The following is a 115,343-nucleotide window of genomic DNA, read 5'->3' as shown; positions in this document are numbered from 1 at the left end:
CGCGCACGATCATCAGTTCTTTGGCGAAGTCCGGATAGTCGACATAGTGATACAGGCAGCGGCGGCGTAACGCGTCGGATATCTCGCGCGTTCCGTTTGACGTCAGGATGACGATGGGCCGCTCCTGCGCGCGAATGACGCCCAGTTCCGGAATCGATATCTGGAAGTCGGACAGCAATTCCAGCAGATACGCTTCGAACGCTTCATCGGTGCGATCAATTTCGTCGATCAGCAGAACCGGTGCAGGCGTGGTCGTAATGGCTTCGAGCAAAGGGCGTTTGAGCAGATAACGCTCGGAGAAGATGTCCTGTTCCTTGCTCGACAGCGGCCTGTCGTCCTGTTCCATCAATTTGATGGCGAGCAGTTGATGCTGATAATTCCACTCATAAAGCGCGGAGTGAGCGTCGAGACCTTCATGGCATTGCAGTCGGATCAGACGTGTTGCCGAGAGCCGGGACAGCGCCTTGGCGACCTCCGTCTTGCCGACCCCCGCTTCACCTTCGAGCAGCAGCGGCCGCCGCATGTCCAGCGTCAGCAGCAAGGTGGCGGCAAGGCTGCGTTCGGCGATGTAGCCGTGTTGATCGAGCCGTTGCTGCAGATCCAGCACGTCGCTCATGCGGTCGGAGAGCATTCCGGCACCACCGCTTACGCTGTCTTGCGCGAGAAGAGCCGCCGCAGCCAGTCATGCACGACGGCCCACGCGAGCGAGAGTCCGTTCAACTCGGCGGACTGAGCGGGCGGGCGCGAGACGACCGGCGCCGGATCGGCTGATGACGTGGACGAAGGTGCGGAAGAAAGCGACGCTGGCGCTGCAGCCAAAGGCACGGCCTGCTGCGCGGTCATTGACTGCGCGAGCGCCGCGAAGTTGTCGACGAACTGCTTGAGGATCTGGTCGGCGACCGTATTCATCATGCGGCCACCGAATGCGGCTGCCTTGCCGCTCATCGACACTTCGCTTTTTCCTGCCAGTTCGCACGCGGTGCCCTGCGTCTGGATGGTCGCGATGAGATCCATCGATGCACCGGACGTGCCCGTCGAATCCGCACCTTTGCCGACCAGATGCAGCGTGCGCGACGCGCTGTCGAGTTCCAGCACTTCGATATTGCCTTTGAACGACATGGAGGCCGGCCCGATCTTCACGGTGACCGTGCCCTTGTAGTGCGTCGCATCAATGCGCTCGGTGATCTTCGCACCTGGCATGCATGCGCCCACCGCCTCGATATCCTGCAGACACTGCCATCCCGCATCTGCCGTAGCGGCTAGCGGAAAGACTTTTTCGATCACGACTTTCATTCGATCATCCTTTCGACGTCGGTAGCGATGGAATGAACTGACACGTCATTGACGCGCGAGCCCGAGCGCGCGGCATTGTTGCCAGACGCGATACGCGTTGTGAGGCATATTCATGTGCGTGACGCCCAGGTGCGCGAACGCATCGACCATGGCTGAGGTGAAACACGGTATCGAGCCGACGTGCGGCGATTCGGCCACGCCTTTTGCACCAATCGGATGATGCGGTGACGGGGTCACCGTGAAATCCGTCTCCCAGTGCGGCGTCTCCACGGAGGTGGGAATGAAGTAATCCATCAGCGTGCCGCCGAGAAGATTGCCTGCCTCGTCGTAGGGCATTTCCTGCCCCATTGCGACGGCAAAGCCTTCCGTCAGGCCGCCATGAATCTGACCTTCGATGATCATCGGATTGATGCGCGTTCCGCAGTCGTCGAGCGCATAAAAACGCCGCACGCGTGTTTCGCCGGTATAGCGGTTCACGTCGAGCACGCACAGATATGCGCCGAATGGAAACGTGAAGTTGGGCGGGTCGTAATAGTCGACTGCTTCGAGGCCCATCTGCATGCCTTCGGGTACATTGTTGTAGGCGGCCCACGCAACCTGTTTGAGCGTTTTGAACTGCTCAGGCGACCCTTTGAGCACGAAGCGGTCGAGATCGAATTCCACGTCATCGGGGCTCGCCTCGAGAAGATGCGCTGCGATCTGTCGCGCCTTCTCCCGGATCTTGTGCGATGCCCGTGCAATCGCGGCGCCGGCAACGGGCGTCGAACGCGACCCGTAAGTGCCAAGTCCGTACGGCGCAGTGGACGTGTCGCCTTCCTCGACCGTAATCACCGACGCGGGAATGCCGGCTTCGGACGCGATGATCTGCGCATACGTGGTCTGGTGTCCCTGACCTTGCGTGATCGTCCCCATCCGCGCAATCGCCGATCCGTCGGGATGCACGCGAATCTCGCACGAATCAAACATGCCGACGCCGAGGATGTCGCACATTTTCGACGGACCCGCGCCGACGATTTCCGTGAAGGTGACAATGCCGATTCCCATCAGCCACTCGGCGTTTTTATCCGCGCGACGGGCGGCCTGCTCGGCACGAAGGGCAGGATAGTCGACAGCGGCAAGCACCTTTTTGAGCGCCGGTTCGTAGTCGCCCGAATCGTAGTCGAGGCCGAGCGGAGTCGAAAACGGAAACTGTTCCTTGCGGATGAAATTGCGCAGACGGATTTCGGCCTTGTCGATACCGAGTTTCTGCGCAAGCACGTCGACCATGCGTTCAATCAGGTAGACGGCTTCGGTCACCCTGAACGAACATCGGTAGGCGACGCCGCCTGGAAACTTGTTGGTATAGACGCCATCGACCGACACGAACGCATTCGGAATGTCGTACGAGCCTGTGCAGACATGGAACATGCCGGCGGGCCATTTGGTGGGATCGGCACAGGCGTCGAATGCGCCGTGGTCCGCGATGACATGCACGCGCAGCGCCTTGATGCGGCCGTTATGGTCGGCAGCCAGTTCGCCGGTCATGTGATAGTCGCGGGCAAATGCGGTCGAGCTGAGATTTTCCGCGCGCGACTCGATCCACTTGACCGGGCGTCCCAGCACGATCGACGCGACGATCGTCACCACGTAGCCGGGATACACGCCGACCTTGTTGCCGAATCCTCCACCGATGTCCGGTGAAATGATCCGGATCTTCGATTCCGGTATCGACGACAGCATGCCGACCACCGTGCGCACGACGTGGGGTGCCTGCGACGTGATATAGACCGTGAGGTCTCCGCGTGCCTTGTCGAACGACGCCACGCAGCCGCAGGTTTCGAGTGGGCATGGATGCACGCGGGGATAGAGCATATCCTGCCGCACGGTGACATCTGCGTTCTCGAACGCGCGCGCGGTCTTGTCCTTGTCGCCGACATTCCACGTGAAGATGTGATTGGGATGCGTGCGTGCACCGTGTGCGCCGAACTGCTTGTCGCGGATGTCTTCGCGGATCACGGGTGCATCGGGCGCGAGCGCCTTATGCGGGTCCACCACCACGGGCAGTTCTTCGTATTCCACTTCGACCAGTTCAGCGGCATCGGCGGCGATGTAACGATCGTCGGCCACGACGTACGCGACCTCCTGATTCTGGAATACGACTTTGGCGTCGGCGAGCACCGCCTGAACGTCGCCCGCGAGCGTGGGCATCCAGTGCAGCTTGAGTGGCTTGAGGTCTTCGGCGGTCAGCACGGCGTGCACGCCGGGGTGCGCGAGCGCACGCGTGGTGTCGATCTTGAGGATTCGCGCGTGAGCATAAGGGCTGCGCACCATGGCGCCGAACAGCATGCCGGGCATCTTGACGTCGTCGACGTAGGTGCCTTTGCCCTGGATGAAGCGCGGGTCCTCGCGGCGTTTGCGCGAGCAGCCCATGCCTTCCAGCGCGGCGAGACGATCGAGACTGGTTTCCATATTTCCCATCACATGTCTCCCGGTATCAACGCGCCGATACGTCGGACATGAGCGGATGCGAGCTCTCGACCGCTTCGCCACGCAACTTCGCGGCAGCGTACTGAACCGCTTTCACGATGTTCTGGTAGCCCGTGCAGCGGCAGAGATTGCCCGCCATCCAGTAGCGGATGTCCTGTTCGGTCGGACTGGGGTTTTCCTGCAACAGACGCCATGCCCGTGTCAGCATGCCGGGCGTACAGAAGCCGCACTGCAAGCCATGCTCCTGCATGAATCCCTCTTGCAGCGCGTGCAGTTCGCCGCCTTTCGCGAGCCCTTCGACCGTTGTCAGTTCGCCGCCTTCGGCTTGTACCGTCAACAGCGTGCAGGACTTGACCGACATGCCGTTCACGTCCACCGTGCATGCGCCGCAGTGTGACGTCTCACAGCCGATGTGCGGCCCGGTATGCAGACATTTTTCCCGCAACGTATGGATCAGCAGTTCGCGCGGCTCGACCACCACGTCGACCGCCGTACCGTTCAACATGAACGACACCATGGTTTTCTTGCTCATCGATTTTCTCCTTGTCGGCGACTGGAACGCCTGTCAATCTGCCGTGCGCGCGAGCGCGGTCTGTAACGCGCGCCGCGTCATTTCGCCCGCCATCGCGGTCTTGTATTCGACATCGCCGCGCAGGTCTTCAGCCGGCTCGCAGATACTCATCGCGAGCCGCGCGGCGTTGTCGATCGCAGCCTCGTCGAGTGCATTGCCCATCAGCGATTGCTCGGCGCCGGTAGCGCGCAGCGCGGTCTGGCCGACATTGGTCAGCACAATGCGAACCTCGGCGACGCGGCCGCCCTGCATGCGCAGCGTGACCGCGGTTGCCGCCGTGGCGAAGTCACCGGTCTTCCGTTTGAGTTTCGCGTAGCAAGAGCCGGTGCCAGCCGTGGGCGTCGGAATGCGGATTTCAGTCATGATTTCGCCGGCTTCGAGCAGCGTCATGTAGGTGCCGAGAAAAAAGCCGTCGGCGGGCACGACCCGCTCACCGTGCTGGCCCGCGAGAACGAACGACGCATCAAGGGCAATCATCAGTGCCGGATGATCGTTGCCCGGATCGCCGTGTGAGATGTCGCCGCCGATGGTGCCCCGATAGCGCACCTGGGGATCCGAGATCTGGCGCGCACCTTCGACGAGCAACGGGCACTTCGCCTGCAGTAAAGCGGACCAGATCAGCTCATTCTCCGTCGTCATCGCGCCGATGCGGATTTCATTGCCCGCTTCGTGAATGCCCTTGAGTTCGGAGAGTTTCCCCAGATCGATCAGGTGATCCGGTTGCGCGAAGCGCAGTTTCATCATCGGCAGCAGGCTGTGGCCGCCCGCCAGAAGCTTCGCGGTGTCGCCGTGCTGGTTCAGCAACGTGATGGCTTCGGACAGGCTGTGGGGAGCGTGGTATTCGAACGGGCGAGGAATCACGTGGGTCTCCTGATCGTCATCGGCCAGTCTGCAAAAGCGTCATGGGCCTGTAGACCGGAAGCATTTCACAGGACGGCACGGTGGTTCAGAGGCAGTTCTCCAACGGCGGAATGGACGCGTGAACTATCGGTTGGGAAGCATGAAATGCAATCGGGCGAAAACATGCCGATGCAGCGTGTGCGAACGCACATGACACAGCGCAGCGCAGCATTTCAATCCGTATTTCGTGAACGTCGGCTTTACCCGCATCAGCGGGCCGAAAGCTTGCGTGAACGCCGGAAAAGGCATACAAATTTCGAAAAGCCCGTACTCTGCGAAAATTTCTTCGGGCAGGAGACCCCGCATGAACCCGCTGGACCCGAGTTCGACACCTTCATTGCCCGCGTCCGGGTTGCGCCACAACGAGACCTTCCAGCACAAGCTGGAGCAGTTCAATCCGGGAATGGTCTGGCTCGATGCACACGGACATGTGATCGCGTTCAACGATGTCGCAGCCCAGATACTGGGGCCGGCGGGAGAGCAGTCTTTGGGTGTCGCTCAGGACAAACTGCTTGGCATGGACGTTCTGGAACTCCATCCGGAGAAGAGCAGGGACAAGCTGCGCTTCCTGCTGCAGTCGAAGGAACCAACGGGTTGCCCTGTGAAGTCGCCGCCGCCCGTTGCAATGATGATCAATATTCCAGACCGGATACTGATGATCAAGGTGTCCAAAATGGCCGGCAATCAGGGGCCATGTGGGACGTGCATGATCTTCTACGATGTAACCGATATCACGACCGAGCCCGTTGAACCGCCTCAGATCAATCGGGAAGCCGCTCCAAGACGGCTATTCAAAATTCCGGTCTACCAGAGAAATCGCGTGATTCTGATCGACCTGAAAGACGTCGTGAGGTTTCAGGGCGACGGGCACTACACGACGATCGTCACGCAAAGCGAACATTATCTTTCTAATCTCTCTCTGTCTGATCTCGAACGCAGGCTTGATAGCAGTATTTATCTACGGGTTCATCGCAGCCATATCGTGAGCCTTGCGTTCGCGGTGGAACTAATAAGAGCGGAAGAAAACGTCAGCCTGATCATGGCTGACACACAAAGAACGCCGGTGCCGGTGAGTCGCACCCGGGCGACTCAATTGAAGGAAATGCTGGGCGTTATCTAGAGACTGCACTGGGCGGCAGAGAGAAGTTCATATCGTTTGATTCATCTCAACGAAGATGTTTCGCTTTTCTGTGCCGCGTGCATCGGGTTGGTCTCTTAGGGCATTCAGCTCCGGTTATCTGGCTCCGACAGGAACAACTCGGCCTGAGCTACGAAGCGCTCGGGAAACTGATAGAACGAGCCATGGTTTGAATCCTCATACAGAATCAACTGGGCATTCGGTATGGTTTGTTGCATCGTGTACGAGTTAATGGTTGGGGCGATGACGTCGTTGTTGCCCTGCACGATGAGCGTCGGTTGGCGGATTTCCTTCAGATAGTCGAGCACGCCCTCGAATTGAACGCCGTACTTCCCGAGCGCTTCGAGTTGGGCAGGCGCCACCTTGTCGTTCACTTCCGGGTCGCGATTTTCCTGGCGCAAATGCTTGCGCTTGAGGAATGCCAGTCCGGCTGCCTGACTCGTCTTCGACGGCGCGAAGTGCACCGCTAGCCACAGGTGCTCGGGCGGCTCGTAAGCAGCAGCGAAGATTGCCGCCGCAGCTTCAGTCATCGGTGCAATGCCTTCCCCGCCGCGAGGACCTGTGCCGACCAGAATAAGACGTCGCACCAGCGCCGGGGCCTGCAGCGCAATTTCCTGCGCGACCATGCCGCCGATTGAAAAGCCGAGAACGTCCACCCTGTTCAGATCAAGCGCCCGGATGAAGGCGATCGCGTTCGCACCCATCTGCTGAATCGTCGTCGGGACCTCGCCGGAACTGCTTGAGATACCCGCATTGTTGAACAGGATCACTTCTCGTGTCTTCGCGATGCCGTCTGTCACCGCTGGATCCCAATAGTCCATTGTTCCGGTGAAGTGCTGGTTGAAAACGACCGGCAAGGTGCCTTGCTTTCCGAAACGGCGGTACGCAAAGCGAATACCGTTGGCTTCGACAAATTGCGTGGGTGCCGTTGAGTGATTGAAATTGCTCATCGAAATTCTCCTTGGTCAGATGCGTTCTACGGTATTCGGGAAAGGGATAACCCATGGGGTCGCTGGCGACAGCGGCGGAGGTCTTGCGTGCACAGAGTCGAACGAGCGGTCTGTGCGTGAATGCTGGGAGAGGCCGGCATCTCCCAGTCGTAGGCACCTGCAAATGCTTTAATCTGCACGGCCCGTTTGCGACGGGAAGTTGTCGCCGAACATCGGGAGGCCACTGGCTGAATCTGCGGCTGTTGCCTCGTCCTGAAGAACGTCCCAATGTTCAGCGAGCTTGCCGTTTTCGAAGCGCACAATGTCAGCGGCTATCCACGCGGCGGGACGGCCGTGGCCGGAGAATCGCCCATGTGCGATGACGAAATCGCCTTCTGCCACAACAAGCTGATTCTCGTATCGCAGGGTGTCGGGTAGCGTGCGTATCAGATTGAAGAGGCCGTCCCGGCCCGGCGCAATGTGGGCACTGTGCTGAATGTAGTTCTCGGACCAGTACTGCGACGCTGCCACATAGTCGCGGCGGTTGAAAAGTACTTCGAAGGCTTCCAGAAGAAGTGACTTGTTTTCTTCGGCGGTTGTTTTCACGTTGATCTCCATAACTGGACCAGGTCGTCCATTGCGGGGCGGCTGCGATGTACGAATGCTTGTACTCGTGGACGATCTGATATCGATCGCGGACTGGAAGACTGAACGACGCCACGATTGCGCGATGTATTGCGCCGGTGAACCGGTTGTTTTTTCGCGTGGAACGCGAGTTTGAGACATTGCACTCGAACTGGCGGCATCATCGTTCTCCTCAGATAGCTGATGCGCAGTGGGACTAAGACCCGGCACAGATGCCATCGGATCACTGTAACGGAGCGACGCTCTGGCATCCTGCCCGGGATCTGAGATAACCTGCGGGATTCTGTTTATGGTCGAGCGCGACGTGATCGGCCTGACCGTACCCGTCCGTTATCACGGTGAAACACGCTGGCCCGGCCGGAACGCATGAGTGCACGACATCCAGGCAATCCCAAGCGCGAGGAGGAGTAAGACAAGAAGCGTCCATGCCATCGGACCTACTCCGGTGGTTTCAAGCATGACTCCGCCAATCAGGCCGCCGCCTGCAATAGCGCCGTTCCAAACGGTGACAATCATCGATTGAGCGGTGTCAGAGGCCCTTTCTCCGGCGGCATCCGCTGATGCAGTCTGTAGGAGAGTCGCCGCGCCTCCGAAGGTGAGTCCCCATACGGCTACCGCGAGGTAAAGCACGGTCGGTGACTGGCCGTCTAATCCCATCGCTGCCGACGCAAACGCGAAGGCCGCAAGGCTTGCCAGCACCAGCGTCCTGAGCCGGCGGTCGATAAATGTGCCTGTGATCCAGATTCCGCCAATAGCGAAGCCGCCGAACACCAGAAGGACGGCATCCACGCGGCTTGTCAGATGAGCAGGTGCAAGGAAAGGGGCGATGTACGTATACAGGATGTTGTGCGCCAGCATCCACGCGAGAATCACGGCTAGGACTGGACGGACGCCGGGAAGCATAAAGACGTCACGTAACTTCAGTTGAGCACCGGCGGTCTGTCCCGGCAACCGGGGTGCGGTTCTGAGAACCCAAACGATTAGCACAGCGGTGAAAGCGGACATCACTGCAAACGCGATGCGCCAGCCTACGAGATCGCCGAGCCACGTCCCGGCTGGCACGCCGATAGCGAGTGCGACCGGCGTACCGACAAGAGCGAGTGCCATCGCACGTCCCTGCAGATGAGGTGCAACCATTCGACGGGCATATCCCGGCACGATGCCCCACGTTACGCCGGCCGCTACACCCGCCATAAAGCGTGCGAATAGCGTTAGCCAGTAAAAGGACGAAAAAGCGGTAATCGTGTTGAACACGAGGAAACCAGCGATAGCGAGAAGCAGAACAGTGCGACGCGGCCAGGTCCTTGTGGCAGCGGTCATTGGTATGGCTGCTGCGACTGAGCCCAGTGCGTAGAGGGTGACGAGTTGACCGGCCCAGGACTCGGACACAGACAGACCGTGACTGATCCCGGGAAGCAACCCGGCAGGCAACGTCTCAGTCAGGATTGCAACGAACCCCGTCATTGCGAGAGCCAGCAATCCGGCTATCGGTAAAGAGTCGGCTGGAACGTACGCTGAATCGTCGTGCTGCCCGTCGACGAAATCTTGAGAGGACATGAGGATCTCCGCAGTTGGGGAAAGGCGGGCGCCTACGGTGATCACTGCGCCGCGATGGATGTGAATCTACGCGGCAGCGGTTGATAGACATAGAGGGGAAAGAGAATGAGCGTCATTCGAAGCCGGCATGAATCGGCTAATACATTGTTCAGCGTACCGCCGATGGTGGAACACGTGGCTACTTCACTTACAGTTCTTCGGCAACAGCTCGAACGTTCCTTGGAAATGACTGACAAGACCTGACGTGGGCTGCAAAGGTCCAGCGCATGCGGGGCGGCTAGGTCACGCAGCCGCGAGTGTGGCTAGCGTCTCGCCGTCCGTCCTCGACGGGTATTCGGAATCCGCAATTTGAATGTCATTTGAAAGCTCGCGTTGCGCGAGGATGAAGTATTGGGACACCGCCTCACTCCACGAGCTCGTTGGGGCATGCCCTGAAGGCATGGGGTCAGTGCTTTAAAGGTCTTTGCATTTAAATCAGCCAGTCCGTACTGTTGATGCCCCGACATGTCCATCGTAAGTAACGACTCAGCGACAACTCGCGCCCACGTTTTGGAACACTCGATGCGTAAGCGATTTTCAGCTTGCCTACCACGATTCTTTCGCGAAGTTACCGAGCCCCGGCTGCTTGCGAAAATGAGGAGGCTGCTTCGCAGCGCCGCCACCAGAATGCGTGTGAGTTGACGGGCGAATCAGCAGATCTCAGGTCTTGTCAGGTTTGCCGCATGACAGCGATTGCATCGTTCTGGAAGATGATGATTCGCTGACATTGAGCGTTGGAATCGCCCCTCTGCGTCGTCGTCCAGTTACGCGCCGGACACACACTTGGAAAAATCGATGAGCTACTTAGAGCACACTGCCGCGTTCGCTTCCTCCCAAACGACAGATGATCCTGAAGCGGCAACGGCAAGCACGGCCGAGGATCTGTCCGGTGCATTCCGTCGGGTTCGTTCGGCTACAGATGCACTGATTGCGAAACTTACGCCAGAAGACAGGGTGGTCCAATCAATGCCGGATGCCAGTCCCGTCAACTGGCATCTGGCACACACGTCATGGTTCTTCGAGACTTTCCTTCTGGTCCCGTACTTTCGCGGCTACCAGGTGTTCGACGCTGGATACGCATTTCTCTTCAACTCTTATTATGACGCCGTCGGCGACCGGCAGCCGCGTGATCGCCGAGGTGTATTGACGCGACCGTCCAGTGACGCCATCGCTGCGTATCGTTCACATGTCGACAGGCATATGGAATGGCTCCTTTCGGAGGCCGGCCGGTCAGACATCGAGGAACTTGTTCTGCTCGGCCTGGCTCACGAGGAACAGCACCAGGAGCTTCTCCTGATGGATCTGCTTCATCTGTTTGCCCAATCGCCGTTGAAACCGGTCTATCGCGCCGACTGGCCAGTTCAGTCTGCGAGCATCGACGGAGTCTTCCGTCGGCATAGCGGCGGCCTGCTGGAGGTTGGCACGAATGACGGTGGTTTTGCGTTTGATAACGAGAAGCCGCGACACAAAGTCTGGATCGAGCCATTCGAGATTAGCGATAAGCTCGTTAGCAATGGGCAGTGGATGGACTTCATGACCGATGGGGGATATTCCAGAGCCGATCTATGGCTTTCCGAAGGTTGGGCCGTCGTCCAGGCGAAGTCGTGGCAGGCACCCGAATACTGGGAGAAGGCGAAGGATGGCAGCGGATGGAATTCCATGACGCTCGGCGGGATGCGGCCCGTGAATCGCGACGAGCCCGTGCGTCACATCAGCTACTACGAAGCCGCCGCCTTCGCCACGTGGGCTGGAGCGCGACTCCCGACTGAAGCGGAATGGGAAGTGGCGTGTGTCGCGGGCCATCTTTCTGTTACGGAAACGGCGGTCTGGCAATGGACGCAATCTGCGTATTCCGCGTATCCAGGTTTCAGGATTCCAGCCGGCGCTATTGGCGAATACAACGGCAAGTTTATGGTCGGCCAGATGGTTCTTCGAGGGGGCGCGCAAATATCCGCGCCGGGTCACGTACGACCAACCTACCGGAACTTCTACTATCCGTCGCAGCGCTGGATGTTTGCCGGCCTCAGGCTGGCCCGGGATGCCAGCCCGGTTTTCAATGGCGAGCGCGAAAACGAGGAGTTTGCACAGTCTATTACATCCGGTTTGTCAGCAAAGCAGAAGACCACGTCGCCGATGTACTTCTATGACGAAACGGGATCGGAATTGTTCGAGGCGATCTGTCAGACACCTGAGTACTACGTGACGCGGGTGGAAAAGCGACTTCTTGAGAGAGTCGCGTCTGACGTGGCGGCCTTCGTCAAACCCAATTCGATTCTTGTCGAGTTTGGCAGCGGTGCTAGTGAGAAAACCAGGCTGCTTCTCGATGCGGCGAAGCATGTACATACCTATGTCCCGATCGATATCAGCAACGCGGCGCTCGCCGCGGCAGCAGCGAGAATCGCGAGCGAATATCCATCACTACGGGTCATGCCGGTCGAAGGGGATTTCATCACGATGGTTGACACACCTTTCGATTTTCCTAAGGGGCCGCGGGTCGGCTTTTTCCCGGGATCGACAATCGGCAATTTCAGTCGGGATGATGCGATCAGCTTTATGTCGGCGGCGAGAACAATGCTCGGGAGAGGTTCGCGCTTTATCATCGGTGTCGATATGGTCAAACCACTAGACACGCTCCTGGCCGCGTACGACGATTCGGCGGGTGTTACAGCAAGCTTTAATAAGAACCTGCTGACACGGATCAATCGCGAGCTTGGCGGAAACTTTGATCTGGACTCGTTCGAGCACACGGCGGTCTGGAATGACGAATTCAGTCGTATTGAGATGCACCTGGTAAGCACCAGGAACCAGACGGTCAACGTGGCGAGTCGGAGCTTTGTCTTTAGAGAGGGAGAGAGCATCCATACGGAGAGTTCTCACAAATATAGTGTGGACTCGTTTTCAGCGTTGGCGATACGCTCGGGCTGGGCGGTGGAGAAGCACTGGCTGAGCGACGCTGGCGAATTCGCAATCTTCTGTCTTAAGGTTGATGGCGCATGAAGATTTTTTCGAGTCGGCGTGGGGGCGGTTAAAGACATGCGTGACGCGACGCCTCTGTTTAGAAAAACCGCACCCGGAGGAGTAACTGGGCACCGGTTTTGACGCGATCGATCGGTACTCGCTGCATGATGTCGCACGGAATTGCGCCCGTGCATGCCCAATTGCCTGTCAGGCTGTCATGCCACCGTCGACGCTGATGTTTTGACCGTGAATAAAACGCCCGGCTGGAGAAGCCAGCAGAAGCGCCAATCCTGCAACGTCCTGTGGCTCACCAATGCGACGCATTGGGATCGCTGAAGATATCTGAGCTTCGCGGGCCGGATCTTCCCACAAGATTCGCGAAAACTCGGTTCTGACCGGCCCGGGGCAGATCGAATTCACGTTGATATTCGAAGGACCGAGTTCCAGAGCGAGATTCCGGACGTACTGATCTATAGCCGCTTTTGCTAGCGCGTAGAGTCCAAGCAGCGCGGTTCCACGTTTGGCGACACGACTCGACATGAACATGATTGAGCCGTCTTTGCGCTCCACCATTCCCGGAGCGAGCAGGTTCACCAGCATCAAGGCAGAGCGCACGTTGGTTGCCATGACTGTGTCGAACTCATCTGCGGTTCGCGCCAGCATAGGCCCGTCAGGAGTGTTTGCAGCAGCGTTGAGGACGAGGATGTCGACGCGTCCGAAGGCATCCTTCGCCTGCTCGGCGAAGGTTTCAACGCTTTGCGGATTCCCCACGTCTATGGTCAGCGCGCGTACCCGATATTCTTTCAGCTTGAGGCGGCCTTGGGCATCTGCAGCGCTCCGCGCCGTCCGACCCGATACGACGAGCGAAGCCCCGGCAGAACCGAGCGCGTCCGCAATCGCGAACCCCATTCCCTTCGTCGCACCGGTGATAACGGCAACTTTTCCAGACAGGTCCAAAGAATCCATACGGAAGTCCTTTTAAAGCAATAACGCCAAGAGTGCGAAAAAACCGTGACGCGTCTTATCAGGAGTCGTGGCTTTTTGCACCGCGTGGAAGATCGGGAGCACCTCAGCTTGCAACAAGAGAGGTGCGAAATTTGGCGGTACGTTTTGTCTGCGCGGCCTTCAAAGCATCGACAAGTTCCTTGCAGCCACAGTGCTTCCGATAGTCAACGTCGATATATGAAAATATAACAATACCGTCACGGTCAATCACGTAAGTAGCCGGTAAGGGAACTAGCCATGTGTCTTTTTCGATTGTCTGGGGAGGTGTGTACCCCAATTGATAATAGTAGGCTCTCAGGCTCTGCGGAAGTTCAAATGCAAGTCCATATGACCTCGACGCTGCCATGTTCGCGTCGAGCAGAACGGGGAGTGCCGGGCTCGGGTACTTCACGCTCACTCTGCATGGCGGTTCTATCACTACGACGCTCGTTCTTTCGGTTGAGTCTGATTGATCGACGGACGCGACGGCATCCGTGGCGTGATCTCCGTAGGAGCACCATGCACCCCGGCGAAATTGCACAATCACCGGTCCTTTCAAGAGCAAATCTTCGAGTGCGATAAGGCCCATTCGTTTGTCTTCAAGTGAAAACAGCGGTGCCCTGTCGCCGGCAGAAATTGCTGTCGACGCTGCCTTTCTCGACGCTGCGACAACTAGCTCGACGTTCAGGTCGGTGTGTTCCACAGATCCGCTTTGATTACCGTTCTCTGTTGTCGACATGATGTTAGGCGCGAACGAAAGTGTCGTATGAGCTAATTTAAACATTCACGCTGGTTCGCAAAAGGTGCAAAATCGGATAACACATATTCCAATGGAGAATCGTTATGGACCGTCTGGCGGCGATGGAGATTTTCATCCGCGTTGTTGACACCGGATCTTTCTCCGCTGCTGCACGACATCTGGATATCGGTCAGCCGGCGGTTTCAAAAGCGGTGGCTCAACTTGAAGAATGGTTGGGCGTACGACTCATGCTTCGATCTACTCGTGCCCTTACCCCAACGGAAGCCGGAGCGAGTTTCTATCAACGGGCCCGCCGTGCCATTGAAGAGACAGACGAAGCGGTCGTTGCCGCGAGGGGAACCGCATCCGCGCTTTCAGGAAAGCTACGCGTTTCGGCCGCAGTATGTTTCGCAAGATTGCATATTGTCCCTCGTTTGACAGAGTTTCTTGAGCAACACCCGAATCTGAATGTCGAGATGGTGCTCGACGATCGCAACATCGATCTGGTAGACGAGGGGGTGGATCTCGCGTTGAGGATGGGCGTGCTGGCCGATTCGAACATGACGGCGCGCAGAATTGGCGAAGCGCGCCGCCGGGTCATCGGCACGCGTGCATACTTTGAACGATACGGGTACCCAGAAGCGCCAGCAGATCTGTTGGCGCATCAAGCGGTGATATACACGAGAGATGGTGGAGGTGAGGACTGGACGTTCCGGAAGGCCACGGCCGAAGTGTCCGTCAAGCTGCAGGGGAGGGTGAAGATAACCGCGACCGAGGGAGTGCGCGCGGCTGTGCTTTCAGGTATAGGGCTCGCGGTAGCTTCTGAATGGGCCTTTACGCCTGAGCTGAAATCAGGTGCCGTCATTTCGGTCATGGACGATTGGCTCTTGCCCACCATCATGCTGTCGGCCGTTTATCCCACTGGGCGCCTTGCCAGCAGCAAAGCGCGGCAATTCGCTGCGTTCGCGGAAGACTGCGTTTCCGGATCGCAGCCGCCGAGCCTCGAATAAGTCCGGGAAGAACCGGCACTAAAAGTGCGTGAAAGTACTAGATCAACCAATGCACCCGGCGCAATGCCGGCAGGGTCATCGACCACGACGACCCTACACGACAAGCAGCGTGCCCTTTTGAAAAGAAAAGATATCAGCGAGAACGCGTAGTACTGGCCGCTGACTAGACTTTCACCACGATCTTGCCGAACTGGCCATTGTTTTCCAGGTAGCGGTGAACGTCGATCATTTGAGAAAACTCGAAGGTCCGGTCGATGACTGGCCGAAGGTGTCCGCTAGCGAATCCCTCATTGACATACTCGACTGCGGCTTTTCGACGGGTCTCGTCACCGGTGGTCAGCCAGATGTTGTGTCCTTTGATCGTTGGCATTTTGGCGATCATTGTCAGCACGGGAATGGGCGTATCTTCGTCAGCCAGCGCGCCGTAGATATAGGCGATTCCCTGGAAGGCCAGTGCCGAAATGAGTTTCGGAAAGTCCGATCCACCGACCGGATCGAATACGACTTTGGCGCCCTGGTTATCTGTGATTCGCATCACTTCGGCAACAAGATCTGCTTCCTGAGTAGCGATCACGTGCGTCGCGCCTGCTTCGAGAAGCTGCGACCGTTTCGCAGACGTGCGGGTGAGTGCGATCGTTGTCGCGCCAGCGTAATTGGCGATCTGGATGGCCGCGAGGCCAACGCTGCTGGAGGCCGCGGGAATCAGGACGACATCGCCTTTGCCGACTTTCGCATCTTCAATCAAGGCGCCGTACGCGGTAATGAACATCATCCATATCGATGATGCTTCTTCAAACGTCAAGGATTCCGGGTGTTTAACTACCGCGTATGCTGGCATGACGATCTCTTCGCCATACGTGTGGTACTGATTCTGCGAGAACGATGGAATCACACTGACAGCGTCTCCTACTGCGAGGTCCGACACTTCTGCGCCGATTGCCTGGACAATTCCGGCCGCTTCATAACCGAGCCCGGCGGGGAAGGTCACAGGCTCAATATAAACATCCGTGCGCCACATGGACTCGGCGCGGTTAATGCCAATCGCTTTGACCTTGATGTGGACTTCGTTTGCGGCTAGTGCTCGCAATGGAGTGTCCACAAATTCCAGGACTTCAGGGTCGCCGGCTTTGGAAAATAGAATGCTGCGTGTCATGGTCAATGTCTCCAGGGAGAAATAAAAGCAGGGGGGGGCTCTTCAGGCCGCGCTAACGCCGTCGTAGGTGGGGAAATCGCTGTAGTGCTTTTCAGTGCCGCCCCAAAACGCGGCTCTGACGTACGGTGTGAGAGGGAGCCGGTGTTTCAGGCGATATGGCAAGTCCGGATTGGAGGTGAAGTGCCTGCCGAATGCCACGAGGTCCGCATCGCCTGCGGCGACCAGAGCTTCCGCGCTGGCTCCGTCGAACCCGCCAGCCGCAATGATGGGATGTTTGAAAAATGCCCGTAGCGACTTCGCCGCGACTGGGGCATGTCCTTCGTGAAGCGTCTCGTCGCCTTTGATCCGCGGATCGATGACGTGCATATACGCGATACCGTAGTCGTTGAGTACCTTTGCGACATGACTAAAAGTCGCTTCGGGATCACTGTCCGAAATGTCACCCCACTCCCCAGATGGTGAGATGCGTACGCCGACCCGGTCTGCGCCCCACACGGAAATCAATGCTTCGACGCATTCGCGCAGAAACCGCACGCGGTTTTCTACCGGTCCGCCATAAGCATCAGTACGCTTGTTCGAGCCATCCTGAATGAATTGATCGACGAGATACCCATTTGCTCCATGCAGTTCTACGCCATCGAAGCCAGCGTCCCGCGCCCGCTTCGCCGCAACGCGGAACTCTTCGACGATCCCGGGGATCTCGGAGATGTCCAGAGCCCGATGGGGCGACACGGGAACGAAGCCGTCTTTGGTTAGCGCGACACCTTCGAAAGGCACCACCGAGGGTGCCACCGGCGCAACGCCCCCGGTCATTTCGACATGGCTTTGCCGCCCACCGTGGATCAACTGCATGAAGACCCGGCCACCTTTTGCGTGAACGGCCCTGACGATCGCTTTCCAACCGGCTGTCTGGCTGTCGTCGAACCAGCTCGCGGCGCCCAGGTAGGACCTGGCCACGATGGAGATGCTGACGCCTTCAATGAGGACGAAGCCTCCCTCCGACGCTCGTTGTCCGTAGAAATCCGCCATCATCGGGCTAGGAATGTCGCCTGGCTGGATGGTCCGTAGGCGAGTCATCGGCGCGAGCACCACGCGGTGAGAGAGGGTATAAGCGCCGAGCTTGATTGGTGTGAACAGATGATCCATGATGTTCCTCTACAGGCAGTTGAAGGGTTGTCGGTCGTCTTTTGCCGTCGGAAGGACATTAGCCATTCCCGGACATTCGAAATAGACCTCAGTTGGGATAGGGCTCATTCCAGAACGGGATGGACGGTGACACTGCAATCGGTGAAGATGCCGAAAGAACTTTGACGGGTGGCGACGGCCGTCGCTGCAGTGAGTGACCACAACCAATCTAAACCGCCGGCCACGCGCAGTTTTGTACGAAAGCTGAAGAGTTCTGATCTGGACTGCGACCGAGCGGAGCAGTGGGCCGGATAGCCTTACAAAGTGAAATCTGTCGGTTGCCGGCTTGGGGATTCTGCCGTTTTGACGGCCCCGATTGGCTCGTGGACTGATTACGGCGGTTGTAAAAAAAACGAAAGTGAACAGCCGTTCGTCATTTAAGGATCGGTAGAAGGTCGATGCGTCTGGTGACGCAGGGAGCGTGAGTTGGTGTTCTTCCGTTCGTCGTGTGTAGCGCGACCCGATCCGGTTTGCGACTGAGAGATTCGCAGGATCGAGCGGCAGATACGACTCGGGGGCGCGGCAAAGTATTCAGTTACTGGCAAACATCACCGCGCCGTAAGGCGCATTCCATAGTTCGAATGACTACGCCATTTGCGAGGGTCCCTCAATGGACGCGTCCGTTTTCCTTCACGATGACTTCGCTTTCGGCGCTACGATGGTCGTGCCGCGCAGAAGGGAGCTACTGCACAAAGGAGTCAGAGTCGAGGTGGGTGATCGAGCGTTCGATCTTCTTCTGTTCCTCGTGCAGTCTCGAGGCTCGGTGTTAAGCAAGGACAACATCATCGCGACGGTCTGGAACAATCGCGTGGTGGAAGACAACACGGTAGAGGGCCAGGTGTCTGCGCTCAGAAGGGCACTCGGGGAGGACCGCTCTGCGATCCGCACAGTTACTGGCAGGGGATATCAATTCACCGGGGAACTGACCGGAAATGGAGCGAAGGCAAACGGGCCGGCAAACGTACAGGCAGATGAGCCAGCCTTCCCGGGCGTGACGATTCCCGCCGATATATGCCCGCTGATCGGCCGCGAGATTGCTGTCGAAGAGGTACGCGGTATCTTGACCCGCCACCGATTGATTACTCTCGTCGGATCAGGCGGCGTCGGCAAAACCCGGCTCGCCCTCGAGGCCGCGCGTCAATCGATATCGAGCTTTGATGACGGCGTTTTTATAGCCGAGCTTGCAGCAACGACGTCCGCCGACTATCTGCCAACCACAATTGCCGTTGCGCTGGGCTATCCCCCGGGCGATGGAACGCCCAATCTCGATCGACTGGCGCCGACGCTCTTATCGCGGCGGCTGCTTCTGGTGCTCGACAACTGCGAGCATCTGATTGATGCATCCGCAAGAATGGCTGAAAGACTGCTGCGCATTGCGCCGCGCGTAACTGTACTGGCAACGAGTCGTGAACCCTTGCGGGTACCGGGAGAGGTGGTTTACCGCGTGCCGTCGCTGGAAATACCGCCCGAAGACGATCGCAGCGACGCACGGGAATTTGGTGCTGTTCGACTGTTCGAGGAGCGCGCGGGTGCTGATGTTCGTCTGAGTTGGGATCCGGCCACGGCACTGAGACTGGAATCCCGGATATGTCGGCATCTTGATGGAATCCCTTTGGCGCTTGAACTCGCGGCAGCGTGTGTGCCCGTGCTTGGACTGCAGGGCGTCGCGGATCGACTGGAAAATAGATTCCAGATACTCACGCACGGGGCGAGGACGGCGCTTCCCAGGCAACAGACTTTGCGCGCTACGCTCGACTGGAGTTACAGCCTTCTATCGGACCTTCAGCAAACTGTATTGAACCGTTTAAGCCTGTTCGCCGGCACGTTTACGATGGAGTCCGCTCAACTGATGGTCAGTTGTCCGGATATCCCGTCAGACCTTGTCATTGCTGCGATCATCGAGCTCGTCGATAAGTCGCTCGTGTCGGTCACCTCAAGCGCAGGCAACGTACGATATCGGCTTCTCGAGTCGACGCGCGCTTACGCGAAAGAGAAGCTTCACGAAGGCGGCACGCTACGCGAATGGTCGAGTCGTCACGCGCGCTACTGCCTGGAGATATTCGAGGCAGGCGGGCATCGTGCGTCTTCTGGTGAAGATGTCGATTGGAGGAATGTCTATGGTCAACATCTGGATGATCTTCGCTCGGCCATGATGTGGTGTTTCGGACCTGATGGGGCTATGCCGCTAGCGGTGCAGCTAACGGTTTCGAGCATTCCGTTCCTGATGCATCTCGCCCTGCTCAAGGAATGTCAAGCCAGAGTAGACGAGGCGTTGGCCTGGTTATCAACGCAGGACGCCGAGGTCGACGAGCGGCATATGAAGCTTTACGCTGCTCGGGGAATGAGTTTGCTGTGTCATACCGTCGCGGCTCATACGGGCGATGCGTTCCAGTCGACGATCGACATAGCCGGAGACATCGGCAATCTGGACTTCGAACTCCTGGGTATGTGGGGACGCTGGATGTGCCATTACCTGAATGGAGAGTTCGAGAGTGCGATTGCGCTGTCGGAAAGATTCCGCCAGGCCGCTTCGTTATCTCCGTGGCCCTGCGATCATCTTGCAGCGCATCGGCTGACCGGAATGTCCCGGCTATTTGCCGGCGATGTGAGTGGAGCTATCGACCAGCTGAGGATAGCCGCAATCGATCAAACGCCGCTGACACGCTCCCAGCGAATGCGGTTTCTCTATGACGAAAAAATGCTGTCGTGTGCTTCGCTAGCTCTGGCGCTGTGGCTTGGAGGAAAGCCCGATCAGGCGCGAGTCATGGCTCAGCAATCACTTGAGTCGGCACGGGAATTCGATCACCCGGTCTCCATCTGTTACGCGCTCAGCGAGGCAGTGTGTACGATCGCGCTTCTATGCGGGGACGACCGTGCGCTCGAAGAGGCGGTCGCCGCACTCGCTGCTGAAACCCGGCGTCACAGCATTTCCACATGGCGTGCGCGTGCGCAGATGTGGCAAGGCCTGATGGAAATGCGTGCCGGAAACACGTCAGCGTTTGCCCAGTTGATCTATCCGGCGATGGAAAACATCGGTTCCAAACGCTTTTATCTATCGCTCACGCCGTTCGTCACAGCGATGGTCGATGCGTTGACGAAGCACGGAAAAATCGAGCAGGCCACCGACGTTATCGAGGAATCGTTGAACCGCGCGCTTCGCACGAGGGACAAGTGCTCGCTGCCGGAGCTGCTGAAGGCAAAGGCGGAGGTTCTGCTGTCGGATCGCAAGAAACCTGGGTTGCTCGAGGCGGAGCAATTGCTGGTGCGCGCGATGGAGAGTGCCGAGCACTATGGGCTCTTTTCGTTGAAATTGCGTTGCGCGGTTAGCCTCGCAAAGCTGGAGCACGTGAAAGGGAATCAGGACTCCGCGTTCAACACGATCTATCCCGTCATGATCGAAATGGTCGAAGGAAATGATATCGCCGACATGCAGGCGGCACGAGCGCTACTGTCAGCGAATACCAATGACGCACCTGATTTAAAGGTGCAGCATTTAGGCACTGAATCGAGAAATCCGCTTCTTTAGATAACGTGCGCGGCGAGGTGCTGCGGCAAGGTGTCAGGTTGGCGGCGTAGCGGCGGTCGGCCGATTGATTATCAACGGCCACCAGAAGGACGCCACCGATACAACCGAGAGCAGGGCAATGAGCGTGCACACCAGTTGGAGAGCGTGGTAAATGCCAAACCGGGTAATGGCGAGTCCCAACACGAATGCAGTGAGCGCCTGCATAAAATAGCAACAGAAGTATAGGGATGAGAGAGCGAGGCCACGGCTGATGTCGGGCGTGCCGGCGTTGAGACTTCCGAGCCCGCCGAGAAAAAGAAGACCGTAGCTTGCCCCGCCGATTGCCGTTGAGAGCAGAAACAGCGAGAGTGAATGGTCAGTGCCCGCGCGAACGAGAAGCGTCATTGAAATTACAGCGCAGACTCCACCTATCAGTACGGTGCCACGGAACGGCATCCGTTGGAGCGCGATGCTCGCCAGTCCCCAGACCGCCGCGAAAAGGGCGATGATCGATCCGTTCACGAGCGCGTTGCTCGAACTAACGAGGTCATGGGCAATCTGTGCACCTGCCGACAGAAAAACCGAACCCAGCATGAAAGCCGAAACGCACGCTACAGCAGACGGCCAGAATACGCGTCGGATTGGTTTCGGTACTCCGATGATGCGGATCCGCCAACGCGACGGCTTCGCCTCTGGCGCATCTGACGGCAAGCGCAAGGTGAACGCGAAGACGACGACCAGAAAGGCGAGCAGCGTGACGTAATTCGTACGTAGCGGCAGCGGAGCGTACTGGATCAGCGCGCCTCCCGTCAGTGTGGCGAGCGCGAGCCCGACTGCCTGCGCGGCAGTGTTGGACGCGCTTGCAATGTGGCGGCGAGAGATGGCGGAGAAATCCACGAGCGCAGCCGATGCTGGCCCGGCTGACAAGCCGACCCCAGCACCCATGAAAGCACGTCCCACGAAAAGTTGTGAGGGACCGTCGGCCACAGCGAAAAGTGCGACTCCAGTGATCGAGCAGACGAGTCCGATTAACATCGTGGTCCTTCTACCTACCCATTCGGGAAGGTCAGCCAGAAGCAACAATGCAATGACTACCACGACGGGATAGACCGCGAATATGCCGGCAACCGTCGGGGCGCTCAGGCCAAATTGCCTTGCGTATATCGGGTAAAACATGGCCGGCGCCGCGCTGGTCCATAAGGTATGCACACTGATTGCGGTTGCAGTCCAGAAGTAGGCTGGCTTACGCTGCGCGACCGATCCTGGCGCTGCATTCAGAGTGCTGGCGGCGACGCGGTACTCACGGACAGTTCGCTTGAACATTACGCGCCACTGGTTACGCCGATCGAGTCGACTCGCTCGGTATAGAACGCGAGATAGTTTTCGATCTGCTGCACAGCGGGAAAAGGCGATTCATAGGTCCACACCGCATTTACAGAACGCTCGCCGCCAGCGATGATGGAGAAATACGAGCAGTCGCCTTTGTATGGGCAATAGGTCGAATGATCTGTCGCGGCCAGCTTTGTCATGTCCACGTCGCCACGCGGGATGTAGTAGACCGGGTTGTAGTTCGCTTCGATCAACGTGAGAGCATTGCGGGAGTCAGCAATGGTTTCTCCGGCAACGGTCACTATCACGCGTCCGGCGGTTGCCTCAATGGCAATGGGATGATCTGGGCCCGGGATCTTGACCGAACGTCCATCAGAAGTTTGCGCAGATGACATGTTGTTTTCTCCGAATCCTGTTTTAACGTGGCAGAGGGGTACGACTTCGAAGTCGCTTTGGTGATGCTCCGTGCCTTCCGGGAAGGCGTCACGCCGGTATGGTCATTGCGCCATTGATGCTAGCAACGGGCTTCTCCATTCTCGGACCCAACGCAAATAAGTAGAATGAATAAGAGAAAGCCAGAATCAAACATCGAAGACCGGCGCTCGGTTCTTCCTTAACGTGGAATTTAGCCGTTAGCGCCTCTGGTGAGAACGACTTTTTAGGCTTGCCGGCATGCCTGCAAGGCATGGCCGTATTTTGTTCCACCACGGTCGGTCAACAAAAAAAGCTCGCGCAGAAAACGGGCGCAGGAGGAGACATGGTAAAGACGAGCCTCGCCCGCATCCTTGTGCTTTGCATCGCTGTGAGCTCTGCTGCCGCGGGTTCGACTGCATCGGCACAAACCTCTGACGACGTCGTTAGCATCGGTTTCATCACCGACTTTTCGGGGCTTTACGCAGACAACGATGGTCCCGGTGGCCTTGAGGCCATACGCATGGCGATTGCTGATTTCGGCGGCAAAGTAAACGGCAAGCTTATCAAGCTGCTCTACGCCGATCATAAGAATGAGGCAGACATCGCAGCGTCCCGAGCGCGTGAATGGTCCGATCGCAACGGACTGAACATGCTGGTTGGCGGCACGAACTCGGCGACTGGTCTGGCAATGAACCAGGTCGCTCGCGAAAAACATCTGGTGTATTTCAACGTGGGCGCGGGAGTCGACGCGTTGACGAACGAACAGTGCACGCCGTACACGGTGCACTACGCGTACGACACGACCGCGCTCGCCAATGGCACGGGATCAGCGGTGACGAAGCAGGGTGGCAAGACCTGGTACTTCCTGACCGCCGATTACGCATTCGGCAAGGCACTTGAAGCGACGACGTCGCAAGTGGTCAACGCGAACGGCGGGCGGGTGCTCGGCTCAGTGCGTCACCCCTTATCAGCGTCTGATTTTTCGTCGTTCCTGTTGCGGGCTCAATCGTCGAAAGCGCAGGTACTTGGTCTCGCGAATGCGGGTGGAGATACCGTCAATTCGATCAAGGCGGCCAGAGACTTCGGCCTGACCGGAACCATGAAAATTGCCGCGCTGCTGGTCTTCATTGGCGATATCAACAGCCTTGGACTGGAGACGGCGCAGGGTCTTGTACTAACGGATAGCTGGTACTGGAATAAGGACACCGCCACGCGCGCGTGGGCGCATCGCTACTACGAGAGGATGAAGAAAATGCCGTCCAGTCTGCAGGCCGCCGACTACTCTGCTGTGACCACCTACCTCAATGCGGTGAAGGCTGCCGGCACGACAGATCCAGACAGGATCATGGCGCAATTGCACACTGCCAGGATCGATGACGTCTATGCGAAAGGGTACATCCGCCAGGACGGCAGCATGATCCACGATATGTACCTGATGCAGGTGAAGACGCCAGCCGAGTCGAAAGAGCCGTGGGATTACTACAAGATCACCGCGACGATTCCGGGCGAGCAGGCGTTCACGCAGAAAGCCCAGACGCGCTGCTCGCTGTGGAAATGAGCGCTGACGCGTCGGATAAACATGCTCAGGTTTAGAGCGGTAGCGTCAAATTTTCGCGCTTCTACAAACGAAGCTGATGGGCGAGGCAGCAGAACTCCCAAAGACAATGCGGGTCCTTCGAGCGATAATCGCGCATGACTTTACGATAAGCGCGCGAATCGAGAGTTTTCGCCATGACACGACCGCCGTTGGACAAGCGTGACTGGATCGCCGGACTGGAAAAAGGGCTGCTGATTCTCGAGTCGTTCGATAGCGAACATGCCCGCATGACGCCGAGCGAGGCGGCGGAGCGCACCGGCATGACACGAACGGCGGCACGCCGCTATCTTCTGACGCTGGAGCACCTCGGTTACGTGCAGGGCGATGGCAAGCAGTTTGGCCTCACACCGCGCGTCTTGCGGGTAGGTTGGTCTTACTTCGACTCCGCGCGTCTGCCAAAGCTGGTTCAACCCTATCTGCAGCAGTTGAGCGCGGCGATCAATGAATCGGTTTATGTCAGCGTGCTTGACGGATGGGAACTGGTGTTCATTGCTCGCAACGGGGTCTCGCGCGTGATGACGACAGGGTTCGTGCTCGGCGCGCGGGTGCCGGCGCCGCTTGCATCGCCCGGCGTCATATTGCTCGCCTACCGGTCCGACATCGATTCGTTGCGCGAGTGGCTGGACAGTACCCAACTGCGTCCCTTCACGCCGCACACACTGACTCACAAGACCCGCTTGATGGAAGCAATCCGCCAAGCACGTGCGGATGGTTTTGCTGTAATCGAGCAGCAGCTACAGATCGGCGTGCGCGGCGTCGCGGTGCCGTTGAAAAGCCGGCACGGCGAGGTCGTCGCGGCGCTCAGCACGAATATGCCGATGGGCAAGGAAGAAACTGAAAGCGCGTTAGCCCGCGTGTTGCAGCCCCTTCAGGATACCGCGTTGGCGATGCTCAACGTGCTCTAGATCCGGCGCACGACGCGGCCTATGGGGGCATTCCCACCGTGCGAAAGGCTGCATCTGCCCGCGCGTGATCTCGAAAATGTTTGATTAGGGGTCCGGCGAAATGTCAGCGAGCGCCTCATGCAGCAGACGCTCGCGCTTTTTACGTCACATGCAGCTCACGTTTCCGTTAGTGACCGTGCACGACTGGTTGGCGCCCGCCTTGTAGGAAGACAGACCAAGCCATTGGAACGTGTCGCTGACGCCGGCAGGAATATCCGCCTTGGCGTACGACGACGCTGCGTTTAGATCCCCGCCGTTATAAGCAACGGTCGCCGGATAGGGGAATACCGGACGGCTCTTCACTACAGTAGTGTCCGTCGAACTGGTTGCAAAATTGACGATGACCTGGCCAGGCGCAGTGCCGTTTTCGACCCAGTTCATCATCGGCGTCAAGAAGTCGTCGGTTGTGACGTTCGGACCGCTGTTGCAGTGATAGACGCCCGGGATCATGTACAACATCATGAACTTGGATTGCGCATCCGCGCCCATCGTGCTCTTTACTCCCGAGTAGTAGTTCAGCGACATATACGGTGATGCGCCCGTGTCGGACCAACCGTGCCAAACGAGCAGCTTGCCGCCACGTGCCGAGAACGCGCTCAGGTCGGTGTTGGTCGCGTCAAAGACAGCACCGTACTTCATCATCTGGCTGAAGCTCGCCATGGTGAACTGTAGGTTGGCGTAGGTGATTCCAGTCGGAGTTCCGAGTTGCGCCATGTAGTTGGGAAAGTCGCTCGACCAGACCGCGTCGCCAACGTTAGCCGGGGTCATCGGTGCACCGAGGGTCTTCGGAACCATCGTCCCGATCCAGTTCGCTTCGCCGCCGATCGGCATGTCACCTGCGGTAAGGTGATTGCCGTTCTCGTCGATGGGGCCGTTCCAGATTTGCTGCACGACGCTGATCTGAGCCGCAGTCAGACACTGCGCAGTGTTCGTTCCGTTCGGACATTGGATTTTTGTCAGATCCGGCTTACACGCCCGTGGGTCTTGAATGAGGCCACCTTTGTCGGCACACGACGACTGAACGAAGCTCACAAGTGTCGGCATCTTGTCTGCCGTGAGGATCGCTTGCTGGTTCGCGTCCGAGTTCACATGGACGTTCCAGCCGTGATAGAACGAATTCGTGGGAACTTCGTCGATCACCGGAGAGCCAACCACGATCCCGTCAAAGTCTGCGGGATAACGTTGCGCTTCCTGCAAGCCTTCCCGGCCGCCATCCGAACACCCCTGGTAGTACGACTTGGTTGGCGCCCTTCCGTAGAAGGCAGTGACGAGTGCCTTGGTCACGAGCGTTGTCTTGTGCATCGACGAGTAGGCAAAGTCAACGACGGCTGAAGGATTCCCGTTCGCCCACGTACCACTCGACAGCGGTGCCTGGTGGCCGAGGTCTGTCGCAGCGGTCACCATCTGATTCGAATTGAGCGGAACACAGCCCGCGCTTTGGCTGGCTATGCCAGTCGGCGCGGAGATGAATCCACAGTAGCCGCCACATCCGACCATCAGGAACCGTTGCGTATAGGTCTGCATGGGAAGACGAACTTCGAAAGTGGTGGTCGAAGTGACCGTTCCTTTGACGTCGCAGTACGAAGTATCTCCGTCACCGACGACCGCTGCACTGGTAATGGAGGCAGGCGCTCCGTCGATATTCGAGAAGTTTGCTTTAGCAAGATCGGCGCATCCCAGAATCGGCTTGGTGACCGCAAATGCGTTCGTCGGGGCACTGCTGTTATTGATGTCGTCATTACCACCGCAAGCGGCGACAATGCTGCCTAGGGCGACGATCAGCAGAGCGGTAAAGGCTTTTGATAAGTCAAACTGGAAAGTCTTTCTGTTTGGCTCCCTTTGAAGCAGAAATTTCCGGAAAATCTTTAGTGGGCTCGTCATTTTGCATTCCTACGAATAGACTTCTCAAGAGGATAAGCGGACCGCCTGATCGTGAGAGTCAAGCGAATAGATGTGGTGGAAAGGGGGGCTTCGAAAAGTTTGCCTGCTTGGACTCATCAAGTCGCAGGCAACTGGGGGCGGCTTAACGTGGCGATCGTCTTGTCATGTCTCCTCCTTGGCGTTTCGGAATATTTTTAATCCGGTGCTTTATAGCTCTGTCGGCTAACCTCGTCACCCTTCGGCTAGAGATTAGGCTGGCTTGATATGTTTGGCACTAGGTTCGGTAACAATTTGCGCGATTAGCGCACGCCCGTGTCTGATAGTCGCACAGACCTCGGGTTTTCGAGACTCTCAGGAAGCACTACAAGGAATTCGAGCGGCCCGTTGCTGGCAAGCAAACACGTCGTTTCAGCCGACGCACAACTGGCTTCCGTTAGATCGATGTGTCTTGCCCTGATGCGTGATCAAGGGGCCTTGATATTGCCGCGCGCGCGAAGCGGCGAGGTCGGCGATCGTGATGCCGTTCCCGGCAAGGATAGTGAAGCGGTAATTAATGCCCGCATCAAGCATGTCGGCAAGTTGCCGCAGGAACTATATAAATCGCCGACCTGGGCTTGGCGAACAGAGAGGGCCCGGCGCAAACGCGTCACCGTGGCCACTGATGTACAGGTCTACTTCTGCGACTCCCAGCATCCGTGGCGGCGCAGATCAAACGAGAATACCAAGGGACGTCTACGGCAGTACTTCCCCAATGGCACCGATCTGTTTTTCTATCGGAATTTCCCGGATGTGATAGAGCATATGAGGGAGAGGCGAAAGTCGGAACTGCCCTTGAAGCGTTGGAGGACTGAGCTTAAGCTGGCGCGGCCGCCCGCTGGCGGCGAGACGCGAACTGCTGTCTTTGGGTCGTCAGTTCAACACTGTGAACGTCTGCGATTCTCTTGGAGTTATAGTCCGTTCTGGCCCCCCCCATTACGCCTTTATCATTTCGTGCGCGAAAAACTCTAATTTAAAGGGGGTGAGGGAGAAGCAAAGCATTTGTTGACGGGGAAAAGCATATGTTGAAAATTTTTCAATAAATCTTAAGGCGATTTTCCGCGTCAATTTATGCTTTATTAGTCACCCCTCACACACCGAAACCCCGCATAAACATACTGATACCGCGGTTGAAACCAGTTACGAAACTCCGGCCGCAACATGCATTGCGCTGTGCGTGCCGAACCGCCTTTCAGTACGAAGTGCTGTCCGTCGAAGAAATTGGCGGAGTACCCGAGATAAAACGGAAACGCTTCAAAGCCGGGCAGCGCGTCGAATAAAGTCGAGGTCCATTCCCAGCCATTGCCAAACTGACCCTCCGCGCCAAATGCACTCACGTTGTCGGGATAGGCATCCACGGGCTTAGGATCCCAGCTACGAAAATCGAAATTGCCCGACTTCGCAAAGGGGGCACCATGCGCTGCACGTTGCCATTGCGCTTCGGTCGGCAATGTCTTGCCGGCCCAGCGCGCATACGCACTCGCTTCAGCGTGACTCAAGTACACGGGCCAGTCGGTCGGCAGCGGCACGTCGTCGAACATGGTGCGCAGCATCCATGCGCGATTCCCGCCGTTCACCTCGCCTAACGACCAGCATGCGGGATGTTCAATCTGCTCGGCTTCTTTCCACGCCCAATCTTTTGCGGTCCACCACGTCGGGTCGCGATAACCGCCTGCGTCGATGAAGTCGCGAAACGCGCCGTTCGTCACCATATGGCGATCGATTTCAAACGCGGGCACGTCAACGCGCATTTCGCCAAACTCATTGTCCCAGCCAAAGCGACCCGCCTCGCGCGGCATACCGAGTGCTGTTGCGCCGGCCGGCACGCTCACCATCGACGACAACGCGTCGCGATGTTCCGGACGCGTCACCACGGGTTCGCGCAATTCAGTCACCTTCTGCGCCAGCGGCAACTGATGCAGCATGTACGCGAGCGTTTCAGCGTGCATTAACCGATGCTCGATCGCGACATTCAGCAATTGCCGCGATGCTTCGGATTGCGCGACGTCATGACCGGAAAGCCCGTTGAACGCGCGGTCGATCTGCTCGCGAGCAGTCAATGCGTAGCCGCGGACAATCTCTAGTGACGGCCAGTCGGCAGGTTGGTCGGTGGGAAAGCCGCCATCCACGGGATCGATACCGAACGCGAATAGCTGGTCGAGTTCGGGGTTGAACGCGGGCAGATCGCACACGCGTTGATCGAACAGATTTCGGTCGAAAGCTTCCAGATGGCCGATGTAAAACACGATCCGGTGACGTTCACGGATTGGCCGCTCATACAGAAACTCGGGTTTGACGATGGCAAACAGCGCGTCAGTGACCTGACGCGCGTCGATCAGACGCTGGATAAGCGGGTGATGCGGGGCGCGGTCGCGATTCATTTCGCCAGGTCTCCTTGCGGGGGACGGACTAAAGACTGTACCCGCTCGCAGGAGCCATGCCAAGACGAACGCGCCCGAAAAGGCGCGAGCGGACGCGCCGGGGGCGGCTCAGACTTGGCGCAGGCCCTCCAGATCGACGATCCGGATATGTTTGCCCTGCGTGTCGATCAGGCCGCGCTTTTGAAATCTTGACAGGGTGCGGCTGACAGTTTCAAGCGTCATGCCAAGGTAGCTGCCCATATCTTCGCGCGTCATGCGCAAGTTGAATTCCGCCGATGAATAGCCGCGCTGCGCATTTCTCGTGGACACGTCCAGCAGGAACGCGGCAACCCGTTCGTCGGCGGACAGCGAGCCGAGCACCATCATCTGCGCGGCTTCACGGACGATCTGCTCGCCCAGCAGCTTATGCAGACGATCCTGCATCGAGCTGATTTCGCGGCACAGCAGTTTGAGCGCGCTATACGGGACGATGCAAACGGTGCTGTCTTCGAGGGCCACGGCGCTGCAGGCATGGACGTCCTCGCTAATGCCGTCGAGCCCGAGCGCTTCGCCGGCGAGGCGCAGTCCTGTCACCTGTTCGCGACCGTCACGATGGGCCATGACGGTTTTCAGCGAGCCGGAACGCACGGCATAAATGCTGTCGAAGTGGTCGCCGCTGCGGTACAGCGCCTCGCCACGTTGCACGGAACGCGCCGAACAGATCAGCACTTCGAGTTTCGACAGTTCGTCCTGTGACAGGCCTTGCGGCATGCAGAGTTGCCGCATCGAACAGCTTGAGCAGCGGGCGGCGGTGCGCGTGGCCGCCCGCGCGGGTGCCGTCTTGCGAACGCCGCGCGCCGGCAATGGGCTGGCGGCGGATTCATCGGTGCCGGCGGAGCGGGTATCAGCGTAAGAGGTAAGCATGGTCTGCGGGCGAGTGCCTGAGTATTGACGGATTGTCCCACCCGTAACGCCTGCCCGTGCTGACAAAGTGACGCGCTCGATCGACAGGCATCTGATGTCACGCCGTGGCTGGCTTCTGGGTAACGGACTGCGGTGCATCTCATCGTCGGGCGGTTCGATTGTGCTGTCACTTATCCGCAACATCCGCTGCTCATACGGCGAAGCGGATGATTGGCGGACGTTCAACGAATCTGGGCGGATTCTGATCGGGATCAACACTCTGCGCGACCTGACCACTGGATCATAGCCTCAGCAACGGGCCGGACCGTGACCGTGGCGACGCCATTTATTGACCGATATCAAGGTTTTGCGTCGTATTGGAACGAGCAGTCGCCACTGGGAAGGAATTGCCGAAAGTAGTTTGTAATGATGGGCGTTCGGCATTCACCTTGTCGTGCTGTCGAACATATCGCGTGGCGTGTGGGATCGCCTGCCGGAATGAAATTCAAGGCGAACAAATCATCGAGTTCCTCGAATACCTCAATACGGCGCTACGCCGCGCGCGATCTGTTCTCGACGATCGTATTGAACACTTGCTTCCAGGACCACTCAGATGAACGCCAAACTCTCCGCCCTTTGCCTGCTCGCCGTTGCCACACTTGCCGCCTGCGGACAGCACCAGTCCGACACGCCCAGCACCAGCAGTGCAGCTTCGGCCCCCGCCACTGCGCCCGCCAGCGACGTCAAGTCCGGCAAAAATAGCGACGCGGCCAAAGCTTTCGCCGATGCGCAGAAAGCCACGGAAACGGCGCAGCCGAAAGCCGATCCTGGCGTACCGGTCGCCAACTATACGACCGTCGATCAATCAGATGGCGGTACGTGGTTGACGTATGTGGCGGTCAGTCGCGCCACCCCGCAACCCGGCGACGACGAACTGCTCGGCATGTTTTCTCCGCGTTACTTCAACGAACCGGACGTCTTCAAGAAACACGACCTGGTGGCCACTGAACTGCCGCCGGTCAAGTCGAACCTGCAGCGTTACGCAAACCAGGCGTATTACGCAATGCCATTCGGCGACCCGACGGGCACCTCGCTCAACATGAATTTCTTCTTTCAGAGCGGCTATGACTTCACGACGAAGAGCTTCCAGATGAGTTCGGGCCAGTGCTGGAACATGGTGTACACGAATCGCCAGAACGTGGCACTCGATCTGACGAAGACGGGCAATAACCTTTGCCAGTTGCCGGTGCAGGATGAGGCGGTCGCCAAGCAGATCGAGCAATTGCGCGCGGCCAACAAACTGTCGGCGCGCGGACTGGTCTATTTTCACGTCGATGGCATTCAGAACGGCAACCGCGTGCTCGCGACCGCGACGCATCTGCATATCGACCTTTACGATGCGCCGGCGTGGGACAAACGCGGCAAGGTCTTTGCGTCGTTCGATCTGTAACGCGAGAGGGAAGCAGGCGCGTGCAATGGCGCGCTGATCAGCGCACGCCACGACGATGAGATAGCAAGCGGCATGAGGCACTCGCGCTTCATGCCGCTTCGTTCATTTCACCCGTTGAGGTCCTGCAGCTTCGAGACATCGCTGATCCTGATCTGGCTCAGCAACGAATCATACGGATTCGCGGCGAGGAGCCGCGGCAGATTCCATTCGCAGGTCGGGAACATGCCCTGCGGACAATTGCTGCATGGATCACTGGTGCGTCGGTTGCGCCAGGTCAGCAGGATCTTCAGCATGGCCGCAAAAGCGAATATGACCGCCAGTTTGAACAGCCAGACCGGTGCAAAGAAATCGACCTTGAACAGGCCGCTGATCAGATAGCTGCCGCTTACCGCGCCAAGCAGAATGCGCGCGAACACCTTGAATGCTTTCTTCTGCAATAGCGGCTGTACAGCGGTAGGCACGAGCAGAATCAGATGCAACGCAATCCACTGCCAGATCGTCCACGATTGCCACGGCATCGCACACGCGGCAGCGATGCCGAGCGGCACGCCAATCGCCACGCACGCACAGCCGAGGCATATGGGCCTGCCAAACGGCCTCAGCAGATGATGATCGTGGCGCGAGCAATGCGGATGATGCGCCCATCGCAGCATGCCCGAGCCAGCGGCAAGCTGCCGGACCTGCGCGAACGACGGCATCGGCATGCCGAGGTTCGCGAAGTCGACTGGCGGCCGCTTGTCGCCGGACTCACTCATTGCGGCGGAACACCATCACGAGCACGCTCTTCGAGCCACCGCACGTTGCCGTCGACGATTGATAGACCTGCACGAGCCAGTAACCTTCCTGGGCCATACGGTTGGCATGGCGTTCGCATGAAGCGGTGTCGTAGGGTTTGCCGCAAGAACCTTCGATCGTGATGAATTTATACATGGTCTGGTCTTTGTTTGAGGAATGGAAAGAGGGTTATCGATTCACTGACGCATCCACCATCGCGTACGTCGTGCCACCCGACACGCTCGCCACCACCTGCAACGCGACCTTGCGCTCGGCGACCTGCGTGCCGTTCACATACAGCGTCGACTTCACCGGATACGCACCTTGCGGCACACCTTGCGGCATCGGGATCGTGAAGCTGCTGGAGAACGCGCCAGCGGACGCAGTCTTCGCGACGGGTTTGCGAACCGACTTGGCGACGGTGCCGTCCGGCTTGTAGATGGTTGCTTCTTCCTCGATCAAAGGATCGGCGGCGTCCTGCTTGCCTTTGACAACCTCGATATAGGAATTGAGCGTGGCCTTGTCGCCCGCGGAAATCGACGACGGTGTGAACGACGTGGTGTATTTCACCACCGACGCCTGTTCCGGCAAGCGGCCATGGTGTTCGGCCTTGTAGTCGGCCTGCGCTTGCTGCGCGGTTTTGATCTGCTTCGCCTCATAGTCGACAGCCGCGCAGATCAGCGCGGCGACGCCCGCGCCGATCGCCGCGCCCGCGACCTTGTTGCCGCCGGTGACGACCGCGCCGAGCACGCCGCCTGCCACCGCGGCGATCGCCGGGTTGCACGAAATGTTCGCGAGCGGCGACGGACCGCCGTTGGTGGCGCAACCGGCCATCAACGCAGTGAGCGTAGCGCCGGCAATCAGGCGCTTTGAAATCTGGGTGACTTGCATGGCTTCCTCTTGATCGTTATGGTCGCGCGGTCGGTGCGGGGCAACGGTGACGAGCCACCGCTAGCTCACCGCCGCGCCGCAGTTGTCGCAAAAGCGTGAATCCGCTTCGAGGGTTTCACCGCAACCGGTGCAGGTGTGTGTGCTAGCGCGAGACGCACCGCGCGCGGTTGGCGAAACGCCGCTCAGCGCGTCGCGTAATTTCTCCGGCAGCAGGTCTGACCCGGCGGTATCGCCGAGCTTGTTCAGCGCACCGGCAACGGCGATTTTCTCGATGTCGCGTTGCGAGGTCGGCGCGACTACTACGGTCTGCTGCTGCGCGCACTGCTCGAGAATCTGGCGCAACTCGCGTGCTTCATCGGGAAGGCCGCGCATGCCGACGATCATGCGTCGATGGTCGCGCCCGAAGGTCACCGAATCGATCTCCGCGACCCAGATGCGTACCGACATGTCGTGCACGGCGATCACATCGCTTTCGGTGCGCACGCGGTCGGTGAACTGCGCGCCAACGTTCATTCGCGAACGCTGGAAATTACCGTCGAATTGCACCCAGACGAGTTTGGACAGGAAGTCGAAGCGGGCCCACAGCATGTGGCCGACACGCAGGCAGAACGCACCCACCGCGAGCATGGCGCTGCCAAAGGTGGCCCAGCCCAATGCGTCGGAACGCGTGCCATCGAACGACGACGAAAAGGCGGCGGCAAACCAAAGGAGGCAGATCACGGCGATAGCGACCAGGCCCACACCGAAGGCGTTGAGGCTGACCAGCCAGCAGTAGCGCGGCTCGGTGAACGCGCGTTGCAGATCGACGCGGCGCATGTCGTCACGCGGCAACGGCTGGGTCTCCTCGAATAGCTGACCGCTGAATTGCCCGGATTGTCCGGCCACGTTGGGCGTCTGGCGCGCATAACGGCGGTTTGGAATCTGCTCGACCCAGCGCCGCTGCATGTGCCGCTCGAGTTCGTCGAGCAGTTGCTTGGGTTGACCGTTTAACGACACCGTGGCGAGCTCACTGCCCATGCTGGTTTTCGGCGGCACGACGGTTTGACGGATCAACGCGACAAAGAACAGCAGAACGGCGACGGCGGCGCAGATCAGCAGCGCGAAGGTTTGCGTCGTCAACGGCAGCCAGCTCAGGTCCGGCAGATGCGCTGACAATAGCGGCACCACGATCGGCGCGAATACTGCTACGAGCAGCAGGCCGATCAGGCCAGCCGGACCGAGCGGTGTGGTGTTTTGACCGCCGTGTTCGATTGGCTTGAGCAGCAGGAAGAACGTAAAGCCGAAGAACAGCAGCGCGACCCATGTGCGATCCGAACTGTTGTCGAAGCCGATCGTGGCGATCAGGAAACTCAGCAACGTAGCGGTCAGCGCGAGTCCCGATTCGAATTGCGACTGCGCCAGTCGACGGATCGGCACCGGTGCATAGATCAACGCCGGAATCAGCGAATACAGCAAACCGTTGAGCGCGCCTTTCGGATCTTCGAACCACAGCGCGCCGGAACGCATGCGCTCCTGCAGATTCGCCGCGCCGTTCATGACGCCGTCCTGATTGCTGGCGGCGATTTCGTCGGCGAGGCTGAGCGGCTGACCGCGGCCGAAGTAAAAGCGCAACTGCATCATCCCCATTCGCGCATAGTTGATGCCGCTGCCCAGCAGGAAGATCCCCATGGCGAGCGGCAGAAACGCCCAGCCGCCGTGATGCGCGGCCAGGTTGTGGCGGCTCAGCAGAAGCGCGGCCAGACCACCGGCGAATAGCAGCAGCGCTGCGGCAAAGCGAAACCAGTTCTCCACACGAAACGGATTCGGCAGATTGAGGCGATCGCCTTCAGAACTAAACTCATACGACATGACTGACTCCGCCCCGCATCATTGGATCGACAGACTGTTCAACGCATTGTCCTGTGCGGATTTCGCGCGGTTGCGCAGCGACAGCGCCTGACTGTTACGCGGATCGAGGCGCAGCACGGCGTCGGCATTCGAGATCGCGCAGTCGTACTTCTTGTTGCCGAAGCAGCGGGTGCCGTCGGCGAGACTGCCGTTGATCGCGGCGCGGATCGTCGGGTTCTGCTCGCTAGCGTCGGCTGGCGGTGCGGCGGGTTTGCGCGGCTTCGGATGCACCGGCGGGGTGGTTGCCGCTTCAGGTTGCGGTGCGGCGGGCGGGGCTTCGGGTGCGGGCTCGGGAGCAGGTGCGTTGTTGGCCGTCGAGGGCTCGACTGGGTGCGGCGCGGCGGGAAGGTCGGCCTGGCTTGCCGGTGTTGCCGGTGTTGCCGGCGCGCTGGAGTCGACAACGTTCGCGGGTCCGCTTGCTGCCGGCTGCATAGCCGGTTGCGCATCGGGCTGTGACGCCGCGACGGGCTGCTGCGCATCCGCAGGCGTGGCGGCGGACGCGATGTCCGAGGCCGGTGCGGCCGCCGCTGCGGCAGGCGTGCTGGCTTCCTGCGGTTGATCGCCCGTGGGCTTCGCGTGTTGCGAGCGAAGGTAGAGACCCGCACCCACGGCAATGCCAAGCACCACCACGGCGATCGAGCCGATCAGGAGCGTTCTGTTGCGATTGGCGGGGAGGGCGGTATCGGTTTCGACGCGGGGTTGCGTGGGTGCGTTGCCCGCGTCCGAGCCTGGCTGGTTGAGCTGGCCAGTGGGCGGCGTTGGTCGCGCGTCGGAACCGGAAGGCGGCGGTGTGAATACAGGCTTCTCTGCGGGCGACGCGGCTTCCGTCTCTTCGATCTTATGGTCGAGGTGATCGATAGTTGGAACCGGAGTGCTCGGGTCTTCGCTGATGACCGTAGGCGGCTCGTTATGCGCGATCCGTTCGACAAAATCGAAGCGGCATGTGCGGCAGAAACGTTTGCCGCTCGCGCGCGGCGTCGAGCAGGTCGGGCACGGTTCGGCGCCGGTGGCTTGTGCTGCGGCCGCACGTTCTTCGGCTTCGGGTTGCGCGGTGGTTTGAGCTTCGGCGGCGTGGCGTTGTTCTGCAGCCTGTTCGGCAGCACGCGCTTCGGCTTCTCGTTGCGCTGCGGCCTGAGCTTCGGCGGCGTGGCGTTGTTCTGCAGCCTGTTCGGCAGCAGCACGCGCTTCGGCTTCTCGTTGCGCTGCGGCCTGAGCTTCGGCGGCGCGGCGGTGTTCTGCAGCCTGTTCGGCGGCACGCGCTTCTGCTTCTCGTTGCGCTGCGGTCTGAGCTTCGGCGGCGCGGCGTTGTTCTGCAGCCTGTTCGGCAGCACGCGCTTCGGCTTCTCGTTGCGCTGCGGCCTGAGCTTCGGCGGCGCGGCGTTGTTCTGCAGCCTGTTCGGCGGCACGCGCTCTGGCTTCTCGTTGCGCAGCGGCCTGAGCTTCGGCAGCGCGGCTCTGTTCTACAGCTTTTTCGGCAGCACGCGCTTCGGCTTCTCGTTGCGCAATAGCTTGCGCTTCGGCCGCACGGCTTACCTCGGCCTCACGCGCCGCATCCGCATCGGGGCTTTCCAGATCCGCCGCAGGCAGCGTAGAAAAATCAAACCGGCATGCCCGGCAAAAGCGCTTACCGCCGACCCGTTCGGTCGAGCATTGCGGACATACCGTCGCCGCCGACGTCACGGCCTGCGTATCCACGAGAGCCTCAGAAACAGCAGGCGCAGCCATACCGACCGCCAGATCCGCCGCCGCAGCCGACATCTCCAACGCTCCACCAACTTCCGCTTCCACAGCCTCCGCGTGCGCGGCAGGTTGCGAAGCGACGGCAGCCTCGGCACTGCGTGGCATCGGCGTGCCGCATTGTTTGCAAAACCGGGCAGTCGGGCTATTGGTCAATCCGCATTTCTGACAACGCATGCTAGGTCTCAAGGTTCGTAAACGGGCAGTTAGGAATCCGCACGGCGCGCCACCGGGGCGCGCCTGACGTCAACTGACGCGATGAAAACGCGTTCTTCCAAACCCCTGGGAAATATAAAAATGGTCGCCGTCGATAATCTCGATGTCGGCCACCGTCTCGCCGGTTTTTGTCCGGACGTGAATCCGCTTGCTGTCGCCGCTGTCTTTCTCGAACGTGACCGGAACCGCTTTGCCTTGTACCAGCAGGCTGTCGCGTGTGAATTCGAGGGTGGGCAGGCCATTGGTATCCGCCTGCCATTTGCCGGTCAGCGCGCTATTCGATCCGAACAGTCCCGACACCATCGACGTAAGCCGGCTCAGAATGCCGACGTGGCTGCCGCTTTCGCCACTCTCGTCGGCAGACTCGTCACCGGCCATCGCATGTTGGAACACCCGGCGCGCGAGGCTTTGGGTTAGCCCTTGCGTGAATCCTTGCGTCACTCCGTTAGCCATCGCATTCGACTCCTCTGGCTGGGCTGCATAGCCGAACCGGGAGCCGTTATCCGCCTCCCAGCCATGCTCACCCTTGACGAGCGCGATCGATGTGGTTTTCGGCAGATCCGCGAAACGATCCGACACATTGCGTTGCGCTTCCGGCGTCTGGATCCAGGCGTCGGCATGACGATAGCCGTAGCTATACGTGCCTTGCACATGCCATTGCTTGCCGAGCTTGACCGGCTTGGCGAATTGCACCGACGACACCGTCAGGCCATCGGCAAAACAGAGCTTGCCGTTATGGATCTTCTTCTCGCCTTCGGCCGTATGCGAATACTCGAGACTGCCGCCGAAAATCGCACCGTTGCCCACGCGCTGCGGCGTCGTGTAGATGCCGGCTTTGCTTAGCACCGCCAGCCATTGCTGCGTGTTGGTGTCGAAGCCGCCAACCTGAACCGTGTTCTTGTCGTAGGGGAAATTGCTCAGACAGGTCACGTCCGCGACCCTCGCCGGGTTCGCGTTGACGATGGTTTCGACATCGCTCGCACTGGGTGCTGCGGGCGGCATCGCGAGGAACGCTGCGATCCCGCCGACCACCACCAGCACGCCGACGCCCACGCCGCCCCACAGACCGACCTTGCGCCAGTTGATCTCGACCGGCGGCGCGGCGAGCGCAGCCGCAGCCGCCGCAGCAGCAGGGCCGGCGCCGCGCGATTGAGCGAGCGGGGCAGCCGGCGCCGTGCGCTGAGCGGCACGCGGCGCACGCACCGGCGTGCCGCATGCGTCACAGAACTTCGCATCCGCCTCCAGCGCGGCGCGGCATTTGACGCAAAATTTCGCCATCACACACCTCGTGGCAGATCGGCTCCGCATTCGCCGCAGAACGCGTCGTCGGGTTCGGCCGGCATGCCGCAGTGCGGGCACTCGTGCGTTGCGTCAGCGGCCGGTGCAGTCGCGCCTTGCGGCGTCGCGGCCAGCGGTGCAGCGGGGAAACGCGGTGCCGGCGCGAGCGGAGCGGGTGTGGACGGCTCGTCGGCCAACGCGGGGCCGCTCGGTCCCGCATAGCCGCCCGCGAGATTCAGAAAAATGCGGCAGGTGCCCGCGAGATAAACCATCAGCGGAAACGTGTAGGCCAGCGCAGCAAGAATGCCGACGCCGATCATAGTGGCCAGCATGTAGCCGTTCAGGCCGCCGCCCATGCCGCCGAGTCCTGCCATGCCGGAGAACATCGAAAGCATGCCGCCGCCGAAGCCGATGATGCCGCTGCCCAGCATCGCGACGAAAGCCGAGCCGCTGAACAGGATCGCCGACGCAATGAAGCCGACCACGCCGACCACCAGCAGCAACACCATCTGCTGCACGATCGGCGGCAGCAGGCGGCCAATGTTCAATGCGCCGCGATTCAGACCGAGCACGCCGAGCGCCTGGCGCACGCCATATCCTTCCCACAGCGCGGGCGCCGCAAGCGGGTTGACGATGAACACGAACGTGAACCACACGATCCCTGCGATCACGGAAGCGACCGGATAGACCACGACGTAAAGCAACGGTCCGAGGAACGGGATCTTGCAGATGAACAGCACGATCGCGAGCGCGATCATGAAGCCGATGAAGATGGCGATTTCGATCAGGAAGACGCCGAGCAGTTTGGGCAGCGTCATCAGACCGGTGACCAGTGCATCACGAATCGTGAGCGGCGCGCGTTGCTGGATCTGGTCCATTAGTGTTTTGCCTGCCGCCGACACGCCGGTGCCGGCCACGATCAGCGCAGCGACCACACCGATGAACGTGAACAGTCCACCGATCGCGAATGCGCCGTTGCCGGCCAGCGTCGCGCCAATTCCGGCGAACAGTCCGGCGACGATCAGTGCGCAGATCGCGCAACCGAGGAACAGGCCGAAAGCGCGCGTGTTACGTGCGGCGTCGACGGCTTCGAAAACCACTAGCGATCCGCGAATCGCGTCTTGTGACGATGACATTTATTCCCCGGCTAACAGATTGTGGTTATGACAGGCCAATGAACCGGCGCGAACCGTTGCATAAAGCAATGACGCGCGACGACACAATGCCCGCTTGACTTAACGGCATAAGGTCGGAAAAACTTGACGGTGCGCTTAATGGGTATCTATTCGATACGTTTAAAGCGCCGCGACGTTCAGAGAGCAGTGGCAGCCTGATGACGGCTATGAATGCGCTAATTGCCGGCCTGAAAACATACGGATGTATTACACAGGCGTTCTAATGGCGCGTGACGCAAACGTTTTACGTATTCATATCGCATGATTTTTGGTCTCTTCTGGTTCATCGCCGCGCCACAGGCCACCCCTGGCCTTACCGCACGCAGCGTTACTTCGGGTTTTCTTTGTGACGCGGATTTTATGCCTGGAATAAGACACCAGGAAGGTCTGTCGTGTAAAAAATTGAAGGGTGCAAGCGCGGCATGAGAATCCTCGTAATGGTTGCATTCCCTTGCTATTCGTGTGCCACCCGAATTTGTTCGCCAGCTTTCGCAGTTTTTTTGCGTGCCGTCCGCGACACCGGAGTTGCGGGAGTTTCGCGGCGCTTTTAATTCTGATACTCTGCGCAACTCAAAAATAATGCTTTTCAAATTGACCAGATAATGGACCACGGGGCTTCCATTGCGATCGACCGTCTGCTTGCGGACCGGGACCGACTGCGCGATTTCTTCCTGACCTTGCGTAAGGATGTATTTCGCATTGCGCGGCGCCGTTTCCCGTGGGTGCGCGACGCGGATGTCGAGGAGAGCGTGCAGGAATGCTTCGTGGCGGTCCTCGAGCGCCGTGGCAGTTATACGGCGCCACCAGCCGTACTCGACGATCCGCAGCGTTTCGCCGCGCACCTGTCCGCCTATCTGCGGGCGGCCGCCATCAACAAGATCATCGACCGGATTGGCCGGGCGGGTCCGGGCGATCCGGAGCCGATCATCATCGAAGACGGCGAGGATGCGTCCGACGTGCTCGACAAGCTGATGCGCGAGGCCGGCCATAGCACGCCGACGCCTGAAGACAATCTGATGCACAGCGCCCGCATGCGGGTGCTTTCCGACTGCATGCGCAAGTTGACCGTGCTGGCCCGGCAAACCTTCGAACTCGCGCTGCGCGGTTACGGCGACACCGAAATCCAGGCGCATACCGGTGCTGGCTCGGCGGTCGCCGTGCGCCGGCGCATTTCCGAAACCAAAGGCGTACTCACGCGCTGCGCGCAATCCTCGTTGGGAGGCGCGACATGAGCACGAACACACCGCCGTCAGGGATGGACGGCAACGGCAACGACAAGGGCAGTGACAACGGCAGCGACAACGGCGCGAACTCGCACGACGCGTTGCTCAGCTATCTGCGCGGCGAGTTGAGCGTCGAGCAAACACGTGAACTGGCGCAGCGGCTGACCGCTTCACCTGCGTTGCGGGAAGAACTGGCGTTGTTGCGTGCGACGGCCCAGGTCGCGCAGGACTACTATGTCGACAACACGGCGGACGCTGCATTCGAGCGCTTGCAAAGTGCGCTCGGCGGCGCGCCTCGCATTGCGCCGCAACCGCAACCGCAACCGCAACCGCAACCGCAACCGCAACCGCAACCGCAACCGCAACCGCAACCGCAACCGCAACCGCAACCGCAACCGCAACCGCCAAATCGAGGATCGACGTCGAGCAGCCGTCGTGAGCCGTCGCTAATCGAGCGGCTGCAAGCATGGTTGCGCTCGCATGCCCCGGCGCTGCAGCCCGTATTGCTCACGCTGATCGTCGCGCAGGCGGGCGTGCTCGGCTATTTCATCAACGACACGAACCGCGACCGCGTGACCACCGAAGCGCCAGCCGCCACGCGCGGCGCCGCCGGATCGTGCCTCGATGTCTGGGTCACACCGGTCCCGGATGCCACCGTCAAGGGTCTGCGTGACTGGCTGCTGCAGTACGGCGGCTCGATCGTCGCCGGCCCCGATGCACAAGGTCGCTTCCGTATCACGTTGCCGGACGCCGACGCGCGTGCTGCGTTCACCCACGACCCGGCTCGCGCCCGCCTTGCGCAAAGCATCGACGACGCGGTGCAGTGCGGTCCGCGTGCCGCTAGCGCTACCAGCGCCCCCTGACCATCCTCCGCCAGACGAGACGCCCATGCTGAACACCTTCGCACGCTGGATCAACAGCAAAGCGGCTTTCGTACTGGCGTTCTCGCTGGTGCTGGCCGGGCTGGTGATGGGCCTGTCGCACGCGGCCGTGACGCTGACCGGTGCCCACGGTCATAGCGCCACGCGCGGTGCGAGCGGCGGGCCGTGTGGCGAAGTCCTGACGTGGTTCGCCGCCGACGTGCCGCTGCGTTCGGTCAACGATTTCCTGCTGCAGTACGGCGCGGTCATCACTTACGGCCCGAACGAAGAGGGCGCGTATCAGTTGCATTTTCCGGACTTGCAGACGGACGACGCGGTTCAGGTGACCTCGCGCGCGGCGGGCGTGATACGCGCCCGCGCCAATGCGCAATGCCGTGCCGCCGATGCAGTTGTCACCGGCGGCGCCGCGTCATGAATGCGCCGCACACCGTGAAGACGACAGGCGCCGTGCCCGATGACCGCACTCGCTGGCTGGTCGAAGCGTTCGCTGCGCTGATCGTCACGCTGGGCTGCGCGACCGAGTACGTGGCGCTCGGCTCGCAGGCCACCTCGGCATTGCCGGGTTCGCAGGCCGCCGCGTATGGCGTCATGCTCGGTGTGCTGACGGCCGTGATCGGCGTGCCGCTGTCGGCGCTCGGCGCCAGCACTCGCCCGATGATTTCCGGTCCGCGCGTGGCCGCGACCGTGTTGATGTCGCAACTGGTTGGACAACTGCTGTTGAACGGCCAGGTTGCCGTGCTCGGCATCAAGGCCGTGATGGCGCTTTCGTGTGTCGCGGTGTTGATTGCCGGCGTGTTCCAACTCGCACTCGGCGCGTTGCGCGGCGGCTCGCTCGTGCGGATGGTGCCCGCGCCGGTGCTATCCGGCCTGCTGTTCGGCGTCGCGGGTCTCGCGATGAGCGATCAGTTTGCGTTCGTCGCGACTTGCGTATTCGACTGGCACTTCGCCACGCTCGGCGTGGTGGCGCTGGGCGTCGCTGCGCACTTCGGCTGGAAGGGTTTGTGCCGGGGTGTCGCGCCGCGCGTGAAGCTGCCGCCGGGTCTGTCGATGTTCGCCGCGCTGCTGGTCTCCGCCGCCGCGTATTACGCGGTGGTAGCGGTGCTGCCCGCGCCGCCTGCCGCGTGCCGGCTGGTGGGCGTCGCGGGGCTCGACCTCGGAGCGTGGCGGCCGCTCGATTTTCCGCTGTGGCAGCGCCTCGCTGGCCTGCTCGATCTGTCGACGCTGGCGTGGGTGATTGGCTACGGCATGGCGATCGGCTTCATTGCTTCGATCGATACCGTGATCGCCGTCTCCAGCATTGAATCGCTGACGCAACGGCGCGGTTCCGTCGACCGCGATCTCACCGCATTCGGTGCGCTCAACATGCTGCTCGGTGTGCTCGCGCTGCTGCCTTGTGTCGGCTCGGTCACGCGCTCGACGATGGCGATCGCCGCCGGCGCGCAAACCCGCGTCGTCGCATTGCTGCACGCAGCGCTGGTTCTGCTGGCGTTGACCGCAGGCGTGCAACTGGTCGCGATGTTGCCGAAACTGTCGGCGGCGGTGGTGGTGATCGTGATGTCGCTCGACATGATCGACGACTGGTCGCGTTCCATGACCGCCATGGCGTTCTCGGATACCGAGCCACGTCGGGTGATCGGCTGCGCGATGTGGCTGTTCCTGATCGAAGCGGGCGTGACGCTGTTCAGCGCGCAGCCGAGCATCGGCTTTTTTGTGGGCTGCGTGGCCGGTGCGTTGCTCGGCGTGCCGTCGCCGCGCTCGCTCGAGGTTCGGTGGGATGAGCCGGGTGAGCCGGGTAAGCTCGACACGCAGTTGCGTCTGAGTGCAAAGGGGGCGCTGCTCAGCTACAACGTCGAACGAAAAATCGTCGGGCCGTTGTTGCGCCGGCTGCAGAGCTCACCGCCCGCGCGCATCGCACTCGATCTGAGCGAAGTGGCGCGGATCGATGCGTCGGCGTGCCGTGCGCTGGTGCAACTCGACGTGTTCTGCGCGAAACGTGGCGTTGCGTTGCGTTTCATTCTCGCGCACCCGTCCGATGGGCGCGCCGGTCAGGTCGCCGTGGCGATGCGTGCTTTTCAACGCACGGACAGTCTCGACTTCGCGGCTCCCCCGACCGACTCCGCAACCCTTGCCGTCACCGGATAAAGCCATGCTGCGCTGGATCTCTATGTCGAAATGGATCGCGGGCGCCGCAGTAGCGATGGCCGGAATGCTGTGCGTGACGCCGTACGCGAACGCAGCCGCAGCCGCCAAGGCACCCGCTGGCTCACCTGCGCCGGTCTCTGCTGGACCCGACACCACGCACGCTGCCAAGGTCGCGCTGGTGATCGGCAACAGCGCGTATAGCGGCGCCGACCGCCTGATGTCGCCCGCCAACGACGCGCGGCTGATCGGCGAGACGCTGCGCGGCCTGGGCTTCGATACACGGGTCGATTACGATCTCTCGCAAGACGAGTTCAACGGATCGATCGACTGGCTGGCCACGCACGCGCGGGGCGCGCAGGTCGTGGTGTTCTATTACGCGGGCCACGGCTTCGAATCGGCGGGTGACAACTTCCTCGTGCCGGTGCATGCCGGTGTCGCCATCAATGCGATGACGCGCTCGTTGCTGCTCGAGCGGGCCATCCGTCTGAAGGGCGCGCTGGCGAAGGTCAGGGCGTCGCAACCTGCGTCGTTCATTGCGTTGATCGACGCATGCCGCGTGCCGTCGCGCGGCGCGACCACCAGCACGCTCAAACGCGAACCTGCCGCGCGCGGGGAACTGATCGCCTATTCGACAGCGACGCAAGCCGCCGCTTACGACTCGATGCGCACCTTCGGCACGCCGACCGACGACGGCCCGTTCGCGTACTACCTGTCGATGTACATGAAGGCACCCAACGCGACGATCAAAGGCGCGCTCGAACACACGCAGCAGCAGGTCGCGGACATCACCGGTGGGCAGCAACAGCCGTGGATCGAAAGCGGACTGATCGGCGACGTGACGCTCGCGCAGAACCTGACGGGTGTGGCGCCGCCGCCGGTCTACGCGCAGGTCGCGCCGCCCAACGGCCCCACGCGCGGTGCCGCGCCGGCGGGGACACCCCGGTGGGCCACGCCCGCGAATCTGGCGACCGTGACCGTCCCTGCAACGCCCGCGCCGGTTGCTCCGGTTGCGCCGGTCAACGCGAACAATCCGTTTAACCTGCAACCGCTGCGCAACGATCCCGGCACGCAGCAGCGAGCCGATTCGTGGGACGACGCCGAGCTGAGGATCACCACGGCCGCGCATCAAAGCAGCCGCAACGATCTGCAGAGTCTGCGTTCGCGTGCGCACGATCCGGTGGCGTTGACGACGCTCGGCATGATGTCGGAAGAGGGGCTCGGCGTACCGCGCAACCCGCGCGCGGCGATGTCGTACTACCGGCGCGGCGCCGAGGCGAATTATCCGATTGCACAGACCCTGCTCGGCGAGGCTTATTTCGAAGGGAAGCTCGTGCCGCGCGACTTCGACGAAGCGGAGAAGTGGCTGGCACGCGCGGCAGCCCAGGACTACACCCGCGCGCGGCTCGACCTCTCGCAACTGCGCGCCGAGCGTGGCCAGGGTAACAAGGCGCAAAACTGGGCCGACGCAATGAACCTGATGATCGACAGCATCCGGCCGCGCAAGCCGTATCCGGGCAGCACGCCGGGTCAATGACGTGACGTGACGTAAAGCGAAGCCGACAGCCGCTTCGCTCTATTTGCGCAAGCGCTGCGCGAACGTCTCGACCCACTCGACCAGCATCTGCCGATCCTTCAGCGCAACGCCGCGCAGGCTGCGTGCGATCGCCGCCGCCTGATCGTCTTCGCGCGTCGACGCACCGGCCAGCAGTTCCTCCACACGACAGCCGAACAGCTCCGCCAATTCCACCAGACGCACGACCGTCGGCACGGCCGTGCCCCGTTCGACTCGCGCGACCGCTTCCCGTCCGAGCGACAGTTGCTCGGCGACCTGTTCCTGCGTCAACCCCGCCTCGACGCGCTTGCGCGCGATCACGCGGCCGACTGCCTCGGCCAACGCCTGTTCTTCGTTTCGATCCATATTCCGCTGACCTGCTGATAATTTCGTGATTGCCGTCGATGGGACGGACACTACCTTAATAGTCGCATCACTACCTGTTGACAGACAGAGCCTATTGAGTTTCAATGCGCCTTAAAAGGTAGTGTTGCATCATCGAAGTGGGTTGACGGGCACATGTCGCCTGGTCCACGGCGAGTGAGACAAAAATATTTCGGACCGGCGGCGAACAAATTGGCTTTCTCCACGAATACCTCAACAAGACGCTCAGATTCGTCGATCCGGCCGCGCCAGTTACGCACGGTCTACGCATAGCAAGAACCGGTTATTCAAAGAACTATGGAATCCATGGCGCTGCAATTCATTCTGGACGCTGTTCCTCAGGCATTTCATGCCGATACCAATGTTTTTGTTGCCGGCTGTTTTATCTGTCTCGCGTGGCCGCGAATTGAAATTTCCGCCGACGCGCAAAAGGTCGTAATTGACTGCCCCGCCGACGACGCCTGTTTTCCGCGTGACAACACGCCTCTCGTTCCTTTCCTGAAGCAGTTTCCCGAATTGTGTCTCGAGGTCGTGGAGGCGCATCCCCGTTTGCAAAGGGGTTTTCAAAACTATTGCCGCTCGCTTCGGCATTGACCCACGGTGCGGCATTCACTCGTGGATACCCGCCGGTCTGCGCAATCGCACGCCGATCCGGCCACCCTCACTTTTCTTTAATACACAACATGATGAATAAGACCACCCTGACGGTTCTTACCCTGTGCGTCAGCGCATCGATCCTGCTGTCGGCATGCGGCGGAGGCGGCAGCAATAACAGCAGCGGCTCGCCGTCTGCGCCACCGTCGAGCGGTCAGAGCGCCGGCGCCGTGACGCCGCTCGCCTCCGGATCGAGCTATGTCGGCACGGTGGGCTTCGGCGACACGATTCGCGTCGACCTCGACCAGCCCGCAGCGGGGCAGTTGACGCTCAGTTTCATCAAGTCGCAATTCGGTCTGGCGGGGCAGGTGACGGGTGCCTATCAGATCAGCAGCACCAACCAGATCACGGTGTCGGGACTGACGGCCGGCACGGGCTCCACGTTGTCGGCGGCCCAGGCGGCGGCGCTGGGTCTGTCGCTGACGCTCGTGAAGGACAGCGGCGGCGCCGGTCTGTTGAGCGGCGCGTTGTCCAACGTGCCGAACCTGTTGGGCGGCGGCGGTCTGCTTCAGGGCCAACTCGCGCTGACCAACAACGGCGTGCCGGACCTCGCACAACTCGCGGGCACCTACAGCATGGTCGGGTTGACTGGCGACTACAGCAACCAGGGGGTGCCGGTCGACTCGCAGGCACCGGAGGCCGGGCAGGTTCGCATCAACGCGGACGGCAGCGCGCGCTTCTGTTTCGGCAAGGCCTATTCGGATACCTGCACGAACGTCGACACGTCGACCGGCGCGACGCTCACCGATACGGCGACCTTTTCCGCCGACCCCGATCAGACCACCTATCCGGGTGCGTTCGACATGGCGGTTGGCGGTCAGCAGGTCGGCCGTGTGTTCACCACGCGCCAGGGCGGCAACACGACGCTGCTGGTCGATCGCTTCGGCACTTCGCCCGAGGGCAATCCGCGTACCGGCTCGTGGGTGCTGAGCAGCACGCGCACGTTGAATAGCGGCGACTACGACGGCAAATGGGTCTGCACGGAGCCGGACACCACGTTGAACAACGTGCTGACCGGCAAGACCGATGTGATCCAGACCACCATCAGCGGCGGCCAGATGCTGAGCGCGGATGGCCAGTCGCAATCGCCGCTCTATTACAACGCGGCTTTCGACCTCGAGGCCGCCGCGTTCTCCAGCGCCGATCCAGTGGTGGCGCAAGGTATCGACGGCCTGATTGCTGCTCAATTCCAGTTGCAGGCGGGCAAGGAAACCACGGTGCTGCTGCCGGTGAACAGCACCACGATGTATTGGCTCGATGAACCGAATGCATCCGGTTTCTTTGTGATGGGTTTGTGCAACAAGCAATAAGCCGAAGCCACGCGCGCTGGAAACGGCGCGCGTTTATCGCCAGCGATTAAGTGGCGCGCGGGAATTAGCTGTAGAGATTGAAGGCGACTCGGCGGCGCATTATTGACCGCGCTGAGTAGCGCGCAGGAGACCACTGAAAAATAGCATCGTCAAACAAAAGAGAATTAACGCATGGTACGATCGCACGAAAATACAGCAGTAAAAAGCAAGTCAATGCGCCCGTTTGTGAACGGGCGTTGTTGTGACGGGGTTGGCCACGGTAATTCGCCGGTGGCTATTGCGAGAAAGTCGAAGGGTAGCGGCCAGTATGAAGAAGCCGGGGGTTTTACCGTGGTTGCCGTCATTCGGGCACGCACGGCATATCAGTGTGTCGCTTGGTCTGGAAGCGATCAATTACATTAAACCGCGCGCCGTTTCACGCCGTGCGTCATTTTCGTTGACCTCGCGTCGTGCGCTTTATGCGATTCCGGTTCTGGCGGCGGCATTCGCATTGAGCGGTTGCGCGGTCGACAGTAATGGCCGCATTTCGCTCGATGTCGAGCAGGCCACGTCGCGCGAGCTATACCACTTCAAAACCGCGTTTGGCGATGGCGTATTGCGCCGCACACCCGCCGGTCTTTATCAGATCAAGCTCTACGACCGTTCGCAGATTTTCGATCTTGGCCGCACCGAAGGTGTGCTGGTCGATAACGTCACGGACGTGGACGGCGTGACTTATCTAACGCTGCGCATGCCGCGTCCGGGTTGCGACAACGTTTATCGCACGCTGATCATCAAGAAGAACGAAGTCGGCAAATACGATCTGGCGAACGAATGCCAGACCACGGTCAACTTCGGCACCCAGGATTCGAGCTGGCTGGCGGTGCAGCAAAAGCCGCATAACGCGCGTTTCTGGATGATCCGCGACAACCGCGTGCAGAGCGGCCTCGTGCCCGAAGCGCCGCCGGTCGTCGCCGTGCCGCCGGTTAAAACGCCGCCGGTCAGACACGCCAGCAAGCCTGCTTCGACCGTTACACGCCGGGTTGCGACGCATCGCAATAGCGACCCGGGCGCAGATGCCGCCGACAGCAACGTAGCGGCCGCCACCACAGCGCCTGCATCGAGCGGAGCGCACAAGCTGCAGCCGACCAGCGTCGACGTGATTCAGGAGCGCGTGTCGACCACCGACGTCAGCCATCAAACCGTGCATATCGATCTGGGCTCGCACTGACATGTTGCGCAAAATCGGCTCGCATATTTTTCCGGTCAAAGGACGGCCGCTGTGGTTGTGGCTCGTCACGCTGACCACCGCCGCGTATCTGTTGATCGAGTTCTCCTTCAACGCGCGCCTGCTCGATGTGGTGGGCGGTAACGCCAGTGCGAGCGACGTCGATTCGATCGAGGTGTACGGGCGCCTGATCTCCGGCTTCGCACTCGCGCTGGCCGCGTGGCCCTGGCTGTTTTCGCGCGCACAGAAACACAGCTACGGCATCGCTAAAACCGTGTTGTATCTGATCGCGTTGTCCGGTGTGCTGATCGTCGTGGCCTATCACGCGGAGAAACGTCTCGTCGACGTACTGGTCAATCGTTCGAATGCGGCGGACCGCTACGTCGCGCTGAATCTGCATCTGTTGCAACAGGCGCTGGTGGCGCGCGACGTCGATCTGGTGAATCTGCCTCTGCAGGTCAGTGATCCGATCAGACCGGACATCAAGACGTTCCTCGCTATTTTCCCGCTGCTGGCCTCGCCGATCGAAGACCTCGACCAGAAGATCGCGGATCGCAAGCCGCTGGTGGTGCGCAATCAGGTCGATCGCGCGTACGGTGGTCTCGGCAAGGCTTACGACGACTACCGTCACAGCACGGTCGAATTGCAGCGTCGCTATAACGCGGATTATGTGGTCGCGTCGAATCAGGCCGCCACTGAAGCGGACAAGATTCCGGGGGAACAGGCCGACGCCTGGAATGACTACGTGCGTGATTTGCGCAAGCATCGGCTGCAACCGGGCACGGTGCCGCGCATGTATTACGGACGGGTGCGTCAGAAGGTGCAATCCAATGGCGTGCCGGTCGGCCGTGACTGGGCACCGGGCGATCGCGGCGGGTTCTATGCGGCTGTGGCGCATAAGGCGCAAGGACAGATACAAACCGCGTTCGCCAATGGTATCGCGCAGCGATTCCCCGAAGGCGTGGGACTCACACCGTATCTGTCGTGGGAACAGTTCGCCATGACGCCCGCGATCCAGCGCTTCTGGAAGAAGCAATTGCAGATTCCGGATCGGGTGACACTACGCCCGGAAATCGGTACGACGGAGCAATATGCGACGCTGGTCTACAACCCGACGCTCGATATCCGCCAGGCCGAAAATCTTCAGCAACTGAATGCACCGCCAGAGCAGTTCGCCGATTCCCGTCCCTACGAAAAACTCGGCAAGGACGGCATGCGCGCGTTGATCGTGCCGCCCATCGCACTCGGCTTTTCATTGCTCGGTGCAATGGTGCATATCTTCAAGTTCTCGCTGGGTGTGACGCAACTCGTGACGATGCGCGCATTCGCGAATGGCTTCTATAAAACCATCGGCATTCTGCTGGGCGCCGCCGCCATTTTTGCGGTGGCCAATGCGCGTGCCGCTTCGCCGATCACGCAGGAAAAACTGTTCGTCGAGCATCTGTATCCGGACGCGCAAGGCAAATACGGCACGACTGCGATGTGGCTGGTGCGCGGCACGATCCATCTGCAGCCGGTGGCCTATCCGGCGTTCGAGTTCGTGCGACGTCAGGTGCTGGGAGGGGCGACTTTCGGCGTCTCAATGGGGACGTCACCCAAGGTTTGACGCCACGCGCCACATGCCATAGTCCACGCGTTGTACGTGTCAGATAGCCAATAAAAAGCAGAGCATGGGGAAGGGGAGTTCAGTGATGCGTTTCGACTGTAAGCGTACCGTGCTTTCCGCTTGTGCGACGCTGCTGTGCGCTACAGCGGCGAGCCACGCGCAGGCCGGCACCTGGGAGAGCGCATTCGGCGTTCAGGACCTGGACGTCGTCGTCAATGCGGTGCTTCAGGAAAGCGATGCCGGCCGCCGTGCGAGCCTCGAACGTCCGATTGCCGCTGCATTCAAGCAGGACGACACGCGCGCCGATTACGTGACCGGTGTGTTGCAGATCACCGGCGGCGTGCCGGAACTCGAACGCAATCCGGCGCATGGACTCGAACTGATCCAGACGGCGGCGCGGCGGGGTCTCGTGGCCGCGCGCGTGAAACTGGCGGCTCTGGTCGAAGCAGGTAACACGAATATCGACGCGCGTCAGGTGCGCGTGTGGCTCGATGAATTCGCCGGTTCGAATGGAACGGCTGCGTATGCGGACGCGACGCTGTGGTCGCAAGGACTCGGCGGCCAGCGCAATGCGTGCCGCGCCAACCAGTTGCTCCAGGTCGCACAGCGTCAGAACGTCAATCCGGATGGACAGTTGCAGCAGCGCCTCGCGCAGACGCTCGACGCGTGCAACGGCGGGTTGAGCGCCAGCAATAGCGCGTCACAACGGCCCGCAGGCGGTATCTCTTCGGATGAGTGGTCGAAGATCATGCAGTTGCGTGGGACGTCCACGTCGAATGGTCCTTCGTCGCCAGCACAGTCCGCGACGCTGCCCGCCGGGCAGTCGGTGACCAGCGCGGCCACAATGGGCGCGCCTTCCTTATCGCCTGTCGCGCCGTCAGTAGCACCAGCGCCGCCAGCCGCACTGGCAGCGCCGTCAGCATCGACTGCGTCACAGCCTGGCGTGGCCGTCGGCGTGCCCGCCGACGCCGCCACGCGCGACTTCGACAAAATGCTCGCGTTGCTGTCGTATGCGGTCTATGCCGATCCTGCGAAGCTCGCCGACGCGCAGCAGAAAGCCGACGACCTGCAGAATCGCGTCGCCCGTGTGCAGGCCGATCAGACACTCGATCCGCTGATCAAACCGCACGAAGTCAGGAAGCTCGACGCGGCGTTCCAGGCCGCCAGCATGAAAGTGGCTGAGGTGCGCAACCAGTTGGCGGTGAAGACGCAGGTCGCGCAGACCTACGGCCTCCAGCGCGTGCATTTGCCGGCAGCGGAAAGCGAGGCCGAGGCGGGACATGTCTACGCGGAAATCTGGGCGACGCAGGACGGCCGGCGCATCGTCGTGTTCCGCGGCACCGACAACAACACCGACTGGGTCACCGATGCACAAATCGGCCTCACGCCGGAACTCGCGGGTGAACTCACGGCGCGCGTGAAGTCGCTGAGCGGTCAATCCCTCCTCACCGGCACGAGTGCGCTAGCGGTGAAGGGCTATGACGCCGGGCACTTCGATGCCGACGACATGGGCCGCCCGCGCGCCTTCTCCGTGGCCGACAATCTCGTGCGCGCGGTGATGCGCAGCGGCGTCGCGCCGTCGCAGGTGACGTTGACGGGGCATTCGCTCGGCGGCGGCTATGCGCAATACGCCGGCTTCAAGAACGGCGTCGCGCAGATCGTGACATTCAACCCGGCGCCGCTGAACTCGCGTCAGCAAGCGGACGTGCAAGCGGGTATTCAGCATTTCGGCGGCCAGGTGCGCCACTACGTTTCGTATATCGCGCTTTCCGGCAACGCAGCGGGACGCGTGTACGACCCCGTGTCGCAATTGACCAGTGAGTATCTGCATCAACCGGATCTCGCGTCGTTGCGGGTGATCGGCACTGAATACGCCGTGCCGGTGTGCGCCGATCTGCGCAGCCCGGAATATCAGGCGTTCTCGGGCAACGTGCAGGACCGCATCACGCATAAGACATTCGGCTCGATGGACAAGGGCGGCGAGAACACCAAAAGGGTCGGCAAGGTGATCGGCCAGGCGGACGGCTACGTCAGCGCAAGCACCGATAAATCCACCGCAATGGACGCGGGCGGCGATGTCGGCCAGGTGCCGGGGCATGCGCTCGGCACCGCGTCGTATTGCATGAAGCATCCTTACCTGTGCAGCGCCAAATTCGCGGTGGGCGGTATGGTCAGCGCGCTCGCCACGGATTTCACGCCGCGCGCGTGGACGATTCTCAGCGCGCATCGGATGAAAAATCTGGAAGAGGCGATCCAGCAGAACGGCAAGCAGGTGTGTGAAGCGCCGTCGGCCCAGCTAGCTGGGCGATGAGCCACGGCGGCCGAACAAGGTCCGTGTTCGCGCGAATGCAGGAAGGCAGGACGGCGCGGCGAACTGTTTGCTGGACCCAACCACGAAAGGAAGGCCGATGAGCTATACGGACGGCAATGGTTTCGAACGCAATGACAGCGGGCAGTTCATTAACAGCGGATCGCTCAATCACAACAATACCAGCGCGCAGATCGCGGCTGGCGTGGCACACTATGACACCCCGCAAAGCGCTGCACACAAACTCCAGCAGTATTACGACTTACAAAACATCCCGATCAACGAGAAGTACGCGAATGGCGGCAACCGTGAGAGCAATCTGCGACTCATGGCGGCTTTGGGCTGGTGGATTCTTTGCTTTGTGTTCGCCATTGGCGGTGTGATTGCCGTTGCCGAGGTTCACGACGCGCTCAGGCCCGTCTATCCCGATGCCCATACTTTCGTGCGAGAAGACCGTGCGCCGCCAGCCGTGCGCGAAAGCTCGCGGCGGAACTTCGAGGCAGCGATGCTGCCGCTGCTTAAGCCGGGCGTTCCGGCAAGCGCGATCTGGCGTCATTGCGCGCGGCATGATTGCAGCGCATTGGGTCTGGCTGGAGCGATGGCACTGACGCCTTATGCGATTGATCCGGCAGCGTTTGCCGATCAGGTCTGCCGGCTGGACTCGATGTTGCCGTCTGGCGCCGCCGTCACTGCGCGTTACGCGCCGGGTCAGATCGCCGACCAGTGCGATCTGGTGCAAACGCCGCAGTTGCAAGCGGACATCGCGCACATGGAATGGCGTCGAAGCGTCGCGATGTGGGGCAGTGGCGTTGGCATTGCCATCATGGCACTGCTGAGTCTGTATTTTTTTCGGCCGGATCACTGGAAGCGGCCTAAAGCGCAGAAATGATGCGCTCAACAGGCGATCCCACTCAGCCTTTTCTGGGCTGCGGTGCATGCGGTTCGGGAGGTTTTCCCACTACCGTCGTCATCATCCTCTGTACGTGGTTGGTGACGAGGTAGATCGCGGGTCGCCGCCCCATTTCCTACGCCCTGACGCCGCTAACAACGATTAGGTGAGAGCGTAGCGCCGTCTGCGCTCAAAAAGCGCTCACGTCGCGATGTGTGCCGGATGAATAACAACGCATCGGATAAGTGTTGGTTTCAAAATGCCGGATCCGGTGTTCGAGATCGGCGTGATCGACCGACGACGCCAGATAATTGTCCCGTTCAAATTCCGCGGTGGTGACGAAAAGCGCGCCGATTTTCCGTGCGAATTCTGCAAACATGATGTGCTCCGTTTCAATTCCCATTTCAATGATTGATGCGACTGGCGGCTAGGCCGCGGTCAATTCGCGGGATGTCGTGTCGCAACGTCGGCGACGGGCGTTGGGTTCCGGCTGTCGGATCGTTGCGCCGCCCGTCGATGAACTGAATCGTAAAGACGAAGAATGAGCTGGAAATGAGCGCCAAATGCCGGCGGGAATTCGTCGGCGGTGCTCCACCCCCGCTCAAACAAAGCGCTAATTCTCTGCTCACTTTGCATGTCCACAATGCAGTCATTCGATGCGGTCAACAGACTCGCGTCGCTCGGCAAAGGAGTGAAAAATGAAAGTCGTTCGCCATCTGGTCGTCGCTGCAGCGCTCGGCGTCGGCTTAGTGAGTTGCGCTGAAGCCCATGTGTTCGTCGGAGTCGGAGTGGGGCTTGCCGCGCCAGCGATTCCCGTGCTGCCGGTAGCGTCTGTCGTGCCGGTTTATGCGCCGCCGGTCTATTACGCACCGCCGCCACCGCCTGTCTATAGCGCACCGGTCGTGGTCGGGTATTACGGACATCCGCAGTGGTATCCGCATTACTACGGCGGCTGGCATGGCGGTTATGGCTACGGCTACTGGCGCCGTTGAGGCAGAGGCCACCGGGTCCATCTGCAATGCTTTGAAAAGCACAGGCAACCCTACGAGTGGGCTTCTGCAATTTCGGGAGCCGCGCCCGTAGCGTTGTCGCCATCTGGCCGCGATGGGCGGCCTTCTTTGAGCACATCATCATGAACGTTCAACCATCGCCGCTCACGTCAGCGCCGGAATCCGTCGTGCTGAGCGAACTACCGCCGCAACCGTCTGCTGAAAGTTGGCAAGCCGCGTGGCTGCGTCGCGCGATTCCGCTGATCATGGCGATTCACTTCGGCTCGAGCCGCCGTCCGGCACCCGATGTCCACACACTCCGGCTGCGCGCGCATCGCTACACGCGGCCTGGCCGGATCGCGGCGGCCATGCTTTACCCGCACGTGCGCCGCCATGCCGACTGCGAACTCAAAGGCGAATGGCTGAGCCCAGGTAAGGCCGTGGCGGCGCCAATCGAGCGTGCGGTACTTTATTTGCACGGCGGCGCGTACTATTTCGGCTCTCCGGAAACGCACCGTGCATTGACGGTCGAATTGGCCCGCTCGTCGAACGCAGCGGTGTTCGCGCTGGACTATAGCCTTGCGCCCGAACATCCGTTCCCCGCCGCCTTGCAGGACGCCTTGCGTGCTTACCGGACGTTGCTCGACCGCGGCATGGCGCCTCAGTCGATCGTTGTGGCCGGAGATTCTGCAGGTGCGGGACTCGCGCTAGCGATGCTGATCGCGTTGCGTGAAGCGGGCGATCCGCTGCCGTCCGGAGCGGTACTGTTTTCGCCATGGGCCGATCTGACGACTACCTGGCGTGCCGGCCACAACGCGATGACGATGAACCGGACTGCGATGGAAGCGGCGGCGAACATGTACCTGCGTCACGCGCGCCGCTTCGAGTTGCTCGCTTCGCCCGCGAGAGCACGGCTGCATGATTTGCCGCCCATCCACATCCAGACCAGCGACACTGAAGCGTTGAACACTGACGCGCGCGAGTTGGCCGCCAAACTTCAGCGCGAAGGGAACGCCGTGGAGTTCGCGCAGTGGCACGCCGTGCCTCACGCGTGGCAATGTTTTTCGCCGTTCTTGCCGGAAGCGCGCGCGGCGTTGGCTTATGCGTCGGCGTTTATTCAGCGGCGCTGGGAGAGTGCGGCTGAGCGGTGAAGCCGATCGTCCGGCGCGGCAGTTGCTTGTGCGCCGACCGAAGCAAGCCACCGTCACAGACGGTCGCAACGGTCGTCACGCTTGCCCTTTGTCCGCATCGCCGAGCATCACGGTCCACCCGAGACCTCGCACATTGCGAATCACCGACACCCCGAATTTCTTGCGCACGGAGTGGATCAGCACATCGACCGCATTGCTTTCGACCTCTTTACCCCACCCGTACAGGCGGTCCTCGAGCTGTTCGCGCGACAGGATCGTGCCGGGACGCTCGAGAAACGCGAGCATCAGCGCAAATTCGCGTGCGGAGAGAACCGTGGTGGCGCCATTGCAGGTCAGCGTGCGTTTGTCGAGATCGAGCGCGAGCGAATCGTCGCCGAGACGCGACGATGCGTAGCCGGCCTTGCGCCGCAATACGGCGCGAATGCGGGCCAGCAGTTCAGGGACGTCGAAGGGTTTGAGCAGATAGTCGTCCGCGCCGACGTCGAGCCCCTGCACTCGCGAATCGAGATCGTCACGCGCCGTCAGGATCAGGACTGGCACCGCATTGCCGGCGGCGCGCGATGCTTTCAGCAATTCAATGCCGCTTAAGCCGGGCAGGCCGAGATCGAGTAGTACAACGGTGTATTCGGCATTGGCCAGCGCATCGCGACCGGCAATGCCGTCTCTGACCCAGTCGACGCTATAGTCGGCATCTTTCAGTGCTCGCAGCAGACTTTGGCCAATCTGCAGATCGTCTTCAACGAGGAGAACTCTCATGATCGTCCTGTCGGCAATAATCCGGTAGTGCCTGGCTGGCAGCGCGCGGTTCGCAGCAGAACCGTCGTGCCCGGGCGATAGAATGATAACCGACGCACGCGTTGCCGCCACGCGTTTGTCCGCAGTTCGGAGCGGCCGGTCCGGGCCGTCGCGCTGATTTCGGGCGAAGCTTGTTTCGACTCCATTCAGGTTCGATATGAAAAAAAGAGGCTCGCTGGGCACGCAACTGGTCATTGCGCTGAGCGCCGTCGTCATTGTGGTCGGCCTGGTGCACGCAGCCGGTTCTTATGTGGCGTCGAGCGCGGCGACCCACGCGTTGCTCGATACCCGGCTGAGCGACGTCGCTATTCGCCTTGCCGCCGGCATGGCCGACATCATCGTCAAGGCGCCCGAACCCGGCGCGCAGCGCCCGCAGGATCTGCAAATCCAGATCTGGAGCGGCGACGAAGTCAGTCCGTCGCGCGCCACCGACCCGTCCATTCACTTCAATCGCAATGTGCAACCCGGCTTCTCACAGCAGGTGGCCGACAACGACGAATGGCGTATTTTCACCGTGCACAGTGGCGACCGGATCGTCGAAGTCGGCCAGCGGATACGCGTGCGCGAAGCGGTGGTGCGGGATTCCGCGTTGACCACGCTCTGGCCAACCGTGCTGTTGATGCCGCTGATGTGGGTCGCGGTCATTGTGGTAGTGCGCTCGTCGATGCGTCGTGTCGACCGGTTGGCGAACGAGGTGAAGGCGCTCGACGTGAATCGTCTGACGCCGATCTCGACAGATCATGTGCCGACCGATCTGCTGCCGTTTGTCGATTCGATCAATTCGCTGACCGCGCGGCTGGGTCGCATGATCGAGTCGGAGAAGAAATTTATTGCTGACGCCGCGCACGAATTGCGTTCGCCGATTGCCGCGTTGCAATTGCAGGCGGACAATCTGCGGCATTCGATTTACCCGGCAAATGCAGAGCGTTTCGAAGAAATGCGCGCCGGTATTATCAGAAGTGCGTATCTCGTCAGCCAGATGCTGAGTCTCGCGCGCGCCGATACGCGAGCGAGCACTGCGCAACTCGAGGATGTCGATGTACGTGAAGTCATCGCCGACGTCATCGCCGCCCATCTTCCAATTGCGATGGCGCGCAATATCGATCTCGGCGTGGCGCATCTCGACGCGGCCGTCGTGCGCGCAACGAAGACGGACGTGCAGGTCGTCGTGAAAAATCTGGTCGAAAACGCGCTGCGTTACGGGGTCGAAGGCGGGACGGTCGACGTGCGCGTGACGGCGAATGACGCCACCGTTTCTATCGAAGTCATCGACGACGGCCCGGGGATAGCGCCGCAATTGCAGGAGCTCGTATTCGAGCGTTTCGTGCGGGTCGGCTCGACCGATGTGGAGGGCTCGGGCCTCGGACTGGCGATCGTGCGAGCCACGCTCGCAAAATATGGCGGACGTGCCCGCGTGTCGAGTCGCGGCGATCATCGCTCGGGGCTGGTCGCGCAGGCCGAGTTTCCACGTGTGCGTCCGAAGTGATGAGTTTTTGTGCGAAGCCGTGCAGCACACGCTGATCACGTCAGTAACTACCCGCCATCGAGAGAAAGTAGAACGGCAACAGATCGTCGTCCGGTAGCGGGGCTTGTTGGTCTGCGGCTGCTGCGGTATCCGTTGTGTTTTCGGTGGTGTCGTCGGATAGGGTAGAAGGCGTGGTTTGCGTGTCCATGATTGCTAATCCTCATCAGGTTTGCACTGCATCTGCGGAAGTCGTTAATGACATTTCCGTGCGGTACAAAGCAATCTTGTTCCTGACGAATTAGCGGGAAATTAGGACGCGTGGCTCCTCGCGGTAGCCACGCCGCAGCGCTCAATTAGAGCCTGTGTCTGGAAGTTGACAGCGCGCAAGCAGGGTGAATTAACGCGCGACGCTATAACCGATCCGTGCAATCCAGCGATGCTGGTTGTAATCGAGAATATCTTCACCGTAGCCGGTAAAGAAGCCAACCCACAGGAAGCCGCCCCAACGGCTATTGATCAGATGCGATAGCGGGTAGGTGAATTGCGTATCGATGCTGCCGTAGGTGGATTTCGTTCCCTTTCGCAGCGTCGTGGCGAGTTGCCAGCCGTCGTTGCTGCCGTATTTGAGCAGCAGGTCCATATAGCCGCGATAGTCGGCAATGTCGTGATTCTCGCCGGCAATGTGAGCGTAGAAATAGACCTTTGGCGATACAGTCAGGTGGTTGCCATCCACATCGCCGAATTCCCACGTAGGTCGCACGAAGAATATGTCGACACCACGCGATTCAGGTCCGTCGCGCCCATTCGATTCATGCTCATAGCCGGTCATCAGAGCCATCTTGCTGAACCATGAACTCTTCCAGCCGGTATCGGGCAGGTAGTAGAACAGTTGAGGCATGTAGCTCGTATCGCGGAACGGGGCGGAGTACTCGCCGAGGTCCCACAACGAAGTCTGCGTATAGCCGAAATACAGGTTGTCGAGGAAGCCGCGCGATCGCGGATCGTCCGGGATGACCATCCGGAATTTAAAGCTCAACTGGAATTTCGCGAGATTTTCTCCATTCGAACCATCGGCGAAATACATCGGTTCGAAGGTGGAGAGACGACTGACAAGAAAGCTATTCAGGTCGGGGCCGGACGCTTTATTCGCAGCAGACCCAGCGGAAAGCGACGCAGCCGTGACAGGCTCCGAAGGCACGGTGACGGTCGCGGACGTGTCGCCATGGGTGCTGTCCGCCGACGCCATTGCCTCTGGTTTCGCGGAATGGGGTGGGCGAGTGAGCAATACGAACGATGGCGAAACATCCAGACTCGGCACATCGATTTTCATGGCACCGCGAGCCCACTCGGGCCATTGCCCGCTATAGCGGACCGCTTTGAGTTCGCCGCCTGCCAGCTTGATGTGATCCGGCGCGCCGCTTTCGCGCGCGAGCATCAATGGTCTGGGCGAGATGTCGGTGTTGCTGATCGCGATGTTCAACTGCGCGGGGATGTCTACCTCGGTGCCACCCGGCTGGTCGCCGGAATAGACGATGGTGACTTCGAGCGGTTTGCTGGAGACTGCTTCGCGCGGCGGACGGAGCACCGAAACGCTCGCGAAACTGTAGACGGGGTAGGCGGCGCAAAGCATCAGAATGCTGATGCCAAAAGACAACCCGGATAAACGCGAGTCGCGGCCGCTAACTACGGAGATGCTGTCTTTCTTCACCCGAGACATCAATCGATTCCCCACACGGAACTCCCATTGGTCTACGAATTAAGCTCGCAGTGAGACGATAACGTCAAAGCACGAAATTGGGTAAAAAAAATTAGGGCACGCGCGACGTGGTCAGTGGCGGCAAAGCTTGACAGCGATGAATTGGCACTGCATCCGCGCACCTTCATAAAGATGTCAGCGACAGATAAGTTGGACCGGAGAACGGCTGCACTATGGATAGAAGTCCTCTCATCTCAAGGCTCTTATGCACGCCGGACTCGCCGGTCGCAATAGTTAAATATGAATTCAACGGCTTGAAGACTCGACCGGCGTGATGCGTAAATAAACGCGGTGGCGTTGAACACGTTGCGTTTCTGCAACGGATAAATCACTGGGAAAAAACTAATTCTTGCGGCTACGTTGCGACGATTTTTCATTCCGACGAATTGCTTTGCGATGCTTCGCACTCGCGCGCGCAACTAGGCGGACGCACAGTTTTCCGGTGATCCACGATTAAAAGCAGCTTGCAAACCACGCTTCCGATCTGCTATTTGCGTGCGCAGATAACTGCTTTTCCGCACGTTGTGGCGAGTGCCGCCGTCCTGTTTCCCTGGTGTTTTCCATTGCTCCGAATCCTCATGAAAGCCGCATCGTGCGGGCGCTTCGAGGTGTCGCGGGATTTTTAAGATTCCTTTAAGTGGAGCCATCTACATTACGCTTCCCTCACGTCATACACCGCACCCTACCCAGATATGGTCACTAAAAAACAATGGCGCGGTAGCGCTGCCGCTTGCATCGTGCTCGCGCTTGCAGGTACTTATGCGATTAGCCACCGCAGCGCCGAAGCGTCGGCAAGCGACGCTCGCGGTGGCCTGGTCACCACCAGCGTTCCCACTGCAACTGGTGGCACGAATGCGGCCACGCCGAACTTCGCCAGCATTGTTTCGACCTACGGGCCTGCGGTCGTGCACATCGGCGCGAGCCACGCAGCTTCACGCGATGAAAACGGTGAAAGCAGCGGCGGCGGTGAAGCGCTCGGCTCGGGGTTCATCATTAGTCAGGACGGGTACATCCTGACGAACAACCACGTCGTCGAAGGTGCCGATAAGGTGACCGTCAAGTTGACGGACGGCCGTGAATTCCACGCGCAAGTCATCGGAACCGATAAAACGTCCGACGTCGCGGTGCTTAAGATCGATGCGTCGAGCTTGCCAACTGTGAAGATCGGCGACCCTGCCCATAGCAAGGTCGGTGAGTGGGTGGTCGCAATCGGTTCGCCGTACGGCTTCGACAGCACGGTGACATCCGGCATCATCAGTGCGAAAGCACGCACGTTCTCCGACGATAGTCCGATCCCGTTTATTCAAACCGACGTGCCGGTCAATCCTGGCAATTCGGGCGGTCCACTGTTCAATCTGAACGGTGAAGTCATCGGTATCAATTCGATGATCTATTCGCGCACAGGCGGCTTCCAGGGCCTGTCGTTCGCCATCCCGATCGACGCGGCGATGCACGTGAAAGACCAACTCGTGCGAACCGGTCATGTGAGCCGCGGCCGGATCGGCGTGGGCGTCGAACCCGTCACCGAAGAACAGGCAAAGTCGCTGGGTCTCGACACGACACATGGCGCGCTGGTCGGCTCGGTCGATCCGAGTGGCCCCGCTCAGGCGGCTGGCTTGCGCCAGGGTGACGTGATCGTCGGCTTGAACGGTGCACGTGTCGACAGTACCCGCGATCTGATCGCGCAAGTGTCGCAACTCGCGCCCGGAACGACCGCGACGATCAACGTATGGCGCGGCGGCGGTGAGCATAAGTTGTCGGTAACGGTGGGCGCGCAGTCCGCTCAGGTCGCGTCGGCTGCGCCGCGTGTGCAGCAGCAACAACAGTCGCGTCCGCGTCTCGGTGTTGCAGTTCGACCGCTCACGCAAGATGAACAGCAGGAAGCGTCGTTGCCCGGCGGGGTCGTCGTGCAACAGGCCACCGGTCCGGCCGCGGCTGCGGGCATTCAGGCCGGCGACATCATCGTCGCGGTCGACGGCACCCTGATTCGCAACGTCCAGCAACTGAAGCAGATCATTTCGCAGGCGGACGACAGCGTGTCCGTCACGGTGGTGCGTGATGGCGAGCAAGCATCGGTTTCGGTGAATCTCGGCTAACGTGTAGTTGAATCAATCATGCGGCGCGCTACGATCTGGCGCGCCGTTTGTCGTTTACCGCAGCGGCAATGGGCAGTTAAGGCGTGTCGGGTCCACCGCCCAGCGCGACATAGAGCGATACGCTATTTTGCAATGCTGTCGCGCGAAGCTGGATCAATTGCTGCTCGGCGGCAAAAAGACTGCGGCGTGCATCCACCACTTCCAGATAGATCGAGATGCCGTTTTCATAGCGAAGCTCGGCGGTCTCCGCGAGTAAGCGCTGTGCTTCGACGGCATGTTCCTGCGCGGTAATCTGTTCCGTATAGCGTTGCCGTCCGACCAACGCATCCGATACTTCGCGAAAGGCCGTTTGCACGGTGCGCTGATAGGTCGCCACCAGTTCGTCGTGCCTTGCACGTGCCTGGGCGAGTTGAGCCGACCGTTGACCAGCGTCGAAAATCGGCATGCCGATAATCGCGCCCATCGACCATGCCTGTTTGCCCGGTACAAAAAAATCGCTGAGTTCCGACGACACATAACCGAAGCTTCCTGTCAGCGAAATGCGCGGGAAGAAATCGGCGCGGGCGGCGCCGATGTCGGCATCCGCGGAACGAAGCTGTTGTTCGGCTTGCAGAATGTCCGGTCGATTGACGAGTAGCGCGGAAGGCAAACCAGGGTCCAGTGCGCCGAACTGCGCGGCGTCCGCAATCGACGACGCATCTGGCAGCACACTTTCCAGTGGCCCACCGATAAGCACCGTCAGTTGATTACGCTGCTGCGCCGTGGTCCTTTGCAATTCCGCGAGTTGGGTTTGCGCCTGTGTCACGAGAATGGCGGCCTGCTCATAATCGACCGAGGACGTCACTCCGGCATCCAGCCGAAGTTTCGCGACATCCAACGCATACTGGCGGCTTGCGACGGTCCGCTCGGCTAGCGCAATGCCTTCATCGCCCGAACGGATCGCGTAGTAGGTCGCGGCCACATTGCCGATCAGCGACAACCGGAATGCGCGCTGGGCTTCGACGGTGGCCAGATATTGGCGGCGTGCGCTTTCACTCAGATTGCGCACGCGCCCCCAGAAATCGAGTTCGAACGACGCGACGGCGGCCTGCACGTTGTACTGATTGAATTGAACCGATATATCCGTGTTATCGAACTCCGGGTCGATCGAACCGAGCGGCGCTTTCGTGCGCGTAGCGCTGCCGTTCACATTGACCTGCGGCAGACGGGCCGCATTCTGGATGCGATAAAACGCGCGAGCCTGTTCGATGCGTGCAGTCGATGCCACCAGATCGCGGTTACGTTGCAATGCCGTGGAGATCAGCAACTTCAATTGTGGATCGGCGAAAAACGTCTCCCAGTCCACTTCTTTCGCGAGCTGTGCTTCTTCGAGGCTGGCGGTCGGGAACGCATCGAAGTGTTCCGCAATCGGCAGATCGGGCTGGCGATACGGCGGCGCAAAGTTGCACGCGGCCAGCAAGCCGCACACGAGTGTCACGAGCAGGCGCTTACGCATCGCTCGGCCCTCCGCGGGGTTGCTCAGGCTCCCGCTCGGGTGTGGACAGATCGTCGTCCAGTCCGCTATTGCGTTTCTTGCGACTCAGCCAACGGCGAGCGGCCACATAAAAGAGCGGCGTAAAGAAGACCCCGAATAGCGTTGCCGTGAGCATGCTGCCCATCACGCCCGTACCTACCGCGCGCCGGCTTGCCGCGCCCGCGCCGGTGGCGAGGACGAGCGGCATCATGCCGAGCACGAACGTGACACTGGTCATCAGAATCGGACGCAAACGCTGTTGCGCGCCATTTTTCGCTGCGGTGATGGGATCGCTGCCTTCGGACTCCGCCTTGATCGCGAACTCGACAATCAGAATAGCGTTCTTCGCCGCAAGCCCGATGATGGTCACTAGCCCGATGTTGAAATACACGTCGGCGGAAAGCCCGCGCATCATCGTCAACAACACTGCGCCGATCACACCGAATGGAATGATCAGCAACACCGCGACCGGAATGGCCCAACTTTCATAGAGCGCGGCCAGCAGCAGGAATACCACCACCAGCGACAACCCGAGCAGCATGCCGATCTGGCCACCGGCCTGCTTTTCTTCGAGTGCGGTGCCGGTCCATTCGTACGTGAGATTGCCGGTCAGCACGTGCGACGCGATGCGCTCCATTTCGGCGATCGCCGCGCCGCTCGACCGGCCTGCCGCGGCCTGACCCGACAACGTCGCGGAAGGGAAGCCGTTGTAGCGCTCGAGTTGCTGCGGACCGGAGATCCAGCGAATGCGGGCAAATGCCGAGAACGGCACCATCTCGCCACGGTTGTTCGGAAGCCGTAGTGCACTCACGTCTTCCGCGCGCATTCGTTGCGTGGCATCGGCTTGCAGAAATACGCGCAGCACATTGCCTTCGAACACGAAGTCGTTCACGTAGTTCGAGCCGAACGATAGCGCCAGTGCCTGATTGACCTGCCGGATCTGCAGACCCAGTGCACGCGCCTTGACGCGATCTATCTCCACATAGAGTTGCGGCGCTTCGGGCATGCCTTCCGGTCGTACGCCCGCGAGAACGCTGCTTTGCGACGCCGCAATCATGATTCGCTGCGCGGCCTGCTGCAGCGCTTCGCCACCCACGCCGCTGCGATCCTGAACCTTCATCGTGAAGCCGGTGGCAGTTCCTAATGACGGGATAGGAGGCGGGTCGAGCGCAAAGATAATCGCTTCCGGAATCTGGCGAAACGCGGCATTGGCGCGGCGAACCAGTGCGCTCGCCGAGTTGTCTTCTCCGGAGCGCTCACCCCACGGCGTCAGATCGACAAACGACAACGCCGCCGATTGTCCCTGTCCGAAGAAGCTGAAGCCTGTCACCGACGCTACATTTCGAACCTGAGGTTGAGTCCGCAAGAATGCTTCGACCTGGTTGACCGCCTGCCGGGTACGTTCTTCAGTGGAACCCGGTGCGCCGGTATAAGTGATGAAAATATGGCCCTGGTCTTCGGTCGGCAGAAAGCCGCCTGGCAGGCGCACGAAAAGAAAGCCGGTGATCACGCACGCGACGACGAACACCAGCAGCCATCGCAACGGCTTTTTCAGCATCGCATCGACGCCGCGGATATACCGCTCGGTGCCCGCTTCCAGGCCGCGATTAAAGCCGTCGAATACGCGATGCAGCATTCGCGATGCCGCGTTCCTCGACGCCGGGCTGCTGGCGGTTTCGTTGCGCAGCAGCGCTGCGCACAACGCTGCGCCGAGCGTGAGTGCGAGCAGCGTGGACAGCATGATCGACACGGCGAGGGTCACCGAGAACTGCCGGTAAATCCCGCCCGTTGAACCCGGGAAGAACGCCATCGGGATGAATACCGCGACCAGCACCAGGGTACTCGCGATCACCGCGCCGGATATCTGGCCGACTGCCTTGACGGTCGCGCGAGGCGCGCTCAGGCCCTCTTCGCGCATGATGCGCGCGACATTTTCCACGACGACGATCGCGTCGTCGTTGAGGATACCGATCGCCACCACCATCCCGAACAACGACAGGATGTTGATCGACAGACCGAACAGGTACAAACCCGCGCAGGTGCCGATCAGCGCGACCGGGACGACCAGCGTGGGAATCAGCGTGGCGCGCCAGTCCTGCAGAAAGAGAAACACGACGACGGTGACGAGCAGAAGCGCTTCGATCATCGTGCGTATCACGCTCTGCACCGACGTGTTGATGAACGGCGTCGTATCGAACGGCACGGTCCAGACCACGCCGCGCGGGAATGTCGGCTGCAGTTGGGTCATGCGAGCGCGTACGGCGTTGGCCACCGCTAGCGCGTTCGCGCCGCTCGCCAACTGGATCGCAATGCCGGCGGCTTCCTTGCCGTTGACGGTCAGGCGGTTGCCGTAACTGTCGTTACCCAGTTCGATCCGGGCCACATCGCCAAGCCGTACCGTCGAGCCGTCCGGATTCGCGCGAATGATGATCTCGCGGAACTGCTCGGGCGTCGAGAAGCGGCTTTGCGTGACGATTTGCGCGGTGAATTCGGAGCCTTCGGCATTGGGCTGATCGCCGAGTCCGCCGCCGGCCGTCTGACTGTTCTGCTCCTGCACCGCGGACAAAACCTCGCTCGCCGACAACCCGAAGCCGGCCAGCTTGCGCTGGTCGAGCCAGATCCGCATGGCGTACGACGAGCCGAACAGTTGCACATCGCCAACCCCGTCGATACGCCGCAACTCGTTGACGATGTTGTTCGACGCGAAGTTGCCCATCGCTACTGCGTTGGTGGCGCCGTCGGTGGTCTGCAACGCGAGCAGCATCAGAAAGCCGGTGGATGCCTTCGTGACGGTCACGCCGAGCTGCCGCACTTCCAGCGGCAGCCGCGGCTCGACCCGGCTCAGACGGTCCTGAACCTGAGTTCGCGCGATGTCGAGATTGGTGCCTGGCTTGAGCACCACGGTGATCTGCGCGGTGCCGTTGGAGCGGCTGATCGACGACATGTACAGAAAGTTCTCGATGCCGTTCATCTCGTCTTCGATGATCGAGGTGACACTTCTTTCGAGCGTTTGCGCATCGGCGCCACTGAAGCTGGCCGAGATGTTGAGCGACGGCGGCGCGACGTCGGGATATTGTTCGACCGGCAGAAGCGCGACGGCCAGGCCGCCGAATAGCACAGTGAAGAGGGCGATAACCCAGGCGAAGACGGGGCGGGCGACGAAGAAGCGGTTCATCTGGGCGCCCGTCAGCGCGTGGCCGAGGCCGGAGTCGGCGCCGGCGGCGCAGACGGCTCGGGAGCGGGCCGCGCGTCGACACGCTGGCCCGGCTGAACCTTCTGCCAGCCGTCGACAATGACGCGCTCGCCGGGCTTCAAACCGGCGCGGACGGTCCACCGTCCTTCACCTTGCTCGCCCAGATCGATGTTGCGCTGGAATACGGTGCCGTCGTCCGCGACGAGCGTCACACTCCCGACACCGTTGTCCAGTTGCACCGCCCGCTCGGGGATCCGGATGCCCTGCCGGTTACCCGCCGTGATGATGCGGCCGCGGACAAACTGCCCCGGCAGCAGGGTGCGCGACGGATTGGCGAACTGGGCCCGCACGGTCTGCGTGCCGGTGGACGGGTCGACGACCAGGTCGGCGAAGTCGAGGAAACCGCGCTCGCCATATACCTGGCCGTTGGCGAGCACCAGTTGCACCTCGACATGTTTCATCTCGATTGCCTGACGCGTGCCGGATTGAATCTGCTGCTCGACATCGAGCATGGCGGTATTCGATTGCGTGAAGACCGCGTTGATCGGCGTGAGCTGGTTGACCTGGGCCAGAAGCGTTGCCGCTCCGGCGCTGACGAGCGCACCTTCGGTAATTTGCGCACGGCCGACGCGTCCGGCAATGGGCGTGCGCACGATGCAGCGATCGAGCCGTAACTGGGCGAGCGTCACAGCGGCCTGCGCATCGGCGACGTTTGCCTGCGCCTGTTGCATGGTCGCCAGCGCGGCATCGTATTCCTGAGCACTGACCGCGTGGCGGCCGACCAATGGCTTGAAGCGCTCGACGACCGACGCTGCGTTATCGCGGACGGCGGTTGTTCGTGCGAGGGCGGCTTGTGCCTGCTGCAATTGGGCGCGGTAGTCCCGGGGATCGATCTGGAAGAGCGGTGCGCCTGCCGGCAGGTCCGTGCCTTCCTGATAAAGCGTACGTTCGACAATTCCGTCGACCCGGGCACGAATTTCCGCTGAGCGGACTGCCTCGATCCGGCCAGGCAATTCGACGACATCGGGAACAGACGAGGCCGAGATGGTTTCGACCAATACGGGAATCAGTGGCGCGGCAGTCGCTGGAGCAGACTGCTTGTCGCCGCATGCAAAACATGCAAGTGACAGGCTGATCACCAGGAGTGAGTGGACACGACTACGCAGGCTGCAGGCTGAGCAAGGCAAGAGAAACTCCTCGACAAAGGCACTCTTTTTCGCGCTTCAGATTGGCTACGGTCTGATGACGGTCGGCAGTTTTTTTACGTTTTCTGGGTGGCCATTCCGACGGAAGCGGATGGCGCGTGCGCCTCACTCCTGTTGTCTGGACCTATGTCGCAAGCAAAGATAAATGTTTTACGCGCTTTCTGACGAAAGGGTAGCACGTTCGATCCGTCTTTTCACCAACGCATGATTTATGTGGAAAAGTTCTCGGCACAGGTGAGGATCGAGGGGAATCTTTCAGTAGGCCTGCCCGTCACGTGCGTAATTGTTGTACGTTGACTCAAGGCCGGTTGGCATCGCACGGGGCTAGATGGCTGGTGAGCGCTGCAATCGAAGCGGTGCGGATCAGGAGAGAGAGGCGCCGCGTTTTAACCCACTATCTGGTTGTGGCCTCGCGGCTAAAAGATGTCGATTCTTCGGGCCAACTTACTCGGCATAATGGCGACGGCGATCGAACATAGTGTTCTGTCGATCGCCGCTCAGGATAGCGTGAGAGTGGGTTGAGGTTTCTAAATCAGAGTAAACCCAACTGCTTCATGAACGTGTAGTCATCGTAAAAGAGCCATTCTTCGTCCATGGTGCCGGCGTCGTTCCAACGGCCCACGGTTGCCATTTCGATTTCAAAGCGCTTGCCGTTGGGAGCGATTACCTTGCCGTCGGCGAGTACCATCGGTTTGGTGAACGTGCCGCGCCAGACACCGGTAACCGCGGTGTATTGACCTTGACCGATTCGGATATGGTGAATCGGGTTCTCGGTGTCGGGTGCGAAGCTGAAAATCTTTTTGGACCGATCGAGGTGTTCTTTCAGGCCATGCGTTGTCGTACCGTCGGGATAATGCACGATGATGTCTTCAGCATGACTACGATGCATTTCGTCCCACTTCTGATGACTGTAGACATTGAAGTCCAGGTCGTCGAAGTTGTTCAGATTTTTTTCGACGGTTGCGCGCTCGTTGCGAAACTGCTCGGGAGTCTTGTTGATGCGCTCTGCCGACTTGTCCGCGCTCATGGAGGAGAAGTCGTCAGGGAGATTTCTGGAACTCTTGGTCTCCGCGGCGGAAACACTGCCCATGCTCACGGCGGCGGCAATGATCAGGAGGGCCAATTGGGAGCGGCGAGTCTTTTTCATTTGATTCTCGTATTTTGATCAGAAGAGCCTCTGTCTGCTGGGCGGACACGGCAGTTCAGGATTGAGGTTCCAGACGGCTGTTGCTGTCGGGACTGAGAAGGTGCAAAAAGAGCCGGTCTGCAGCCGGATTCACTTATCGCCATAATCGGACTTTAGAAAATGGATCAGTGTCCTTTGTACAATCGCTTCAATGCCTCGGAGTGGGTGGCGTTTTGACGGCTTTCTGCTATATGCCGTTTGACTTCATCGCGCGTTTTGTGGGTGACCTATGATTCAACACCCCGTTCCGACGATGCTGCTCCGCCGGCGGTTGGCTGCGCGTAAGCCTGGCTTGCCTGAAAGGCGCCAGCGATTAAAATGAATCTAATGGTTTTGATTGCTTTGCTCATGATTAAGGATGGATTTTGGTGATTGCATTGGTCTCGCGTCCTAAACTCTGCAGCGATTGAGTAAGAATATCGTTCGACTGAATATCGGGATATAGGATTTCTCCTAAAGCTCGCTGCGGCCTTACGAAGAGGCTTGCCAGCGCAAGTTCAGCTAAAGTATGACAGGGGCGGAAAGAGGCGTTAAGAAAATCATGTTTAAACGAAATTGCAGTAGAATTGATCTATTGCTGACCGAGAAAGGTAATAGCGGTTTTCGGATTAAGGATCAGTTGATGAGGTTGCCGAGGTGAGATTTGCGCCGGGTGTAACGTCGTGCGTCAATTCGGCTATTTATCTTGGCGTACGGCGGCCATTAATCGATTGAGAGAATAATTATTTTTGCAATACAGGTATCACATCGTCGATTTGACGATTGAGGATATTGATTAACCGAAGCGGGAAGGGAAAATTATTGTCGCTATCCATTTGATTTTATATAGGCTGGCGATAAGCTGAACTGCAAGAAAATGCACGCGTTCGCGCAAAGCGGGTAATGGGCCGGGAAGATATCGCCGGGACATATAGGAAAGTCTCGCAACGTAAATCGCGCCGCAATTCAGTCGCAGGGTCAAACAGAACCAATACCGGATTGATGACGTTCGAGCTTCTGCGGGCCGGTCTTCCACCGGCCCGTTGCATCCGGAAAGTTAGGCCCCAGCTGCCGCGTCTGAGGACGATGCCTGACCTGCGGCGGCTGGAATCAGCAACACCGGCAAGGTCGCCTGACGCACGCAGCGTTCGGCGACGCTACCGAGAATCAGGCGCTGGAAACCGCGCCTGCCATGCGTGCCCATGACCAGCAAGTCGGCCTTGAAATCGGCCGCTGCGTTCAGTACGACTGCAGACACATCGTCGAGCGACGACGCTTCGCCAACGGCCAGGTCTCCCTTCACGCCACTCTCAATCATCGCTTTCGCGAATTCCGCGCCGAGTTCCTTCCCTTGTTCGACCAGACGGTTGCGCAGTACCGAAGGGTCGTAGCCCGGCGCCTCAAAATACATGGGAGTGTTTTCGACGACATAGAACGGCTGAAGAACTGCATTGTTGGACTTGGCCAGGTCGAGTGCTGCTTCAAAGGCGCGACGTGAGGTGTTGCTGCCGTCGACTGCTACAAGGATGCGTGTGTACATATCAACTCCGCGTCTGAAAAATCCGGATGCCGTGGCCGTTTTTATCGTTTTCCGCGTTTCACGATCTCATGACCAGGCGCATTGATCTTTTATACCAACGAAGCTTAGATGATCGTGGAAAAAGATGCATTCGACAGGAGGTCAATCAAACACTTGTCAAATTTAAAGCGGTACGTCGTGGGGCCCGCAAGCCCGATCCCAAAGGGTTCAGCACTATGCGGTGCAATCCATAGAGCATATCTCTGATGAAATCGGCATAGGGTTGGCCTTACAATCAAGCCCTATTCAGACAAGCTATTTCAGTCCTGCTGATGAACGAGCGCAAAACCACGGGCCTGCCCGAGAAGATTTACGGCGACATCCTTAACCGCATTCTCGAAGGCGAGTACAAGGAGGGCGAGCGCCTGCCCACCGAGCATGCACTGGCCGAACGGTTCGCGACATCGCGCCCGACTGTGCGCGAAGCATTGGCACGCCTGCGGGCAGACGGCATCATCATGACGCGGCACGGTTCGGGCACGACGGTCGCGCGTCGACCCGACCCGGACGTGCGCCGCTTCGCACCGCTCGAAACGCTGTCGGATATTCGCCGCTGCTACGAATTCCGCATGGTGACCGAGGCGGGCGCGGCCGAGCAGGCAGCCATTAAAGCCGATGCCGACGACATCGCTGCGATTCAGCACGCGTGGGACGAACTGGAAAACATCATCGAAACCCGGGGCATCGGCACGCAGGACGACTTCAGGTTCCACCTTGCGGTGGCGCGTGCGTCGAAGAATCCGTTCTTCATCACGGTCATGTCGTTTATCGAGGAACAGATTCTGTTCAGCATGAATTTGTCACGCAACCTGTCGCTCGTGAAGACGGTGGAGCGTCAGCGAGTGGTGCAGGCCGAGCATTGGGCGGTACTCGATGCGATTCGTCGCAAAGACGCACCGGGGGCGGCAGCGGCGATGCGCGCGCATCTGGAAAATGCGCTTGAGCGGATGTTCGGCTCGTGACTTTCGATTTTTCGTTCAGTTAATCAGTAGTGCGGCAACCGGTGGTCTCGTGGTGCCGCGGTTTTCCCATCGCGCTCGCCGGGTATCCTGGCGCTTCCTGTGTGTGAGCATTGGTCGCGTCGACGGGATGTCTTAGCCCGCCGACGCGCATTTTCAACGCAACTAACGGTCAGCCCGCCGCTATTGGCCCGTTCCAATGTCGATGGCGGCGAATGGCATTCAAGTAACGGGAATTTGTTTGCAACTAACCGCAAACCGTCTGTAACTACGCTGCAACCGCCATCGGCCCAAACAGCGCCGTCATCGTCTTCGGGCTCACTGCCACATTCAGCGCTACCGCGCGCTCGACGCCGATCTGCAAAGGCGCGCCGAGCCGGCTAATGTCAAGGCCGGTGCGGCGCAGCAGTCGCTCAATCGGTGTGGTCGTCACGGTGACGTAGTCGGTGATGCCCATCCGCTTGGCGAACAACATGACTTCCTGAATCGCGTGGAGAGTCATGTCCGTGAAGCCGAACGACTGTTCTTCTCCGCTGGTTTCGATCGCAAACCGGCTCAACTCCCAGATATGCCGGCCAACCGGTGCCTGCGCGCCATGCAGCAACTGCGGAAACGTGTCCTTCAGCATATTGGGGCCCTCTGTCGGCATCAGCCGCCAACATCCGCGTAACTTGCCGCCTTCGCTCTGTATCAGCATGTAATACGGGCCGAGCGCGTCGTAGCCGTCGATCTCCATGCCGGCAATGGTCGGGATTTCCCAACCTAGCCGCCCATGAAACACCCGGGCCCGCAGCCGGTACATCTCGTTGATGTCTGAATTGTCGAATTCCTGCCGCATTCCAATCCTGATCGAAGTTTGCATGCCGTTCTCCTGAACGAGTGGGGGACCAATAGCAGGAAAACTTATGCACTTTGAATCGATCCGCCACCTACCTACCTGGATAGGTGTGCATGCTTTTCGGATATCGCAGAATTCGGGACAGCAGTGTACTCAACCGACAGGGCACGAAAATGGAACTTCTCGAAAATCATTGGCAACCGCAAACTGGCCTCCAAACGCGCCCGGCGGACGCATCTCCGGGGGTGGATCGCGTGCTGATCATCGCTTACCGCAAGAAGAAAAAGGAAAGCCAGCGCCGCTTCTGGGCCCGCTTTGGCGTCACGCAATCGCGCGGCAGCCGCTTCGAATCGGGCGCTGAGATCCCGGCACCGGTGTCGATCCTGCTCGGTCTGTACTTCACCAAGACCGTTTCCGACGCCGACCTGGGCCGTGCAGAGCGGGTGCTGTACAGCCGGGACGCAGCAGCTTTCCTCAACCCGGGTCAATAAGCCCGAGCTGGGCGGCGATCACGGCGGCCGCCCGCCGCGAATTCACCCCGAATTTGGTCCGAATGTTCTTCATGTGGAAGTTCACCACGGCTTCCGAACAATTCAGGATTTGGGAGATCTCCCAAGTGGATTTGCCGCGTGCGGTCCATTTCAGGCACTCGCGTTCGCGCGGCGTCAGCTTGGGCAGTAAGGTTTGCGCGTGCGTATCAAGGTGACGCTGACTGGTGTCCACCACCAGATCGCGCAGTAGCACGAGATTCGGCAGCGTAGCGTTCACGTGGCGGAGAAATGCGTCGGTCGGTGCGCTGTCGTTGACGAAGCACATCATGCCTGCCTGCTGATGCGGCCCATGAATGGGCACCGTCACTCCGGCGCGCAGCCCATAGGAGCGCGCTTCTTCGTACATGGATTGCTGCGGGTCGGTCGAAAATATGTCCGGCGACCAGATCAGCGGTGCCGTGCGCGACATTGAATGCTCGACGGTCGGGTCGATATGAACCATACCGTCCTTGTCATACGTCTGGCGCCACGCCGGCGCGTAGGTGCTGCGTATGTATGCGTCTTCCAGGCGCATGGTTGGACGCGGCAGCATCGCGACCAATATCCTGTCGAAGCCCCATGTTTCGGCAAGGCCCGTGATTGCACCGAACCATTCCGCTTCGTCGGCGGCGTCCAGTAGCGGTGCCATCTGCTCGATAAAATGTAGCGACAATTTTGACTCTCTCAGGCTCGCAAACATCCCGTTGCTGTTAATTGTGGCGGCGATTCGCATGGCCGCTTTTAGTCCCGCAATTTATCACTAAAAAAATTTTCGCTGCGCGACGCACGCGTCCACGCCGGAGGGCGCCACGCGCGCTTTCGCGGGCAAAAGAACGAATTCCTATCGATTTCCCTTTTCTGACTCGCTCAGGATTCACAAAACATTGAACTGGATAATTTTTTTGTGGCCATCATTGCATTGGCAGCATTAATTTTAAATCCCTTTAAATGGGCCGCCGCTGACACGGGCTGAGTGCGCTGCGCTGAAGTGAGCGCATTCCCAACTATTGAAGGCAACGCAATGGGTCCGATCGATACCTGCTGCTGCGCGCCCTCATCCGCACCTATATTGTCATACAAAATTGACAATTCGCAGTTGATGAATGAGCAAGATGCCTATTTAATTCGTCATCGTAGCCCATGCGCCTGTAGTTGTTTGACAACATGGCAATACCGGTGCTACCTTTACCGGCCGTCGTTCCCGGCTCGAGGCATCATGAACGAATCTCCGCTTCACGATGACGAGTTCGGTGCTTCCGTCATGGCTGTGCCCCCTCTGGCGCGCAACGCCGATTACACGCTCAATGCCGCTGAAAATCACACGCTGATCCGCCATATCGAAGCCGGCGGCGTGCGCACCTTGCTGTATGGCGGCAATGCCAACCTGTACCACACCGCAGTCAGCGAATACCGTGAGTTGCTGGACCTGCTTGCCTACGCAACAGGTCCCTCCACGCGCGTGATCCCGGCCATCGGACCCGACTACGGGAAAATGCTCGATCAGGCGCGTATCCTCGCTCAAACCCGTTACCGGACAGCGATGGTGCTGCCGCTCGGCGGCTTCACGACCTCCAGCGGCGTCGAAACGGGCCTTGCGCGCATTGCTGACACAGCGGGCATCCCGCTCACGCTGTATATCAAGAGCGAAGACTATGTGGAGGTGGACGCGCTGGCGCGGCTGATCGAACGCGGCACGCTGATCGCCGTGAAATACGCGATTCCGCGCGAAAACCCCGCGAACGATCCTTATCTGCGCCGACTGCTGCAGCACGTGCCGGCCAGCAAACTCATCTCGGGCATGGGCGAACGCCCCGCGCTCGTCCACCTGCGCGAATTTGGTCTGGCCGCATGGACCACGGGCTCGGGCTGCATCGCGCCGCGCAGCGTCATGGAATTGTTGCGGGCGGTCAAACGTGACGATCGCGCGACCGCGCAACATCTGTACGACACGTTCATGCCGCTTGAAACCCTGCGCGACGAGATCTCGCTGATCCGCGTGCTGCACGACGCCGTCACGTTCTCCGCAATCGCCGACATGGGTCCGCTCCTGCCGCTGCTCAGTTCGACGCCATCCGAACATCATGCGAAGATCGGGCAGGCCGCGCGTGGGCTGCTCGCGTTGGAGCGCGACTTCGCACGGGCCCGTCCATCAACCTGAAACTCAATCCCAAGCCGATACTCAAGCATGACCGATAACAGCCGACGCTATCCTGATCCGTCCATCCGTGTGTTCGATCCGCGCTTCAAGTCGCTGATCCTCGCCTCCGCCTCTGTCGAATGCCTTTACCAGGGCGCGCGTTGGTCGGAGGGGCCGGTGTGGTTCGGTGACGGTCGTTACCTGCTGTGGAGCGACATTCCAAACGACCGCATTCTGCGGTGGGACGAAACGACGGGTAATGTCAGCACGTTCCGTCAATCGTCGAACAACGCGAATGGCCACACGCGCGACCGTCACGGGCGCCTCGTCAGTTGTGAGCACCTGACCCGCCGCGTCACCCGTACCGAATACGACGGTTCGATCACCGTGCTGGCCGATCGTTATCAAGGCAAGCGCTTCAATTCGCCGAACGACGTGATCGTGAAGTCAGACGGCTCGATCTGGTTTACCGATCCCACCTTCGGTATCGCCGGCTTCTATGAAGGCGAGCAACAGGAGTCGGAGCTGACGGCGTGCGTGTACCGCATCGACGGCCAGTCGGGCGAAGTATCGATCGTTGCCGACGACGTGCTCGGCCCCAACGGCCTCGCGTTTTCGCCGGACGAGTCGGTGCTGTACATCGTCGAATCGCGTGGCGAGCCGCGCAAGATCCGCGCGTTCGATGTCGGCAGCGACGGCGCCACGCTGTCGAACAATCGCGTGCTGATCGACGCCGGCCCTGGTACGCCGGACGGTTTTCGCGTCGATATCCATGGCAATCTGTGGTGCGGTTGGGGCATGGGCACGGATGAACTCGATGGCGTACGCGTGTTCAATCCGCAAGGCGAGGCGCTCGGCCACATTGCGCTCCCCGAGCGTTGCGCGAATGTGTGCTTGGGCGGACGTCATCGCAACCGGTTGTTCATGGCGGCGAGCCATGGCCTCTACTCGCTGTACGTGAACACGCAAGGTGTCATCGGCGGTTGATTGCAACAGGGCGCACCTTGCCAGACAACGTGCGCTCCGATCTCTCCAATAACTCCGGGTTTGCCCTTGGGTGCAACGCGAAAAACGTTGCACATCAAGGCCTATTCGGAAAAACACGGGTTTTCGCGAGTCAAACGCAGATAAGAGCATTTGCTTGACATCGGCTGTCGCGCTTCGCTATGTTCCATTGGTAGAAGTACAAAGACACCGCCCGCAGCGTGACTGCAGTTCGGCTGAACGGCGGACTTCCATACCAAGAAGCGAGGAGACGCAATGACTGTTTCAGACAGGTTGTCGCTCAGGCTGGTGTCGTTGGTTCTCGCGGCGAGTGCCGCTTTTTCTTCGGCCGCGCATGCGGCGGATCCGGTCACGCTCAATATCGTCGACGTGGCCGGCAATCTTCAGCTCACACAAAAAGGTTTCGAGGCCTTCAAGGCGAAGTACCCGAACCTCGTCGCGAACATCACGTACACCAATGCACCCGCGCCGCAATTGCCCGGCAAGATCAAGGCGATGCAGGGCGCGGGCCGCTCCGATATCGATCTGGTGCTGACCGGCACCGACGCGCTCGCCGCCGGCATCGAACAGAATCTGTGGATCAAGCTGCTGCCGGACAACGCAGCGCAATTTCCCGGCGTGCTCGACAAGTACGCGCCGGGTCCGCGCAAGATGCAGGACCTCGCGCAAGGCTACGGGCTGGAGGTTGCGTATATGCCGGCTGGCCCGCTGCTCGAATACAACCCCGCCAAGGTCAGCGATCCGCCGAAAACACCCGAGCAGTTATTGCAATGGTGCAAGGCGCACCCTGACAAGCTGATCTACGCACGGCCGGCCAACTCCGGTCCGGGCCGCACGTTCCTGATGGGCTTGCCGTACGTGCTCGGCGATAAAGATCCGCAAGACCCGGTGCATGGCTGGGACAAAACCTGGGCCTTCCTCAAACAGTTGAACGACTGCATTCCTTACTATCCAGGCGGCACGTCGGCGGTAATGAAAGAACTCGGCGAGGGCACACGCGACATGACCGTCACGGTGACGGGCTGGGACATCAATCCGCGTGCACTCGGCATCGTGCCGGCGGAGTTCCGCGTGCAGGCGTTCGACAACATGACGTGGGTGAACGACGCGCACTATATGGTCATTCCGAAGGGCGTGCCGAAAGAAAAGCTCGACGTGATCTACAAGCTGATGAACTTCATGCTGGAGCCGGCGCAGCAGGCGTTGACCTATGACGACGGCTATTTCTATCCCGGACCGGCAATCAAGGGCGTCACCGTCGATCAGGCGCCCGCGCACAGCCAGGACGTGCTGAAGAAATACGGCCGGCCGGAATACGCAAAGCTGCTGGCTGATCGTCCGCATGCGTTGCCGTTGAATGCGACCGCGATGGTCGCGGCTTTCAAGAAGTGGGACACCGAGGTCGGCGCACAGAAGACCAAATAGCCTGCGTGCGGGCCACGGCATGCCGTGGCCATTGTGTTGCAGCGCCTGACCTGTCACGCGTTTCAGGAAACCGCCATGAAGCATCGCTTTGAACAGTTGCGACTCGATTCGGTGAGCCGCAGTTTCACGAATGCGCAAGGCCAGGCGGTCGCGGCGCTGCAGGAACTCGATCTGACGATCCAGCGTGGCGAGTTCATTGCGTTGCTGGGACCCTCCGGTTGCGGTAAATCGACGGCGCTCAATTGCATCGCCGGATTGCAGCCGTTGAGCGGCGGCGGCATCTGGCTCGACGAGAAGCGCATCGATGTGCTGCCGCCCGAAAAGCGCGGCTTCGGCATGGTGTTTCAGAACTACGCGCTGTTTCCGCATATGAGCGTGCTGGATAACGTCGGCTTCGGCTTGAAGATGCGCGGCGTCGCGAAGAGCGACATCATGCGGCGCGCGCGTGAAGCTTTGCAACTCGTGCAACTGATCGGGCATGAGCACAAGCTGCCAGGACAACTGTCCGGTGGACAGCAGCAGCGCGTGGCGATTGCGCGGGCCATCGTGATCGAACCGCCGCTCATTCTGATGGACGAACCGCTGTCGAATCTCGATACGAAACTGCGCATCGAAATGCGCGCGGAAATTCGCCGCATTCATAGCCAGCTCGAACGGGCGACGCTCTATGTGACTCACGATCAGGATGAAGCGCTGTCGATGGCGGATCGTATCGTCGTGATGAAAGAGGGCGTGGTGCAGCAGGTTGGGTCGCCGCAAGAGGTTTATACGCGGCCGCGCAATCTGCATGTTGCGCGTTTCATGGGTTATCGCAACGTCGCGGAATTTACGCTTGAGGGCACGCAGGGAGAGGGCGTCGCGGTGAGCGCAAACGGCGTTCGTCTGACCGGCACACCGATGGCGGGCTTCAACAGCAAACGCGTGTATGTCGCACTACGTCCCGAAGATATGGAGCGCGCCGCGCCCGGTTCGGAGAACGCGTTCGACGCGCACGTCAGCATGGTCGAATACGGCGGACACGATTCGCTGTTACGTGTGAAGACCGCATTTGGCGACGTGTGGGCGCGGGTAGCGGGGGACTATATCGAAGGCGAGCACATTCGCCTGCGCGTGCAGCCGTCGCGCGTGCTGGTCTACGACGCCGAGGCCGACACCGCCGCCCACGCCGCACTCGCTGCGCACGCCGCATGAACTCGCGCACGCTATCTCCGCCGCTCGCCCCGCGCGACGCCAAAGCATGGCTCGTCGCGCCAGCGTTCCTCTTCATCGTCGCGGTCTTTATCTATCCGTTCGCGTACGGCCTGGTGCTGTCGTTTCAGCCGATGAACGGTGGCGGCCTGTGGGCCAACTATCTGACGTTTTTCACCGATACGTCGATGTGGCCGACCATCTTCGTCACGCTAAAACTCGCGGTGCCGGCCACGCTGATCAACGTCGGCGTGTCGGTGCCGGTGGCGTTCGTGCTGCGCCGTCATTCGCCGTATCAGAAGCTCGTCACGACCTTGCTGGTGATTCCCGTGACGCTCGGCACCGTGCTGATCGCCGACGGCATGCTGACCTACTTCGGTCCGAACGGCTGGTTTCCACAGGCGTTGCACGGCTTGCATCTCTATACCGATGAGGTGCGGCTCACGCACAACTACTGGGGCGTGCTGATCTCGCTGATCGTGTCGGGTTTTCCGTTCGCGTTTCTGTTGACGCTGTCGTACGTGACCGGGATCGACCCCACGCTCGCGAGCGCGGCGGCCACGCTCGGTGCGAATCCGTGGCAGCAGTTTCGCCGCATCTATCTGCCGCTGCTGGTGCCTGGCTTGACGATGGCGGCGTGTCTGTCGTTCGTGCAGGCGTTCTCGGTGTTTCCGTCGGCGGTGCTGCTTGGCGCGCCGGCCGGTCCCACCCGCGTGATGTCGATCGCCGCCGCCGAAGCCGCGTTTGAAAGCTACGATTATTCTCTGGCGTCGGCCATCGCGATGGTGATGGGCTTTGTGCAACTGCTGATCGTCGCTGCGCTGCTCGGCGCGCGTCGTTTCTTCTATAGCGGCCCGGCAAGTGGAGGCAAAGGCTGATGACAACCGATCATCGTACGGCACAGCCTGCGTGGTCCGCGTCGTCGAAGTCGAAAGACGACGGTGCGCGCGAACCGGTCAAACGCTTCAGGCAGCGCACCAGCGCGGCTGGCCGCATCTGGAAGGCGCTGGTGTGGGGCGTGATGGCGTTCTTCCTCGTCAACGTCGTGCTGTTGATCGCGACCGTCGCGGTCAATTCGGTCGCGACGCGCTGGTTCGGCACGTTGTTGCCGCAAGGCTTCACGCTTCACTGGTACGTGCAGGCATGGAGCGATTTTCAGTTGGCGAGCGTATTGTGGGTCACGATGGAAGTGGTCGGCGCGGTGGTGTTGCTGTCTGTCCTGCTCGGCGTGCCCGCCGCATACGCGCTCGCCCGCGTGCAGTTTCCCGGCAAACGCATCGCGATGCTGGTGTTCCTGTTGCCGTTGATGGTGCCCCCCGTGACGTATGGCATTCCGATGGCGACCGTGATGTACAAGGTCGGTCTCGCTGGAACGCTGTTCGGTGTGATTCTCGCGAATCTCGTGCCCGCACTCCCGTTCGTCATTCTGGTGATGACGCCGTTCATCGAACAGATCGATCCGAATCTCGAAGCGGCGGCGCGCATTTTCGGCGCGAATACATTCCGTTATTTTCGCTATGTGCTGCTGCCGTTACTGGTGCCCGGCATGCTCGCAGCCGGGCTGCTGGTCCTCGTGCGCACCATCGGCATGTTCGAGCTGACGTTTTTTACTGCGGGTCCGTCGACGCAAACGCTCGTGGTCGCGTTGTACTACGCTGTATTTTCAACCGGCGTGCGCGCCCCGCAATCGATCGACGCGATGGCGATGATCTACATGGCGATCACGCTGATCTGGGTACTGATCGCGCTGCAGTTCGTCAGCCCGACGCAAATCGTGTCGCGTGTGAAGGAACAGCGCCGCTAGGCACCGGCACTGAAGCATGGCAGTCCAATCGTGGAGCACACGTTGACGAAGCGAAAGACACCCGAGGAACTGCGCAGCCACCGCTGGTATGGCGTGAACGATCTGCGCTCGTTCGGCCACCGTTCGCGCACCGCGCAGATGGGCTACAACCGCGACGAATACGCGGGCAAGCCGGTGATCGCGATACTCAATACGTGGAGCGAGATCAACGCTTGTCATACGCATTTCAAGCAGCGCGTGGAGGAAGTGAAGCGCGGCATCTGGCAGGCCGGCGGCTTTCCTATTGAGTTGCCGGTGCAGACGCTTTCCGAGCCGTTCCAGAAGCCGACCACCATGCTGTACCGCAATTTCCTCGCGATGGAAGCCGAGGAAACGCTGCGCTCGTATCCCGCCGACGGCGTCGTGTTGATGGGTGGGTGCGACAAGACCACGCCCGGTTTGCTGATGGGCGCGATCTCGATGGATCTGCCCGCGATCTTTCTGCCCGCGGGCCCGATGTTGCGCGGCAACTGGAATGGCGTGACGCTCGGCTCCGGTTCCGATTCGTGGAAGTACTGGGCCGAATTGCGCGCCGGGAAGATCACCCAGGAGGACTGGCAGGGCATCGAGGGCGGCATCGCGCGTTCGCCGGGACACTGCATGACGATGGGCACGGCGTCGACGATGACGAGCGCCGCCGAAGCGCTCGGCTTCACGTTGCCTGGTTTCGCCTCGATCCCCGCCGCGGATTCGCGTCACGCGCAGATGGCGGCGAAAACCGGCATGCGGATCGTCGAGATGGTGTGGGAGGATCTCAAGCCGTCGGACCTGATCACGGCGGGCGCGGTGGACAACGCGGTGACCACGTGTCTCGCGTTGTCCGGTTCGACCAATGCAATTGTTCATATGATCGCGTTGGCTCGGCGCGCGGGCGTCGAGTTGACGCTCGACCGTTACGACGAAATCTCGCGCCGCACACCCGTGCTCGCCAACATCCGTCCCACGGGCGCGTATCTGATGGAGGACTTTTTCTATGCGGGCGGGTTGCGTGCCATGCTCGCGGAATTGGGTGATTTGATCGACCGCTCGCAGAGAACCGTCAACGGTCATACGCTCGGCGAGAACCTCGAAGGCGCGAGGATTTTTAACGACGACGTGATTCGCCGCCGCGACAAACCGCTGTTGCCCGACAGCAGCCTCGCGGTCCTACGCGGCAATATCGCGCCCAATGGCGCCGTGATCAAACCCGGCGCGGCTGAACCGCACCTGCTCGTGCACACGGGCCGCGCGGTGGTGTTTAGCGACTACAACGACATGGCCGCGCGGATCGACGACGAAGCGCTCGACATCGACGAAAGCTGTGTGATCGTGCTTCAGCATGCGGGTCCGGTGGGCGCGCCGGGGATGCCCGAGTGGGGGCAATTACCGATACCGCGGAAGTTGCTGCAGAAAGGGGTGCGCGATATGGTGCGGATCTCGGATGCACGCATGAGCGGTACGAGTTATGGCGCGTGCGTGTTGCACGTCGCGCCGGAATCGTTTGTCGGCGGGCCGTTTGCGCTGGTTCAGAGCGGCGACCTGATTGAGCTCGACGTGCCGCGCCGCAAGCTCAACGTGCTGGTGTCCGACGCCGAACTGGACCGCCGCAAGGCCGCGTGGGTCAAGCCCGCGCCGCGCTTCACGCGCGGCTATGGGGCGCTCCATCAGGTGCATGTGATGCAGGCCGATCAGGGCTGCGACTTCGATTTTCTGCAACGAGGCGGCGCGCGTCCTGCGTCGGTCTCCGCGTCATCCTACGAGGACAAGCCGGGCGAGCCGGAGATTCATTGAGTTCACCGAGGGCCGTTGCCCGTGCCGTGGAACTGCCATAGAGCGGCGACACGTCGAGAGGGGGGACGCGATGCAGCGGCGCTGCATCGCGTGATTCCCCGCGTTGGCCGATATCGGCAGGGTCAATATCCCACGCGATACACCCGGCCCGTTTGCGCGCCTTCCACGCTGCGCAGATAGGCCAAGGCTGCGCGCTGTGCCGTTACCGGTTCGAAGCCGCGGAAGTAGGGCCCATAGGCTTCGATCGATTCAGTCAGCACCGTCGGACTCACCAGGTTGATGCGGATGCCGCGCGGCAATTCGATCGCCGCGCCCCGCACGAAACCTTCGAGCGCAAGGTTGACGGTCGTCGCGTTCGCACCTTCGCGGATCGGCTCGTCGGCGACAATACCGCTCGTCAGCGTGAACGAGCCGCCGTCGTTCAGATAGGATTGCGCGGCCAGTACCACGTTGATCTGTCCCATCAGCTTGTCGCGCAGGCCGACCCAGAACTGTTCGATGGTCATCTCGGGCAGCGGACCGAAGTGCAGCTTGCCCGTGGTGGTGACCACGCCATCCACCTTGCCGATCTCGCGGAAGAGCCGCTCGATACTCGCTGGGTCCGTACTGTCGACGCGATGCGGCCCGCGCGTCGCACCCACTTCGATCACCTCATGACGCGCCTTCAGTTCCTTGCTGACAGCCTGGCCTAAGGTGCCGGTTGCGCCGATCACGACGATCTTTTTCATCTGCTGCTCCGTTGCGGGTTAACTTGCGGTCGATTGTCCCGGCGCTGAGTCGAAAGAAAAAGCGCTTGCTGCGCCGGGGACCTGCAACCGTGAGATTTCTAATCGACACCGCGACGCCGCGACGCCGAGCGAAAGAAGCCCAAGCGGGCCCAAAGTGTGCCCAACGCGCGGACGAAGCAATACGCGCACCATTATTCAAACGGTGCGCGCCAGTTTAATCACGGTTTTATAGGACGAGACGCGAGAATTCAAACATCGGCGCCACGCGTGAAAATCTATTTCACCCGATGTAATTCGATCAGACGAGTCGGTCGCAAATGATTAAGGGCGTAATGGATGCGGCCCCTGTCACGGCGGCTGCCGGCAGGACGGGGATCGTCGAATTGATGATCCTGGGAATAGGGTGCGAGAGGCTCGACCATGCCCTTGTCGATCACCGTATAGCCAGGTTCGAGCGCGAGCAGCAGATGATTGCCGCCAACCCGGCTGTCAAAGCCGGCCATGCCGTCGCGCGACTCGGGCACGCTGTTGACGTGGGTTGCGTTGCTGGTCGTGATCTCGTCGGCGGCAATCGGGCTGTGGCCCGCAATGCGTGCGGCTTCGAGATTCTTGCCGTCGGTGTCGACGGTGCTGTCGTGCGTGCGGTCGTTATGCAGCTCGGTTGAACGCGGGCCGGTGGTGTCCGGCACGGTGCTGGCGTCTGCTGGCTTGTTGATATCGCTGTTCATCACGCAATCTCCTTGAAGAGGACATGGTTGAAGTGCAGCAAAACCCGTTCCGCCCGATGCAATGCCTTGCGTATACCTTTGAGCGCGACTGGCAATGCGCCTGCAACGCTGTGTACAAGATCGTCATTTCATCCGGCGATTGCGTCGAGAATTCTTTTCGTTTTTTTTAATGGACGCGTATTTTCTACAGAGTATGATCTTATTCCGACGAGTAAAGCACGGTTAAATTGACGACATGGCCCCGACTAATCCATCATGGTCGGAAACAACGAAAGGCCGTGCTACTCAAAACATTTTACGGGGCCGTCAGGGCGGGTGACACATGCACTTTGATGCTGCATTCACACATCGCGGCTATTTGTTAAATTGCGCGCCGGCGCGCGCGGGCGACGGAACTTGGCAACCTTATGTGGTCATCTCGCGCTCGAGCGACGGCGAACTGGTCGCCAACCGTTTCTTCCCCACTGAACTGCGTTTCCCCGACGAAGCCACGGCCATCGCCCATGCGCGCGACTGGGCAGTGCGCTGGATCGACGCGAGCAGCGTGACAATCTGAAGGGCCAACTCATCGCTCATTTCAAACACCGCCAATCATAGGGTCGCTCGTGAGGTAACTCATGAAGCGTCTCGCGAAACGATCGGGCGAATGCACGCGAGCGGCGTGCCAGCTTCAGGCACTGCCCGCGCGGGCTGCAGAAAAACGCGGTAATCTCTTGGCATATTTCACTTCGAACCGTGTTCACGCACGGTGTTGTCCTTTATGCCTAACGTGCCCGACCACAACTGGGGTCTCGAACAGATCGTCGCAGACCTGCGCGCGTCGCGTGAAGAGTTGCATCGCACGCGGCATCCCCTTGGCATTCGCGAGTTGCCATCGCGTGAAGCGGTGATCAACATTGTTGCCGGCTTGCGGGCATCGCTGTTTCCCACTCATTACGGCGCGCCCGATCTGACCGACGAAACCGTCGACTACTACGTCGGCCACACGCTCGAAAGTACATTGCGGCTGCTCGCCGAACAGATTCGCCGCGCGTTGCGGTTTCTGCCGGAGTTCGGCGCAACCTCCGACGCGGAACTGAAGGAGCGTGCATTTAACGTTGCTCGCGAATTCGGCACGCAGTTACCGGGCATTCGTGCGCTGCTGGTCAGCGACATTCAGGCTGCGTTCACCGGCGATCCCGCCGCGCAGCACATCACCGAAATTCTGCTGTGTTATCCGGGCGTCTGGGCGATGACGCATCATCGGCTCGCGCACGCGTTGCATCGTCTTGGCGTGCCGCTGCTCGCCCGCTTCATCAACGAAATCGCGCACTCCGCCACCGGCATCGACATCCACCCTGGCGCGACGATCGGGCCGAGCTTTTTCATCGACCATGGCACGGGTGTCGTGATTGGCGAGACCGCGATCATCGGTGAGCATGTACGCGTGTATCAGGCGGTGACGCTGGGTGCGAAGAGCTTCGCGTCCGATAACGACGGCACGCTGATCAAGGGCAACGCGCGGCATCCTATCGTCGAAGACCACGTCGTCATTTACGCAGGCGCGACGATTCTCGGACGCGTAACGATTGGACGAGGCTCGGTGATCGGCGGCAATGTTTGGCTCACGCATAGCGTGCCGCCGGGCAGCAGCGTGTCGCAGGGGAAGGTCCGCGAAGGCGAGCGCACCGACACGAGCGCGAAGTGATGCGTGCGTTGTCCCGCGCTGGTTGAGACGCAACTCACGCAGGGTGGCCGCGTTCGTCTGCTTCGGTCAGGCCGCTAATGGCGGCCGCGAACGCAGCGCATCGGTCCCCACGCTGTCTGAAGCGAGTCAGCGAGTCAGCGAATCAGCGCCTCACCGCTTCAACAACTCAGCGCGTCAGCGACGCAGCGCCTCAACGCTTCAACGACTCAACGAGTCAGCGAGTCAGCGAGTCAGCGAGTCAGCGACTCAACGACTCAGCGAGTCAGCGAGTCAGCGACGCAGCGCCTCAACGCCTCACCCCCTCGCCAACGTAGCACGCACAGCTTCAACCCGCTCGCAGATACCGCAGGAAACGCATCTCGTGCACGCCATGCAGCCAGACATGCTCGCCGATAAAGAAGGCAGCCGCCCACGACGCAGCGACGACGATCAGATCGCAACTTCCACTCTTCCACAAGTTCAACGAATGGCGTCCCGCAATCCACGGCACACCTAGCGGATTCGGCCAGTCAGCAAACAGGTGCATCAGGCCGCCGCACGCGAATCCGAACGCGGGCGCGGCGTATAGCGAATGCCCGAGCCAGTGATACGACAGGGCGAGCAACGCGAGCCACCCCACGCCCCAATGCGTCAATGTGCGATGGGTGATCCACAGACGGCGCGCGCGCGACCACCACGCGACTTCGAGCCAGTCCGGTGCGGTACTGCCCCAGATGCCAGCGAGGAAACTCAACAACACGTCGAGATGAAATGCATTGTTGCCGCTGACGCGGGCGACTACGGCCGCTGCGATGACGCCGGCTGCAAAACCGGTTGCGTGATGTGCTTTGCTGGATGCCATCGAAACTTGCGGCGCACTGCGTCGCGTGAAAGCCAAAAGGGCGGCTATGTTCGCAGATGAGCGGATAAAAAAATAGCCGCTGCGCGAGATAAAAATTCGCACAGCGGCGTGGCCTAAAGAATGCAGCAACGTGACGACGATGTCAGGGCAACGTCAGGGCAACCGCAGGGCAACATCGCGACGACGCGAACCCATACGTCAGGTCGCGCAGCGTGCGATATCGAAGCGCATTTCCGGTTCGGGTGGATCGTCCGGTGCATTCGCGGGATGCATCACCTTGATGACCGAGCCGGTGTTGGTCGGCGTGAGCGTGACGAAATACGAGTTGTTCGAATCAGAGCCGACGGCGAGTTGCGTTGCGATGCCTGCGTGCGAGGTACGCACGCGCGACAAACGTTGTTCGAGGCAACCGGCGATATCGGCAGGCGCGCGTTGCGACGACACGTACACCAGTGGGATAGACGCATCGCGGGTGGGGCCGGAAGAACCGCAAGCGGTGAGGCAGGCCGTGACGGCGGTGATGACGACAGTAGCAGAGGCAGGCAGGAGAAGTCTTTTCATGGTCCGATCGTCGGCGTTCCCAGTCATGCGTGAGAACATGGTGCGCGGGCGAAGCGTGACGCGATTCAACTTGAAATGGCGACGTGACGTCATGCTTCGCGACGAGACCGTCATTCACTTGCAAGCGACATGCAAGCATGGCGGCAAGAGAAGCGGCCAGAGTCAGTATACCCACCACCTATCAGCGCGGTCACTACCCGATTCGCTATCCGCGATCACGATGCGACACCGCGACCGCTGTATCGAACGTGTTAAGCGCATGAAAAAACCCGCGACGTGATCGTGTCACGCGCGGGTTTGATCACAGCGCAAACCGGTGAGTCCGGGTGGCTCGCCGTGCAGCGGAAAACCTAGAAGCGGTGACGCAAGCCAACCGCCGCCGCAACCTGGTTGCCGGTGCTCGACGGCGCTAGCGTGTTGATGGAGGCCACGTTTGCGCCGAAGTCGCCGAGCTCACCCGATGCATGCTGATACACGCCTTCCACATACACATCGGTTCGCTTGCTCAGCGAGTAATCGCTTTGCAGCGATACCGTGTGCCACTTCGGATCGCCCGAGCCGTTCGAGCCGGTCATCTTGCCGTCGGTGAACGTATACGATGCCGCGAGGCTCAATGCGGGCGTGAGTGCGTAGCGGCCATTCAACTCGTAGTTGTCCAGATGCAGGTTCGTGCCTGCGACGCCCGGCAGCGTCGCGCCGCCAACGTCCACGCCGGTGATGCCGTCGAGTTGCGTATGCGTGTACACGAAGCCCGCCGTAGCCGGACCATACGTGTAATTGATGCCCGCGCCGAACGTGCGTTGCAGGTTCGCCGCGATCTGCGCGGTGCCGTCGCCTTGTGTGATCGCGCCGTTCAGGTTCATGCTGCCCGACTGGTTCAGTTGCAGATAAGCGGCCGCGACGCTCAACGGACCGTTGTCGTACGAAGCGCCCGCGCTCCATGCACGGTTGTTCGAGAACTCGCCGGCCGAATTGCTGAAGCCATACAGGCCACCGAACTTCAGACCCGCGTAATCCGCGCTCGTGTACTTCACGGCGTTTCTGACCGAGAACGAATTGTCGAGGTTGTCGTTGTCGAACGGGTGAGCCGCCAGGTTATTGCCGTAGCCCGCGCCCGCTGCCGACAGCGGCGCGAGATAGTCGACCACGGAGTCATATTGACGGCCTAGCGTCAGCGCACCGTACTGGTCGCTCTTCAGTCCGACGAAAGCCTGACGATTGAACAACGTGCTGCTTTCCGTGTTCTGACCGTTGTTGATGTTGAAGCCGCTTTCCAACGTGAAGATGGCATGCAGACCAGCGCCGAGGTCTTCGCTGCCGCGCAGGCCGAAGTACGTATTCGACACCGAGCCGCTGCTTTGTTGCCAGTTGCTGTGACCGCCCTGGTTGTTCGAGTAGACGAGGCCCGCGTCGAGCGTGCCGTACAGCGTGACGCTGCTTTGTGCGTGAGCGGTGATGGCGAATGCGCTGAAGAGGCTCGCTGCGATGACGATTTTTTTCATATTCAGATAACTCCGTGACAGTGCAAGGGGAATCGCAAGCCAGTGCTTACCGCTTATTACTCCGGCAGCCCGACGGCTCGTTGCGAAGTCTATTCGCACTATTCGAATATTTAATCGTGTCTGGCGCAACAATGTATTTTTGAATCTGTAAAAACGAATTTGATCGGTGTAAGTGCGGAAAAATAAAGAAAAAATCGGTTTAACCGTTTTTTACTCGACGCCCTGTCAAGGGCCGGCGCGTTGCTCAGTCGCTACGGTACGCGCAGGCCTTGATGAGACGGGTGTTGCAGCGCATTACGCGGAGGTGCGGGATTCATTCTGTTTTTTGCAATGCAATCTTACGAAACTAAGCAACTATCCGGCGCAATTACGGCTCTACAATTCGCCTTACCCTTTTGACCGAGGGTGTCTTTTTCATCTTTTATACGCGGCTTTCGGGCCGCGTTTTTTTATGGTTTTTGTAATGGTTTTATAAGTTTCAAAAATAATGAAAGAGAAAATTACGCTTTGCGAAAGATTGAAAGCTGATTGAAGATTGGCGCAGTGTGGCTTGTCCGTTCGTCAGGGGGCGAGGGCCGCGGCGCTCGGGACAGGTAGAATTGCGGCCTTGAGATGTGTTTCTGCCCCGCGAACGTGAGTAAACCTGTCATGACCGATACACCCCTTCCATCGTCCGATCCCGCTGAAGATTTCACGACGGAAGGCTCGTCCGAGATGGACGAAAGCGTGCACGGAGCGCGCCTGTGGCGCGACGACGGCTGGACCGCCCGCGTCATCAAGAACGAAGACGACGAAGGCTGGGCCGTCGCAATGATCAAGGACGGCGAGGCCGAACCCGCGCTCGTCGGCCCGTGGACCATGGGCCGCAACAAGAAAGACCCGAAGCCGCTCGACACGTCGGCGTTCAACACGCTGGTGAAGACCGCGTCGGAAGTGCTGCGGCGTCACGAGCAGCAACTGCGTGCGCAGTTGCATAAGGAAGTGCGGGTCGCCAGTGCAGATGGTAACGACGAACTCGACATCACGCTGGACATCATCCCCGACGAAGACGAGCCCTACGCGCTGCTGAGCGCGCTGGATCATTTCGGCGAACAGATCGCGCAGGTGCAGGTCGCGCCGAACTTCAAACTGAGCAAGGCTAGCGCGGCGGCGTGGGTCGAGAACGAATTCCGGCGTCCAGGTTGAGTCGTGGCGGCGGGTGAGGGACGGCGTGCAGGTGGCCGGGCATGCCAATCATCCGGTCGAAAATTACGAAAAACTTTCGGCTTGAGTTCGCGCTGAATCTGTGTTGGATCCGCGCTGCAGGGAATCTTTGAGCCGGTGCGACTATTTGCGACGCCCGATGCGGCGGTCCGATTGCCGTTGAATCGAATCAGCGCGGTAATTCAGCGTATCGGCAATTGAGAAACTTCGTTGCAATACGAGATCCAATTCAGGCCCGATTGCTCCGGCTGACGAACCAAGCATAACGACTCGAGGCGGCTTCGCAAGATCCGCGGTCACCGGTTCCGTAGCGGCAATTTGCAATAAGGGCGCAGCAACACGGCCCGCTCCGACCTAACTCCGTTTGCAGAAAATCGCAGTGACGAGCGGCGCGACGTGGTGCACGATCGCCGTGCTGCCGCTCCCGGAAATCGCGTTGCGTACCTTGGACTCGCTGCCGAGCACCACGACGCCGTAGGCCGAACTCGCGACCGGTTCGCCATCGCCGACCCGGAACATCGGGTCATCTTTTTCGTAGCCGACCACCGCGAACACACGGAAGCCGAACGCGGTCAGATCGGCGCCGGACGCGGGCGAGAACGCATTGATCGAATTGCTTTCGACGCGCATCGGCTTCGGGTCGATCATCTGCTGCTGCGTGAGGTCGGAGATGAACTGGTGGCCGCTCTCATTGCAGGTAAGCGGCGTGTCGAGAGCGGCGGCGAAACTGGTGAGCGGCAGTGCAGCCGTTGCCAGAAGCAGGAGTACAGATGAAAAAAGGCGTTTCATAAGCGGAGGGTGCAGACCTCGATTCGATGTAGTGGTTTCGCAACGGGCGACGGCGAGAGGCCGTGACCCAAAAGACGTTGCGCATCGAAGGAATTCCGCATCACAGGCGCAACTGGGTTCGCACTTTATCGCGATTCGGCAAATCTTGCTTTGCTGCTAACACATCCCGGTAACGAATGGACCTCAAAGAAACCATCAGGAAGAAAGCAATCTTTTTCGATCCCGTATATATTTCCGGGTTATGACTTCGCGACCACAAACTCCAATTAACGTTCCGCCGCCCCGTACGTGGGACGCGCGGCTCGCCCGCCGTCTCGTGACCCCGCTGGTGAATACCTGGGTCACGCCGAATCACCTCACTACGCTGCGCCTGTTGATCGGGCTTGCAGGCGCGCTGTGCCTCGCTCATGGCGGATTCGCATGGGCCAATGCAGGCGCTCTGCTGATCGTGTTGTCGAACTTCGTCGATCATACGGACGGCGAGCTTGCGCGCATCGGCGGCAAGTCGAGTCGTATCGGTCATTTTTACGACCTTGCGTGCGACGCGCTCGTCACCATCATGTTGTTCATCGGCATGGGCGTCGGCGCCGGAGTCGGTGCGACTCACATCGGCGGATTGAAGGTCATGCCGGGCGTGCTCGGCGCATTCGCCGGTGTGGCGATCGCGCTGATCTTTTTCCTGCGCATGCGCATTGAGGAAATGGCCGGCAAGGCGGGCACGAAGCAGGCGTCGGTTGGCGGCTTCGAAACCGAAGACGTGTTGTACCTGCTGCCTATCGTGACGCTCACGAACGTCGTGTTGCCTTTCGTCGTGGTCGCGTCGATCGGTGCGCCGCTGTTTGCTGCATGGGTCGTGGTCGACTACTGGCGCGTGTCGCGCCGGGCCGCTCGCCCCGTCGTGGCCAGTGGCGCTTCTGAAAACAGTCAAATGTGGGCTAGTGAATGAGTACGCACGCCGAAGACGACGTGATCGCAACAGCATCGGTTGACCGTTCCACCCTGGCGGCGCAGGCCACGCCCGCGCCGAATGCCGACCGTGCGGTCGCCGGTAAGACTCGTGAACTCGATACGCCGCGCCTGCGCAAGGACTTCGCCGATCAGGGCGCATTTCTCTATCTGGAAGACTTCCTCGCGCCTGACGTTACCGCGCAACTCTCGCACAGCGCGCGGTCTCTGCTCGACGAAGTGAACCGCAACTATCTGCCGGGTCACAAGCAGGGCGGCAGCGTCAGCCGTCATACGATTGACCGGCTCGCGCCGTTCATCGCCGAGTTGTATCGCTCGAAAGAACTGATCGGCTGGCTCGAACAGCTTAGCGGCGACAAACTGCAGGTGTCGCCCGCCGACGACCCGCATGCGTACGCGCTCTACTACTACACGCGTGCGGGCGACCACATCGGCTGGCACTACGACACTTCGTATTACGACGGCCGCCGCTATACGCTGCTGCTCGGCGTGATCGACGATTCGTCATGCCGGCTCGAATACGAATTGCATACCCGCAATCCCGACGTGCCGGACCAACCTGGCTCGGTGCAATATCCGCCGGGAAGCCTCGTGTTTTTCGATGGCGACAAACTGCGTCACCGCATCACGCCGGCCGGCGCGAACGAAATGCGCGTGTCGCTCACGTTCGAATACGTGACCAATCCCAACATGCGGCCGTGGCGCCGCTTCATCTCGAACATGAAGGACGCGGTCGCGTACTTCGGGTTTCGCCAGGTGTTCCGTCAGATGACTTCGCGCGGCAAGCCATCCGGCAAGGGCAGCGCATGAGTCGCGCGGCCCTGCTTTTGCTGTCGATCGGGACGGCGCTGTTCGTCGGCCTGCTGGCATGGCAAGGCTTCGGTTCGGTTGCGTCGACGCTGCTCGCAGCGGGTTGGGGGCTTGCGCTCGTCGCGGCGTTTCACGTCGTGCCGCTCGTACTCGATGCGGGCGCGATTTCCGTGCTGTTCCATCCGCGCCGTGACGGTGTCCATCACGATCTGTCGCTACGCGACGCGCTGTTCGCGCGTTGGGTCGGCGAATCGGTGAATAGCCTGTTGCCGGCTGGGCAGATCGGCGGTCCCGTCGTGATGGTGCGGCAGTTGTCGCAGCGTGGCATGCGCATGCGTGACGCGGCGGCTGCGATCACGGTCAGCACGACCGCGCAGGCGCTCGCGCAAATCGTCTTTGCCTTAGGCGGCCTGCTGCTGTTCGGCGCGTATGCCGCGCACGGCGCACTGCATGATTTGCAGACCGCGACATTGATCGCCACCGGCGTGCTTGGCGCGATGATCGTCGGCTTCTACTATGCGCAGCGGCGTGGCCTGTTTGGCCGATTGCTCGGGGTGATGTCGAAAGTATTTGGCAAGCGCGACTGGTCCTCGCTGATGACGCGTGCCGAAGCCGTCGACGCTGCCGTGCAGGCCATGTACCGCGAACGCGGCCGCGTCGCGGTGAGCTTCACGTTGAGCCTGCTGGGCTGGGTCGTCGGGACGGTCGAGGTGTGGCTCGCGCTGCGCTTCCTTGGCCACCCGGTCGACTGGATCGACGCGCTGCTGCTCGAAAGTATTGGGCAAGCCATTCGTGGCGCTGCGTTTATGATTCCGGGTTCGCTCGGCGTGCAGGAAGGCGGCTATCTGCTGCTCGCACCGCTGGTGGGCTTGCCCCCTGACGCGGCGCTCGCGCTATCGCTGGCCAAGCGTGCCCGCGAAATCCTGCTAGGCTTGCCGGGTTTGCTCGTTTTGCACTTCAGCGAAAGAAGCTGGCAACGGCGGCGCGCCTTGGGGCGCGTGCCGGTTATCGATTAATCTCCGTATTTTTTCAAAGGACCGCGCATGCGTGCCATCATCCTCGCAGCGGGCCTCGGCCTGCGTCTCCAGCAACCGCCGCAAGCCCAGTTCCCGAAGTGCCTGTTGCAGTTCGACGGCATGAGCCTGCTCGAACGGCATCTGCAGATGCTCGAAACCGCGGGCGTGACCGACGTCGTGCTGGCGCTCGGTTTCCAGCCGGAGTCGGTGCAGGCGGAACTGGAACGCATCAACTGGCCGCACAAGGTTGAGACGGTGTTGAACACGCGTTTCGATCTGGGCAGCGTGTTGACGGTGCACACGGTGGCAGACGCGCTTACGCGCGGCGGCGACGTCCTGCTGATGGACGCCGACGTGCTGTATGACGAGCGCATTCTGAGCGCGCTGGTGGCGGGCGAGACGGTCAACCGTCTGCTGATCGACCGTGATTTCGAAGCGGGCGACGAGCCCGTGAAGCTGTGTCTGAAAGACGGCGTGCCGGTCGAATTGCGCAAGCAACTGGCGGTGAATCTCGAATACGACACGATTGGCGAGTCAGTCGGTTTCTTCCGTTTCCGCGAAGAAGCAGCGCAACGTTTCGCGCAGATCGTGGCCGGTTATATCGACAGCGGCCGCGCGAACCTGCCGCATGAAGAAGCGGTGCGCGACCTGCTGCTGGAGCGCAGTCAGGTGTTCGATACCGCCGACGTGACCGGCGCTCCGTGGATCGAAATCGACTTCCCGAACGACGTCGCACGCGCAAGCACCGAGATTCTGCCGCAACTGCAACCGCTGGTTAGCGCGTCGCGTTAAGCGGCTGTCCGATACGCATCGCTGCATGAGGTGGCGAGCCGGCGCAAAGCCGGCTCGCCATTTTTTTCGCGCGCATCCGATGGGCATAGTTCGCCGCCAGGCCCGCCAGCGAGCCCGCTGCAAGCTCACTAAAAGTGCCCGAGCAACAACATTTGTTGCCGCCCCGATGCCATAATCGACGCTTTACATCGGCGGCCTTGCACCCCGTCGTCATGCCAATGCCTCTTGCTTTAGGCACCTTCATCGTTCCGCTGATCGTCGCGTGCGCGATGTTCATGGAGAATGTGGACGGCACGGTCATCGTGACGTCATTGCCCGTTCTGGCGCGCGATCTCGGTCAGGATCCCATCACCCTCAAGCTTGCCGTCACGGCCTACGTGATCGGTCTCGGCGTGTTCATTCCGATCTGCGGCTGGGTGGCCGACCGCTTCGGCTCACGCACGGTGTTTCGCACGGCCATCGGCATTTTCATGGCCGGCTCGCTGATGTGCGCGGCGTCCACGTCGCTCGGCACATTCGTGGTTGCGCGCTTCGTGCAAGGCATTGGCGGCGCGATGATGGTGCCGGTGGGCCGCATCATCATCTTCCGCTCGGTGCCGAAATCGGACTTCATTCGCGCAGTCAACTATCTGACGGTGCCCGCGTTGCTCGGGCCCGTGATCGGGCCGCCGCTCGGCGGTTTTATCACGACGTATCTGCATTGGCGTCTGATCTTCTTCATCAATATTCCGATTGGTCTGCTTGGTATCTGGCTCGCCAACAAACACATCGCCAATGTGCGCGAGGCGCATCCTGGCCGGCTCGACTGGACCGGGTTTGTGTTGTCGGCGGGTGGGGCGTCGCTGTTCATGCTGGGGCTGTCGCTGATCGGCGGTGAACTGGTGGCGACCAGTGTGTCGATCATCATGTGCCTGAGCGGTGTGGTGCTACTGCTGCTGTACGTGCTGTATGCAAACCGCGTCGAGTTGCCGGTGCTCGATCTGCGGCTTCTGCGCATTCCGAGTTTTCACGCGAGCGTGGTGGGTGGCTCGCTGTTTCGTATCGGCCTTGGCGCAGTGCCGTTTCTGTTGCCGCTCGCGTTGCAGGAAGGGCTTGGCATGACGGCCTTCAAGGCAGGGTCGATCACCTGCGCGTCCGCGTTCGGCGCGATCTTCATGAAGACGGCGGCCATGCGCATTCTTCGCCACTTCGGCTTTCGTACCGTGCTGATGTTCAATGCAGCGTGTGCGGGTCTCGTGATCGCCGGGTATGGGCTGTTCTTTCCCGGCACCCCGCATTGGCTGATCTGGTGTGTCGTACTGGTGGGCGGCTTCTTTCCATCATTGCAATTCACGTCGCTGAACTCGCTGGCCTACGCGGATATTCCGAGCAGCGAGGTCGGTCGCGCAACGAGTGTAGCGAGCGTGATCCAGCAGATGTCGCTGGGGCTCGGTGTGACGATCGCGGGCATCGTGTTGCAGATTTCGCATAACGTGCAGGGTCATCCGAAGATCGTGTTCACCGATTTCTGGCCGGCCTTTCTCGTGGTGGGTCTGTTCTCGGTGATGTCGATTCCGATCACCGCGCGATTGCCGCCCGGCGCAGGCGATGAACTCGCACGCGGGAGTCGCGGCACCGCGTGAGGTTGTTTCAGGCGCGGTTCCTGGCTACGCCTCCTTACGCGGCCATCGACGTCGCGCGTCATTCGAACCGCCCAACCCGCTGCCGACTCAACCGCTGTCGGCAAGCCGGAAAAGCGCTGCTTTCCAGCGCGTTCACTCGTCGTTCTCTTCACGGAATTCATCGTTCGGAACCTTGCGCGGCACGTTTGTTGCTGCCCGCGTTCGCGTGCGCGGGGTGGTCTGCCCGCATCGAGACAGACCCTTCGCTGGCTGGTTGTCAAAGAAGCGCAGATGTCTTATGTTCTGATGAATTCTTATCCGGGGGGGACGTTCAATGAGATTGTTCTGCAACGCCAAGTCTGCAGCCGGCGGCTTGACGCTGGTCGCACTCGTTTCCATTTCCACTGGCTTGCTCGAGGCTGCACCGGCCGTCGCGAAGACGCCCGCAAAAACGCAGCCGGCTATCCTCACAGGCTCCGCAATCGCGGTCGCCGACAAGTACAGCGCTGACGCCGCCGAGCAGATCTTCAAGGAAGGCGGTAACGCCGTCGACGCAGCCGTGGCAATTGCGTTCACGCTGGCCGTGACGTATCCGGAAGCGGGCAATATCGGCGGCGGCGGGTTCATGACGCTGTACGTGGACGGCAAACCGTACTTCCTCGACTATCGCGAACGCGCGCCGCTGGCCGCGACGAAGAACATGTATCTCGACGACAAGGGCGAGGTCATCAAAGGCATGAGTGTGATCGGCTACCGGTCGGTGGGCGTGCCGGGCACCGTCGACGGAATGTGGCAGGCGCAACGCCGCTTCGGCAAGCTGAAGTGGAAGCAGGTGCTGGCGCCGGCTATCCACTATGCGCGCGATGGCTTTGAAGTCAGCCAGCAATTGCAGCAACGCCGTGACGATGCCGCGAAAGATTTCGCCGGCAAAACCAATTTCGACACGTACTTCGGCAACCTGAAGCAGGGCGTCAATTTCAAGCAGGCCGATCTCGCCGCCGTGCTGCAACGCATTTCGGACCAGGGTGCTCAAGATTTTTACTCGGGCAGGACGGCAGATCTGATCGCGGCGTCGATGCGTGGCCACGGGCTGATCACGAAGGACGACTTGCAACAGTACAAAGCCGTGTGGCGTGAGCCGGTTCAGGCCAACTGGAACGGCTATCGCGTGATCACCGCGCCGCCGCCGAGTTCAGGCGGCGTGGGCCTCGTGCAACTGCTCAAAATGAAGGCCGATATCGCGCCTGAATTCAAGGACGTGCCGCCGAATTCCGCCCAATACGTGCACCTGATCGCCGAAATCGAAAAGCGCGTGTTTGCCGACCGCGCGCAATATCTCGGCGATCCGGACTTCTACAAGGTGCCGGTCGCGCAGTTGATCGACGACTCGTATAACGCGAAGCGTGCCGCCGAAGTCGATCCGAACTCGCCGTCGGATACGAAGAGCGTGCAACCGGGTCTGGGCACGAACATGCCCGAGAAAGCGGAAACCACGCACTTTTCCGTGATCGACAAGTGGGGTAACGCGGTGTCGAATACGTACACCATCAACGGTTATTTTGGCTCCGGCGTGGTGGTGGATCAGACCGGCATCGTGCTGAACGACGAGATGGATGACTTCTCAGCGAAGCCGGGCGTCCCGAACGAGTTCGGTGTGGTGGGCAGCGATGCGAACGCGATCGGTCCGAAGAAGCGTCCGCTTTCGTCGATGAGCCCCACGATTCTGACTAAAGACGGCAAGGTGTCGCTCGTGATCGGCACGCCGGGTGGATCGCGCATTTTCACGTCGATCTTCCAGGTGATCAACAACGTGTACGACTACAACATGCCATTGCCGGACGCGGTCGCGGCGATGCGCTTCCATCATCAACTGTTGCCGCCGAACACGATTTTCTGGGAGCCGTATAAGCCGATTGAAGGCGAGCTGGCGCAGCAGATCGAAGCGAAGGGCTATAAGCTGCAAGGGCAGGATTTCAGCGGCGATATCCAGGCGATCAAGGTCAACGGCGAGACGCCTGAGGCAGCGGCCGATCCGCGTGGGCGTGGTGTGACGCGGGTGATTCAGTAACGGCAGGGGTGGCGGCGTAACTGTCGCTGCCGTCGCCAATGCGCGGCACGCAGACAACAAACCTCGCGCTCAATTTGAATTGAGCGCGAGGTTTTTTTATTGCGGAGCGCGGATGCCGCAGTTGAACGAGAAGCGCGTGCTTCAGGCGCTCTGTTCGACCGGCGTCAGCGTCAGTTCGAGCCGTTGCGCGCCACGCAGCACCGTCACGTCGACCGGTTTGTCGATCCGCGACACGTCGAGCGTGCGTTGCAGACTGTCGACGTCCTGAACCGGGAGCGAATCGATCGCGACGATGGTGTCGTCGGTACGCACGCCGCCGAGCGCGGCAGGACTGCCTTTGACGATCTCCATCACCTGCACGCCGCTTTCCGAGTTCAGGCCGAAGTAACGCTGCACCCGACGCGACAGCGGTCTCGTCGTGCCCGCCACGCCGATATAGGCGCGCCGCACCCGGCCATACGCGAAGATCTGCATGATGACCCACTTGGCCGTGTCGATCGCGGTCGCGAAGCAGATCGCCTGCGCCCCGGGAATGATCGCCGTGTTCACGCCGATCACCTGGCCGGCCGAATTGATCAACGGGCCGCCCGAATTGCCGGGATTGAGCGCGGCGTCGGTCTGGATCACGTCGTAGATCATCCGCTCGGAGTTCGAGCGCAGCGAACGGCCGAGCGCGGAGACTACGCCGGTGGTCACCGTTTGTGCGAGCCCGAGCGGATTGCCGACGGCAATCGCAATCTGTCCGACCCGCAATCTGGACGATTCGCCCAGTTCGACGTGCGGCAACGGTTCCGGCGAGCCGATGCGCAGGACCGCGAGGTCGCTGCCCGGATCGTCGCCGACCAGATCGGCATCGAACTTCGCGCCATCGGCGAGCGTCACCTGAATATGCGTGGCGCCATGAACGACGTGGCTGTTGGTGAGCAGATAGCCGTCGGGCGTGAACAGAAAGCCAGAACCGGTGCCACCGCGCGTGCCTCGGCCACGCTCCCGATTCGGGTCGTGGGTGGCTGGGTCGCCGGGCAGACGGCGCTCGACGGAAATGAACGCGACCGCCTGCTGCACGCGGTCCAGCGCGCCGATGACGGTGCGGGAATAGGCGTCGAGCAGGGCGTCGTCGGATAAGGGGTTGAGCGGGTTTGGCCCGGGGGCGTCGGATGCGGCGCGCGACAGGTCATCGATGAAGCGTGGACGGCTTCCCATAGCGATGCTCCGGATAAACGGATCCGCAGATGCAGGGCGTGGCAGGGGTTTTCAAGTGTGGTGAGCGACTCTGGCAGGCAGTGAGTCGCGCGGGACGATGAGGTATCTTCTACGGGCATGGGTTGTGCGGATGGAAAGCCCAACCCCAAGCCATATATCAGCCCCGTCGGGCCAAGGAGCCGCCGCCATGAATCCCACCCACGCTTCCCCTTCTCCAACCGGGCCAGCGACCTCTGACACCGCTCAGACCCCGCAAATCCAGTCGCTGAGCGCCATCACCCTCGCCACTCGCGATATGTCGCGCGCCGTGCAATTCTACGAAGCGCTCGGCTTCCCGATCAAATTCGGTGGTCCGCAGGAAGCATTCACGTCGTTCGAATTCGGCGGTTCGTATCTGAACCTGATCGTCGATCTGCGCGCGCCCGTCAACTGGTGGGGCCGCGTCATCATCTACGTTGCCGACGTCGACGCGCTCTATCGCAAAGTGCTGAGTGCGGGGTTGACTCCCTCGCTCGAACCGTCCGATGCCCCTTGGGGCGAGCGTTATTTCCACATCACCGACCCGGACGGCCACGAACTCAGCTTTGCGCGGCCATTGCGTTAGCGGCGGACGCTCGCGTAAAACTCGCTATCATGAACAACGGCAACGCTGTGCACGCCCCGTCCGCCTGACAGCGCGGGCGCGCCTGCAAGAGACGCGAGCCAGTCAGCAAAGCCAGCAGGAACACGACGAAGTCATCGGAAAACGCGCCGATCGCCGCGAAGGTAGCGTGCGGCGGTAACACGGCTGACACCTGGTGCTTCGATAATCGAACCCGTTCGCGTTGCGCATGCCATCGCGCGCCTAACCATTTCTGTTGCCAGGAGAGCCGTAATGAAAGAGCAGGATCCGAGACCTGAAGCCGAATGGCTCGCCGAGCGGCAACGCCGTTTTGAGGAAGACCTCATCGATGCGTACGACGAGGAACTCGAGATGGAGGTCGACGACCGCATCATCGACGGTGCCGATGCGTTGACGGCCGAGAACCGCGAGTCGCGCAAGATGTATTTCCGCGAGCTGTTCCGCCTGCAGGGCGAACTCGTGAAACTGCAGGACTGGATCGTGCAGACCGGCCACCGGCTGGTCGTGATCTTCGAAGGACGCGATGCGGCGGGCAAGGGCGGCGCGATCAAGCGCATCACGCAGCGGCTCAATCCGCGCGTGTGCCGCGTCGCGGCGCTGCCCGCACCAAACAACCGTGAGCGCACGCAGTGGTACTTCCAGCGCTACGTTTCGCATTTGCCGGCGGGCGGCGAAATGGTGCTGTTCGACCGAAGCTGGTACAACCGCGCGGGCGTCGAACGCGTGATGAATTTTTGTAGTGACGAAGAGTACGAAGAGTTTTTCCGCTCAGTGCCGGAATTCGAAAAGATGCTGGCGCGCAGCGGTGTGCAGATTCTGAAGTACTGGTTTTCGATCACCGACGAAGAGCAGGAAATCCGCTTCCAGAACCGTATTCACGACCCGCTGAAGCAGTGGAAGCTCAGTCCGATGGATCTGGAAAGCCGGCGTCGCTGGGAAGCCTATACGCAGGCCAAAGAGGTCATGCTGCAGCGCTCGCATATCCCCGAGGCGCCGTGGTGGGTCGTGCAGGCCGTGGATAAAAAGCGCGCGCGTCTGAACTGTATCCAGCATTTGCTGAGTCAGGTGCCTTATCACGAGATCGAGCATCCGACGATCGAATTGCCGGATCGCGTCTATCACGATGAATACAGCCGTCAACCGGTGCCGGCGTCGATGATCGTGCCTGATGTGTTTTGACGGGCGCGGTTGTCGGAGCTCAGTTCTTCGATCAAAAGAAACGCGGCCCATGAGGCCGCGTTTTTTTCATCCTGCGGCCGGTCGTCGAACAGGACCGGCCGTTTTGTTTTACCCTTCGACGCCTTCAGAACACCGAGCGGAACACCCAGTACAGCCCCGCAGCCAGCGCGATCGACACGGGCAGTGTCAGCACCCACGCGAGGATCAGGCTGCGCACCGTGCCCCATTGCAAGCCGGAGCCGTTGGCCGCCATCGTGCCGGCCACACCTGAAGACAGCACGTGTGTCGTGGAAACCGGCAGCCCGTACATGTCGGCGGCGCCGATGGTCAGCATCGCGACCACTTCCGCCGACGCACCTTGCCCATACGTCAGGTGCTGTTTGCCGATTTTCTCGCCGACGGTCACGACAATCCGCTTCCAGCCAACCATCGTACCGAGACCGAGCGCAATCGCCACCGCGACCTTGACCCAGGTCGGAATGAACTTCGTCGCGTGATCGGTTTGCGTCTTGAAGTTGTTGATGATCTTCGCGTTCTCGGGCGAGAACGCCGGCTGGTTCGCCTTGTTCATCAGACGGATCGCCTCGGAGGCTACGTACATGTTGTTGCGCACGTTATCGACGATGTTTTGTGGGACCGCCGCCATCGACCCCGACTCGCCGACCTGATTGCCGATCAGCGTAGTCAGTTGCTGCAACGCCGGCACCGTGGCGGGCGTCAACTGACGCGTACGGACAAATGCTTCGACTTCGGCACGCGGATTGGCGGGAGCCGCCACCCCTTGCGTGTAATTGCCAAGCGCCGTAGCGGTTTGCTGGGCCACCGCCACGAAGTTCTGCGTTTCCGACGGCGTGACCGCCTTGTTCAGCGCGTAGGCGGTCGGCACGGTGCCGATCAGGATCAGCATGATGAGGCCCATGCCCTTCTGGCCGTCATTCGATCCGTGCGCGAACGAGACCCCCGTGCAGGTCAGAATCAGCAGACTGCGAATCCAGAACGGCGGCGGTTCCTTGCCTTTCGGTTCGGCATACAGAGCGGGCACCCGCACCACGGCCTTCAGGATCAGCAGCAGCAAACCCGCGGCGAGAAAGCCGACCAGCGGCGAAAACAGCAGCGACTTGCCGACGCCGAGCGCCTGGTTCCAGTCCACGCCGCTCGTGCCGTTGGCACCGTGCATCAACTGGTTCATCAAGCCTACGCCGATGATCGAGCCGATCAGCGTATGCGAGCTCGACGACGGCAACCCGAAATACCAGGTGCCGAGATTCCAGATGATTGCGGCGATCAGCAGCGCGAAGACCATCGCGAAGCCGGCGCTGCTGCCGACCTGCAAGATCAACTCGACGGGCAGCAATTGCAGGATGCCGAACGCGACCGCGCCACTGGAAGTCAGCACGCCGAGGAAGTTCCACGCGCCGGACCACACCACCGCAAGGTTGGGCGTGAGCGAGTGGGTGTAGATCACGGTGGCGACCGCGTTGGCGGTGTCATGGAAGCCATTGACGAACTCGAAGCCAAGCGCAATCAGCAGCGCCACCCCGAGCAGCAGATAGGGCATGAACGACGATTCTCGAACCGGCGCGAGATCGTCCAGCAAATGGACGGCGCAATACACGGCGCCTGTAAGAATGACGACGATGAAAACAAAGAGGCCGATATTGCGGCCTTTACCGCTTGCTGCGCCTGGTTGCGGATACGAAAGTTCCGGCATGACGTGAGCCCCGAAGTGTGTCGCGAAGCTTACGATCCTGCGGGCGCGGTGTGTCGCAATGATGACAGTGACGTGACACGTCGCCGGAGCCGCGCTGCACGGTGCCGAAGTGCTGAACGGCCGTCGTATGGAGTCGATGAAATGGATGCTGGATGGCGGATTCGGAAAGATCAGACGTCCGAAAAAAGCTGCTACAAAGGGCGAGCCAGGGTAACTACGAAGCAGGCATCGCTAGTCCGTTTTTCGCTTGCGTTGCGAATGCTTTTTGTAGGCTCGCGCGACTCTCGAGCCGCAGCTCCTTACGATAGATCATGGCCCACGGCCCTATTTTTGCTACGCTGCCTGTAGGGTCCGAGGAGGGAGCGTGATGAAGCGAGGTAACGGAAGGGAGACAAAACAGTCTGCCGTTAGCGAACCGTCCAGCCGGGACACCTCGGCACAGGCGGCCTTCGTGTCGTATGCCGCGCCGCTCGTCGATCACGCGATCGAATTCGCCGCCGCGGTGCGCGGCGATGCTTCGCCGGAAGCACTGCATAAATTACGCGTGTCGCTGCGGCGCTTGCGATCGTTATGGTGGGCTTTCGAGCCCCTGCTGGAGCGGGGCGAGACGACCCGCGAACGCGCGGTCTATAAATATCTGGCCACCGCAGCCGGTAAAACCCGCGACTGGGACATCCTGATCGAACTGCTCGCGCACGAACGAAGCGATCCCAGCGACCTCACGCCCACCCTCCAGGACGCGCGCGGCGCCGCATTGGCGACGAGCCGTGAAACGCTGTCGAATGCAGACGTCAAGCATTTGCTGCACGACGCGTTGTCCACCACCGCCAAAGAACTGAATACGTCGCACGAGCGCGTATCGCTGCGCAAGTTCGCAGAGAAGCGGGTGGACGCCGCGGAGCGTTCGCTGAAAAAGCGCATGAAGCGCGCGCGCGGCGCGAAGCGTTCCAACTACGTCGCCTTTCACAACGTCAGGAAGGCAGGCAAGAAAGTGCGTTATCTACTGGAATTTTTCGAACCGGTGCTCAAGGGCGCGCGCAAGCGCACGCTCAAACGGCTGAAGCAGATCCAGAAACGCTTCGGTACGCTGAACGATGTTGTCGCAAGCGAACAGTTGTTGCGTGATAACCAGGCGTTGCTTTCCGGTTCCGCGAATACGCGCGCCGCGCTCGATTGGCTCGAACTGGAGCGCAAGCGCCGGATACGCTCGGCAGCGCGCCTGCTGCGCAAGCTGTGATGACACGAAGTCTTTGCGGCGCTGCGGGAAACAGATAGCGTCGGTACTCGCTATTGCTTCTCCGGGTTTCGCAGGAGCGTTCAATAACGACATTGGCCAGGCATCCGCGGCATTTGACGACGCGGATTCATTGCGAAGGAGGCGCCGCGCACGTGGCACATCAAACGCTCTCGCGGCGTCGCCGGTGGCGCAGGTTGCTGCGCAGAAGCCGGGACAGTGTGACGCGCTACGTGGGCAACCATCCACTGGTTGCGGGCATGGCCGGCACATTGATCGCAGCGGCCATGGCGGGGTTGACGCTGCTCACGCTCCAGCTGGGTCGCGCCGACGCGCTCGATCACGCGCGACAGACTTCGCAGAACCTCGTGTCGATCATCTCCAGCGACCTCGAACGCAATGTCGAAATCTACGACCTGTCATTGCAATCGATGGTGGACGGCGCGCGCGATCCGGTCGTCAACGCGCTGCCGCCCGACCTGCGGCGCTCCGTGCTGTTCGACCGCGCGACCACGGCCGCCTATCTGGGCGGCGCCTATGTGATCGGCCCCGCGGGTGAGGTCACTGCGGCGCAGGATGCCGCGATCAATGCCGCCGTTCGTTTCGCCGATCGCGATTATTTCCTGGTACATCAGCGCAGCCCGACCGTGGGTCTGTATTTCTCGCATCCGTTTCATTCGCGACTGCGCGACGGAAAACTGTCGATTGGGCTCACACGCCGGGTCGACAATGCCAAAGGCGAATTCGCCGGCATCGCGCTGCTGGCGATCCGCATCGAATACTTTCAGCGTCTGCTGGACCGTATCGACACCGGCCAACTCGGCTCGGTATTCATCGTGATGGATGACGGCACCTTGCTCGCACGCAAACCTTTTTTGGGGCGTGATATCGGCACGAGCATCGCGAAGTCGCCGACCTTTCAGGTGATGGCCGAGCGCAACGCCGGCACGTACGTGGCGGTGTCGTCAGTGGATGGCGTGCGCCGCATGTACACCTTTGCCCGCGTGCCGGGCACGCCGCTGATTGCATCGGTCGCGCCGTCCGTCGACGAAGTGCTCGCGCCGTGGTGGCATCGCAGCCGGATCACCGGTTTGCTCACGCTGACCTTCGGCGCGGTGTTCGTGATGGTGTCGTGGGCACTGGCGTTCGCATTGCGCGACAGGCAGCGCGCCCAGACCGCGCTGGTCCGTCTCGCCGCCACCGATCCGCTGACCGGTCTCAGCAATCGTCGCGTGCTCGACAGCCGGCTGGACGAAGAGTGGCGTCGCGCACGGCGGACGAGACAATCGCTGTCGGCGCTCTTTATCGATATCGATCACTTCAAGCATTTCAACGACGCCTATGGCCATGCGAGTGGCGACGAAGCGTTGATCGCGGTCGCGGAAAGCATTTCGGCGACGGTGCGGCGGTCGGTCGATCTGGTGGCGCGCTACGGCGGCGAGGAATTCGCGGTGCTGTTGCCGGATACGTCGGCTGAAGGCTCGCGGGTGGTGGCCGAAAAAATCCGCCGGAAAGTTCAGGCGCAAAGTGTGTTGCAGAGTGACGGCAAGACGATTCCGGTGACGGTGAGTATTGGCTGTGCGACCTGTATTCCGGCTGACGGCGCACCCGCGTCCGATTTACTGGGCGCCGCTGACCGCCAGCTTTACGCCGCCAAAGCGGGCGGGCGCAACCGGGTGTGCTCGGCGTTACAGACGGCGCAGTCGGTGGAGCAGGATTCGTCGTCGTGAACAGGCGCTGGGTTGCGTGTGGCTTCGCGTCGACAACAATGCGTGGGCGCCTGCGAATTTAGAGGCTCTGACTGCTGCGTGGCGCGAAGCCGCGCAAGGTGATCGCGCCTCGCATATCGCCACGCGGAATAGGCGCGCGCTTACCGTGGGTCACTTCATCGGCCGTGGCGAGAGGCTCGACCGGGAAACCGCGCCGCTGCCATGCGTCGAGGCCTCCCCGCAGCGCCCGAATCCGCGTATAGCCATTGCTGCGCATGCGCTGCGTCAGTTCGACCGCGGTCGCGCTGTCCGGGCAGATGCAGTAAATCACCATGTCATGCGTGCGCAGTGCGCCGTCGATCTGTTCGGGCGAGTGAGGATCGAGCGCGAGCGCACCCGGAATGCGCCATTGCGCGCCGGGCGTGGACTCGTCGGGACGGGCATCGAGTATCCGCGACGGCGCGACGCGCCGCCATCTGCTGCCGATTGGTCGCGACGCCGCAGCCGCCGATGCCGCGTTCGCAAAAAGGCGCCGCTCGCGGCGTCGCTGATAAAGCCGGTAGACGAAGTAGATCGCCGCCGAGATCACCAGAATGTCGAACACGGTGCCGCCGCGCGACTTAACGAATGCCAGCAGCATATGCAGTTCCCGTTCCGCCGCCGCGCCGCCGAGCAGCCAGAACGTGGACCATGCAATTGCACCGCCGATGTCCCACAGCGCATAGATGCGGATATCGACGGCCGTTGTGCCCATGAGCGGCGGGGTGATCAGCCCCAGACCCGGGACGAACTTCGAAATGGACACGAGCGGCACGCCGAAACGCTCGAACAGCGAACGGGCGCTCTCGACTTTGGAATCAATGGCAGGGGACACGCGACCGAGCGCGGCGAGCAGCTTCCGGCCGTAGAGACGGCCGGCGGTGAACCATGCGCCATCGCCGAGAGCCGCCGCCAGCACGGCTGCACCGAGGATCGGCCAGAACGACAGCGTGCCGGCGGCGATCGCCGAGCCGGCGAACAGCAGGATCGGCACGGCGGGAATCGGCACGCCGAGCCGTGTCAATAGCACGTTGACGAACACGGCCGCGCCGCCCCAGGTTGCCACCGCCGAAGACGGAAACTCTACCAATTGGGAAGCTCCTGTTATTGCGGTTAGGCTGGCTTGTCGCGTGGATGCTTCGACGACACGCAAAGTGCGTTCCTGATGGGGGCATTAACAGCAACGACCACAACCCAACCGCAACCCTTCCCGCGCGAGCCCGTTCGCCTTCAGGTATTGGCAACCGCCACCACGCCCGGATTCCCGACGATCGACAGAAACTCGCGCCGCGTCGACGGATCGGTCCGGAAGGTCCCCAGCATGCGCGACGTCACCATCGTGACGCCGGCCTTATGGACGCCGCGTGTCGACATGCACTGATGCGCAGCTTCGAGAATCACGCCGACGCCGGCCGGCTGCAACACTTCGTTCAATGTATCGGCAATCTGCACCGTCATCTTTTCCTGGATCTGCAAACGCTTGGCGAAGGCATCGACCAGACGCGCCAGCTTCGAAATACCCACCACCCGGTGTTCGGGCAGATACGCTACATGCGCGCGCCCAATGATCGGCACCATGTGATGTTCGCAATAGCTTTCGAAACGGATATCTTTCAGCACGATCATTTCGTCGTAGCCGTCCACTTCGGAGAACGTGCGGGCAAGGATCTCGCGCGGATCGACCTGATACCCCGCGTAGAACTCCTCGTACGAGCGCACCACGCGCGCGGGCGTGTCGATCAGGCCTTCACGTTGCGGATCGTCGCCGGCCCAGCGCAACAGCACGCGCACCGCGGCCTCGGCTTCTTCGCGGCTCGGACGCTCCGCTGGGGGTTGAGTTTTCTTGTTTGCCTTGCTGCTGGTCATGCGTCGCTCCTTTGCGATCGCGCGTGGACGCCATACGGACCGCGCGGGTTCAATGAGTCCGGCCATTGTTCCATGTTTTGCGTTCCATCACGCCGATGTCCCTTTTTGCTGTCGGGATGCGCTGTGCCGGGCCGCGTTGCGTGGATCACTTCGGCCACTCGTCCATCGCGTCGTTGAAAAGTTCGGCGACCACGCTGCGCAGCCAGCTCGCGCGCGGATCGTTGTGAAACTTGCGATGCCAGTGCTGCCGCAGATCGAAGCGCGGCAACGGCAACGGCGGCTCGACCAGCGTGATCGACGCATGCTCGGACACATACGCGAAGCCGATCGCGTGCGGCACTGTCGCGAGCAGATCGCTGCGCGCGAGGATGAACGGCAGGCTCATGAAGTGCGGCGTTTCCAGCACCGCCCGCCGCTTGATGCGCTTCTTCTCCAGATACTGTTCGAGAACTTCCTGGCTGCGTCCTTCGGAGCGCACCACCGCATGTCCCGACGCGACGTACTGCGCCAGCGTCAGCGGTGCTTTGGACAGGGGGTGCCCCGTGCGCATCAAACAGATGAACCGGTGCGTAAACAGCCGTTGCTGAAAGAAGTTATTACCCGACAGATCGGGGAAATAACCGACCGCCAGGTCGACGTCGCCCGATTCGAGGCCGCGTTCCACCTGCGACGGCGACAGCGTCACCGAGCGCAGATTCGCGAACGGCGCGCGCTCGGAAAAGAGTTGCAGCAGACGCGGCAAAAAGACGATTTCGCCGACGTCGGAAAGCGCGATCGAAAACGTGTGGGTACTGGTGGCCGGCTCGAAGTCCTGCACGTCGAGCATGCCTTTCTCGATGCGCAGCAGCGCGTCGCGCGCGGCGGGCAGGATGGCGAGCGCGCGCGGCGTGGGCTCCATGCCTTTCGACGTGCGCACGAACAGCGGGTCGTCGAAATATTCGCGCAGACGGCCCAAGGCGGTGCTCACGCGTGGCTGGCTGACGCCAAGCTGTTCGGCGGCGCGGCTGACATTGCGGGTGTCTTCCATCGCGACCAGATAGGGGATCAGGTTCAGATCCAGATGTGTGTCGGACATGCTCGAGTGCCTGCGGTGCTGGATGAAGCTAATTATTTGTTATCCGCATAGAGGGTAGTTTAAAAATCTACCGGATGGATAGTGGCGTTTTCCTTTTTATTCCCGTTCAACGGCGGTGCGATGAAGGCTTGCGGCGGCGCGTTGTCTGTCCCGTTGGCTGGGTCCGATAGCGCAACGAACCCGTCATTGTCGCGCGCAAGAACCTATGATTAAGGGGATTTCCCTGCCTTGACAACCCGACCGAACGACAACCATAATCGCCTGAGCGTTCGCTAACCGAATCCATGTTCATATGTCGAACAAATATTGAACCGACCGGCAGCGGACAAACCGAAGGCGCCAGCTTGCATCTCCATCCGGCGAGCCGCCGCCAGCATTGGCCCGGAGACCGTTCCGCGCAAGCCCTGCCAGCCATGGCAGTCAGCCTGACGGCACGCGGCGCCCCAAAAGGAAATTCGACATGATCAACAAGATTTTCGAGTCACTTCAGTCGGCGGTTGCCGATGTCCACGACGGCGCGACCGTCATGATCGGCGGCTTCGGCACGGCTGGCATGCCGTCGGAATTGATCGACGCGCTCATCGAGCAAGGCTCGCGCGAGCTGACCATCGTCAACAACAATGCAGGTAACGGCGACATCGGCCTCGCGGCGCTGCTGAAAGCCAAGCGCGTGCGCAAGATCATCTGCTCGTTCCCGCGTCAGACCGATTCGTATGTGTTCGACGCGCTCTACCGCGCCGGCGAAATCGAACTGGAACTCGTGCCGCAGGGCAACCTCGCGGAACGTATTCGTGCAGCGGGCGCGGGCATCGGCGGCTTCTTCACGCCGACCGCTTACGGCACCAAGCTCGCCGAAGGCAAGGAAACCCGTTTGATCGACGGCAAGCATTACGTGCTGGAGTCGCCGCTGCATGCGGACTTTGCGCTGATCAAGGCGTACAAGGGCGACCGCTGGGGCAACCTGGTGTATCGCAAGACGGCGCGCAATTTCGGCCCGATCATGGCGAGCGCGGCGAAAACCGCGATCGTGCAGGTGTCGCAAGTCGTGCCGCTCGGCGCGCTCGACCCGGAAAACATCGTGACGCCGGGCATTTTCGTGCAACGGGTGATCGAAGTGCCGCAAGCGGCCCACGCCCCCACGCCCAATCCTCACGACGCAGCCGCCTGAACCGGAGACCCGACATGAAAAAACTGACCCGCGATGAAATGGCCAAGCGCGTTGCGCTCGATATCCCCGAAGGCGCTTATGTGAACCTCGGCATCGGCGTGCCGACGCTGGTGGCCAACCACCTCGGCGCCGACAAGGAAATCTTCCTGCATAGCGAAAACGGCCTGCTCGGCATGGGCCCGGCGCCCGCCAAGGGCGAGGAAGACGACGAACTGATCAACGCCGGCAAGCAGCACGTCACGCTGTTGACGGGCGGCGCGTACTTTCACCACTCGGATTCGTTCGCGATGATGCGCGGCGGCCATCTCGACTTCTGCGTGCTCGGCGCGTTCCAGGTGTCGGCGAAGGGCGATCTGGCGAACTGGCACACCGGCGCGCCCGACGCGATCCCGGCAGTCGGCGGCGCGATGGATCTGGCCATCGGCGCGAAGCAGGTCTACGTGATGATGGAGCACCTGACCAAGCAGGGCGAAAGCAAGATTGCCGCGGAGTGTTCGTATCCGGTTACGGGCATCGCCTGCGTTGACCGCATCTACACCGACCTGGCGATGATCGACGTGACCGACCAGGGTCTGGTAGTGCGCGAGATTTTCTCGGACATCGATTTCGACGCACTGCACAAGCTGACCGGCGTACCGCTGATCGACGGCACCCAGGCGGCTCGCGCGGCATGACGCGACGGGCATGAACCGCGCGCGGTGTTGCAAACGCGGTGGTCCGTCGGGTTTGCGGCAATGCGCAACGGTTCCCGGCGACGCGCACGGTCACTGACACGCCAGCACGCATGAGGCCAGCCTCTTTCGTGCTGGCGTGTCAGCTTCAGCGACGTGCCGGCCGTGTTTGGCGCACAATACGTCGCAACTTTGCGTTCGCTGGGCTACCTGCGATTCAGCCGGTATTGAGCGGTGCTTCGCGTTAAATGCCGGACGTTTATCGCGGGTTTATCGCCGGGTTATCGCCGGTTTATCACGGCCGTCCCGCACGCATCGAACCGCTTGCCGCCCGAATCATTCACTTCCGATTTCCTCGACTATCGACGTCACCATGCTCGACTCCAGCGCCCGTCTGACCGGCCTTCTCTGCGGCACACAGCCGATGAACGACATCTGGGCGCCGCGTGCCACGCTGCAACGGATGCTCGATGTCGAAGCCGCGCTCGCGCGTGCTTCGGCTGCGCATCAGGTCATTCCTGCTTCCGCCGTGCCCGCGATCGAAGCGGCTTGCCACGCAGATCAACTCGACGCGGACGCACTCGCACGCGACGCCGCACTCGGCGGCAACCTCGCGATTCCGCTCGTCAAGCAACTCACCGCGCGCGTTAAAGCAGCCGACGCCGAAGCGTCGAAATACGTGCATTGGGGCGCGACGAGCCAGGACATCATCGATACGGCGACGGTGCTGCAATTGCGCGACACCTTCGACCTGCTCGACAGCGGTTTGCAAGCTACTTGCAACGCCGTCGCGACACTTGCGGCAGCGCATCGCGCCACCCCGATGATCGGCCGCACCTGGCTGCAACAGGCGCTGCCCATCACACTCGGTCTGAAATTCGCGCAATGGCTCGACGCGTTACTGCGTCATCGCGAGCGACTCGATGCATTGCGTGCCCGTGTGCTGGTGCTGCAATTCGGCGGCGCGGCAGGCACGCTGGCGAGTCTGCGCGATGCCGCGCCGCAGGTGACGCAGGCGCTGGCGCATGAACTCGGGCTCGCCGTCCCCACGTTGCCGTGGCACACGCAGCGTGACCGCATGGCTGAAACCGCGTCGCTGTTCGGCATGCTGATCGGCACGCTCGGCAAAATCGCGCGCGATATCTCGTTGCAGATGCAAACCGAAGTCGATGAACTCGCCGAACCCGCTGCGGCAGGCAAGGGCGGCTCGTCGACAATGCCGCATAAGCGCAATCCGGTGGGCTGCGCCGCCGTGCTGACCGCCGCGACACGCGCGCCCGGCCTGGTGGCCACGGTCTTCGCCGGCATGGTGCAGGAACACGAACGCGCGCTCGGCGGCTGGCAAGCCGAGTGGGACGCGTTGCCCGACCTCGCGCGTCTCGCGGGCGGCGCACTCGCCAATATCGAGCAGATCGCGTCGGGCCTGAACGTCAACGTGCCGCGCCTCGCCGCCAATCTCGACATCACGCACGGGCTGATTCTCGGCGAAGCGGTGATGCTCGCACTCGGCGACAGCATTGGCCGGCTCGACGCGCATCATCTGGTCGAACGCGCGTCGAAAGCCGCGATTCGCGACGGCAAAACGCTTTTCGATGTACTCGCCGCCGACGCGGCCGTCACCGAACATCTTCCGCTCGAGCGTCTGAAGCAATTGCTCGATCCTGCTCAATACGTCGGCCAGGCACACGCATATGTGGACGCCGCGCTGGCACTTCACACCGCGCGCGTTGAGCGCGCTCATTCCAGGGAGTAACCGGCATGCCTTACGCCGCAGTCAACGGCACCGAGCTTCATTATCGAATCGACGGTGACCGTCACGGCAACGCGCCGTGGATCGTGCTGTCGAATTCGCTCGGCAGCGATCTGTCCATGTGGACGCCGCAAGTCGCGGCGCTGTCGAAACATTTCCGCGTGCTGCGTTACGACACGCGCGGTCACGGTCATTCGGAAGCGCCGAAGGGTCCGTACACCATCGACCAGCTCACCGGCGACGTGCTCGGCCTGATGGACACGCTGAAAATCGCCCGCGCGAATTTCTGCGGACTGTCGATGGGCGGCCTCACCGGTGTCGCATTGGCCGCGCGCCATGGCGACCGTTTCGAGCGCGTCGTGCTGTGCAATACGGCGGCGCGTATCGGTTCGCCTGAAGTGTGGGTGCCGCGGGCCGCGAAGGCTCGCAGCGAAGGCATGCTGGCGTTGGCCGACGCGGTTCTGCCGCGCTGGTTCACCGCCGACTATTTCGAGCGCGAGCCGGTAGTGTTGTCGATGATTCGCGACGTGTTCGTGCATACCGACAAGGAAGGCTACGCGTCGAATTGCGATGCGATCGACGCCGCCGACCTGCGCGCTGAAACGGCAGGCATCAAGGTGCCGGCGCTGGTGATCAGCGGCACGCACGATCTGGCCGCGACGCCGGCGCAAGGCCGTGAACTCGCGCAGTCGATTCCCGGCGCGCGTTACGTCGAACTCGACGCCTCGCATATTTCCAACATCGAAAAGGCCGACGCTTTCACGAAGGCCGTGCTTGATTTCCTGACGGAGAAGAAATGAACGACGAAGACCGCTACGAAGCTGGGATGGGCGTGCGCCGCGCGGTGCTCGGCGACGCGCACGTCGACCGGTCGCTTGCGAATCGCACTGACTTGACCGAAGAATTCCAGAACCTGATCACACGTTATGCGTGGGGCGAAATCTGGACGCGTGAAGGCTTGCCGCGTCACACGCGCAGCCTGCTGACCATTGCGATGATGGTCGCGCTCAACCGCAGCGAAGAACTGGCGCTGCATTTGCGTGCTGCGAAGAATAATGGTGTGACGCGCGAGCAGATCAAGGAAGTCCTGTTGCAAACCGCGATTTATTGCGGCGTGCCGGCGGCGAATTCGGCGTATCACCTTGCCGATAAGTTGTTCCGTGAAGATGATGCCGCAGCGGCTGCGGCGGCAAAGCCTTAACGCCAGCGGTAGATTGACCACGAAGAAACGCGTGCCGTTTATACGGCACGCGTTTTTTTATGCTACGCCGTGAGCGTGTTCGCTCCTGGTAGTCGGTGTTGAGTGGATGCCCGCAGGCATTTGCAAACGCACCGCGCGCAACACGGTGTCTTTGATCACGTCGAGCCAATGGGCTAACGCGGCCTTGTCCATCAATGGCTCGCCGAGAAAGGCACCGAGCGTGTATTGATTGGCGTTATAGAAATAACCCAGCGACGCGATCATCAGATACACGTCGCGCGCTTTGATATCAGCGCGAAAAACATGTTGCGCCTGCCCCGCATCCAGCAACTTTTGCACGACCGAAATCGCATAGCCCGAAATCTCCTTCAACTTGACGGACTTTTTTGCGTGCTTGCCCTGGTGCAGGTTCTCGCTCGATAGCAGCGTAACGAACTCCGGATGATCGAGGTAATACTGCCAGACGAATTCGACCATCTGTTCTAGGCCATGCACGGGGTTATTCAGATCGAGATCGAGACGGCTTTCCGCTTCATTGAATTGCGTGTAGATCGTTTCGAGTACTTCGACGAACAACTGTTCCTTGCTGCCGAAGTAGTAATAGATCATGCGGTCGTGCGAACGCGCGGCCTTCGAAATGCTTTCGACGCGCCCACTCGCATAGCCCTGCTTCGCGAAGACCTTGGTTGCCGCTTTCAGAATCTTGGCGCGTGTGTCTTGCGCCTGCTTCGCACGGATGCCGGTCGCGCCCGGCTTGCGGGCGACAGTGGTACTCATGGCGGCCTCGAATCTCTTTGTTAGCGTCAGGTTGAAACGTCGTGCACGGCACGCACCCCAGCCGGCCACGCATCGACGCGTCTTCATCATACAGCCCGCATTGACGGTTGCGGAGCGCGCTGCGCGATTCATTGCATAGGCGTAGATTAAAGCGCTAACCAAAATCCGCTTCACGCGGAGATGACGCGTTGCACCATTCAGTTGCACATGGGGAAACTCGTTGCGCAGTCTATTTTGATCGGGTAGATTTCAATCACATTTGATGTAGAAGATACTACATGAACGGTGAGTGACCGCAACATGAAAATAGACAGGTTACACGAAAGTCCCTTGAAATAAGGGCAATTCGTCAGCCGTGCAAGACCGCTAGTGATGTGTCGTTGCCTGTAATGTCGTATGGGAACCCCACCATGACAGAACACACGAAGGTCGATTTCGGTGCGGACAGTGTCGACGGCGAAACCGCTTCGACACCGGGTCCCACTGTGCTCGAAAAGGCGGCCCCGCGTAGCGAGCGGATGGCGTCGAACAAGATCGAATGTAATGCGTGCCCGGTGCTATGCCAGATATCGGACGGGCGCACCGGCGCGTGCGATCGTTATGCAAACGCGGACGGCCGGCTGATTCGCGTCGATCCTGTGGTGTTTCTGTCGCGTGCGGCATCGACATCGACGTCGACATCGACGTCAACGTCACCGGCTGAGACAGGCGAAGCTCAAACCGATGCAATGGTCGAATTTGGTGCGTCGGCCGCCACGCACGACCATACCGCCGAACTAGGGCTATTCGTCACCGGCGTCGGCGCATCGTCCACCTATCCCGACTACAAGCCCGCACCATTTATCGTCGCGTCGAAGCTCGGCGATGTCGACATGATCACGGTCGTCACCGAAGGCATTTTCAGCTATTGCAGTTTCAAGGTGAAGATCGACACCGACCGTTTTCTCGGACCGGAGCAATCGAACGTGCGCTGTCATGGCGAGATTGTCGGCCATGTGACGACGGCGGAATACGGCTCGCAGATGTTGAGCCTCGGCGGCGTGCATCACCTCACTGGCGGCAGCAAGAAAGAAGGCCGCGTGACGTGCGACATGATGCTCGCGCTCGGCAATAAGGAAGCGGTGGAGTTGACGATCGACGGCGG

At 60.6% G+C, this 115,343-nt stretch carries 99 protein-coding genes and 1 pseudogene (2 of these 100 only partly in view); 51 read left to right on the top strand and 49 right to left on the bottom strand.

From position 1 onward, the window contains the following. The 5 genes in view from LMG28727_RS10665 to LMG28727_RS10645 are tightly spaced (at most 45 nt apart) and all read right to left on the bottom strand, a layout consistent with a single transcriptional unit that may run on beyond the window. A protein-coding gene (locus LMG28727_RS10665; protein ID WP_201642265.1) for an AAA family ATPase crosses the window boundary here: on the bottom strand, positions 1–631 show its 5' portion. 263 nt of this gene lie to the left of the window's left edge; the window shows 631 of its 894 coding nt (coding positions 1–631); its start codon is at positions 629–631; its stop codon lies beyond the left edge, outside the window. Positions 632–645: 14 nt separating this feature from the next. Further along, positions 646–1,293 (bottom strand): SRPBCC family protein, encoded by a 648-nt coding sequence (locus tag LMG28727_RS10660; protein ID WP_201642264.1) that lies wholly within the window; start codon positions 1,291–1,293, stop codon positions 646–648. A gap of 45 nt (positions 1,294–1,338) precedes the next feature. Further along, complete coding sequence (locus LMG28727_RS10655; RefSeq protein WP_201642263.1) at positions 1,339–3,750, bottom strand: aerobic carbon-monoxide dehydrogenase large subunit; 2,412 nt, start codon at positions 3,748–3,750, stop codon at positions 1,339–1,341. Positions 3,751–3,766: 16 nt separating this feature from the next. After that, positions 3,767–4,291, bottom strand: coding sequence for a (2Fe-2S)-binding protein (locus LMG28727_RS10650; RefSeq protein ID WP_201642262.1), 525 nt, complete (start codon positions 4,289–4,291; stop codon positions 3,767–3,769). 33 nt (positions 4,292–4,324) lie between these two features. After that, positions 4,325–5,191 (bottom strand): FAD binding domain-containing protein, encoded by an 867-nt coding sequence (locus LMG28727_RS10645; RefSeq protein WP_201642261.1) that lies wholly within the window; start codon positions 5,189–5,191, stop codon positions 4,325–4,327. Positions 5,192–5,534: 343 nt separating this feature from the next. On the opposite strand from LMG28727_RS10645, the gene LMG28727_RS10640 reads away from it, so the two are divergent. Continuing rightward, a complete protein-coding gene (locus LMG28727_RS10640; protein ID WP_201642260.1) occupies positions 5,535–6,350 on the top strand; it encodes a LytTR family transcriptional regulator DNA-binding domain-containing protein in 816 nt (271 codons plus the stop codon). Between the two features lie 104 nt (positions 6,351–6,454). Here the strand turns inward: LMG28727_RS10640 and LMG28727_RS10635 are convergent, their stop codons facing one another. The 3 genes from LMG28727_RS10635 to LMG28727_RS10625 all read right to left on the bottom strand — a co-directional run bounded on the left by LMG28727_RS10635 (position 6,455) and on the right by LMG28727_RS10625 (position 9,499). Continuing rightward, complete coding sequence (locus LMG28727_RS10635) at positions 6,455–7,318, bottom strand: alpha/beta fold hydrolase (protein WP_201642259.1); 864 nt, start codon at positions 7,316–7,318, stop codon at positions 6,455–6,457. A gap of 168 nt (positions 7,319–7,486) precedes the next feature. Beyond that, positions 7,487–7,903, bottom strand: coding sequence for a nuclear transport factor 2 family protein (locus LMG28727_RS10630; protein ID WP_236591696.1), 417 nt, complete (start codon positions 7,901–7,903; stop codon positions 7,487–7,489). A 372-nt stretch (positions 7,904–8,275) separates the two neighbouring features. Then, a complete protein-coding gene (locus tag LMG28727_RS10625; RefSeq protein ID WP_236591695.1) occupies positions 8,276–9,499 on the bottom strand; it encodes an MFS transporter in 1,224 nt (407 codons plus the stop codon). An 822-nt stretch (positions 9,500–10,321) separates the two neighbouring features. Here LMG28727_RS10625 and egtB point away from each other — a divergent pair. Then, entirely contained in the window at positions 10,322–12,535 is a 2,214-nt protein-coding gene (gene egtB / locus LMG28727_RS10620) for an ergothioneine biosynthesis protein EgtB (protein ID WP_201642257.1), read from the top strand. A 168-nt stretch (positions 12,536–12,703) separates the two neighbouring features. On the opposite strand, the gene LMG28727_RS10615 is transcribed toward egtB, so the two are convergent. Further along, on the bottom strand, positions 12,704–13,462 hold the full coding sequence (locus LMG28727_RS10615) for an SDR family NAD(P)-dependent oxidoreductase (RefSeq protein ID WP_201642256.1): 759 nt from the start codon (positions 13,460–13,462) through the stop codon (positions 12,704–12,706). 103 nt (positions 13,463–13,565) lie between these two features. Further along, positions 13,566–14,264, bottom strand: coding sequence for a redoxin domain-containing protein (locus tag LMG28727_RS10610; protein WP_201642255.1), 699 nt, complete (start codon positions 14,262–14,264; stop codon positions 13,566–13,568). Positions 14,265–14,323: 59 nt separating this feature from the next. Between LMG28727_RS10610 and LMG28727_RS10605 the strand changes: the two genes are divergently transcribed. Further along, on the top strand, positions 14,324–15,229 hold the full coding sequence (locus LMG28727_RS10605; protein WP_201642254.1) for a LysR family transcriptional regulator: 906 nt from the start codon (positions 14,324–14,326) through the stop codon (positions 15,227–15,229). Between the two features lie 163 nt (positions 15,230–15,392). Here LMG28727_RS10605 and LMG28727_RS10600 read toward each other — a convergent pair whose 3' ends face one another. Then, complete coding sequence (locus LMG28727_RS10600; protein WP_201642253.1) at positions 15,393–16,382, bottom strand: zinc-dependent alcohol dehydrogenase family protein; 990 nt, start codon at positions 16,380–16,382, stop codon at positions 15,393–15,395. A gap of 42 nt (positions 16,383–16,424) precedes the next feature. Further along, positions 16,425–17,528, bottom strand: coding sequence for an alkene reductase (locus LMG28727_RS10595; RefSeq protein ID WP_201642252.1), 1,104 nt, complete (start codon positions 17,526–17,528; stop codon positions 16,425–16,427). A gap of 649 nt (positions 17,529–18,177) precedes the next feature. On the opposite strand from LMG28727_RS10595, the gene LMG28727_RS10590 reads away from it, so the two are divergent. After that, entirely contained in the window at positions 18,178–21,093 is a 2,916-nt protein-coding gene (locus tag LMG28727_RS10590) for an ATP-binding protein (RefSeq protein ID WP_201642251.1), read from the top strand. A gap of 33 nt (positions 21,094–21,126) precedes the next feature. On the opposite strand, the gene LMG28727_RS10585 is transcribed toward LMG28727_RS10590, so the two are convergent. Next, positions 21,127–22,395 carry an MFS transporter gene (locus tag LMG28727_RS10585; RefSeq protein ID WP_201642250.1) on the bottom strand — a complete coding sequence of 423 codons (1,269 nt, stop codon included), beginning with the start codon at positions 22,393–22,395 and terminating at the stop codon, positions 21,127–21,129. Further along, positions 22,395–22,796: a DUF427 domain-containing protein gene (locus LMG28727_RS10580; RefSeq protein ID WP_201642249.1), complete on the bottom strand. Its 402-nt coding sequence runs from the start codon at positions 22,794–22,796 to the stop codon at positions 22,395–22,397. Before LMG28727_RS10580 ends, LMG28727_RS10585 begins: the two co-directional genes overlap by 1 nt. A gap of 362 nt (positions 22,797–23,158) precedes the next feature. On the opposite strand from LMG28727_RS10580, the gene LMG28727_RS10575 reads away from it, so the two are divergent. Together LMG28727_RS10575 and LMG28727_RS10570 are read left to right on the top strand one after the other, a co-directional pair. After that, positions 23,159–24,373: an ABC transporter substrate-binding protein gene (locus LMG28727_RS10575; protein ID WP_201642248.1), complete on the top strand. Its 1,215-nt coding sequence runs from the start codon at positions 23,159–23,161 to the stop codon at positions 24,371–24,373. Positions 24,374–24,546: 173 nt separating this feature from the next. After that, entirely contained in the window at positions 24,547–25,317 is a 771-nt protein-coding gene (locus LMG28727_RS10570; RefSeq protein ID WP_201642247.1) for an IclR family transcriptional regulator domain-containing protein, read from the top strand. A 144-nt stretch (positions 25,318–25,461) separates the two neighbouring features. On the opposite strand, the gene LMG28727_RS10565 is transcribed toward LMG28727_RS10570, so the two are convergent. Continuing rightward, a complete protein-coding gene (locus LMG28727_RS10565) occupies positions 25,462–27,237 on the bottom strand; it encodes a tannase/feruloyl esterase family alpha/beta hydrolase (RefSeq protein ID WP_201642246.1) in 1,776 nt (591 codons plus the stop codon). A 531-nt stretch (positions 27,238–27,768) separates the two neighbouring features. Here LMG28727_RS10565 and LMG28727_RS34755 point away from each other — a divergent pair. Next, a pseudogene (locus tag LMG28727_RS34755) lies at positions 27,769–28,011 on the top strand (IS30 family transposase); the annotation flags it as partial. A gap of 341 nt (positions 28,012–28,352) precedes the next feature. Here LMG28727_RS34755 and LMG28727_RS10560 read toward each other — a convergent pair. Together LMG28727_RS10560 and fnr are read right to left on the bottom strand one after the other, a co-directional pair. Continuing rightward, complete coding sequence (locus LMG28727_RS10560; protein ID WP_201642245.1) at positions 28,353–29,654, bottom strand: SUMF1/EgtB/PvdO family nonheme iron enzyme; 1,302 nt, start codon at positions 29,652–29,654, stop codon at positions 28,353–28,355. Positions 29,655–29,762: 108 nt separating this feature from the next. Beyond that, the gene (fnr, locus tag LMG28727_RS10555) at positions 29,763–30,557 is read right to left on the bottom strand and encodes a fumarate/nitrate reduction transcriptional regulator Fnr (RefSeq protein WP_201642394.1); all 795 of its coding nucleotides are present in this window, start codon (positions 30,555–30,557) and stop codon (positions 29,763–29,765) included. Positions 30,558–31,149: 592 nt separating this feature from the next. Between fnr and LMG28727_RS10550 the strand changes: the two genes are divergently transcribed. Beyond that, a complete protein-coding gene (locus LMG28727_RS10550; RefSeq protein ID WP_201642244.1) occupies positions 31,150–31,986 on the top strand; it encodes a hypothetical protein in 837 nt (278 codons plus the stop codon). A 107-nt stretch (positions 31,987–32,093) separates the two neighbouring features. Here the strand turns inward: LMG28727_RS10550 and LMG28727_RS10545 are convergent, their stop codons facing one another. The 8 genes from LMG28727_RS10545 to LMG28727_RS10505 all read right to left on the bottom strand — a co-directional run bounded on the left by LMG28727_RS10545 (position 32,094) and on the right by LMG28727_RS10505 (position 40,555). Beyond that, the gene (locus LMG28727_RS10545; RefSeq protein WP_201642243.1) at positions 32,094–32,741 is read right to left on the bottom strand and encodes a hypothetical protein; all 648 of its coding nucleotides are present in this window, start codon (positions 32,739–32,741) and stop codon (positions 32,094–32,096) included. After that, positions 32,734–32,916, bottom strand: a complete 183-nt coding sequence (locus LMG28727_RS10540) for a hypothetical protein (RefSeq protein ID WP_201642242.1) — start codon at positions 32,914–32,916, stop codon at positions 32,734–32,736. The genes LMG28727_RS10545 and LMG28727_RS10540 overlap by 8 nt, the downstream gene beginning before the upstream one ends. A 33-nt stretch (positions 32,917–32,949) precedes the next feature. Beyond that, on the bottom strand, positions 32,950–33,651 hold the full coding sequence (locus tag LMG28727_RS10535) for a hypothetical protein (protein ID WP_201642241.1): 702 nt from the start codon (positions 33,649–33,651) through the stop codon (positions 32,950–32,952). 60 nt (positions 33,652–33,711) lie between these two features. After that, positions 33,712–35,499: a zinc ribbon domain-containing protein gene (locus tag LMG28727_RS10530; RefSeq protein ID WP_201642240.1), complete on the bottom strand. Its 1,788-nt coding sequence runs from the start codon at positions 35,497–35,499 to the stop codon at positions 33,712–33,714. Positions 35,500–35,517: 18 nt separating this feature from the next. Then, the gene (locus tag LMG28727_RS10525) at positions 35,518–36,147 is read right to left on the bottom strand and encodes a hypothetical protein (protein WP_201642239.1); all 630 of its coding nucleotides are present in this window, start codon (positions 36,145–36,147) and stop codon (positions 35,518–35,520) included. Between the two features lie 1,374 nt (positions 36,148–37,521). Continuing rightward, complete coding sequence (locus LMG28727_RS10515) at positions 37,522–38,769, bottom strand: zinc ribbon domain-containing protein (RefSeq protein WP_201642237.1); 1,248 nt, start codon at positions 38,767–38,769, stop codon at positions 37,522–37,524. Then, on the bottom strand, positions 38,769–39,905 hold the full coding sequence (locus LMG28727_RS10510; RefSeq protein WP_201642236.1) for a zinc ribbon domain-containing protein: 1,137 nt from the start codon (positions 39,903–39,905) through the stop codon (positions 38,769–38,771). The genes LMG28727_RS10515 and LMG28727_RS10510 overlap by 1 nt, the downstream gene beginning before the upstream one ends. 215 nt (positions 39,906–40,120) lie before the next feature. Then, positions 40,121–40,555 carry a hypothetical protein gene (locus tag LMG28727_RS10505; protein WP_201642235.1) on the bottom strand — a complete coding sequence of 145 codons (435 nt, stop codon included), beginning with the start codon at positions 40,553–40,555 and terminating at the stop codon, positions 40,121–40,123. Here LMG28727_RS10505 and LMG28727_RS10500 point away from each other — a divergent pair. From LMG28727_RS10500 to LMG28727_RS10480, 5 genes are read left to right on the top strand one after another with little or no spacing between them, the layout of a single operon-like run. Then, positions 40,547–41,176: an RNA polymerase sigma factor gene (locus LMG28727_RS10500; protein WP_201642234.1), complete on the top strand. Its 630-nt coding sequence runs from the start codon at positions 40,547–40,549 to the stop codon at positions 41,174–41,176. The genes LMG28727_RS10505 and LMG28727_RS10500 overlap by 9 nt on opposite strands. Continuing rightward, positions 41,173–42,030 carry an anti-sigma factor gene (locus LMG28727_RS10495; protein ID WP_201642233.1) on the top strand — a complete coding sequence of 286 codons (858 nt, stop codon included), beginning with the start codon at positions 41,173–41,175 and terminating at the stop codon, positions 42,028–42,030. The genes LMG28727_RS10500 and LMG28727_RS10495 overlap by 4 nt, the downstream gene beginning before the upstream one ends. A 25-nt stretch (positions 42,031–42,055) precedes the next feature. Next, positions 42,056–42,463 carry a hypothetical protein gene (locus LMG28727_RS10490; RefSeq protein WP_201642232.1) on the top strand — a complete coding sequence of 136 codons (408 nt, stop codon included), beginning with the start codon at positions 42,056–42,058 and terminating at the stop codon, positions 42,461–42,463. Then, the gene (locus LMG28727_RS10485; protein WP_201642231.1) at positions 42,460–44,190 is read left to right on the top strand and encodes a SulP family inorganic anion transporter; all 1,731 of its coding nucleotides are present in this window, start codon (positions 42,460–42,462) and stop codon (positions 44,188–44,190) included. Before LMG28727_RS10490 ends, LMG28727_RS10485 begins: the two co-directional genes overlap by 4 nt. Before the next feature lie 22 nt (positions 44,191–44,212). Next, a complete protein-coding gene (locus LMG28727_RS10480) occupies positions 44,213–45,724 on the top strand; it encodes a caspase family protein (protein ID WP_201642230.1) in 1,512 nt (503 codons plus the stop codon). Between the two features lie 39 nt (positions 45,725–45,763). Here the strand turns inward: LMG28727_RS10480 and LMG28727_RS10475 are convergent, their stop codons facing one another. Beyond that, the gene (locus LMG28727_RS10475; RefSeq protein ID WP_201642229.1) at positions 45,764–46,108 is read right to left on the bottom strand and encodes a helix-turn-helix domain-containing protein; all 345 of its coding nucleotides are present in this window, start codon (positions 46,106–46,108) and stop codon (positions 45,764–45,766) included. A 324-nt stretch (positions 46,109–46,432) separates the two neighbouring features. Between LMG28727_RS10475 and LMG28727_RS10470 the strand changes: the two genes are divergently transcribed. From LMG28727_RS10470 to LMG28727_RS10445, 6 genes are all read left to right on the top strand, one after another. Continuing rightward, positions 46,433–46,720: a hypothetical protein gene (locus tag LMG28727_RS10470; protein WP_201642228.1), complete on the top strand. Its 288-nt coding sequence runs from the start codon at positions 46,433–46,435 to the stop codon at positions 46,718–46,720. An 89-nt stretch (positions 46,721–46,809) separates the two neighbouring features. Continuing rightward, on the top strand, positions 46,810–48,090 hold the full coding sequence (locus tag LMG28727_RS10465; protein ID WP_201642227.1) for a hypothetical protein: 1,281 nt from the start codon (positions 46,810–46,812) through the stop codon (positions 48,088–48,090). Positions 48,091–48,397: 307 nt separating this feature from the next. Then, positions 48,398–49,300, top strand: coding sequence for a hypothetical protein (locus LMG28727_RS10460; RefSeq protein WP_201642226.1), 903 nt, complete (start codon positions 48,398–48,400; stop codon positions 49,298–49,300). 1 nt (position 49,301) lies between these two features. Beyond that, positions 49,302–50,903, top strand: coding sequence for a hypothetical protein (locus tag LMG28727_RS10455; RefSeq protein ID WP_201642225.1), 1,602 nt, complete (start codon positions 49,302–49,304; stop codon positions 50,901–50,903). An 85-nt stretch (positions 50,904–50,988) separates the two neighbouring features. After that, complete coding sequence (locus LMG28727_RS10450) at positions 50,989–53,214, top strand: lipase family protein (RefSeq protein WP_201642224.1); 2,226 nt, start codon at positions 50,989–50,991, stop codon at positions 53,212–53,214. A gap of 97 nt (positions 53,215–53,311) precedes the next feature. Then, complete coding sequence (locus LMG28727_RS10445; RefSeq protein WP_201642223.1) at positions 53,312–54,100, top strand: hypothetical protein; 789 nt, start codon at positions 53,312–53,314, stop codon at positions 54,098–54,100. 190 nt (positions 54,101–54,290) lie between these two features. Here LMG28727_RS10445 and LMG28727_RS10440 read toward each other — a convergent pair whose 3' ends face one another. After that, positions 54,291–54,479 (bottom strand): DUF3563 family protein, encoded by a 189-nt coding sequence (locus LMG28727_RS10440; RefSeq protein ID WP_201642222.1) that lies wholly within the window; start codon positions 54,477–54,479, stop codon positions 54,291–54,293. 319 nt (positions 54,480–54,798) lie between these two features. On the opposite strand from LMG28727_RS10440, the gene LMG28727_RS10435 reads away from it, so the two are divergent. Next, positions 54,799–55,092: a hypothetical protein gene (locus LMG28727_RS10435; protein ID WP_201642221.1), complete on the top strand. Its 294-nt coding sequence runs from the start codon at positions 54,799–54,801 to the stop codon at positions 55,090–55,092. A gap of 140 nt (positions 55,093–55,232) precedes the next feature. Beyond that, positions 55,233–56,240: an alpha/beta hydrolase gene (locus LMG28727_RS10430; RefSeq protein ID WP_201642220.1), complete on the top strand. Its 1,008-nt coding sequence runs from the start codon at positions 55,233–55,235 to the stop codon at positions 56,238–56,240. Positions 56,241–56,315: 75 nt separating this feature from the next. On the opposite strand, the gene LMG28727_RS10425 is transcribed toward LMG28727_RS10430, so the two are convergent. Further along, positions 56,316–56,996, bottom strand: coding sequence for a response regulator transcription factor (locus LMG28727_RS10425; RefSeq protein WP_201642219.1), 681 nt, complete (start codon positions 56,994–56,996; stop codon positions 56,316–56,318). 196 nt (positions 56,997–57,192) lie between these two features. Here LMG28727_RS10425 and LMG28727_RS10420 point away from each other — a divergent pair, with 196 nt between their 5' ends. After that, the gene (locus LMG28727_RS10420) at positions 57,193–58,521 is read left to right on the top strand and encodes an ATP-binding protein (protein WP_201642218.1); all 1,329 of its coding nucleotides are present in this window, start codon (positions 57,193–57,195) and stop codon (positions 58,519–58,521) included. Positions 58,522–58,561: 40 nt separating this feature from the next. On the opposite strand, the gene LMG28727_RS10415 is transcribed toward LMG28727_RS10420, so the two are convergent. Together LMG28727_RS10415 and LMG28727_RS10410 are read right to left on the bottom strand one after the other, a co-directional pair. Further along, positions 58,562–58,708, bottom strand: a complete 147-nt coding sequence (locus LMG28727_RS10415) for a hypothetical protein (RefSeq protein ID WP_201642217.1) — start codon at positions 58,706–58,708, stop codon at positions 58,562–58,564. A 189-nt stretch (positions 58,709–58,897) separates the two neighbouring features. Next, a complete protein-coding gene (locus LMG28727_RS10410) occupies positions 58,898–60,217 on the bottom strand; it encodes a phospholipase A (RefSeq protein ID WP_328810499.1) in 1,320 nt (439 codons plus the stop codon). 731 nt (positions 60,218–60,948) lie between these two features. On the opposite strand from LMG28727_RS10410, the gene LMG28727_RS10405 reads away from it, so the two are divergent. Continuing rightward, on the top strand, positions 60,949–62,352 hold the full coding sequence (locus tag LMG28727_RS10405; RefSeq protein ID WP_201642216.1) for a Do family serine endopeptidase: 1,404 nt from the start codon (positions 60,949–60,951) through the stop codon (positions 62,350–62,352). Positions 62,353–62,428: 76 nt separating this feature from the next. On the opposite strand, the gene LMG28727_RS10400 is transcribed toward LMG28727_RS10405, so the two are convergent. The 5 genes from LMG28727_RS10400 to LMG28727_RS10380 form a co-directional block, all read right to left on the bottom strand. Then, complete coding sequence (locus LMG28727_RS10400; RefSeq protein ID WP_201642215.1) at positions 62,429–63,847, bottom strand: efflux transporter outer membrane subunit; 1,419 nt, start codon at positions 63,845–63,847, stop codon at positions 62,429–62,431. Continuing rightward, the gene (locus LMG28727_RS10395) at positions 63,840–67,040 is read right to left on the bottom strand and encodes a multidrug efflux RND transporter permease subunit (RefSeq protein WP_201642214.1); all 3,201 of its coding nucleotides are present in this window, start codon (positions 67,038–67,040) and stop codon (positions 63,840–63,842) included. The genes LMG28727_RS10400 and LMG28727_RS10395 overlap by 8 nt, the downstream gene beginning before the upstream one ends. Positions 67,041–67,051: 11 nt before the next feature. Further along, entirely contained in the window at positions 67,052–68,116 is a 1,065-nt protein-coding gene (locus LMG28727_RS10390) for an efflux RND transporter periplasmic adaptor subunit (RefSeq protein WP_236591694.1), read from the bottom strand. Between the two features lie 679 nt (positions 68,117–68,795). Beyond that, entirely contained in the window at positions 68,796–69,410 is a 615-nt protein-coding gene (locus tag LMG28727_RS10385; RefSeq protein ID WP_201642212.1) for an ester cyclase, read from the bottom strand. 1,075 nt (positions 69,411–70,485) lie between these two features. Continuing rightward, positions 70,486–70,968 carry a universal stress protein gene (locus tag LMG28727_RS10380; RefSeq protein WP_201642211.1) on the bottom strand — a complete coding sequence of 161 codons (483 nt, stop codon included), beginning with the start codon at positions 70,966–70,968 and terminating at the stop codon, positions 70,486–70,488. A gap of 311 nt (positions 70,969–71,279) precedes the next feature. On the opposite strand from LMG28727_RS10380, the gene LMG28727_RS10375 reads away from it, so the two are divergent. After that, positions 71,280–71,969, top strand: a complete 690-nt coding sequence (locus tag LMG28727_RS10375) for a FadR/GntR family transcriptional regulator (RefSeq protein WP_201642210.1) — start codon at positions 71,280–71,282, stop codon at positions 71,967–71,969. Between the two features lie 265 nt (positions 71,970–72,234). Here the strand turns inward: LMG28727_RS10375 and LMG28727_RS10370 are convergent, their stop codons facing one another. Then, a complete protein-coding gene (locus LMG28727_RS10370; protein WP_201642209.1) occupies positions 72,235–72,828 on the bottom strand; it encodes an acyl-homoserine-lactone synthase in 594 nt (197 codons plus the stop codon). A 149-nt stretch (positions 72,829–72,977) separates the two neighbouring features. Here LMG28727_RS10370 and LMG28727_RS10365 point away from each other — a divergent pair, with 149 nt between their 5' ends. Then, on the top strand, positions 72,978–73,295 hold the full coding sequence (locus LMG28727_RS10365) for a helix-turn-helix domain-containing protein (protein ID WP_201642208.1): 318 nt from the start codon (positions 72,978–72,980) through the stop codon (positions 73,293–73,295). Here the strand turns inward: LMG28727_RS10365 and LMG28727_RS10360 are convergent. Continuing rightward, complete coding sequence (locus tag LMG28727_RS10360) at positions 73,279–73,983, bottom strand: helix-turn-helix transcriptional regulator (RefSeq protein WP_201642392.1); 705 nt, start codon at positions 73,981–73,983, stop codon at positions 73,279–73,281. The two genes, LMG28727_RS10365 and LMG28727_RS10360, sit on opposite strands and share 17 nt — an antisense overlap. 567 nt (positions 73,984–74,550) lie before the next feature. On the opposite strand from LMG28727_RS10360, the gene LMG28727_RS10355 reads away from it, so the two are divergent. The 7 genes from LMG28727_RS10355 (at position 74,551) to araD (ending at position 82,702) form a co-directional block, all read left to right on the top strand. After that, the gene (locus LMG28727_RS10355; RefSeq protein WP_201642207.1) at positions 74,551–75,492 is read left to right on the top strand and encodes a dihydrodipicolinate synthase family protein; all 942 of its coding nucleotides are present in this window, start codon (positions 74,551–74,553) and stop codon (positions 75,490–75,492) included. A gap of 27 nt (positions 75,493–75,519) precedes the next feature. Next, positions 75,520–76,458, top strand: coding sequence for an SMP-30/gluconolactonase/LRE family protein (locus tag LMG28727_RS10350; RefSeq protein WP_201642206.1), 939 nt, complete (start codon positions 75,520–75,522; stop codon positions 76,456–76,458). 273 nt (positions 76,459–76,731) lie between these two features. Continuing rightward, complete coding sequence (locus LMG28727_RS10345) at positions 76,732–77,901, top strand: extracellular solute-binding protein (RefSeq protein ID WP_201642205.1); 1,170 nt, start codon at positions 76,732–76,734, stop codon at positions 77,899–77,901. Between the two features lie 75 nt (positions 77,902–77,976). Next, on the top strand, positions 77,977–79,092 hold the full coding sequence (locus LMG28727_RS10340) for an ABC transporter ATP-binding protein (protein ID WP_201642204.1): 1,116 nt from the start codon (positions 77,977–77,979) through the stop codon (positions 79,090–79,092). Continuing rightward, positions 79,089–79,967, top strand: a complete 879-nt coding sequence (locus LMG28727_RS10335) for an ABC transporter permease (protein ID WP_201642203.1) — start codon at positions 79,089–79,091, stop codon at positions 79,965–79,967. Before LMG28727_RS10340 ends, LMG28727_RS10335 begins: the two co-directional genes overlap by 4 nt. Beyond that, on the top strand, positions 79,967–80,893 hold the full coding sequence (locus tag LMG28727_RS10330; RefSeq protein WP_201642202.1) for an ABC transporter permease: 927 nt from the start codon (positions 79,967–79,969) through the stop codon (positions 80,891–80,893). Before LMG28727_RS10335 ends, LMG28727_RS10330 begins: the two co-directional genes overlap by 1 nt. Positions 80,894–80,935: 42 nt before the next feature. Further along, on the top strand, positions 80,936–82,702 hold the full coding sequence (gene araD, locus LMG28727_RS10325) for an L-arabinonate dehydratase (protein ID WP_201642201.1): 1,767 nt from the start codon (positions 80,936–80,938) through the stop codon (positions 82,700–82,702). Between the two features lie 122 nt (positions 82,703–82,824). Here araD and LMG28727_RS10320 read toward each other — a convergent pair whose 3' ends face one another. Together LMG28727_RS10320 and LMG28727_RS10315 are read right to left on the bottom strand one after the other, a co-directional pair. Continuing rightward, positions 82,825–83,430, bottom strand: coding sequence for a short chain dehydrogenase (locus tag LMG28727_RS10320; RefSeq protein ID WP_201642200.1), 606 nt, complete (start codon positions 83,428–83,430; stop codon positions 82,825–82,827). Between the two features lie 275 nt (positions 83,431–83,705). Beyond that, positions 83,706–84,158 (bottom strand): DUF3005 domain-containing protein, encoded by a 453-nt coding sequence (locus LMG28727_RS10315; RefSeq protein ID WP_201642199.1) that lies wholly within the window; start codon positions 84,156–84,158, stop codon positions 83,706–83,708. A gap of 322 nt (positions 84,159–84,480) precedes the next feature. Here LMG28727_RS10315 and LMG28727_RS10310 point away from each other — a divergent pair, with 322 nt between their 5' ends. Further along, entirely contained in the window at positions 84,481–84,714 is a 234-nt protein-coding gene (locus LMG28727_RS10310) for a hypothetical protein (protein ID WP_201642198.1), read from the top strand. A gap of 204 nt (positions 84,715–84,918) precedes the next feature. Further along, complete coding sequence (gene epsC, locus LMG28727_RS10305) at positions 84,919–85,845, top strand: serine O-acetyltransferase EpsC (RefSeq protein WP_201642197.1); 927 nt, start codon at positions 84,919–84,921, stop codon at positions 85,843–85,845. A 325-nt stretch (positions 85,846–86,170) separates the two neighbouring features. On the opposite strand, the gene LMG28727_RS10300 is transcribed toward epsC, so the two are convergent. The 3 genes from LMG28727_RS10300 to LMG28727_RS10290 form a co-directional block, all read right to left on the bottom strand. Further along, positions 86,171–86,686, bottom strand: a complete 516-nt coding sequence (locus tag LMG28727_RS10300) for a metal-dependent hydrolase (protein ID WP_201642196.1) — start codon at positions 86,684–86,686, stop codon at positions 86,171–86,173. Positions 86,687–86,884: 198 nt separating this feature from the next. Next, positions 86,885–87,247: a sugar ABC transporter ATPase gene (locus tag LMG28727_RS10295; protein WP_201642195.1), complete on the bottom strand. Its 363-nt coding sequence runs from the start codon at positions 87,245–87,247 to the stop codon at positions 86,885–86,887. A 350-nt stretch (positions 87,248–87,597) separates the two neighbouring features. After that, positions 87,598–88,749, bottom strand: a complete 1,152-nt coding sequence (locus LMG28727_RS10290; RefSeq protein WP_201642194.1) for a porin — start codon at positions 88,747–88,749, stop codon at positions 87,598–87,600. A gap of 648 nt (positions 88,750–89,397) precedes the next feature. Here LMG28727_RS10290 and LMG28727_RS10285 point away from each other — a divergent pair. After that, positions 89,398–89,934, top strand: coding sequence for a hypothetical protein (locus LMG28727_RS10285; protein ID WP_201642193.1), 537 nt, complete (start codon positions 89,398–89,400; stop codon positions 89,932–89,934). 372 nt (positions 89,935–90,306) lie between these two features. Here the strand turns inward: LMG28727_RS10285 and LMG28727_RS10280 are convergent, their stop codons facing one another. Beyond that, positions 90,307–90,741: a hypothetical protein gene (locus LMG28727_RS10280; RefSeq protein ID WP_201642192.1), complete on the bottom strand. Its 435-nt coding sequence runs from the start codon at positions 90,739–90,741 to the stop codon at positions 90,307–90,309. Between the two features lie 241 nt (positions 90,742–90,982). Between LMG28727_RS10280 and LMG28727_RS10275 the strand changes: the two genes are divergently transcribed. The 6 genes from LMG28727_RS10275 to ggt all read left to right on the top strand — a co-directional run bounded on the left by LMG28727_RS10275 (position 90,983) and on the right by ggt (position 97,994). Continuing rightward, entirely contained in the window at positions 90,983–91,687 is a 705-nt protein-coding gene (locus tag LMG28727_RS10275) for a CDP-alcohol phosphatidyltransferase family protein (RefSeq protein WP_201642191.1), read from the top strand. Next, entirely contained in the window at positions 91,684–92,517 is an 834-nt protein-coding gene (locus LMG28727_RS10270) for a HalD/BesD family halogenase (protein ID WP_201642190.1), read from the top strand. Before LMG28727_RS10275 ends, LMG28727_RS10270 begins: the two co-directional genes overlap by 4 nt. Beyond that, a complete protein-coding gene (locus tag LMG28727_RS10265; protein ID WP_201642189.1) occupies positions 92,514–93,533 on the top strand; it encodes a flippase-like domain-containing protein in 1,020 nt (339 codons plus the stop codon). The genes LMG28727_RS10270 and LMG28727_RS10265 overlap by 4 nt, the downstream gene beginning before the upstream one ends. A gap of 27 nt (positions 93,534–93,560) precedes the next feature. Further along, on the top strand, positions 93,561–94,325 hold the full coding sequence (locus tag LMG28727_RS10260; RefSeq protein ID WP_201642188.1) for a phosphocholine cytidylyltransferase family protein: 765 nt from the start codon (positions 93,561–93,563) through the stop codon (positions 94,323–94,325). 218 nt (positions 94,326–94,543) lie between these two features. Next, on the top strand, positions 94,544–95,947 hold the full coding sequence (locus tag LMG28727_RS10255) for an MFS transporter (protein WP_201642187.1): 1,404 nt from the start codon (positions 94,544–94,546) through the stop codon (positions 95,945–95,947). Between the two features lie 313 nt (positions 95,948–96,260). Continuing rightward, positions 96,261–97,994 (top strand): gamma-glutamyltransferase, encoded by a 1,734-nt coding sequence (ggt, locus tag LMG28727_RS10250; protein ID WP_201642186.1) that lies wholly within the window; start codon positions 96,261–96,263, stop codon positions 97,992–97,994. A 141-nt stretch (positions 97,995–98,135) separates the two neighbouring features. On the opposite strand, the gene LMG28727_RS10245 is transcribed toward ggt, so the two are convergent. After that, positions 98,136–99,197: a S1C family serine protease gene (locus LMG28727_RS10245; RefSeq protein WP_201642185.1), complete on the bottom strand. Its 1,062-nt coding sequence runs from the start codon at positions 99,195–99,197 to the stop codon at positions 98,136–98,138. 187 nt (positions 99,198–99,384) lie between these two features. Here LMG28727_RS10245 and LMG28727_RS10240 point away from each other — a divergent pair, with 187 nt between their 5' ends. Both LMG28727_RS10240 and ppk2 read left to right on the top strand, forming a co-directional pair. After that, positions 99,385–99,801: a VOC family protein gene (locus LMG28727_RS10240; RefSeq protein ID WP_201642184.1), complete on the top strand. Its 417-nt coding sequence runs from the start codon at positions 99,385–99,387 to the stop codon at positions 99,799–99,801. A 270-nt stretch (positions 99,802–100,071) separates the two neighbouring features. Continuing rightward, complete coding sequence (ppk2, locus tag LMG28727_RS10235) at positions 100,072–100,998, top strand: polyphosphate kinase 2 (RefSeq protein ID WP_201642183.1); 927 nt, start codon at positions 100,072–100,074, stop codon at positions 100,996–100,998. Positions 100,999–101,122: 124 nt separating this feature from the next. On the opposite strand, the gene LMG28727_RS10230 is transcribed toward ppk2, so the two are convergent. Next, positions 101,123–102,709: an inorganic phosphate transporter gene (locus tag LMG28727_RS10230; RefSeq protein ID WP_201642182.1), complete on the bottom strand. Its 1,587-nt coding sequence runs from the start codon at positions 102,707–102,709 to the stop codon at positions 101,123–101,125. A 367-nt stretch (positions 102,710–103,076) separates the two neighbouring features. Between LMG28727_RS10230 and LMG28727_RS10225 the strand changes: the two genes are divergently transcribed. Further along, entirely contained in the window at positions 103,077–103,946 is an 870-nt protein-coding gene (locus LMG28727_RS10225) for a CHAD domain-containing protein (protein ID WP_201642181.1), read from the top strand. Positions 103,947–104,098: 152 nt separating this feature from the next. After that, the gene (locus LMG28727_RS10220; RefSeq protein WP_201642180.1) at positions 104,099–105,673 is read left to right on the top strand and encodes a sensor domain-containing diguanylate cyclase; all 1,575 of its coding nucleotides are present in this window, start codon (positions 104,099–104,101) and stop codon (positions 105,671–105,673) included. A 58-nt stretch (positions 105,674–105,731) separates the two neighbouring features. On the opposite strand, the gene LMG28727_RS10215 is transcribed toward LMG28727_RS10220, so the two are convergent. The 3 genes from LMG28727_RS10215 to LMG28727_RS10205 all read right to left on the bottom strand — a co-directional run bounded on the left by LMG28727_RS10215 (position 105,732) and on the right by LMG28727_RS10205 (position 108,632). Further along, entirely contained in the window at positions 105,732–106,781 is a 1,050-nt protein-coding gene (locus tag LMG28727_RS10215) for a VTT domain-containing protein (protein ID WP_201642179.1), read from the bottom strand. Positions 106,782–106,921: 140 nt separating this feature from the next. Then, the gene (folE, locus tag LMG28727_RS10210) at positions 106,922–107,557 is read right to left on the bottom strand and encodes a GTP cyclohydrolase I FolE (RefSeq protein ID WP_201642178.1); all 636 of its coding nucleotides are present in this window, start codon (positions 107,555–107,557) and stop codon (positions 106,922–106,924) included. A gap of 145 nt (positions 107,558–107,702) precedes the next feature. Beyond that, a complete protein-coding gene (locus tag LMG28727_RS10205; protein WP_201642177.1) occupies positions 107,703–108,632 on the bottom strand; it encodes a LysR family transcriptional regulator in 930 nt (309 codons plus the stop codon). Positions 108,633–109,092: 460 nt separating this feature from the next. Between LMG28727_RS10205 and LMG28727_RS10200 the strand changes: the two genes are divergently transcribed. From LMG28727_RS10200 to pcaC, 5 genes are all read left to right on the top strand, one after another. After that, positions 109,093–109,800: a 3-oxoacid CoA-transferase subunit A gene (locus tag LMG28727_RS10200; protein WP_201642176.1), complete on the top strand. Its 708-nt coding sequence runs from the start codon at positions 109,093–109,095 to the stop codon at positions 109,798–109,800. A gap of 14 nt (positions 109,801–109,814) precedes the next feature. Continuing rightward, positions 109,815–110,474 (top strand): 3-oxoacid CoA-transferase subunit B, encoded by a 660-nt coding sequence (locus LMG28727_RS10195; protein WP_201642175.1) that lies wholly within the window; start codon positions 109,815–109,817, stop codon positions 110,472–110,474. A 370-nt stretch (positions 110,475–110,844) separates the two neighbouring features. Continuing rightward, positions 110,845–112,224, top strand: a complete 1,380-nt coding sequence (locus LMG28727_RS10190; RefSeq protein ID WP_201642174.1) for a 3-carboxy-cis,cis-muconate cycloisomerase — start codon at positions 110,845–110,847, stop codon at positions 112,222–112,224. A 5-nt stretch (positions 112,225–112,229) separates the two neighbouring features. Next, positions 112,230–113,021 carry a 3-oxoadipate enol-lactonase gene (pcaD, locus tag LMG28727_RS10185; protein WP_201642173.1) on the top strand — a complete coding sequence of 264 codons (792 nt, stop codon included), beginning with the start codon at positions 112,230–112,232 and terminating at the stop codon, positions 113,019–113,021. After that, complete coding sequence (pcaC, locus tag LMG28727_RS10180; protein WP_201642172.1) at positions 113,018–113,422, top strand: 4-carboxymuconolactone decarboxylase; 405 nt, start codon at positions 113,018–113,020, stop codon at positions 113,420–113,422. The genes pcaD and pcaC overlap by 4 nt, the downstream gene beginning before the upstream one ends. Positions 113,423–113,479: 57 nt before the next feature. On the opposite strand, the gene LMG28727_RS10175 is transcribed toward pcaC, so the two are convergent. Next, positions 113,480–114,199 (bottom strand): TetR/AcrR family transcriptional regulator, encoded by a 720-nt coding sequence (locus tag LMG28727_RS10175; protein ID WP_201642171.1) that lies wholly within the window; start codon positions 114,197–114,199, stop codon positions 113,480–113,482. A 410-nt stretch (positions 114,200–114,609) separates the two neighbouring features. Here LMG28727_RS10175 and LMG28727_RS10170 point away from each other — a divergent pair, with 410 nt between their 5' ends. Beyond that, positions 114,610–115,343: the start of a 6-hydroxynicotinate reductase gene (locus tag LMG28727_RS10170; RefSeq protein WP_201642170.1), read on the top strand. The gene runs 904 nt beyond the window's last position; the window shows 734 of its 1,638 coding nt (coding positions 1–734); its start codon is at positions 114,610–114,612; its stop codon lies off the right edge, out of view.

This window comes from Paraburkholderia metrosideri, from assembly GCF_904848625.1.
GTDB classification, from domain to species: Bacteria; Pseudomonadota; Gammaproteobacteria; order Burkholderiales; family Burkholderiaceae; genus Paraburkholderia; species Paraburkholderia metrosideri.
The sequence above is the reverse complement of the archived record's forward strand: the minus strand, read 5'-3'. Positions and strand labels throughout refer to the sequence as shown.

Bases quoted from the DNA above. Each gene is read 5' to 3' on its own strand.
- LMG28727_RS10660 (WP_201642264.1), bottom strand. From the start codon at position 1,293: ATGAAAGTCGTGATCGAAAAAGTCTTTCCGCTAGCCGCTACGGCAGAT.
- LMG28727_RS10655 (WP_201642263.1), bottom strand. From the start codon at position 3,750: ATGGGAAATATGGAAACCAGTCTCGATCGTCTCGCCGCGCTGGAAGGC.
- LMG28727_RS10650 (WP_201642262.1), bottom strand. From the start codon at position 4,291: ATGAGCAAGAAAACCATGGTGTCGTTCATGTTGAACGGTACGGCGGTC.
- LMG28727_RS10640 (WP_201642260.1), top strand. From the start codon at position 5,535: ATGAACCCGCTGGACCCGAGTTCGACACCTTCATTGCCCGCGTCCGGG.
- LMG28727_RS10635 (WP_201642259.1), bottom strand. From the start codon at position 7,318: ATGAGCAATTTCAATCACTCAACGGCACCCACGCAATTTGTCGAAGCC.
- LMG28727_RS10625 (WP_236591695.1), bottom strand. From the start codon at position 9,499: ATGTCCTCTCAAGATTTCGTCGACGGGCAGCACGACGATTCAGCGTAC.
- LMG28727_RS10615 (WP_201642256.1), bottom strand. From the start codon at position 13,462: ATGGATTCTTTGGACCTGTCTGGAAAAGTTGCCGTTATCACCGGTGCG.
- LMG28727_RS10610 (WP_201642255.1), bottom strand. From the start codon at position 14,264: ATGTTTAAATTAGCTCATACGACACTTTCGTTCGCGCCTAACATCATG.
- LMG28727_RS10605 (WP_201642254.1), top strand. From the start codon at position 14,324: ATGGACCGTCTGGCGGCGATGGAGATTTTCATCCGCGTTGTTGACACC.
- LMG28727_RS10600 (WP_201642253.1), bottom strand. From the start codon at position 16,382: ATGACACGCAGCATTCTATTTTCCAAAGCCGGCGACCCTGAAGTCCTG.
- LMG28727_RS10595 (WP_201642252.1), bottom strand. From the start codon at position 17,528: ATGGATCATCTGTTCACACCAATCAAGCTCGGCGCTTATACCCTCTCT.
- LMG28727_RS10590 (WP_201642251.1), top strand. From the start codon at position 18,178: ATGGACGCGTCCGTTTTCCTTCACGATGACTTCGCTTTCGGCGCTACG.
- LMG28727_RS10585 (WP_201642250.1), bottom strand. From the start codon at position 22,395: ATGTTCAAGCGAACTGTCCGTGAGTACCGCGTCGCCGCCAGCACTCTG.
- LMG28727_RS10580 (WP_201642249.1), bottom strand. From the start codon at position 22,796: ATGTCATCTGCGCAAACTTCTGATGGACGTTCGGTCAAGATCCCGGGC.
- LMG28727_RS10575 (WP_201642248.1), top strand. From the start codon at position 23,159: ATGGTAAAGACGAGCCTCGCCCGCATCCTTGTGCTTTGCATCGCTGTG.
- LMG28727_RS10570 (WP_201642247.1), top strand. From the start codon at position 24,547: ATGACACGACCGCCGTTGGACAAGCGTGACTGGATCGCCGGACTGGAA.
- LMG28727_RS10565 (WP_201642246.1), bottom strand. From the start codon at position 27,237: ATGACGAGCCCACTAAAGATTTTCCGGAAATTTCTGCTTCAAAGGGAG.
- LMG28727_RS10560 (WP_201642245.1), bottom strand. From the start codon at position 29,654: ATGAATCGCGACCGCGCCCCGCATCACCCGCTTATCCAGCGTCTGATC.
- fnr (WP_201642394.1), bottom strand. From the start codon at position 30,557: ATGCTTACCTCTTACGCTGATACCCGCTCCGCCGGCACCGATGAATCC.
- LMG28727_RS10550 (WP_201642244.1), top strand. From the start codon at position 31,150: ATGAACGCCAAACTCTCCGCCCTTTGCCTGCTCGCCGTTGCCACACTT.
- LMG28727_RS10545 (WP_201642243.1), bottom strand. From the start codon at position 32,741: ATGAGTGAGTCCGGCGACAAGCGGCCGCCAGTCGACTTCGCGAACCTC.
- LMG28727_RS10540 (WP_201642242.1), bottom strand. From the start codon at position 32,916: ATGTATAAATTCATCACGATCGAAGGTTCTTGCGGCAAACCCTACGAC.
- LMG28727_RS10535 (WP_201642241.1), bottom strand. From the start codon at position 33,651: ATGCAAGTCACCCAGATTTCAAAGCGCCTGATTGCCGGCGCTACGCTC.
- LMG28727_RS10530 (WP_201642240.1), bottom strand. From the start codon at position 35,499: ATGTCGTATGAGTTTAGTTCTGAAGGCGATCGCCTCAATCTGCCGAAT.
- LMG28727_RS10515 (WP_201642237.1), bottom strand. From the start codon at position 38,769: ATGGCGAAATTTTGCGTCAAATGCCGCGCCGCGCTGGAGGCGGATGCG.
- LMG28727_RS10510 (WP_201642236.1), bottom strand. From the start codon at position 39,905: ATGTCATCGTCACAAGACGCGATTCGCGGATCGCTAGTGGTTTTCGAA.
- LMG28727_RS10500 (WP_201642234.1), top strand. From the start codon at position 40,547: ATGGACCACGGGGCTTCCATTGCGATCGACCGTCTGCTTGCGGACCGG.
- LMG28727_RS10495 (WP_201642233.1), top strand. From the start codon at position 41,173: ATGAGCACGAACACACCGCCGTCAGGGATGGACGGCAACGGCAACGAC.
- LMG28727_RS10490 (WP_201642232.1), top strand. From the start codon at position 42,056: ATGCTGAACACCTTCGCACGCTGGATCAACAGCAAAGCGGCTTTCGTA.
- LMG28727_RS10485 (WP_201642231.1), top strand. From the start codon at position 42,460: ATGAATGCGCCGCACACCGTGAAGACGACAGGCGCCGTGCCCGATGAC.
- LMG28727_RS10480 (WP_201642230.1), top strand. From the start codon at position 44,213: ATGTCGAAATGGATCGCGGGCGCCGCAGTAGCGATGGCCGGAATGCTG.
- LMG28727_RS10475 (WP_201642229.1), bottom strand. From the start codon at position 46,108: ATGGATCGAAACGAAGAACAGGCGTTGGCCGAGGCAGTCGGCCGCGTG.
- LMG28727_RS10470 (WP_201642228.1), top strand. From the start codon at position 46,433: ATGGCGCTGCAATTCATTCTGGACGCTGTTCCTCAGGCATTTCATGCC.
- LMG28727_RS10465 (WP_201642227.1), top strand. From the start codon at position 46,810: ATGATGAATAAGACCACCCTGACGGTTCTTACCCTGTGCGTCAGCGCA.
- LMG28727_RS10460 (WP_201642226.1), top strand. From the start codon at position 48,398: ATGAAGAAGCCGGGGGTTTTACCGTGGTTGCCGTCATTCGGGCACGCA.
- LMG28727_RS10455 (WP_201642225.1), top strand. From the start codon at position 49,302: ATGTTGCGCAAAATCGGCTCGCATATTTTTCCGGTCAAAGGACGGCCG.
- LMG28727_RS10450 (WP_201642224.1), top strand. From the start codon at position 50,989: ATGCGTTTCGACTGTAAGCGTACCGTGCTTTCCGCTTGTGCGACGCTG.
- LMG28727_RS10445 (WP_201642223.1), top strand. From the start codon at position 53,312: ATGAGCTATACGGACGGCAATGGTTTCGAACGCAATGACAGCGGGCAG.
- LMG28727_RS10440 (WP_201642222.1), bottom strand. From the start codon at position 54,479: ATGTTTGCAGAATTCGCACGGAAAATCGGCGCGCTTTTCGTCACCACC.
- LMG28727_RS10435 (WP_201642221.1), top strand. From the start codon at position 54,799: ATGAAAGTCGTTCGCCATCTGGTCGTCGCTGCAGCGCTCGGCGTCGGC.
- LMG28727_RS10430 (WP_201642220.1), top strand. From the start codon at position 55,233: ATGAACGTTCAACCATCGCCGCTCACGTCAGCGCCGGAATCCGTCGTG.
- LMG28727_RS10425 (WP_201642219.1), bottom strand. From the start codon at position 56,996: ATGAGAGTTCTCCTCGTTGAAGACGATCTGCAGATTGGCCAAAGTCTG.
- LMG28727_RS10420 (WP_201642218.1), top strand. From the start codon at position 57,193: ATGAAAAAAAGAGGCTCGCTGGGCACGCAACTGGTCATTGCGCTGAGC.
- LMG28727_RS10415 (WP_201642217.1), bottom strand. From the start codon at position 58,708: ATGGACACGCAAACCACGCCTTCTACCCTATCCGACGACACCACCGAA.
- LMG28727_RS10410 (WP_328810499.1), bottom strand. From the start codon at position 60,217: ATGTCTCGGGTGAAGAAAGACAGCATCTCCGTAGTTAGCGGCCGCGAC.
- LMG28727_RS10405 (WP_201642216.1), top strand. From the start codon at position 60,949: ATGGTCACTAAAAAACAATGGCGCGGTAGCGCTGCCGCTTGCATCGTG.
- LMG28727_RS10400 (WP_201642215.1), bottom strand. From the start codon at position 63,847: ATGCGTAAGCGCCTGCTCGTGACACTCGTGTGCGGCTTGCTGGCCGCG.
- LMG28727_RS10395 (WP_201642214.1), bottom strand. From the start codon at position 67,040: ATGAACCGCTTCTTCGTCGCCCGCCCCGTCTTCGCCTGGGTTATCGCC.
- LMG28727_RS10385 (WP_201642212.1), bottom strand. From the start codon at position 69,410: ATGAAAAAGACTCGCCGCTCCCAATTGGCCCTCCTGATCATTGCCGCC.
- LMG28727_RS10380 (WP_201642211.1), bottom strand. From the start codon at position 70,968: ATGTACACACGCATCCTTGTAGCAGTCGACGGCAGCAACACCTCACGT.
- LMG28727_RS10375 (WP_201642210.1), top strand. From the start codon at position 71,280: ATGAACGAGCGCAAAACCACGGGCCTGCCCGAGAAGATTTACGGCGAC.
- LMG28727_RS10370 (WP_201642209.1), bottom strand. From the start codon at position 72,828: ATGCAAACTTCGATCAGGATTGGAATGCGGCAGGAATTCGACAATTCA.
- LMG28727_RS10365 (WP_201642208.1), top strand. From the start codon at position 72,978: ATGGAACTTCTCGAAAATCATTGGCAACCGCAAACTGGCCTCCAAACG.
- LMG28727_RS10360 (WP_201642392.1), bottom strand. From the start codon at position 73,983: ATGGCACCGCTACTGGACGCCGCCGACGAAGCGGAATGGTTCGGTGCA.
- LMG28727_RS10355 (WP_201642207.1), top strand. From the start codon at position 74,551: ATGAACGAATCTCCGCTTCACGATGACGAGTTCGGTGCTTCCGTCATG.
- LMG28727_RS10350 (WP_201642206.1), top strand. From the start codon at position 75,520: ATGACCGATAACAGCCGACGCTATCCTGATCCGTCCATCCGTGTGTTC.
- LMG28727_RS10345 (WP_201642205.1), top strand. From the start codon at position 76,732: ATGACTGTTTCAGACAGGTTGTCGCTCAGGCTGGTGTCGTTGGTTCTC.
- LMG28727_RS10340 (WP_201642204.1), top strand. From the start codon at position 77,977: ATGAAGCATCGCTTTGAACAGTTGCGACTCGATTCGGTGAGCCGCAGT.
- LMG28727_RS10335 (WP_201642203.1), top strand. From the start codon at position 79,089: ATGAACTCGCGCACGCTATCTCCGCCGCTCGCCCCGCGCGACGCCAAA.
- LMG28727_RS10330 (WP_201642202.1), top strand. From the start codon at position 79,967: ATGACAACCGATCATCGTACGGCACAGCCTGCGTGGTCCGCGTCGTCG.
- LMG28727_RS10320 (WP_201642200.1), bottom strand. From the start codon at position 83,430: ATGAAAAAGATCGTCGTGATCGGCGCAACCGGCACCTTAGGCCAGGCT.
- LMG28727_RS10315 (WP_201642199.1), bottom strand. From the start codon at position 84,158: ATGAACAGCGATATCAACAAGCCAGCAGACGCCAGCACCGTGCCGGAC.
- LMG28727_RS10310 (WP_201642198.1), top strand. From the start codon at position 84,481: ATGCACTTTGATGCTGCATTCACACATCGCGGCTATTTGTTAAATTGC.
- epsC (WP_201642197.1), top strand. From the start codon at position 84,919: ATGCCTAACGTGCCCGACCACAACTGGGGTCTCGAACAGATCGTCGCA.
- LMG28727_RS10300 (WP_201642196.1), bottom strand. From the start codon at position 86,686: ATGGCATCCAGCAAAGCACATCACGCAACCGGTTTTGCAGCCGGCGTC.
- LMG28727_RS10295 (WP_201642195.1), bottom strand. From the start codon at position 87,247: ATGAAAAGACTTCTCCTGCCTGCCTCTGCTACTGTCGTCATCACCGCC.
- LMG28727_RS10290 (WP_201642194.1), bottom strand. From the start codon at position 88,749: ATGAAAAAAATCGTCATCGCAGCGAGCCTCTTCAGCGCATTCGCCATC.
- LMG28727_RS10285 (WP_201642193.1), top strand. From the start codon at position 89,398: ATGACCGATACACCCCTTCCATCGTCCGATCCCGCTGAAGATTTCACG.
- LMG28727_RS10280 (WP_201642192.1), bottom strand. From the start codon at position 90,741: ATGAAACGCCTTTTTTCATCTGTACTCCTGCTTCTGGCAACGGCTGCA.
- LMG28727_RS10275 (WP_201642191.1), top strand. From the start codon at position 90,983: ATGACTTCGCGACCACAAACTCCAATTAACGTTCCGCCGCCCCGTACG.
- LMG28727_RS10270 (WP_201642190.1), top strand. From the start codon at position 91,684: ATGAGTACGCACGCCGAAGACGACGTGATCGCAACAGCATCGGTTGAC.
- LMG28727_RS10265 (WP_201642189.1), top strand. From the start codon at position 92,514: ATGAGTCGCGCGGCCCTGCTTTTGCTGTCGATCGGGACGGCGCTGTTC.
- LMG28727_RS10260 (WP_201642188.1), top strand. From the start codon at position 93,561: ATGCGTGCCATCATCCTCGCAGCGGGCCTCGGCCTGCGTCTCCAGCAA.
- LMG28727_RS10255 (WP_201642187.1), top strand. From the start codon at position 94,544: ATGCCTCTTGCTTTAGGCACCTTCATCGTTCCGCTGATCGTCGCGTGC.
- ggt (WP_201642186.1), top strand. From the start codon at position 96,261: ATGAGATTGTTCTGCAACGCCAAGTCTGCAGCCGGCGGCTTGACGCTG.
- LMG28727_RS10245 (WP_201642185.1), bottom strand. From the start codon at position 99,197: ATGGGAAGCCGTCCACGCTTCATCGATGACCTGTCGCGCGCCGCATCC.
- LMG28727_RS10240 (WP_201642184.1), top strand. From the start codon at position 99,385: ATGAATCCCACCCACGCTTCCCCTTCTCCAACCGGGCCAGCGACCTCT.
- ppk2 (WP_201642183.1), top strand. From the start codon at position 100,072: ATGAAAGAGCAGGATCCGAGACCTGAAGCCGAATGGCTCGCCGAGCGG.
- LMG28727_RS10230 (WP_201642182.1), bottom strand. From the start codon at position 102,709: ATGCCGGAACTTTCGTATCCGCAACCAGGCGCAGCAAGCGGTAAAGGC.
- LMG28727_RS10225 (WP_201642181.1), top strand. From the start codon at position 103,077: ATGAAGCGAGGTAACGGAAGGGAGACAAAACAGTCTGCCGTTAGCGAA.
- folE (WP_201642178.1), bottom strand. From the start codon at position 107,557: ATGACCAGCAGCAAGGCAAACAAGAAAACTCAACCCCCAGCGGAGCGT.
- LMG28727_RS10205 (WP_201642177.1), bottom strand. From the start codon at position 108,632: ATGTCCGACACACATCTGGATCTGAACCTGATCCCCTATCTGGTCGCG.
- LMG28727_RS10200 (WP_201642176.1), top strand. From the start codon at position 109,093: ATGATCAACAAGATTTTCGAGTCACTTCAGTCGGCGGTTGCCGATGTC.
- LMG28727_RS10195 (WP_201642175.1), top strand. From the start codon at position 109,815: ATGAAAAAACTGACCCGCGATGAAATGGCCAAGCGCGTTGCGCTCGAT.
- LMG28727_RS10190 (WP_201642174.1), top strand. From the start codon at position 110,845: ATGCTCGACTCCAGCGCCCGTCTGACCGGCCTTCTCTGCGGCACACAG.
- pcaD (WP_201642173.1), top strand. From the start codon at position 112,230: ATGCCTTACGCCGCAGTCAACGGCACCGAGCTTCATTATCGAATCGAC.
- pcaC (WP_201642172.1), top strand. From the start codon at position 113,018: ATGAACGACGAAGACCGCTACGAAGCTGGGATGGGCGTGCGCCGCGCG.
- LMG28727_RS10175 (WP_201642171.1), bottom strand. From the start codon at position 114,199: ATGAGTACCACTGTCGCCCGCAAGCCGGGCGCGACCGGCATCCGTGCG.